Origin of the sequence: Heyndrickxia sp. MSNUG (genome assembly GCF_049532715.1) — a bacterium.
In the GTDB taxonomy this organism is placed as follows: Bacteria; Bacillota; Bacilli; order Bacillales; family Cytobacillaceae; genus Mesobacillus.
In genome coordinates, this window is sequence record NZ_CP150978.1 from 2,837,348 (window position 1) to 2,952,409 (window position 115,062).

Annotated in this window: 121 protein-coding genes, 1 pseudogene and 2 other annotated features (1 of these 124 running past the window's edge); of the genes and pseudogenes, 29 read left to right on the plus strand and 93 right to left on the minus strand. The window is 39.3% G+C overall.

What is annotated here, in order from left to right; all coding sequences use genetic code 11:
* The first annotated feature begins 645 nt into the window (after window positions 1-645).
* Window positions 646-819: a hypothetical protein gene (locus AABM38_RS14190; protein WP_423407021.1), complete on the plus strand. Its 174-nt coding sequence runs from the start codon at window positions 646-648 to the stop codon at window positions 817-819.
* A gap of 28 nt (window positions 820-847) precedes the next feature.
* Window positions 848-1,090: a transcriptional regulator SplA domain-containing protein gene (locus tag AABM38_RS14195; protein WP_423410742.1), complete on the plus strand. Its 243-nt coding sequence runs from the start codon at window positions 848-850 to the stop codon at window positions 1,088-1,090.
* A 585-nt stretch (window positions 1,091-1,675) separates the two neighbouring features.
* On the opposite strand, the gene AABM38_RS14200 is transcribed toward AABM38_RS14195, so the two are convergent.
* A complete protein-coding gene (locus AABM38_RS14200) occupies window positions 1,676-2,851 on the minus strand; it encodes an MFS transporter (RefSeq protein ID WP_423407022.1) in 1,176 nt (391 codons plus the stop codon).
* Window positions 2,852-3,065: 214 nt separating this feature from the next.
* On the opposite strand from AABM38_RS14200, the gene AABM38_RS14205 reads away from it, so the two are divergent.
* Window positions 3,066-3,233 (plus strand): XapX domain-containing protein, encoded by a 168-nt coding sequence (locus AABM38_RS14205; RefSeq protein WP_423407023.1) that lies wholly within the window; start codon window positions 3,066-3,068, stop codon window positions 3,231-3,233.
* 61 nt (window positions 3,234-3,294) lie between these two features.
* Here the strand turns inward: AABM38_RS14205 and AABM38_RS14210 are convergent, their stop codons facing one another.
* Both AABM38_RS14210 and AABM38_RS14215 read right to left on the minus strand, forming a co-directional pair.
* Window positions 3,295-4,128 carry a formate/nitrite transporter family protein gene (locus AABM38_RS14210; RefSeq protein WP_423407024.1) on the minus strand — a complete coding sequence of 278 codons (834 nt, stop codon included), beginning with the start codon at window positions 4,126-4,128 and terminating at the stop codon, window positions 3,295-3,297.
* A gap of 483 nt (window positions 4,129-4,611) precedes the next feature.
* The gene (locus AABM38_RS14215; RefSeq protein WP_423407025.1) at window positions 4,612-6,537 is read right to left on the minus strand and encodes an endonuclease MutS2; all 1,926 of its coding nucleotides are present in this window, start codon (window positions 6,535-6,537) and stop codon (window positions 4,612-4,614) included.
* A 786-nt stretch (window positions 6,538-7,323) separates the two neighbouring features.
* On the opposite strand from AABM38_RS14215, the pseudogene AABM38_RS14220 reads away from it, so the two are divergent.
* Both AABM38_RS14220 and AABM38_RS14225 read left to right on the plus strand, forming a co-directional pair.
* Window positions 7,324-7,575: pseudogene (locus AABM38_RS14220) on the plus strand (helix-turn-helix domain-containing protein); the annotation flags it as partial.
* Window positions 7,576-7,777: 202 nt separating this feature from the next.
* Complete coding sequence (locus AABM38_RS14225) at window positions 7,778-8,377, plus strand: SCO family protein (RefSeq protein ID WP_423407026.1); 600 nt, start codon at window positions 7,778-7,780, stop codon at window positions 8,375-8,377.
* A gap of 143 nt (window positions 8,378-8,520) precedes the next feature.
* Here the strand turns inward: AABM38_RS14225 and AABM38_RS14230 are convergent, their stop codons facing one another.
* Window positions 8,521-8,658 carry a hypothetical protein gene (locus AABM38_RS14230; RefSeq protein ID WP_023627787.1) on the minus strand — a complete coding sequence of 46 codons (138 nt, stop codon included), beginning with the start codon at window positions 8,656-8,658 and terminating at the stop codon, window positions 8,521-8,523.
* Window positions 8,659-9,041: 383 nt separating this feature from the next.
* Here AABM38_RS14230 and AABM38_RS14235 point away from each other — a divergent pair, with 383 nt between their 5' ends.
* A complete protein-coding gene (locus AABM38_RS14235) occupies window positions 9,042-10,661 on the plus strand; it encodes an ABC-F family ATP-binding cassette domain-containing protein (RefSeq protein WP_423407027.1) in 1,620 nt (539 codons plus the stop codon).
* A 127-nt stretch (window positions 10,662-10,788) separates the two neighbouring features.
* Here the strand turns inward: AABM38_RS14235 and AABM38_RS14240 are convergent, their stop codons facing one another.
* On the minus strand, window positions 10,789-10,920 hold the full coding sequence (locus AABM38_RS14240) for a YuzL family protein (protein WP_423407028.1): 132 nt from the start codon (window positions 10,918-10,920) through the stop codon (window positions 10,789-10,791).
* 103 nt (window positions 10,921-11,023) lie between these two features.
* Between AABM38_RS14240 and AABM38_RS14245 the strand changes: the two genes are divergently transcribed.
* Complete coding sequence (locus tag AABM38_RS14245; RefSeq protein WP_423407029.1) at window positions 11,024-11,275, plus strand: YkuS family protein; 252 nt, start codon at window positions 11,024-11,026, stop codon at window positions 11,273-11,275.
* Window position 11,276: 1 nt separating this feature from the next.
* Here the strand turns inward: AABM38_RS14245 and AABM38_RS14250 are convergent, their stop codons facing one another.
* Window positions 11,277-11,423: a hypothetical protein gene (locus AABM38_RS14250; RefSeq protein ID WP_423407030.1), complete on the minus strand. Its 147-nt coding sequence runs from the start codon at window positions 11,421-11,423 to the stop codon at window positions 11,277-11,279.
* Between the two features lie 130 nt (window positions 11,424-11,553).
* On the opposite strand from AABM38_RS14250, the gene modA reads away from it, so the two are divergent.
* Together modA and modB are read left to right on the plus strand one after the other, a co-directional pair.
* Window positions 11,554-12,327, plus strand: coding sequence for a molybdate ABC transporter substrate-binding protein (gene modA / locus AABM38_RS14255; RefSeq protein ID WP_423407031.1), 774 nt, complete (start codon window positions 11,554-11,556; stop codon window positions 12,325-12,327).
* Between the two features lie 6 nt (window positions 12,328-12,333).
* Window positions 12,334-12,990 carry a molybdate ABC transporter permease subunit gene (modB, locus tag AABM38_RS14260; protein ID WP_423407032.1) on the plus strand — a complete coding sequence of 219 codons (657 nt, stop codon included), beginning with the start codon at window positions 12,334-12,336 and terminating at the stop codon, window positions 12,988-12,990.
* A gap of 62 nt (window positions 12,991-13,052) precedes the next feature.
* Here the strand turns inward: modB and AABM38_RS14265 are convergent, their stop codons facing one another.
* From AABM38_RS14265 to AABM38_RS14280, 4 genes are all read right to left on the minus strand, one after another.
* Window positions 13,053-13,709 (minus strand): DUF4352 domain-containing protein, encoded by a 657-nt coding sequence (locus AABM38_RS14265; protein ID WP_423407033.1) that lies wholly within the window; start codon window positions 13,707-13,709, stop codon window positions 13,053-13,055.
* Between the two features lie 63 nt (window positions 13,710-13,772).
* Window positions 13,773-15,143, minus strand: a complete 1,371-nt coding sequence (locus AABM38_RS14270) for an alkaline phosphatase (RefSeq protein ID WP_423410743.1) — start codon at window positions 15,141-15,143, stop codon at window positions 13,773-13,775.
* 683 nt (window positions 15,144-15,826) lie between these two features.
* Entirely contained in the window at window positions 15,827-16,993 is a 1,167-nt protein-coding gene (locus AABM38_RS14275) for a D-alanyl-D-alanine carboxypeptidase family protein (protein WP_423407034.1), read from the minus strand.
* Between the two features lie 278 nt (window positions 16,994-17,271).
* Window positions 17,272-18,495, minus strand: a complete 1,224-nt coding sequence (locus AABM38_RS14280; protein ID WP_423407035.1) for a DHH family phosphoesterase — start codon at window positions 18,493-18,495, stop codon at window positions 17,272-17,274.
* Window positions 18,496-18,639: 144 nt separating this feature from the next.
* On the opposite strand from AABM38_RS14280, the gene AABM38_RS14285 reads away from it, so the two are divergent.
* From AABM38_RS14285 to AABM38_RS14300, 4 genes are all read left to right on the plus strand, one after another.
* Window positions 18,640-19,089 carry a cupredoxin domain-containing protein gene (locus tag AABM38_RS14285; protein ID WP_423407036.1) on the plus strand — a complete coding sequence of 150 codons (450 nt, stop codon included), beginning with the start codon at window positions 18,640-18,642 and terminating at the stop codon, window positions 19,087-19,089.
* Between the two features lie 340 nt (window positions 19,090-19,429).
* On the plus strand, window positions 19,430-21,655 hold the full coding sequence (gene pflB / locus AABM38_RS14290; protein ID WP_423407037.1) for a formate C-acetyltransferase: 2,226 nt from the start codon (window positions 19,430-19,432) through the stop codon (window positions 21,653-21,655).
* Window positions 21,656-21,738: 83 nt separating this feature from the next.
* Window positions 21,739-22,482 carry a pyruvate formate-lyase-activating protein gene (gene pflA / locus AABM38_RS14295; RefSeq protein ID WP_423410744.1) on the plus strand — a complete coding sequence of 248 codons (744 nt, stop codon included), beginning with the start codon at window positions 21,739-21,741 and terminating at the stop codon, window positions 22,480-22,482.
* Window positions 22,483-22,593: 111 nt separating this feature from the next.
* Window positions 22,594-23,325 (plus strand): sulfite exporter TauE/SafE family protein, encoded by a 732-nt coding sequence (locus tag AABM38_RS14300; protein WP_423407038.1) that lies wholly within the window; start codon window positions 22,594-22,596, stop codon window positions 23,323-23,325.
* Between the two features lie 23 nt (window positions 23,326-23,348).
* On the opposite strand, the gene AABM38_RS14305 is transcribed toward AABM38_RS14300, so the two are convergent.
* Entirely contained in the window at window positions 23,349-24,932 is a 1,584-nt protein-coding gene (locus AABM38_RS14305; protein WP_423407039.1) for a cation:proton antiporter, read from the minus strand.
* 162 nt (window positions 24,933-25,094) lie between these two features.
* Between AABM38_RS14305 and AABM38_RS14310 the strand changes: the two genes are divergently transcribed.
* Entirely contained in the window at window positions 25,095-25,670 is a 576-nt protein-coding gene (locus AABM38_RS14310; protein ID WP_423407040.1) for a biotin transporter BioY, read from the plus strand.
* Between the two features lie 37 nt (window positions 25,671-25,707).
* Here AABM38_RS14310 and AABM38_RS14315 read toward each other — a convergent pair whose 3' ends face one another.
* Complete coding sequence (locus AABM38_RS14315) at window positions 25,708-26,025, minus strand: hypothetical protein (protein WP_423407041.1); 318 nt, start codon at window positions 26,023-26,025, stop codon at window positions 25,708-25,710.
* Window positions 26,026-26,235: 210 nt separating this feature from the next.
* Between AABM38_RS14315 and AABM38_RS14320 the strand changes: the two genes are divergently transcribed.
* The 3 genes from AABM38_RS14320 (at window position 26,236) to abc-f (ending at window position 29,612) form a co-directional block, all read left to right on the plus strand.
* The gene (locus AABM38_RS14320) at window positions 26,236-26,520 is read left to right on the plus strand and encodes a hypothetical protein (protein ID WP_423407042.1); all 285 of its coding nucleotides are present in this window, start codon (window positions 26,236-26,238) and stop codon (window positions 26,518-26,520) included.
* Window positions 26,521-26,546: 26 nt separating this feature from the next.
* Window positions 26,547-27,317, plus strand: coding sequence for a membrane protein insertase YidC (gene yidC, locus AABM38_RS14325; protein ID WP_423407043.1), 771 nt, complete (start codon window positions 26,547-26,549; stop codon window positions 27,315-27,317).
* 564 nt (window positions 27,318-27,881) lie between these two features.
* Window positions 27,882-29,612 carry a ribosomal protection-like ABC-F family protein gene (gene abc-f, locus AABM38_RS14330; RefSeq protein ID WP_423407044.1) on the plus strand — a complete coding sequence of 577 codons (1,731 nt, stop codon included), beginning with the start codon at window positions 27,882-27,884 and terminating at the stop codon, window positions 29,610-29,612.
* 189 nt (window positions 29,613-29,801) lie between these two features.
* On the opposite strand, the gene AABM38_RS14335 is transcribed toward abc-f, so the two are convergent.
* The 7 genes from AABM38_RS14335 to AABM38_RS14365 form a co-directional block, all read right to left on the minus strand.
* Window positions 29,802-30,386 (minus strand): GNAT family N-acetyltransferase, encoded by a 585-nt coding sequence (locus AABM38_RS14335; RefSeq protein ID WP_423407045.1) that lies wholly within the window; start codon window positions 30,384-30,386, stop codon window positions 29,802-29,804.
* 553 nt (window positions 30,387-30,939) lie between these two features.
* Window positions 30,940-31,146 carry a DUF6501 family protein gene (locus AABM38_RS14340; protein ID WP_423407046.1) on the minus strand — a complete coding sequence of 69 codons (207 nt, stop codon included), beginning with the start codon at window positions 31,144-31,146 and terminating at the stop codon, window positions 30,940-30,942.
* 69 nt (window positions 31,147-31,215) lie between these two features.
* Window positions 31,216-31,419 carry a hypothetical protein gene (locus tag AABM38_RS14345; protein ID WP_423407047.1) on the minus strand — a complete coding sequence of 68 codons (204 nt, stop codon included), beginning with the start codon at window positions 31,417-31,419 and terminating at the stop codon, window positions 31,216-31,218.
* 107 nt (window positions 31,420-31,526) lie between these two features.
* A complete protein-coding gene (locus tag AABM38_RS14350) occupies window positions 31,527-32,195 on the minus strand; it encodes an SOS response-associated peptidase (protein WP_423407048.1) in 669 nt (222 codons plus the stop codon).
* 167 nt (window positions 32,196-32,362) lie between these two features.
* Window positions 32,363-32,632: a hypothetical protein gene (locus tag AABM38_RS14355; protein WP_423407049.1), complete on the minus strand. Its 270-nt coding sequence runs from the start codon at window positions 32,630-32,632 to the stop codon at window positions 32,363-32,365.
* 400 nt (window positions 32,633-33,032) lie between these two features.
* Window positions 33,033-34,673, minus strand: coding sequence for an AMP-binding protein (locus AABM38_RS14360; protein ID WP_423410745.1), 1,641 nt, complete (start codon window positions 34,671-34,673; stop codon window positions 33,033-33,035).
* Window positions 34,674-35,184: 511 nt separating this feature from the next.
* Entirely contained in the window at window positions 35,185-36,318 is a 1,134-nt protein-coding gene (locus AABM38_RS14365) for an MBL fold metallo-hydrolase (protein ID WP_423407050.1), read from the minus strand.
* A 578-nt stretch (window positions 36,319-36,896) separates the two neighbouring features.
* Between AABM38_RS14365 and sda the strand changes: the two genes are divergently transcribed.
* Window positions 36,897-37,031: a sporulation histidine kinase inhibitor Sda gene (gene sda, locus AABM38_RS14370; RefSeq protein WP_207499553.1), complete on the plus strand. Its 135-nt coding sequence runs from the start codon at window positions 36,897-36,899 to the stop codon at window positions 37,029-37,031.
* Window positions 37,032-37,098: 67 nt separating this feature from the next.
* Here the strand turns inward: sda and odhB are convergent, their stop codons facing one another.
* The 5 genes from odhB to AABM38_RS14395 form a co-directional block, all read right to left on the minus strand.
* On the minus strand, window positions 37,099-38,409 hold the full coding sequence (gene odhB / locus AABM38_RS14375) for a 2-oxoglutarate dehydrogenase complex dihydrolipoyllysine-residue succinyltransferase (RefSeq protein WP_423407051.1): 1,311 nt from the start codon (window positions 38,407-38,409) through the stop codon (window positions 37,099-37,101).
* A gap of 1 nt (window position 38,410) precedes the next feature.
* On the minus strand, window positions 38,411-41,167 hold the full coding sequence (gene sucA / locus AABM38_RS14380) for a 2-oxoglutarate dehydrogenase E1 component (RefSeq protein WP_423410746.1): 2,757 nt from the start codon (window positions 41,165-41,167) through the stop codon (window positions 38,411-38,413).
* 378 nt (window positions 41,168-41,545) lie between these two features.
* A complete protein-coding gene (locus AABM38_RS14385; RefSeq protein ID WP_423407052.1) occupies window positions 41,546-41,782 on the minus strand; it encodes a hypothetical protein in 237 nt (78 codons plus the stop codon).
* 134 nt (window positions 41,783-41,916) lie between these two features.
* On the minus strand, window positions 41,917-42,978 hold the full coding sequence (gene mnmH, locus AABM38_RS14390; protein WP_423407053.1) for a tRNA 2-selenouridine(34) synthase MnmH: 1,062 nt from the start codon (window positions 42,976-42,978) through the stop codon (window positions 41,917-41,919).
* Between the two features lie 144 nt (window positions 42,979-43,122).
* Entirely contained in the window at window positions 43,123-43,713 is a 591-nt protein-coding gene (locus AABM38_RS14395) for a hypothetical protein (RefSeq protein WP_423407054.1), read from the minus strand.
* 555 nt (window positions 43,714-44,268) lie between these two features.
* Between AABM38_RS14395 and AABM38_RS14400 the strand changes: the two genes are divergently transcribed.
* The gene (locus AABM38_RS14400; protein ID WP_423407055.1) at window positions 44,269-44,868 is read left to right on the plus strand and encodes a methyltransferase domain-containing protein; all 600 of its coding nucleotides are present in this window, start codon (window positions 44,269-44,271) and stop codon (window positions 44,866-44,868) included.
* A 29-nt stretch (window positions 44,869-44,897) separates the two neighbouring features.
* Here the strand turns inward: AABM38_RS14400 and trpA are convergent, their stop codons facing one another.
* The 8 genes from trpA to AABM38_RS14440 all read right to left on the minus strand — a co-directional run bounded on the left by trpA (window position 44,898) and on the right by AABM38_RS14440 (window position 52,945).
* Entirely contained in the window at window positions 44,898-45,668 is a 771-nt protein-coding gene (trpA, locus tag AABM38_RS14405; RefSeq protein WP_423407056.1) for a tryptophan synthase subunit alpha, read from the minus strand.
* Window positions 45,640-46,872, minus strand: a complete 1,233-nt coding sequence (gene trpB / locus AABM38_RS14410) for a tryptophan synthase subunit beta (protein WP_423407057.1) — start codon at window positions 46,870-46,872, stop codon at window positions 45,640-45,642. The genes trpA and trpB overlap by 29 nt, the downstream gene beginning before the upstream one ends.
* Before the next feature lie 3 nt (window positions 46,873-46,875).
* Window positions 46,876-47,490 carry a phosphoribosylanthranilate isomerase gene (locus AABM38_RS14415; RefSeq protein ID WP_423407058.1) on the minus strand — a complete coding sequence of 205 codons (615 nt, stop codon included), beginning with the start codon at window positions 47,488-47,490 and terminating at the stop codon, window positions 46,876-46,878.
* A gap of 1 nt (window position 47,491) precedes the next feature.
* Window positions 47,492-48,277: an indole-3-glycerol phosphate synthase TrpC gene (trpC, locus tag AABM38_RS14420; protein ID WP_423407059.1), complete on the minus strand. Its 786-nt coding sequence runs from the start codon at window positions 48,275-48,277 to the stop codon at window positions 47,492-47,494.
* Window positions 48,277-49,302 (minus strand): anthranilate phosphoribosyltransferase, encoded by a 1,026-nt coding sequence (trpD, locus tag AABM38_RS14425; protein ID WP_423407060.1) that lies wholly within the window; start codon window positions 49,300-49,302, stop codon window positions 48,277-48,279. Before trpD ends, trpC begins: the two co-directional genes overlap by 1 nt.
* A complete protein-coding gene (locus AABM38_RS14430; protein ID WP_423407061.1) occupies window positions 49,286-49,888 on the minus strand; it encodes an anthranilate synthase component II in 603 nt (200 codons plus the stop codon). The genes trpD and AABM38_RS14430 overlap by 17 nt, the downstream gene beginning before the upstream one ends.
* Window positions 49,869-51,266: an anthranilate synthase component I gene (gene trpE, locus AABM38_RS14435; protein WP_423407062.1), complete on the minus strand. Its 1,398-nt coding sequence runs from the start codon at window positions 51,264-51,266 to the stop codon at window positions 49,869-49,871. The genes AABM38_RS14430 and trpE overlap by 20 nt, the downstream gene beginning before the upstream one ends.
* A gap of 206 nt (window positions 51,267-51,472) precedes the next feature.
* Window positions 51,473-51,729, minus strand: a binding site (T-box leader).
* A gap of 264 nt (window positions 51,730-51,993) precedes the next feature.
* Window positions 51,994-52,244: a binding site (T-box leader), on the minus strand.
* Window positions 52,245-52,294: 50 nt separating this feature from the next.
* A complete protein-coding gene (locus AABM38_RS14440; RefSeq protein ID WP_423407063.1) occupies window positions 52,295-52,945 on the minus strand; it encodes an MOSC domain-containing protein in 651 nt (216 codons plus the stop codon).
* A gap of 145 nt (window positions 52,946-53,090) precedes the next feature.
* Here AABM38_RS14440 and AABM38_RS14445 point away from each other — a divergent pair, with 145 nt between their 5' ends.
* The gene (locus AABM38_RS14445) at window positions 53,091-54,365 is read left to right on the plus strand and encodes an MFS transporter (protein ID WP_423407064.1); all 1,275 of its coding nucleotides are present in this window, start codon (window positions 53,091-53,093) and stop codon (window positions 54,363-54,365) included.
* A 31-nt stretch (window positions 54,366-54,396) separates the two neighbouring features.
* Here the strand turns inward: AABM38_RS14445 and AABM38_RS14450 are convergent, their stop codons facing one another.
* The 10 genes from AABM38_RS14450 to AABM38_RS14495 form a co-directional block, all read right to left on the minus strand.
* The gene (locus AABM38_RS14450) at window positions 54,397-55,167 is read right to left on the minus strand and encodes an alpha/beta fold hydrolase (RefSeq protein WP_423407065.1); all 771 of its coding nucleotides are present in this window, start codon (window positions 55,165-55,167) and stop codon (window positions 54,397-54,399) included.
* A 500-nt stretch (window positions 55,168-55,667) separates the two neighbouring features.
* Window positions 55,668-56,468 (minus strand): DUF2935 domain-containing protein, encoded by an 801-nt coding sequence (locus tag AABM38_RS14455; RefSeq protein ID WP_423407066.1) that lies wholly within the window; start codon window positions 56,466-56,468, stop codon window positions 55,668-55,670.
* 117 nt (window positions 56,469-56,585) lie between these two features.
* The gene (locus AABM38_RS14460; protein WP_423407067.1) at window positions 56,586-58,445 is read right to left on the minus strand and encodes a PTS fructose transporter subunit IIABC; all 1,860 of its coding nucleotides are present in this window, start codon (window positions 58,443-58,445) and stop codon (window positions 56,586-56,588) included.
* A 15-nt stretch (window positions 58,446-58,460) separates the two neighbouring features.
* Window positions 58,461-59,372, minus strand: a complete 912-nt coding sequence (pfkB, locus tag AABM38_RS14465; protein ID WP_423407068.1) for a 1-phosphofructokinase — start codon at window positions 59,370-59,372, stop codon at window positions 58,461-58,463.
* Window positions 59,369-60,121: a DeoR/GlpR family DNA-binding transcription regulator gene (locus AABM38_RS14470; RefSeq protein ID WP_423407069.1), complete on the minus strand. Its 753-nt coding sequence runs from the start codon at window positions 60,119-60,121 to the stop codon at window positions 59,369-59,371. The genes pfkB and AABM38_RS14470 overlap by 4 nt, the downstream gene beginning before the upstream one ends.
* Before the next feature lie 586 nt (window positions 60,122-60,707).
* A complete protein-coding gene (locus tag AABM38_RS14475; RefSeq protein WP_423407070.1) occupies window positions 60,708-61,370 on the minus strand; it encodes a DUF2642 domain-containing protein in 663 nt (220 codons plus the stop codon).
* Window positions 61,371-61,389: 19 nt separating this feature from the next.
* The gene (locus tag AABM38_RS14480; protein ID WP_423407071.1) at window positions 61,390-62,760 is read right to left on the minus strand and encodes an arsenic transporter; all 1,371 of its coding nucleotides are present in this window, start codon (window positions 62,758-62,760) and stop codon (window positions 61,390-61,392) included.
* Window positions 62,753-62,989, minus strand: a complete 237-nt coding sequence (locus AABM38_RS14485) for a hypothetical protein (protein ID WP_423407072.1) — start codon at window positions 62,987-62,989, stop codon at window positions 62,753-62,755. The genes AABM38_RS14480 and AABM38_RS14485 overlap by 8 nt, the downstream gene beginning before the upstream one ends.
* A 357-nt stretch (window positions 62,990-63,346) precedes the next feature.
* Window positions 63,347-63,961: a hypothetical protein gene (locus tag AABM38_RS14490; protein WP_423407073.1), complete on the minus strand. Its 615-nt coding sequence runs from the start codon at window positions 63,959-63,961 to the stop codon at window positions 63,347-63,349.
* A gap of 539 nt (window positions 63,962-64,500) precedes the next feature.
* On the minus strand, window positions 64,501-64,707 hold the full coding sequence (locus AABM38_RS14495; protein WP_207499575.1) for a cold-shock protein: 207 nt from the start codon (window positions 64,705-64,707) through the stop codon (window positions 64,501-64,503).
* A gap of 328 nt (window positions 64,708-65,035) precedes the next feature.
* Between AABM38_RS14495 and AABM38_RS14500 the strand changes: the two genes are divergently transcribed.
* Window positions 65,036-65,656, plus strand: a complete 621-nt coding sequence (locus AABM38_RS14500) for a LysE family transporter (RefSeq protein WP_423407074.1) — start codon at window positions 65,036-65,038, stop codon at window positions 65,654-65,656.
* A gap of 126 nt (window positions 65,657-65,782) precedes the next feature.
* Window positions 65,783-66,088 carry a DUF6509 family protein gene (locus AABM38_RS14505; RefSeq protein ID WP_423407075.1) on the plus strand — a complete coding sequence of 102 codons (306 nt, stop codon included), beginning with the start codon at window positions 65,783-65,785 and terminating at the stop codon, window positions 66,086-66,088.
* A 34-nt stretch (window positions 66,089-66,122) separates the two neighbouring features.
* Here AABM38_RS14505 and AABM38_RS14510 read toward each other — a convergent pair whose 3' ends face one another.
* The 5 genes from AABM38_RS14510 to AABM38_RS14530 all read right to left on the minus strand — a co-directional run bounded on the left by AABM38_RS14510 (window position 66,123) and on the right by AABM38_RS14530 (window position 69,789).
* Entirely contained in the window at window positions 66,123-66,512 is a 390-nt protein-coding gene (locus AABM38_RS14510; protein ID WP_423407076.1) for a cytosolic protein, read from the minus strand.
* A gap of 150 nt (window positions 66,513-66,662) precedes the next feature.
* Complete coding sequence (locus AABM38_RS14515) at window positions 66,663-67,190, minus strand: metallophosphoesterase family protein (protein ID WP_423407077.1); 528 nt, start codon at window positions 67,188-67,190, stop codon at window positions 66,663-66,665.
* 30 nt (window positions 67,191-67,220) lie between these two features.
* Entirely contained in the window at window positions 67,221-67,757 is a 537-nt protein-coding gene (locus AABM38_RS14520) for a hypothetical protein (protein WP_423407078.1), read from the minus strand.
* Window positions 67,758-67,941: 184 nt separating this feature from the next.
* Window positions 67,942-68,838 (minus strand): NAD-dependent epimerase/dehydratase family protein, encoded by an 897-nt coding sequence (locus AABM38_RS14525; protein WP_423407079.1) that lies wholly within the window; start codon window positions 68,836-68,838, stop codon window positions 67,942-67,944.
* A 108-nt stretch (window positions 68,839-68,946) separates the two neighbouring features.
* Window positions 68,947-69,789, minus strand: coding sequence for a Ku protein (locus AABM38_RS14530; RefSeq protein WP_423407080.1), 843 nt, complete (start codon window positions 69,787-69,789; stop codon window positions 68,947-68,949).
* Window positions 69,790-69,924: 135 nt separating this feature from the next.
* Between AABM38_RS14530 and AABM38_RS14535 the strand changes: the two genes are divergently transcribed.
* Window positions 69,925-71,757 (plus strand): DNA ligase D, encoded by a 1,833-nt coding sequence (locus tag AABM38_RS14535; RefSeq protein ID WP_423410747.1) that lies wholly within the window; start codon window positions 69,925-69,927, stop codon window positions 71,755-71,757.
* Window positions 71,758-71,825: 68 nt separating this feature from the next.
* On the opposite strand, the gene dapF is transcribed toward AABM38_RS14535, so the two are convergent.
* The 8 genes from dapF to AABM38_RS14575 all read right to left on the minus strand — a co-directional run bounded on the left by dapF (window position 71,826) and on the right by AABM38_RS14575 (window position 78,781).
* Window positions 71,826-72,806 carry a diaminopimelate epimerase gene (dapF, locus tag AABM38_RS14540; RefSeq protein ID WP_423407081.1) on the minus strand — a complete coding sequence of 327 codons (981 nt, stop codon included), beginning with the start codon at window positions 72,804-72,806 and terminating at the stop codon, window positions 71,826-71,828.
* A gap of 131 nt (window positions 72,807-72,937) precedes the next feature.
* On the minus strand, window positions 72,938-73,267 hold the full coding sequence (locus AABM38_RS14545) for a four-helix bundle copper-binding protein (RefSeq protein ID WP_423407082.1): 330 nt from the start codon (window positions 73,265-73,267) through the stop codon (window positions 72,938-72,940).
* An 85-nt stretch (window positions 73,268-73,352) separates the two neighbouring features.
* Entirely contained in the window at window positions 73,353-74,123 is a 771-nt protein-coding gene (locus AABM38_RS14550; RefSeq protein ID WP_423407083.1) for a hypothetical protein, read from the minus strand.
* A 404-nt stretch (window positions 74,124-74,527) separates the two neighbouring features.
* Window positions 74,528-75,916, minus strand: coding sequence for a S8 family peptidase (locus AABM38_RS14555; RefSeq protein ID WP_423407084.1), 1,389 nt, complete (start codon window positions 75,914-75,916; stop codon window positions 74,528-74,530).
* 285 nt (window positions 75,917-76,201) lie between these two features.
* Window positions 76,202-76,981 (minus strand): ABC transporter permease, encoded by a 780-nt coding sequence (locus tag AABM38_RS14560; protein WP_423407085.1) that lies wholly within the window; start codon window positions 76,979-76,981, stop codon window positions 76,202-76,204.
* A complete protein-coding gene (locus tag AABM38_RS14565; protein ID WP_423407086.1) occupies window positions 76,978-77,886 on the minus strand; it encodes an ATP-binding cassette domain-containing protein in 909 nt (302 codons plus the stop codon). The genes AABM38_RS14560 and AABM38_RS14565 overlap by 4 nt, the downstream gene beginning before the upstream one ends.
* Complete coding sequence (locus AABM38_RS14570) at window positions 77,886-78,086, minus strand: PLD nuclease N-terminal domain-containing protein (RefSeq protein WP_423407087.1); 201 nt, start codon at window positions 78,084-78,086, stop codon at window positions 77,886-77,888. The genes AABM38_RS14565 and AABM38_RS14570 overlap by 1 nt, the downstream gene beginning before the upstream one ends.
* Before the next feature lie 374 nt (window positions 78,087-78,460).
* Entirely contained in the window at window positions 78,461-78,781 is a 321-nt protein-coding gene (locus tag AABM38_RS14575; RefSeq protein WP_423407088.1) for a DUF4870 domain-containing protein, read from the minus strand.
* 187 nt (window positions 78,782-78,968) lie between these two features.
* Between AABM38_RS14575 and AABM38_RS14580 the strand changes: the two genes are divergently transcribed.
* Window positions 78,969-80,093 (plus strand): amidohydrolase, encoded by a 1,125-nt coding sequence (locus AABM38_RS14580; RefSeq protein WP_423407089.1) that lies wholly within the window; start codon window positions 78,969-78,971, stop codon window positions 80,091-80,093.
* Between the two features lie 290 nt (window positions 80,094-80,383).
* Window positions 80,384-80,944: a GNAT family N-acetyltransferase gene (locus AABM38_RS14585; RefSeq protein WP_423407090.1), complete on the plus strand. Its 561-nt coding sequence runs from the start codon at window positions 80,384-80,386 to the stop codon at window positions 80,942-80,944.
* Window positions 80,945-80,983: 39 nt separating this feature from the next.
* Here the strand turns inward: AABM38_RS14585 and AABM38_RS14590 are convergent, their stop codons facing one another.
* The 3 genes from AABM38_RS14590 to AABM38_RS14600 all read right to left on the minus strand — a co-directional run bounded on the left by AABM38_RS14590 (window position 80,984) and on the right by AABM38_RS14600 (window position 82,588).
* Window positions 80,984-81,148, minus strand: coding sequence for a hypothetical protein (locus AABM38_RS14590; RefSeq protein WP_423407091.1), 165 nt, complete (start codon window positions 81,146-81,148; stop codon window positions 80,984-80,986).
* A gap of 385 nt (window positions 81,149-81,533) precedes the next feature.
* Window positions 81,534-81,674, minus strand: coding sequence for a DUF2639 domain-containing protein (locus AABM38_RS14595; RefSeq protein ID WP_423407092.1), 141 nt, complete (start codon window positions 81,672-81,674; stop codon window positions 81,534-81,536).
* Window positions 81,675-81,811: 137 nt separating this feature from the next.
* The gene (locus AABM38_RS14600; RefSeq protein ID WP_423407093.1) at window positions 81,812-82,588 is read right to left on the minus strand and encodes an SDR family oxidoreductase; all 777 of its coding nucleotides are present in this window, start codon (window positions 82,586-82,588) and stop codon (window positions 81,812-81,814) included.
* A 173-nt stretch (window positions 82,589-82,761) separates the two neighbouring features.
* Here AABM38_RS14600 and AABM38_RS14605 point away from each other — a divergent pair, with 173 nt between their 5' ends.
* On the plus strand, window positions 82,762-83,229 hold the full coding sequence (locus AABM38_RS14605) for an Hsp20/alpha crystallin family protein (protein WP_423407094.1): 468 nt from the start codon (window positions 82,762-82,764) through the stop codon (window positions 83,227-83,229).
* 150 nt (window positions 83,230-83,379) lie between these two features.
* Here the strand turns inward: AABM38_RS14605 and AABM38_RS14610 are convergent, their stop codons facing one another.
* The 11 genes from AABM38_RS14610 to AABM38_RS14660 all read right to left on the minus strand — a co-directional run bounded on the left by AABM38_RS14610 (window position 83,380) and on the right by AABM38_RS14660 (window position 90,803).
* Complete coding sequence (locus tag AABM38_RS14610; protein WP_423407095.1) at window positions 83,380-84,084, minus strand: CAP domain-containing protein; 705 nt, start codon at window positions 84,082-84,084, stop codon at window positions 83,380-83,382.
* Between the two features lie 415 nt (window positions 84,085-84,499).
* A complete protein-coding gene (locus AABM38_RS14615) occupies window positions 84,500-84,964 on the minus strand; it encodes a FixH family protein (protein WP_423407096.1) in 465 nt (154 codons plus the stop codon).
* 164 nt (window positions 84,965-85,128) lie between these two features.
* On the minus strand, window positions 85,129-86,532 hold the full coding sequence (locus tag AABM38_RS14620; protein ID WP_423407097.1) for a sensor histidine kinase: 1,404 nt from the start codon (window positions 86,530-86,532) through the stop codon (window positions 85,129-85,131).
* The gene (locus tag AABM38_RS14625; protein ID WP_423410748.1) at window positions 86,529-87,167 is read right to left on the minus strand and encodes a response regulator transcription factor; all 639 of its coding nucleotides are present in this window, start codon (window positions 87,165-87,167) and stop codon (window positions 86,529-86,531) included. The genes AABM38_RS14620 and AABM38_RS14625 overlap by 4 nt, the downstream gene beginning before the upstream one ends.
* A 45-nt stretch (window positions 87,168-87,212) precedes the next feature.
* Window positions 87,213-88,178, minus strand: a complete 966-nt coding sequence (locus AABM38_RS14630; RefSeq protein ID WP_423407098.1) for a YncE family protein — start codon at window positions 88,176-88,178, stop codon at window positions 87,213-87,215.
* Window positions 88,179-88,324: 146 nt separating this feature from the next.
* A complete protein-coding gene (locus AABM38_RS14635; protein ID WP_423407099.1) occupies window positions 88,325-88,609 on the minus strand; it encodes a hypothetical protein in 285 nt (94 codons plus the stop codon).
* Window positions 88,610-88,953: 344 nt separating this feature from the next.
* Entirely contained in the window at window positions 88,954-89,247 is a 294-nt protein-coding gene (locus AABM38_RS14640; RefSeq protein WP_423407100.1) for a rhodanese-like domain-containing protein, read from the minus strand.
* 21 nt (window positions 89,248-89,268) lie between these two features.
* Window positions 89,269-89,634: a rhodanese-like domain-containing protein gene (locus AABM38_RS14645; protein WP_423407101.1), complete on the minus strand. Its 366-nt coding sequence runs from the start codon at window positions 89,632-89,634 to the stop codon at window positions 89,269-89,271.
* A gap of 97 nt (window positions 89,635-89,731) precedes the next feature.
* Window positions 89,732-89,995, minus strand: a complete 264-nt coding sequence (locus tag AABM38_RS14650; RefSeq protein WP_423407102.1) for a metal-sensitive transcriptional regulator — start codon at window positions 89,993-89,995, stop codon at window positions 89,732-89,734.
* An 11-nt stretch (window positions 89,996-90,006) separates the two neighbouring features.
* Window positions 90,007-90,333: a sulfurtransferase gene (locus AABM38_RS14655; RefSeq protein WP_423407103.1), complete on the minus strand. Its 327-nt coding sequence runs from the start codon at window positions 90,331-90,333 to the stop codon at window positions 90,007-90,009.
* A 188-nt stretch (window positions 90,334-90,521) separates the two neighbouring features.
* Complete coding sequence (locus AABM38_RS14660; protein ID WP_423407104.1) at window positions 90,522-90,803, minus strand: hypothetical protein; 282 nt, start codon at window positions 90,801-90,803, stop codon at window positions 90,522-90,524.
* 109 nt (window positions 90,804-90,912) lie between these two features.
* On the opposite strand from AABM38_RS14660, the gene AABM38_RS14665 reads away from it, so the two are divergent.
* Window positions 90,913-91,152, plus strand: coding sequence for a DNA alkylation repair protein (locus AABM38_RS14665; RefSeq protein WP_335375539.1), 240 nt, complete (start codon window positions 90,913-90,915; stop codon window positions 91,150-91,152).
* Between the two features lie 179 nt (window positions 91,153-91,331).
* Here the strand turns inward: AABM38_RS14665 and AABM38_RS14670 are convergent, their stop codons facing one another.
* From AABM38_RS14670 to deoD, 10 genes are all read right to left on the minus strand, one after another.
* The gene (locus AABM38_RS14670; protein WP_423410710.1) at window positions 91,332-92,261 is read right to left on the minus strand and encodes an IS3 family transposase; all 930 of its coding nucleotides are present in this window, start codon (window positions 92,259-92,261) and stop codon (window positions 91,332-91,334) included.
* Window positions 92,159-92,722 (minus strand): helix-turn-helix domain-containing protein, encoded by a 564-nt coding sequence (locus tag AABM38_RS14675; RefSeq protein ID WP_423407105.1) that lies wholly within the window; start codon window positions 92,720-92,722, stop codon window positions 92,159-92,161. Before AABM38_RS14675 ends, AABM38_RS14670 begins: the two co-directional genes overlap by 103 nt.
* 227 nt (window positions 92,723-92,949) lie before the next feature.
* A complete protein-coding gene (locus AABM38_RS14680) occupies window positions 92,950-93,789 on the minus strand; it encodes a hypothetical protein (RefSeq protein WP_423407106.1) in 840 nt (279 codons plus the stop codon).
* A gap of 666 nt (window positions 93,790-94,455) precedes the next feature.
* The gene (locus tag AABM38_RS14685; RefSeq protein ID WP_423407107.1) at window positions 94,456-94,635 is read right to left on the minus strand and encodes a hypothetical protein; all 180 of its coding nucleotides are present in this window, start codon (window positions 94,633-94,635) and stop codon (window positions 94,456-94,458) included.
* Between the two features lie 62 nt (window positions 94,636-94,697).
* Window positions 94,698-95,612: a CobW family GTP-binding protein gene (locus AABM38_RS14690; protein ID WP_423407108.1), complete on the minus strand. Its 915-nt coding sequence runs from the start codon at window positions 95,610-95,612 to the stop codon at window positions 94,698-94,700.
* Between the two features lie 87 nt (window positions 95,613-95,699).
* The gene (locus tag AABM38_RS14695) at window positions 95,700-97,163 is read right to left on the minus strand and encodes a S41 family peptidase (protein ID WP_423410749.1); all 1,464 of its coding nucleotides are present in this window, start codon (window positions 97,161-97,163) and stop codon (window positions 95,700-95,702) included.
* Between the two features lie 177 nt (window positions 97,164-97,340).
* A complete protein-coding gene (locus AABM38_RS14700; RefSeq protein ID WP_423407109.1) occupies window positions 97,341-97,547 on the minus strand; it encodes a cation transporter in 207 nt (68 codons plus the stop codon).
* 25 nt (window positions 97,548-97,572) lie between these two features.
* Entirely contained in the window at window positions 97,573-99,936 is a 2,364-nt protein-coding gene (locus AABM38_RS14705; RefSeq protein ID WP_423410750.1) for a heavy metal translocating P-type ATPase, read from the minus strand.
* Window positions 99,937-100,457: 521 nt separating this feature from the next.
* Window positions 100,458-101,318: a M15 family metallopeptidase gene (locus tag AABM38_RS14710; RefSeq protein WP_423407110.1), complete on the minus strand. Its 861-nt coding sequence runs from the start codon at window positions 101,316-101,318 to the stop codon at window positions 100,458-100,460.
* A gap of 176 nt (window positions 101,319-101,494) precedes the next feature.
* Entirely contained in the window at window positions 101,495-102,199 is a 705-nt protein-coding gene (deoD, locus tag AABM38_RS14715) for a purine-nucleoside phosphorylase (protein WP_423407111.1), read from the minus strand.
* Between the two features lie 184 nt (window positions 102,200-102,383).
* Between deoD and AABM38_RS14720 the strand changes: the two genes are divergently transcribed.
* Window positions 102,384-102,515 (plus strand): hypothetical protein, encoded by a 132-nt coding sequence (locus AABM38_RS14720; protein ID WP_335375547.1) that lies wholly within the window; start codon window positions 102,384-102,386, stop codon window positions 102,513-102,515.
* A 57-nt stretch (window positions 102,516-102,572) separates the two neighbouring features.
* Here the strand turns inward: AABM38_RS14720 and AABM38_RS14725 are convergent, their stop codons facing one another.
* On the minus strand, window positions 102,573-103,343 hold the full coding sequence (locus AABM38_RS14725; RefSeq protein ID WP_423407112.1) for a sporulation protein: 771 nt from the start codon (window positions 103,341-103,343) through the stop codon (window positions 102,573-102,575).
* A gap of 165 nt (window positions 103,344-103,508) precedes the next feature.
* The gene (locus tag AABM38_RS14730; RefSeq protein ID WP_423407113.1) at window positions 103,509-103,682 is read right to left on the minus strand and encodes a YozD family protein; all 174 of its coding nucleotides are present in this window, start codon (window positions 103,680-103,682) and stop codon (window positions 103,509-103,511) included.
* A gap of 135 nt (window positions 103,683-103,817) precedes the next feature.
* Here AABM38_RS14730 and AABM38_RS14735 point away from each other — a divergent pair, with 135 nt between their 5' ends.
* Window positions 103,818-103,988, plus strand: a complete 171-nt coding sequence (locus AABM38_RS14735) for a hypothetical protein (protein ID WP_423407114.1) — start codon at window positions 103,818-103,820, stop codon at window positions 103,986-103,988.
* Here the strand turns inward: AABM38_RS14735 and AABM38_RS14740 are convergent.
* The 12 genes from AABM38_RS14740 to AABM38_RS14795 all read right to left on the minus strand — a co-directional run.
* The gene (locus AABM38_RS14740; RefSeq protein ID WP_423407115.1) at window positions 103,985-104,683 is read right to left on the minus strand and encodes a hypothetical protein; all 699 of its coding nucleotides are present in this window, start codon (window positions 104,681-104,683) and stop codon (window positions 103,985-103,987) included. The genes AABM38_RS14735 and AABM38_RS14740 overlap by 4 nt on opposite strands.
* A 245-nt stretch (window positions 104,684-104,928) precedes the next feature.
* Entirely contained in the window at window positions 104,929-105,150 is a 222-nt protein-coding gene (locus tag AABM38_RS14745) for a YozE family protein (RefSeq protein ID WP_423407116.1), read from the minus strand.
* 476 nt (window positions 105,151-105,626) lie between these two features.
* Window positions 105,627-105,818 (minus strand): hypothetical protein, encoded by a 192-nt coding sequence (locus AABM38_RS14750; RefSeq protein WP_423407117.1) that lies wholly within the window; start codon window positions 105,816-105,818, stop codon window positions 105,627-105,629.
* Between the two features lie 169 nt (window positions 105,819-105,987).
* A complete protein-coding gene (locus AABM38_RS14755) occupies window positions 105,988-106,269 on the minus strand; it encodes a YokU family protein (protein WP_335375554.1) in 282 nt (93 codons plus the stop codon).
* An 11-nt stretch (window positions 106,270-106,280) separates the two neighbouring features.
* Window positions 106,281-107,711 carry a lysine 2,3-aminomutase gene (gene ablA, locus AABM38_RS14760; RefSeq protein ID WP_423407118.1) on the minus strand — a complete coding sequence of 477 codons (1,431 nt, stop codon included), beginning with the start codon at window positions 107,709-107,711 and terminating at the stop codon, window positions 106,281-106,283.
* Between the two features lie 220 nt (window positions 107,712-107,931).
* Window positions 107,932-109,329, minus strand: a complete 1,398-nt coding sequence (locus tag AABM38_RS14765; protein ID WP_423407119.1) for a sigma-54 interaction domain-containing protein — start codon at window positions 109,327-109,329, stop codon at window positions 107,932-107,934.
* A 53-nt stretch (window positions 109,330-109,382) separates the two neighbouring features.
* The gene (gene ablB, locus AABM38_RS14770; RefSeq protein ID WP_423407120.1) at window positions 109,383-110,249 is read right to left on the minus strand and encodes a putative beta-lysine N-acetyltransferase; all 867 of its coding nucleotides are present in this window, start codon (window positions 110,247-110,249) and stop codon (window positions 109,383-109,385) included.
* A gap of 68 nt (window positions 110,250-110,317) precedes the next feature.
* Entirely contained in the window at window positions 110,318-111,739 is a 1,422-nt protein-coding gene (locus AABM38_RS14775; protein WP_423410751.1) for an aldehyde dehydrogenase family protein, read from the minus strand.
* An 11-nt stretch (window positions 111,740-111,750) separates the two neighbouring features.
* Window positions 111,751-113,079: a 4-aminobutyrate--2-oxoglutarate transaminase gene (gene gabT / locus AABM38_RS14780; RefSeq protein WP_423407121.1), complete on the minus strand. Its 1,329-nt coding sequence runs from the start codon at window positions 113,077-113,079 to the stop codon at window positions 111,751-111,753.
* A gap of 14 nt (window positions 113,080-113,093) precedes the next feature.
* Entirely contained in the window at window positions 113,094-114,368 is a 1,275-nt protein-coding gene (locus AABM38_RS14785) for a peptidase (RefSeq protein WP_423407122.1), read from the minus strand.
* A 14-nt stretch (window positions 114,369-114,382) separates the two neighbouring features.
* Complete coding sequence (locus tag AABM38_RS14790; protein WP_423407123.1) at window positions 114,383-115,048, minus strand: 3-oxoacid CoA-transferase subunit B; 666 nt, start codon at window positions 115,046-115,048, stop codon at window positions 114,383-114,385.
* Window positions 115,033-115,062: the end of a CoA transferase subunit A gene (locus AABM38_RS14795; protein WP_423410752.1), read on the minus strand. The gene runs 663 nt beyond the window's last position; only the last 30 of its 693 coding nucleotides appear in the window; the start codon falls outside the window, past its right edge — the gene reads right to left on this strand; its stop codon occupies window positions 115,033-115,035. The genes AABM38_RS14790 and AABM38_RS14795 overlap by 16 nt, the downstream gene beginning before the upstream one ends.

Consider the following 115,062-nt stretch of genomic DNA (forward strand, 5'->3'; position numbering starts at 1 on the left):
AATCACCGAGAGACTCATTATTCCTGTTCATGATATTTTATAGGCTGCTTTTACTTACGGAAAAATTGCAGTACTCCATACAGCCAACAATCGATGATTCAGACTGTTTGCTTGTAAGATTCCAGTAATGCTGCATATGGTTTTTATTCATCTTTCGTTAACGTTTTTAATCAGTTTGAATTAAGTCTATCTCCAAAAACGGTTAATAAAGAACTAGTCTTTGTTTACACGTTTTCTTTTGGTCAAAAGCTTCTTTCCAGCGTACCTAAATTGAATAAGCTGATTTTCTGCTTTTGCCCATTTGATCAAGACCTTCTGAAAGAATGAATATTAACCTAGTGACAAACATTGAAAAGAAATCTTCCAAAGAGTATTTTGTTATTCCCGCGAAAGATAGAGCGCTTACAAAAAATCTTTGAAGGAATAAACCTTTTCTTCGTTCACTACGGAACGAACACCTTGGTTGAGCCTCCTAAGATGTTAAGCAACTTCTTTTTACACTTTTATTATACCACCCGCTACTCTTCATGAAACCTGTTACTTATGTCAAATTGGTGTCAAATTTCTGATTTTCTCTCTTTAGAAATGATACGTATAACCCTTTCCCATAATACAAAACATATCTGTATCAGGGGGTGAACTTTTATGACATATAACAAAGAGGAGAATATCCCGAATGGAAAAGGTGCGCTGAAAGATACCTACACACCTAACCAAAGATTTGTCCCCGGAGGCTCAGTTGATGAGCATCGGGACATTGAAGCCGCAAACATTTTACTTACTGGTGATGAAATAAAGCAGCAAAATGAAAATTTATAACAATGAAATGAGGTAATGAGAATTGGATATGATTGATCCCAAAGATTTACAAAATGGTGATGAGGTATATGTTATTTATAGGAATCCGCATGTTCCAACAGTTTCAAACATCAAAGCTGCTGAAATTGTTCCGCACCCAAAAAATCCAAATTCCCTTGCTCTTTTTTTGAACGAAACCTTTCATGTCATAGAAGATGATGACGCCCTTTTCTCCTCACACGCAGCGGCGGAAAAAGCTTATCTCGACGCAATGGATCCCTTTCATCAATAAAGCAGGCTCAATCCCCTCTCTTCAGCTTTGTGCTGGAGATTTTTTTATTGTGCTGGTTTTGCATTGATTGTTCCTTTTTGAAACAGATATTGACTTCCGCTACAGACGATCCAATCTACAGTGTTTAACATTATAGAGTGAAAGGAATAAAGTTTATGAAAAGAGTACTTAATAACGTTGGCTTTATTAGCTATAATTTCCATGTTTCATTAAAGAGAATGGGGGTAAAAAAGTATTGCAAGCCATCTTAAAGAGGAGGAATTGCTGATGAAGATTTTATCTGCATCATCTAAACTCATTTTTGGCTCTGCATTTGAAAGAGGATTTGTCTATCTAAAGAAAGGCATCCTTACCCCCAACAAAGTAATTAGACGCGGAAAGCTTTAAATTGACAAATTCTCTTTCACTCCTTAAGGAACGAAAAGCACACCCGTTGAGGTGTGCTTTTCGTTTGTATAACAATTTTTTTTTTTGTTATTGGCTCTGTTAAACGAGGCTGTAGATTTCCGTTCCACAGGGAATTAAAAAACAATATTTAGCTTTTACAGAGCCATGTTATTAATAAACAGGTCTCTCCTGCTATTTTTAACTATGGCCGGTTTGTACTTGCATTTTTTTATGGTCATTTAAAAGCAAGACTGTCAAAAGAACTCCTATTAAGGTGAGAAGAGCGAAAAACAAATAAACTGCATATATGTTAAATTCCTCAAATATAATGCCCCCGATAAAGGTAAAAAACCAATTGCCCAGTCCATTGCCCACCGCAGAGTAAAATGTAACAGCCGTTGCCGTCATTTTTGAAGGTGTAATCTCCCTGATATATTGCAGCCCTGCCGGTATAAATAATCCAAGTGAAAATCCTTGAATGATTGCCGAGAAATAAATAAGAGTTAAACTTGGTTCAGTAAAATAAAATATCCATCTTATTAATGATACTAATGAAGCAATTAAAGCTACCTGAAGCAACCCAAACTTGCTGATCCAACCGCCTGCCACTCTCATAAATGGAATTTCGGATAACACAGCAATCAAAAATGCAATGCCAATGCCTGTGTATGTTCCTCCTCTATCCTCTACAAATAAGCTAAAATAAAAGTTATTGGCAAGGTTTGGCCCGAAAATTAAGAATGTCACAGCAAGGAACACAAGGAATCGTTTCATTCCCATTAACTCCTTCATACCCTCCAGCATTCTACTAGGTGTCTCAGCAGCTTCTTTTGGCATTTTAACAGAAAGAACTGCTGCAATCAGCAAGGTTATGAAAAAACTATAAAAAATCACCTGAGGATTCCATTCAGATAATTTCCCCATTATAAACACAGCAATACCGAAGCCAAGTGAGCCAAACAAGCGGATATTTCCATAATTCAAGCCAGCTTTGCTAGTATATTTTAACGAAATGCTATCCGATAAAGGGATAATGGCACTTTGAAATAATGCAAGAATGATTGCTATGAGAATGAATAAGAAAAAACTTTCAAAAAATAAATATCCAAGTGCAGCAATTCCTGTAATTAGGGTTGTAAACGTCAACAGTCGATTATGAAGATTTTTCATATCCGAAATCATGCCCCAAAAAGGCTGGAAAAAAATCATGATGACAGGGCCGATGGACAGAATGATTCCTATTTGATATCCATTCAAATTTTCAACTTCACTTAAATACACACTCAATAAAGGAAATAAACTTCCGAATCCAAAGAAAACAAAAAGGTAGAAGCCTTGCATTGAAATGATATCTCGTTTAACTCGCGTTTCCATTAATGTCCTCCGTACTTTACAAATTGTAGAGTTATATTTTACCACTATTTAAATATAAGAATAGTGTATTGAAATAAAAGGGTAATAAAAGAAAACATAAAGCGTTTTCATTTGGTGATTGTCATGGTAAAATAATGTTGCTTTGAAGTGATCAGACGTCTGCTCATTAATTTTAATGTTTATTTCAATTTGCACTACATGAGGCGGTGATTTTATGAAAGAAGTTGTGTTAAGTTTACTTGCCGGTTTATTAGTCGGGGTTGTTTTCAAGTTTTTAAAACTGCCGTTGCCAGCGCCGCCAGTTCTTGCCGGAGTACTTGGAATTGTCGGGGTATATTTAGGAGGATTGGCTGGGGACTGGATTTTGAATTATTTCAAATGATTTTATTAAGGCTTTAACAGCTAAAAAAATCCACGGAGATCCGCGGATTTTTTGTTTATTATTATAAGGCTTTTTGCCTGAAAATTGGCTTTGCTGATGGAATGCTGTTGCTGCTCGTAGCTTCTCCACGTTTCGTATTAAGGTAAATATATATGGAGCCTACGAAAAATGCTCCGCCGATAATATTCCCTATCGTAACAGGCACTAGATTATATAAACCTGAAGCCAGACTGATTGTTTCAGGATGCGGAATAAGAAGGGCGATAGAAAATAAAACCATATTTGCGATGCTATGTTCAAACCCTGATACTACAAATGCAAAGACAAGCAGCAGCGTAACCCCGATTTTTGCTCCATCTCCTTTTATGTGCAAAGGAATCCATACAGCCAGGCAAACAAGCCAGTTGCAGAGTATTGCTCGAAAAAATAACTGGTAAACCGGTGTGTTCATTTTCATACTTACCGTTTCCATCATATACTGGGATTTTTCCGGTGAGGAAAATAGGCCTGAAAGCATTATGATTACAGCAAAAAATACAGCTCCTAAAAAATTCCCAGTATAACAAGCTATCCAATTTTTTACCGTATCCATCCATGAAGTAGCTTTTTTTAATGAACCGATTGTCATCATCATCGTATTGCTAGTGAATAATTCTGCTCCTCCATATAAAATTAGCACAAGAGCCAGGCCGAAGAAAATCGAGCTTACAATTGGAGTTCCCGGAGAATGCAAATCATAAAAGTATTCACCCAGCCGATATGAAACCATGATTCCAAAACCAATATATACACCAGCTAGAGCTGACCGCAACATATACTTCGTTTTTGATTCATTCAGATAGCCAATCTTTTTAAGTGCAGTGTTCACTGCTTGGTCGATAGGCTGTACATCCATATGAAAAACCTCCGTTTGTGAATAATATCACAATTAAATTATGTCTTAATCTTATACCTTTAGCTGCCTTTTGTTAATAGATTTTGCCATGAACTAATTTTGACAATTATTGAAGCGTTTTCAAATGGATGCAGCCCCGGTCTTTTAGAATTCAAATGGTTTATGGATGCTGTTTTCAGTACTTTTACTGACTTTCATTCTTTCTGATGTAGGGGATTCCCTCATTATTTTAGCCTATTTTTGTATAACTTGTGGCTTTTCATTCTTGTGAGATGATTTTAGCAGCAGGCGCTCATACCCCTAAGCCTTCCATGTCTTGCTTTAAACACAGGACTTTGAATAAGAATCCACGAATCAGCACCACGCAAATCAAATGTTTCAATGAGTCTTTCCCTTTTCGCTCTTGTTAACATAGGAAAAAGACAATAAAGAGATGTTTGATAAAGTATGGGAAAAAGCCCTCTGATAAAAGGGCTTCTCCACTTAGGCATCATAATTTATAACAGTGCCATCTAAATGTTTTTTATCCATCTGGTTCAGTAGTTTACGGTTATGCTTTGATTCAAAGATAATATTGAAATCATAATCGGGCGGATATAGTTCTGCTGCAGGAATATTAAGCTTTAGACGCTTATAATTCACCTGAATCTTTTCGCTCTTGATCTGGACAATATAATTCCCATTTACGTCTGGTCCTTTATAAATGATTCCAAGTTCACCCATTGTGGTTACGTGTACACTATCACCCATATCATATTGCGTTACCGTCTTTTTCTCTGCTGCAGGCCCCCTCCTTTGATGCTTATTCACTATAATCTGCTGTTCCCTCCCTTTTAAGGCAGAAGGGTCATCTTCAAATAAGACAGTATAGTCTTTTTCTGCCTTATAAGTTATTTCATGGGCTCTTTCAATTAATTTTGGATGTATGCCTAACTTTAAGGCAATGGCAAAAGCCTGGCTGTCCCCACCTTCCCCAATCCGTAAGCGATATGTTGGCTTAAGGGTCTCGAGGTCAAATTCCATTGATCCATTCATGAAATCTTGATGCTGATCGGCAAATTCTTTTATTTCGCTATAATGAGTAGTTGCAAACAAGGTTGCGCCTTTGTTGTTAAGGTTTTCAAGGATTGCCGTGGCCAGCCCCATACCTTCGCCTGGATCGGTACCAGAACCTAGTTCATCAAGGAGGACAAGCGTTTTATCATTCGCTTCTTTTAAAATTTCAATGATATTTACGATTCTTGAACTGAATGTGCTAAGATTCTGTTCAATACTCTGTCCATCCCCTATATCGACAAGGACTTTATGAAAAATTCCTGAAGTACTTTCCTCTTCAACAGGCAAATGCAGCCCGCACTGAGCCATTAAGACAAGCAATCCAGCTGTTTTTATGGAAACCGTCTTACCACCAGTATTGGGCCCAGTTATAACCAAAGCTTGATAATCGGAACCAATTTCAATCGTTAACGGGACTGCTTTGTCACCAAGCAGTGGATGTCTCGCATCCTTGAACATGATCATGGAACCGTCATATATTTTGACCCGTTTCGCATCAATCGATCTGCAATACTTTGCTTTTGAAAATAACACATCATAATGGACCATTGTTTCGATGGCAAGGCGAATCTCTTTCTCATTTCCTTCCGCCATACCAGTCAATGATATTAAAACTTTTTCAACCTCCGCCTGCTCTTCAGCGTATAGCCATCCCATTTGCTCCTGGAAAGCGCCAATTTCTTCTGGTTCAACGAAAAGTGTCGATCCAGAAGCAGATGTATCGAGTACAGCTCCCTTCACTTTTGTCCGGTATTCCTTTTTAATCGGGATCACATACCTTCCATTTCTCTGGCTTATGACCGACTCCTGTAAAAAAGGTTTCATTTTCCCCGATTTAAGGGCCTGATTAAGTCTTTCCTTTAAACGTTCCTCCTGAATTGCTATTTGTTTGCGGATTTTTAAAAGCTCTTTAGTCGCATAATCATCTATTTGACCGTTTCGGATACATCTTTGAATCTCTGCTGCCAGCTCAGGCAATTCTTCAATTCCATAAACATACGAAGAAACTCTTGGAGCACAATATTCCTTTTCCTTCATAAACCTGCGTATTTTATTGCATGTTTCAAGAAAATTCAATAGCATGACTAACTGGTCTGGCCTAAGTGGGATCCCTTTATGGAACCCTTTCAAGACTAATTCCATACCCTCAAGACCATGAATTGGAACGCTTGAACTGATTTTCAGGATCTCGATTGCCTCTGCCAATTCCTCCTGCCAGGAGGTAATTTGCTTTGCATTCACAGAAGGCAGCATATCGTTCACTTTTTTGCGCCCAAGCTCTGTCATAGCGAAGCTTGAGATCATTTCTTTGATCTTAATAAATCCTAAGACGTTAAATGTTTGTTCGTTCAATTTATTTTCCTCCTTAAAATAAAACCGTATTTGATTTACACACCAGGCACTCACTTTCAGTGGTGTTTCCGGTGATACCGCATCAATCGACTGCCTTCCACTCCAATCAACATTTACCTTTAATACAGCCAAAGGTAAAGATTGCTGATTAGCAGATGAATGTATAGATGGAACGCAAAAAACCGCCATGGAACAATGTCCAAAGCGGCTTTAAGAATGCCTGGCGATCCTTCCGCCAGCATTTTCCCATAAAAAAAGCTGTGTACATGTACACAGCTTATGCTTATGGATATCAGCATGCTTTACTATGTTCATTGTTCTTAACCCTCAATCCCGAACCATGGCTAAATAAACCTTATAAAGGCCATGATTAAAAATATTCCGGATTGACCGTATAAAGTTAACGGATTAGTTAAGAACGACACCTAACATAAAACATACTCCTTATAAATAAAATCTTTTCTTCATTAGAATAACTCCTAAAAAATGTAAAGTCAACCAGATTCATGATATTTACCTTTTATGGCATGCCCAATTTAAGTTTGTTTTTACTAAAACCTTTATCAAAAAAGCGGATTAAAATTTGTTCACATTTTCCCTGTTGACCTGATGTTTATATTTCATATAAATAAAGTTAAACAAAGGACTGCAATGGTGGGGATGGTGTGGCCGGAAATAATGACCATAAGAGATTTTCTTATGAAATAAACGAACTATTAAATGTTTCTGAAAAGATCGTAAAATATAAAAAAGGAAATTTTTCATTTAGAGAAGGCCAAGAAGCGCCTCATCCGGCTTAGCAATAGCTACGGCATTAAAAAAGAGGATGGCATCTGCATAAATGTTCCAATCACTAATCAGGATCTGGCTAATTATTGTGGAACTGCCAGGGAAAGTGTAAGCCGTATGATTGGAGATTTACGGGAGGAAAAAATCCTTTCCATTAATCGAAAAAGAATCATCCATCACAACCTGCAATTTTTAAAACAGGAGATTGGATGTGAAAATTGTCCAGTTGAGTTTTGCAACATAGACTAAACATCCATGTTATACAATTTCCTTTCGGCGAGTACCTTTATTCTTTTCAAGACTAATATCTAATTACAAAAAAGTTTATGGCTGAAAGTAGCCTCATAATGTAAATTATGTTAATGCAAACTTTCCTATTTAACATAGTTCACACAATGTCCATATGATTTTCCTTACGATTCTTATATCTTATAAGGGGGAGGTTTGTGTTATGAAAAAAATATATATCATCAGTTCGCTTATCGTGCTAATAGGGATCACAGCTGGCATTTCCTTTTTCCTAATAAGGGATGCCAATGCTAAGATTCCAGACGACATTACGCTCGTTACAATGGGTGAGAAGAATTATACTTTCGGGGAACACACTAAAAAAATCAAACTTGTAGAGTTTATTTATACCCACTGCCCTGATATTTGCCCAACGACTACACAAAAGATGAATTTACTGAGGAAAGATTTAGTCCAAGAGGGAGTCTTTGGCGATAAAGTACAGTTTGTCACCGTGACTATTGATCCCTACCGAGATACCCCTGAAGTATTAAGGACATATATGGACACGTTCGGACTGGAGAATGACGGGAATTGGCTCTTTCTCACGGGAGACAAGACAAATATTTTAGAAGAACAACAAAAAATCAAACAGGTAGCTGATACATTTAAATTTCAATACCGTGATCCTGGCAATGGTTTTTACGTGCACAGTACATTTACTTATTTAATTGACGAAAACAATAAATTCATAAAAAAATTCCCTATGGGTGAAGAATTCGATAAGGAAAAAGTATTCAAATCAATTATGGATGAATTATAATATGAAAAAAGCGGTGTTTGCACACCGCTTTTTTTATTTACTATGATCGCAATAAGCTGTTTTTTATTGGCCGTTTTCAGCATTGGCTGATGTTGACTAGCTTGTCGTATTGACACACAATCATCCGAAATGGCCGGGCTATTTTAGTGTGAATTTACAGTGGTGGGATGTTTCTCTGTCTTTTGCAGGGAGAAAAATTCTGATTTTGGCTTAGTGAAGCTGACTTTAATCCCTGATTCTTTTAGTCGGTTAACGAAATCAACCAGCTGCTTTTTAGCCATTTCAAAAACTCCTTTTTTCCATCTTTGTCTATTATTATTTTACATGAAAAATATGAAAAATGTGTGAAAACGAGCAAAAAAATTGACATAGTTTAAGAAATTTTTAAACGACCATAAACTAATTCAATCTTTATACTCTTTTCTTTTAAAATGGCTGTTACTTTCTATCTATTCACCCTTCAATCTGGCGCATTTTATTAACAACATCTTTATCCTACTCTCGCCTTTTCCCATTTTGAATCAATTAAAAACTCTTTTTGTATGTTAAGTTTATTTATTACTCTAATATTATCCTCTGGAACCTCCACAGAAAAAGAATTCGCTACTGGCAGTCAAACATGTTATAATCTTTGGGATATATATTAATGGAGGCTATTAAATAAATGATTACAGTTCAAAATGTAGGCTTGAGATATGGTGACCGCAAGCTATTTGAAGACGTTAATATTAAATTCACTCCTGGTAATTGCTATGGCCTGATCGGAGCAAACGGTGCAGGCAAATCAACATTCATTAAAATACTATCTGGAGAAATCGAGCCGCAAGCTGGCAACGTATCTTTGACTCCCGGTGAACGCCTTGCAGTTTTAAAGCAAAACCACTTTGAATATGAAGATGTAGAAGTACTGAAAGTAGTAATTATGGGTCATTCCCGTTTATATGAAGTAATGCAGGAAAAAGACGCCATTTACATGAAAGCAGATTTCACTGATGAAGATGGCATGAAAGCTGCCGAATTAGAAGGTGAATTTGCAGAGCTTAACGGTTGGGAAGCTGAATCGGAAGCAGCGATCCTTTTAAAAGGTTTGGGAATTGGCGAAGAACTGCATGATAAGAAAATGGCTGATATTGGCGGCGGAGAAAAGGTTAAGGTACTTCTTGCACAGGCTCTTTTTGGTAAGCCTGATGTACTATTGCTTGACGAACCTACAAACCACCTGGATATCAAAGCGATCCAATGGCTTGAAGAATTCTTGATCAATTTTGAGAATACTGTCATTGTTGTATCCCATGACCGACACTTCTTGAATAAAGTTTGTACGCATATCGCTGACCTTGATTTTGGTAAGATTCAGCTTTATGTCGGAAACTATGATTTCTGGTACGAATCCAGCCAGCTTGCACTTAGAATGCAGTCGGATACAAACCGTAAAAAAGAAGAGAAAATCAAGGAATTGCAAGCCTTCATCGCAAGATTCAGTGCAAACGCATCTAAATCTAAGCAGGCTACTTCCCGTAAAAAGCTTCTTGATAAGATCTCTCTGGATGACATTAAACCATCCTCCCGTAAATACCCATATGTCGGATTTACGCCAGACCGTGAAATCGGCAATGACCTTTTAAGAGTCGATGGTTTATCGAAAACAATCGATGGTGTAAAAGTGCTGGATAATATCAGTTTTATTATGAACAAAGATGATAAAATTGCACTTGTCGGAAAAAACGAACTTGCGGTTACAACATTATTCAAAATTCTCGCTGGTGAAATGGAGCCTGATAGCGGAAGTTTCAAATGGGGTATTACAACTTCACAAGCTTACTTCCCTAAAGATAACTCTGAATTCTTCGAAGGCTGCGACTTAACTTTGGTTGACTGGCTACGTCAGTTTTCCCCTAAAGACGACAGTGAAAGTTTCCTTCGTGGATTCCTTGGAAGAATGCTTTTCTCTGGTGAAGAAGTTCTGAAGAAGGCAAGTGTGCTTTCAGGGGGAGAGAAAGTCCGATGCATGCTTTCCAAAATGATGTTATCTGGTTCAAACGTCTTGCTTCTTGATGAACCTACAAACCACTTGGACCTTGAATCAATCACCGCGCTTAACAACGGAATGATTAACTTTAAAGGTGCTATGATTTTTTCTTCCCATGACCATCAGTTTGTTGAAACCGTTGCAAACCGAATCATGGAAATCACTCCTGCAGGCCTTGTAGATAAGCAAATGACGTATGATGAATACTTGGAGAACCAGGAACTTCAAAAGCAAATCGCTGAAATGTACGCATAATTTATTCAGAAATATCAAGACCCCCGGAAGTATCCGCGGGTCTTTTTATCATGCTGTTCCTTTGTTAACAGTAAATTTGCCTGCAAACACGAATTGCCTATTGGATTCCTGCTCAAAGGTTTCTCATTTACACCTTTTTCTGCTTTTTTCGTGAAGACGAAGCGGTTCTGCTGCCTGATTCGCTTGTAGTTGTACCCTGGCCCTCAACTTGTGGAGAATTCAGTCCAATGGTTGAAGGATCTTTTTTACGTTTTGCCATTGTGGCACCTCCCGTTAATTTTGATCATGCCTTAATATTGTCTTGCCACAGGAATATTTTATTCTTATCACGGACAACTTAAATTGGTGAGGAGGTGTGAGTTATGGCTAGAATTGGTGTAGAACAATCTTTAACAAACGTTTCCGCTGCTCTGCGTGAAAGAGGACATGAAGTTGTTGACCTTCGTCAGGAAGCTGATGCTCAAGGCTGCGATTTCTGTGTAGTGAGCGGAACTGATTCAAACGTCATGGGTATGCAAGATGTGTCAACCCAAGGTTCGGTAATTGAAGCAAGCGGCCTGTCTGCAGACGAGGTATGCATGCAGATCGATCAAAAATCCGGAAACATTCAATAGTTCAATCAAAGCTGCCGCTGCACGGCAGTTTTTTTTTATTATCCATCTCCCTCTCAATGACTTTTTCACTAACTTGTGATTTTATTGTGTGCTGCATCATCGATAATTCGATATAATCAGTTATGTCATTCATTATAAATAGATTCATAAACTTTGCAGCTATAGTAAAATGGTTTTTTATGAAAAAGCGTGAAGCATCTTACACGAAAACAGGATGAATAGGCAAACAACCTGTTCTACACATTTTTTTAATAGGCTTCTACGAGAGGATGTAACAATTGAAGAAATTTATTATCTTTTTTTTCATAGCCATATCGCTGATTATCACCGGCTGCCAAACCGATAAGAATAATGAGCAAAAAGAACTTACAATTTCTGCCGCAGCTAGTCTTCGTGAAGCTTTGGAAGAAACTGGACAAAAATATATGGAGGATCATCCTGATGTCAAAATCATTTTTAATTTTGGCGGATCAGGGTCCCTCCAGCAGCAAATTGCTCAGGGTGCTCCTGTTGATTTGTTTATATCTGCAGCTGAGGATAAATATAATCAGCTATTAGCAAAAGATATGATTGATAAAAATCACAGTACCCAGCTTTTAGGAAATGAACTAGTATTAATTGTTCCAAAAGAAAAACAAAACATTGAATCCCTTGATGATTTGCTTAAAACCGATATTAAAAGAATTGCCATTGGCACGCCAGAAACGGTACCTGCAGGGCAGTATGCCAGACAAACATTCATTTCAACAGGATTATGGAGCAGGCTGGAATCGAAAATCATTAACACAAAGGATGTCCGCCAAGTGTTATCCTATGTTGAAACCGAAAATGTCGATGCAGGGATAGTCTATAAAACAGATGCGATAATTTCTGATAAAATAAAGACGATCCCAATTTCCGGACACGGTTTGCATGATCCAATTATATATCCTGCAGGTGTAATCTCTTCTTCTAAAAATGCTGATGAATCAACTCAGTTTTTCGAATTCCTGAAGACTCAAGATGTAATGGATATTTTTAAAAAATACGGCTTTAAAGCAGCATTGGATTGATTATTAATGTACAGTGATTTTTGGACACCGATTAAGCTTTCACTTGAAATCGCATCAATATCAGTCATTATCGTTTTCATTTCAGGTATATTTGCGGCAAGAATCTTATCAAGGAAACGATTTTTCGGTAAAACAGCTGTTGAAACAGCCTTGACCTTACCTCTAGTCTTGCCGCCTACAGTAGTAGGATTTATTTTGATTATCATCTTCGGAATTAACAGCCCTGTTGGCCGGGTGATAGAAACTATATTTGGAAGCCAAATTATGTTCACATGGTGGGCTGCAGTCATTGCATCATCTGTGGTGGCCTTTCCACTTATGTATCAATCAGCAAAGAGTGGATTTCTTTCGATTGACCCAGGGGCCGAGGAAGCAGCGAGAGTGGATGGAGCTGGCGAGTGGAAGGTTTTCCTGTATGTGACATTACCGCTTTCCGCGAAAACCCTCGTTACAGGATTGATCCTCAGTTTCGCAAGGGCACTAGGGGAATTTGGTGCAACGCTTATGTTTGCGGGTAATCTTCCTGGTAAGACACAGACTGCTCCAACAGCCATTTATGTTGCGATCGAGTCGGGAAATATGGAGGCTGCGTGGCTCTGGGTAATTGCCATGGCGGGTATATCATTTATCATGCTTTTTTCAACTTCCCTTATAAAATCCTAGGCATTCAAAAGGGGTTGCCTGCATAAAAATAAGAGCCATGGGTCCCATGGCTCTTATTTTACTCAGTTAATTGGAATTGTCAGTCTAACTGGACTTGCTTTTTTCTTTTTGTCCGCACCGACTAAGTCACCAGATAAAATTTCAATTTCGCTAAGTCCATCTAGTTCATCCACAATAAAACCGACACTCCCTTTTTTCATTTGACCTGCAGCAATTTCCCCATTCAATTCCTCGAGGTAAAAATCATCTTCCCATGTTTTGTGAATGGATCCATTGACCTTCATTAACGCGACAGGAGCGAAATGATAGTTTTCTTTAGAAGTATTTTCAATTTCGATTCCCATCTTTACGAAATCGAATTCTTCTTCATGTGTATATGGATGAAAAAAATCAATCATGCTGTAGTCAGGTACATAATGGATCAACTTAATATCGTTTATCGTATATTGGATCCCTTCTAATGTAAAATGCTTATTTACTTTCTTGATTGCTTTTAAAGTGAGTTCCCCTTTACGATCAGTAACTGTGTCCCCTGCCTTTTTCAAAGTACTATCATCTGTTACTTGAGGATTAGGTACATATTTATTAGGGATTTTCGGCTCCTCAGATGCTTTAACCGCCCCATCTGCTTTACTTCCTTTAGCAGGATCCTCCTGAGCTGCTGCGGAACAGCCGGATAAAATTGAAATAGCTAAAAGGAACGAGAGATATTTTTCCATTGAGAAACCCCTTCTCCAAGAAATTTCCCGCCGTGGCCTTGGCCCTGGCGGGAGATTTAATGTCTATTTTCTTTTGCTATTTTCAAGGATATCAAATATATTCTTTGCATTGTCCGTGTTGTCAATTTGTCCATAAAAGCGTTCTTTCCCAGGTCCAAAAGCAAATACCGGAACATCTTCACCAGTATGTCCTCCAGTCGTCCATCCTGTGTGGGAACGGTCATCAAAAATCTTTTCAATAGCATTGTCAATTGTTAATACCTTCTTTGTAGCTGCTGCATCTTTTACTGACTGGATTTCTTCTGTTGTTAAATCAAGTGCAATATATTTCTTTAATATTTTTTCCACTTCAGCTCCTTTGGCTATTTCTGCAGCCATAAAGTCAGGCGTTCGTTTAGCAGCTTGGATTGGTGTACCAAACCAGTTATATTCACCTTCTGCACCGATTGAGTATCCGCCAGTAGAATGGTCAGCAGTTGCAACAACCAAAGTATGCTTATCCTTCTTCGCAAACTCAATAGCTGCCTTATATGCTTGTTCAAAGTCCTCCATCTCGCTCATTGCACCCACAATATCGTTATCATGGCCCGCCCAGTCAACCTGGCTGCCTTCCACCATAAGGAAGAACCCGTCTTTATCCTTATTTAAACGTTCGATAGCAGAATTAGTCATATCTGCAAGTGAAGGAGTGCTTTCTTCGCGGTCAATCATTTTTGGCAGGCCGCCTGGTGCAAATAAACCTAGAATCTTATCGTTTTTGTCGTTCAGCATTTGGCTGCGATCCGTAACATAGCTGTAGCCCGCTTTTTTGAATTCTTCAGTAAGGTTTCTGTCCTGACGTACAAAATTGCTTAATCCGCCACCTAGCATTACATCCACTTTATGTTCGCCGTTAATCATTTCATCATAGTAATCATCCGCAATCGAATTCATGTTTTTCCTTGAAATATCATGCGCACCGAAGGAAGCAGGAGTTGCGTGAGTGATTTCAGATGTAGCAACGAGTCCAGTTGCCTTGCCGTTTTCCTTTGCTGCTTCTAGTACTGTTTTAACTGGTTTTTGATCATTATCAACACCGATCGCTGCGTTGTATGTTTTAACCCCGGCAGACATCGCTGTTGCTGCCGCAGCAGAATCAGTTACATTCTGTTCAGGATCCTCTGGATATGTCATCTGATTTCCTACAAGATACTTATCAAATTCAGTCTTTTCCATTTCAGGTGTATCAGGGTTGTCCTTTAAATAACGATAAGCTGATGTATATGTATTACCCATGCCGTCACCGATTAAGAAAATGACGTTCTTAATTTCTGCACGGTTATCACTTACTTCCTTTTCCGCTTTTGCATGAAATGTCCCTGCTAAGCCTCCGAACGCTACAGTAGAAATCACAGCGATCGGAAGAATCTTCTTTTTGAAGTTTTGTTTAATCATCATTCCAAGACCTCCAGTTAGGTTATTCAATCCACCTCCCACTATAAAGACAGTCTATTAATCTCTCATTAACTGAATGTAAAAGATGGTTAATTAATTGTTACATCCCCCTTACAATCTTGTCTTATGAGAGAAATCATTTCTGATGAAAATAAAGGCTGGATTCGTAAACATTGTTGCTTTTAGAGTAGGGTTGATTCAAACGTAAGGATGCTCGCTTTCCGCGTGGAAGAATGCTGAAAAACTCAAGTTCCTGCTTTTTCCTCATTGAATTGTTCACGGGCCTTTCCTCATAACAACTCGATGCGCTTTTTTCTCTTCAAGCTGTTCTCGGACGTCTTCTCATAACAACTCATCGCGCTTTTTTCTCTTCGAGTTGTTCTCGGACCTTTCCTCATAACAACTCGTCCCGCTTTTTTCTCTTCGAGTTGTTCTCGGCCCTTTCCTCATAACAACTCGTCCCGCTTTTTTCTCTTCGAGTTGTTCTCGGACCTTTCCTCATAACAACTCATCGCGCTTTTTTCTCTTCGAGTTGTTCTCGGACGTCTTCTCATAACAACTCGTCCTGCTTTTTCCTTATGGAGTTGTTCTCGGACCCGTGCTCAATCAACTAATTTATAATTGTTTTGCTATCAAAACAACAATCTTTTAAAAAACAGCCAAAATAAAAAAGCAGGCCATGATTACCTGCTTCGATACCTTCTATTTCTTTTTTGTTTTCGGTTCAATACCAAAACACCGACAGCAAACAAAAGCAATATACCGCCTACAATAGAGTTAAGTGACAATACCCCGCTCTGTTCTGCCTTTTGAGCAGTATTCTTTACTTCTAGTTTTTTCTTAATTATCGGCTTCAGTTCAACGGTTTGAATAACCTTACCTTCTCTATTTTCGATATTCAAAACTCCATTTGAGTCAACAGTTCTATTGCCTTCATCAATTGGATCAGTCAAGAAAGTATCCGCGCTATATGTGAATTGCCGTTTGCCGCTTGTGAATACTTCCCCCTTTTTAACCTGAGAGGACTTAAAATTCGAGAATCCATAATCAAACAGCTTAATTGTGTCATCGTAAATTTTCTTTTTATATTCTGATTTCAACAGGATTGCAGTTAATTTAAGCGGCCCATTTTCTGCAGTAGTCGCCAATGTTTGCTTGGACTGGTCAACAAATCCCGTCTTTCCTCCGGTAACTCCTGGATAGGGGATTTCTCCTTTCAGCATCCGATGGTGAGACAAAAGAGTTGTGTCCCAGGATTCTCCATCCCATTTCATCTGTTTTGTTCCAAAGATTTCGCGAAAATCCTCGTTTTTCATCGCATAATTCAGGATTATCCCTAAATCCTTAGCCGTCGTATAATGATCCTCATCGAATAAACCATGCGGATTTACAAAATGTGTCGCCTTTACACCTATCTCGGATTCCAGAAACTCATTAACATGTTGCGAATACTTTTCCATCGTCCCATCCAGATGAATTGCAATTGCCATTGCAGCGTCATTTCCAGAATTAATCAACATACCCTGTATAAGCTTCTTTAAAGTCACTTGCTCACCTGGATTTAAATAAACCCTTGTTCCGTCTATATCAAATACTTTTTTACTTACTATTACTTGATCATCCAAATTCCCTTTTTCAATTGCATAAATCGCCGTAGCAATCTTAGTGAGGCTTGCAGGATACATTTTCACCTCTTCATTTTTACCGAAGAGTATCGCACCCGACTGTGTGTCCATTAATACAGCAGCCTCCGATGTTAGATCAGCGGCACCAGCTTCAGCAAGTACAGGTTCATTTAAGTTAAAAATTCCAAACATGATCAAAATAGAAAATATCAGCCATTTCTTCATTCAAACACATCCATTATCCCAGTATCCGAATTTAATTTTAGCAAATATCCAACTAGATTTCTGCAAAGTTATTGAATTTTAATAATAATGGAATATCTATGCATTGAAGAGAATAATCAGCAAAATACCATTGAACTTAGAGGCAAAATTAGATTAAAAAGGAGTTAATTATGAATGTAATTAACAGTAGAATATTGCAAAAACTATCAATAAATTAGAGATACAGATTGATATCTCCTTACAGGACTGGTAATGAACCACAAAGTAATACAAGCCCATCAAGAAAATCTTGATGGGCCATTAATATTGACGTGATTAAATACTTTGGATTCAAGATAGGGCACATATATCTCATCTTTGGCTAGAGCTGCCCTATATTCTCTTTTCAAATGACGCTCTGCATCAAAAAAACTCTCGTATGGCCCTAATTTATCATTGTTGCTTAGCGAAATGAAATATTCCTTCCCTTCAGCATTAATCATGAATAAATCTCTTTCTCGATTTTCATAAAGACAGCCATTCTTTGATTCCTTAAGGTTATAGACATTTTTGACTGCATCCTGACGGATAGGGCCGAGAGGATATGCTTCATTTATGTAACGAGTGAATGCTTCACCGTTCATCGAACATCCAGCCGCCTTTGCGTGACCACCACCGCCAAACTCTCCTGCAACAGCTGAAACGTCTACATCGTCGTGTATGGTCCTGAAACTGATTTTCTTGCCACCCAAATTGATAATGGATATATAATCCAGATGAGGGAATTCTTTTCCTGATTCATTACCCAATTCAGAATGATAGAATTCAGCATGTACAATCCCTCCATAAAGTCCATTTGTGTTTGTGTAAATCTGTACAATTTCACGCTTCTTCCTTCTAATATATCGATCAATTTTATCTTCTTCCATTTCCAGCAGTTTTTGCTCGAATTCATCAAATTCAAAATGCTCTCCTGCCTGGAGACGCGGAACAATCCGACCTTCAAAATCTTCTATCGATATCATAAAAAATAAATCATTTAAGTTTTTCGCCTTGTAATTTTTGAGAATATCCCAGTCCCATGTATCATACTGCCTGACCAGTTCTACAAATTCATCTATTGATCCATTTTTTTGCAAATGGCTCTCATTAACTAGATATTCATATACCAGCGAAGCAGCACTTGTGAGCGTCCCGTTTTGGTCCTCCACTTTAACATCGCCCCATGGGTAATCATTGAAATGCAAAGCTGTTTTATGGTGGTCAATCAGCTTCGCTTTACCTCCAGCTAAAACAAATTCATTTATTTTTTCAGCGATCTCATCATTAACAGAAAGATCAGTAATGAACAATAAATCTTCTCTCTTCATTTTGTCATTCATACTTTCAAAATATCGTTCAACATGAAAGTTTAGCCCAGAAACCGAATTATATCGAATGTCCACTCCTTCTCCAAAAGCAAGCATAAAAAGAATTCCGCAGGCAACTCCGTCCAGATCATTATGTGTGAATAAACGGTACATAGCTTCCTCCTTACATTTTCTCTAATTTATGGTTTGTTAACTGGTTTCAGTCTATTCTCTTTTAAAAAAACACCGATAAACCTGAAAAATTTAGACAAGTTCTTTATATGGACGAGCATAAATATTAAAAAAGGAGGTGAAAATATGCATTTCTTCGTTGTGAAAAAAAGTGCATTATACTTAGTTGGTGTCCTAGCTCTTCTTGCTATAATCGGATCATTTTGGATGAACTTCAACTCTGATGCCACTCCAGCTATTAGCCAGCAAAAAGATACAATCCGGGAGATTCACCTGGTAACCGGTGAATTTAAATCATCTACAGAAGATGGTAAAGAAATTGAGGCTTACCGTTGGGATCCAGGAACCATCTTTGTTGAAAAAGGAGAAAAAGTCCGATTAAAAATTTTAGGGGTTAATGGTAAGGAACACCCATTCATTATTGAAGGTACAGATATTAAAGGGATCGTTAAAAAGGGGGAAGAAACAGTCGTTCCTCTGCAATTTGACAAAGAAGGAACCTACCGACTTATTTGTATGATACACACTAAAGCAGAAAATAGCGGTCCGATGATCGCTTACATTGTGGTTGATTAATATCTTCCTTTCTAAGAACAGGATTCCACATCCTGTTTTTTCTTTTTCTTCATCTCCCCTTCTACTCAATTTGACACAAAACATACAAAACAATACATCCATAGTGGCAACGTTTCCTGATAGTATAAGTTATCATACCTCTTTTTATATAACAGCACCAACAAAATCATATATTTATATAATACAGTTTCCTCAGGAAATATTTTTACAACGGATTAATTATTGATATTCACATATTGTTCATCTTTTCACAATATTGTCACACCAAAACTGTTATAGTCGTAGTATGATGAAAGTGTGGTAACTGTTATATAAAAAATTACTTCTGAGGTGACTTGAAATGGAACAGTGGAAAGGCTTTAAAAACGGTACTTGGCAGGAAGAAATCAATGTTCGAGATTTTATCTTAAATAACTACACTGAATATACAGGTAATTCAAGCTTTCTGGCAGGAGCCACTGAGGAAACAAACCTTTTATGGCAGCAGGTCATGGAATTAACAAAGCAGGAGCGCGAGAATGGCGGAGTTTTGGCAATGGATACAGAAGTCGTGTCAACAATCACCTCTCATGGTCCAGGTTATCTGGACAAAGCAAAAGAAAAGGTTGTTGGCTTCCAGACAGATCAGCCATTTAAACGCTCCATGCAGCCATTCGGTGGCATCCGCATGGCTAAGGCTTCATGTGAAGCATATGGTTATGAACTGAATAAGGAAGTTGAAAAAATCTTCACAGATTTTCGCAAGACACATAACCAGGGTGTGTTCGATGTTTATACAAAGGAAATGCTCCAGGCACGGAAAGCTGGTATCATCACTGGGCTTCCAGATGCTTATGGACGAGGACGCATCATTGGGGACTACCGACGTGTTGCGCTGTATGGTGTTGACTTCCTTATGGAGCAAAAGAAGAAAGACCACAGTTTGACAAGCAGTGTCATGACAGAAGACACTATGCGCCTCAGAGAGGAAGTCTCAGAACAATACCGTGCATTAAATGAATTGAAAAAGCTTGCTGAAAGCTATGGCTATGATATTTCTAAGCCGGCTTCTAACGCAACAGAAGCTTTTCAGTGGATTTACTTCGCTTATCTAGCTGCAATCAAAGAACAAAACGGTGCGGCAATGAGCCTTGGCCGTGTGGCATCCTTCCTGGACATATTCATTGAACGCGACCTGCTAAACGGCACTTTGACTGAACAAGAAGCACAGGAATTGGTCGACCACTTCGTCATGAAGCTCCGACTTGTAAAATTCGCAAGAACACCTGATTATAATGAATTGTTCAGCGGTGACCCAACCTGGGTAACGGAATCAATCGGCGGCATGGCGCATTGCGGCAAGTCACTTGTTACGAAAAACTCTTTCCGATTCCTTCGTACATTAGATAATCTGGGACCTGCTCCGGAACCAAACCTGACTGTTTTATGGTCTCCTGGCCTTCCAGAGAACTTTAAGAAGTATTGTGCGGAAATGTCGATTAAAACTAGCTCAATACAATACGAAAATGATGACCTGATGCGCCCGGAATACGGCGATGACTATGGTATCGCCTGCTGCGTATCAGCAATGGAAATCGGTAAACAGATGCAGTTCTTCGGTGCACGAGCAAACCTTGCAAAAGCATTGCTCTATGCCATCAACGGAGGTGTTGATGAGAAGCTCAAAATTCAAGTGGCACCTGGTTTCAGCCCGATCACAAGCGACGTTCTCGACTATAACGAAGTCATGGCAAAATTCGATAACGTCATGGAATGGCTCGCAGGCCTTTATATCAACACTTTGAACATCATTCATTACATGCATGACAAATACAGCTATGAAAGAATCGAAATGGCGCTCCACGATACTGAAGTCCTTCGCACTATGGCAACAGGAATTGCCGGATTAAGTGTCGTAGCCGATTCCTTAAGCGCGATAAAATACGGGAAGGTTAAAGTAATCCGCGATGAAAATGGCATTGCAGTTGATTTTGTATCTGAGGGTGATTTCCCAAAATACGGAAACAACGATGACCGTGTTGACAGCATTGCTGTTGAAATTGTTAAAACCTTCATGAAAAAATTGCGCAAGCACCCAACTTACCGCAATTCATTGCATACAATGTCAATTCTTACAATCACTTCAAACGTTGTATATGGTAAGAAAACTGGAAATACACCAGACGGCAGAAGGGCTGGCGAGCCATTCGCTCCAGGAGCAAACCCAATGCATGGCCGGGACACAAAAGGAACCCTTGCTTCCCTGTCTTCTGTCGCAAAACTACCATATAGCTATGCTATGGATGGAATCTCAAACACCTTCTCCATCGTTCCAAAAGCGCTTGGAAAAGAGGAAGAAAGCCGCACAAGCAATCTCGTATCCATCCTCGATGGCTACGCAATGAAAGATGGCCATCATTTAAATGTTAACGTGTTTAATAGAGAAACTCTAATGAATGCAATGGAACACCCAGAAGAATATCCACAGCTGACCATTCGTGTATCTGGCTATGCTGTAAACTTCATCAAGCTGACACGTGAGCAGCAAATGGATGTAATCAACCGTACTTTCCATGAATCTATGTAATGAATAGCCGTATGAAAGCGGCGGAGAACATGGAGTTCCCTCATACTCTCCAGGAACTCCTGTTTTACCAGAAAGGAGCAATCATCATGAACGGAAACATTCATTCTATTGAAACATTTGGCACTGTCGACGGACCAGGAATCCGCTACGTTATCTTTACACAGGGGTGCCTGCTGCGCTGCCAATTTTGCCATAACGCAGACACCTGGGAGATCGGCACTGGCAAACAGGTGGCTGTTTCCGAAATCATCGATGATTTAACTACCTATTTACCATTCATTCAACCATCAGGCGGGGGCATAACTGTCAGTGGTGGTGAGCCATTGCTGCAGATTCCGTTTATTACAGAGCTTTTCAAGGAGTGTAAAACGCTAGGTATCCATACTGCTATTGATTCATCAGGTGGCTGTTTTTCAAGTGCGCCCCTCTTTCAGGAGCAACTGGCGGAGTTAATGAAATATACTGACCTAGTCTTATTGGATTTGAAGCATATCAACAGGAAAAAGCACATTAAACTTACAGGCATGGCTAATGACCATATTCTTGAATTTGCCCGCTACCTCTCAGACCTTCATATTCCCATTTGGGTACGGCATGTCCTTGTACCAGGAGTGACAAATGATACCGAGGACCTCACTCTATTGGGAGAGTTTATTGGCACCCTTGAAAATGTTAAAAAGGTAGAAGTTTTGCCGTACCACAAGCTTGGTGTTTACAAGTGGGAGGCTCTAGGGCTGGAATATCCTTTAAAGGACGTTGAACCTCCTGCCGATGCTGAAGTTGAACATGCATATGAATTACTGACAGCCTGGGTTCGAATAGTTTAATAGGTTATAAAAAACAGCAGACAAAGTTGTCTTGCTGTTTTTTTCTGCACACCTTTTTGATATTTATCAAGTATGATTAAGATATCAGCTGCAGGTGGAGGAGTATTCTCGATGTATCAGTTTTTCAATGAAATCAGCCAGTTCTTAAGCCGTCCATTTTTTACACTGGTTAACCAAACAGAACAAATTCCTATTTTGGCGAGTTTCTTGCTGGGACTGGTCGGTGCCCTAGCACCCTGCCAGCTGACAGGAAACCTTGGAGCCATCACATATTATGGGAATCGCAGCCTGCAAACAAGAAGTCAATGGGTTGATATAGGCTACTTCATCCTAGGAAAAATCACCGTTTTCTCTTTGCTTGGAATGGCTTTTTGGTTGATCGGCCAAAGCTTCCAGGAGATTTTGCCTGGCTTTTTTTCATTGTTCAGGAAGCTTATGGGGCCATTATTCATTCTGATTGGATTTACTCTTATCGGCGTATTGACACTTAATTGGCTAACTAGGTTAACATCGCTCTTGCCAAAATGGAAAGGAAATGGACGAACTGGTTCTTTCTTAATGGGAGTAAGCTTCTCAATTGCGTTTTGTCCCACCATGTTTTCGTTATTCTTTTTCACCCTTATGCCCATTGTACTTAGCTCGTCATACGGGGCTGCTTTGCCGTCAATTTTTGCGATTGGCACCTCAATTCCTGTCATCATTTTCGCAGGGATCATTTCATTTATAGGTCTTGATGGTTCCTTAATGAAGAAAAGCCGCAAATTTGGCATGGTTATCCAGAAGATTGCAGGGTATATTTTAATCATACTCGGAATTTTAGATACTATTACCTATTGGGCATAGCAGAAAAAGGCTGGCACCGTGTGTCAGCCTTTTTCTTTATAGGTTAATCTTACTATAGATTCTGTGATTTCCTTCCGTTCTAAATCTGCAATTTCAGAAGAAATGATTTCATCCTTTGTCAGTTTGTCAATCGCTTCGTGTTCAGCATAATATGCAAATTTCCTCAAAGTCTCCATCTGTTTCTTCTTTAATTCTGGATATTTCAGATATAATTCATCCATCTCAGCGACCGCTATTTCCATTTTCAATTGATATTTATTCACTAATTCCTCAGACACAGTTTTTGTTATATAGTATTTTCCTTTTGCATCCTTCATTCCTTTAATAGCATTTTCATATCTGTATAGCTTGGCAAGAATCTGTTCATATTCAGAGTGACTCTCTTCTTTTTTATTGATACCCAGAAACGAAATAAGAGGCTTTATAGAGAGCCCTTGAACTACAAGAGAAAAGAGAACAACACTGAAAGCAAGAATCAGGAGGTCTTCTCTTCCCTGAAAATCTCTGGGCAGACTTAAAACCAAGGCAATTGACAATGACCCTTTCAATCCTCCCCAGTTAAGAATATGTTTCCATTTCATACTGAAGCTATTAATCGCCACCATACTCACATATACAGCCGCACTTCTAGCGATCAGAACAATCACTATAGCCGAGATGATCAGCCACCATTTATCATTGATATCAATCCTTGTGATTTCTAAACCTACCATCAAGAATACCAGCGAATTGGCTAATAAAGCCGTAACATCCCAAAAATTATTAATATTTAACTTTGTAGTTGGGCTCATCCCGATACGGGCACCATAGTTTCCGAATATCAGAGCCCCTACTACCACTGCTATGACGCCCGAGGCATGAATACTTTCTGCAATCAGAAATGATCCATAGAACAACAAAATACTAAAAATTATTTCTAAAGGATAGTCATCGAAGTATTTGGTCAGTTTAGAAAACCCGTAGCCCATAGCTCCTCCAACCATTAATCCTAAAGAAATCACTCGTACGAAATCCCACACCCCCATTCCAAGACCTGACCAGCCTGCATCCAAATATGAGACTAATGAAAATGCAGAGATTTTAAATAAAACAACTGCTAATCCGTCATTAAATAAGCTTTCTCCTTCAATGACTACTGCAAGTCTCTTTTTAACACCCACACTTTTAAATATAGAAAGAACACTGACTGGGTCGGTCGCGCTCATAAGGGCACCAAAAACAAAAGCAGCTGGCAAAGATAAGTCCAGGAAATAATATGCAGAAAAGCCAACGATCAGAAACGATATTAGTGTTCCGCCAAAGGCCAACACAAGAATAGGCTCTTTATTATCTTTTAGATGGGAGAAGGGCAGCTTTAAGGATGCCTCACCGAGCAACGCAGGCAGAAATAAAGTAATGATGACAAAGTTAAAAATTTCCCCTTCTGTAATAAAATTTTTTAATGGCTCAAGTATAGGAATGTTCATTAATCCAATCAATGTACCTATGATAACCAACGCTATTGGATAAGGCTGTTTAACCTTCTTTGCAATGGCCGTGATCCCTGCTGCAATCATAATCAGGAATAACGCTGTTTCAAAGATCTTATGCAGATCCAATTCATCCATATAAACACTCCTTTACATAAGAATTCTTGTTTTAATCTTTCCCTTATTCTTGATATGTAAAATCAAGCTAAAGAAAATTTTCATTGACAAAAAAATTTGAAAATATTAAAGTCTATATGTAAACTAAAATGCATATAGGTTAACAAAGGGGAGAACAATCGAATGACCAAACAACAGCTGAAACTAAGAATGATGATTATCACCGCTTTATTTGCCGCCATTATCGGTGTTCTGGCTCAAATGACGATTCCTCTTCCGGTTGTACCGATCACTGGGCAAACCTTGGCAATCGGTCTGGCTGCGACTATACTAGGATCTCGTTATGGCACTATTTCAGTTCTGCTTTATCTATTTATCGGCGCAGTTGGTGTACCTGTTTTTGCCGAATTCTCTGGCGGTTTTTCAAAGCTTGTAGGACCTACCGGAGGATATCTCGTTGGTTTTGTCCCAGCGGCCTTCATCATTGGCTGGGTGCTTGAAAAGACTTCTTTTACTTTTATGAATGCCTTGATCGGAAATATAATCGGTATGCTGATCACTCTTATTTTTGGAACAGTCTGGTTAAAGATCGCACTTGAAATGTCATGGACTGCGGCATTCACTAGCGGCTTTGTGCCTTTTATCATTGTCGGAGTCATTAAAGCTGCATTGGCTTCCTGGATTGGAATCATTGTCCGCAACAGGCTTGAAACAGCGAAACTTCTTGTTCCACATTCAAATCTCACAAAATCTGCATAAGCAAAAGCCATGGAACAAATCCATGGCTTTTCTTTATTCAGGCAATATTCATATTCTCCTTGTACCCCGGCTCGCAGTAAATGCATACTGTTTCATCATAATCAGTTGAATTAACGTCTTCCCCATTGTATTCAATACCGCACAATGAGCACTCAACCATCACATCGCCGGCATCTTCTGCAGCTTCAGTAATGGAATCATTCACCTTCAATTCCCCGATCCATATCCCGCTGATATTTGACATTTCGGTTTCTATATATAATTTAGCTGCTTCCTCTGTTTCCCAAACACCATGGTCCCACAGCATCTCTTCAGCACTTCCTGAATTGATCATTAATCCATATACTGTTTTCATTTTTGCTACCCCTTTCAATAGGCGCATTATTTGAAGGATTGTCCTATATAATTAGCCCTTTTTCCATCTTTTGAAACCACACACCCAATAACAATCTTTGGAAATGAAACCTTTTAGATCATCAATACGTATAGGATAAAAGTTCAAATTGATTACTGCATTGGAATGACATATACTTATACAATGAGCTGGGATATCGGAGGTGAAGGCATGCTGCTTGAGGTGTACACCCAGTCCATGGATGCGACTGGATTATATAGCGTTTATTTGGCCTTGCTGTTGAGCATGTCAATTTCCGCCTTCTGGATTGTAAGTGATACCTATTTCACTGAATCCTATATAGTAAATATTAAATTCAAACCATCTGTTTCAGAAACAGCTTTTAAAAATCAAGCTGATCTGGGTCTGAGAATCCAGCTGCTGCGACTTAAACGGATAAAAATAAAAATAGATCCAGGTGATGATGATAATTCATTTTTCTCTCTTATTTACTGACAAAGATCAATTTCAGGAGGAGAAAAATGAAAAAACTTTACACAATCATTTTATTACTATTTACGCCAATGTTTTTAGCAGGATGCCAGTCAATGACCAATGATGGCTCTTTTTTTCAGTCAACATTTGTCAACCCATTCGCATGGCTGATTCACAATTTTGCCAGCCTAACTGGTGGCAGTTTTGGATTGGCGATTATTTTCATTACCATAATGATAAGATTAATCTTAATGCCGCTTATGCTGAAGCAATATAAAAACCAGCAGAATATGAAAGAAAAGATGGAAGTCCTTAAACCAGAAATGGATCAGATTCAAAAAAAGATCAAAAGTACTAAGGATTCCGCTGAACAAAAGAAATTACAGCAGGAAATGATGGGGTTGTACCAGAAGCATGGCGTTAATCCCCTATCTGTTGGCTGCCTGCCAATGCTGATACAAATGCCTATATTAATGGGACTCTACTATGCAATAAAAAGTTCTTCCGAAATTGCAAGCCATTCATTCCTATGGTTCAATCTGGGGCATTCAGATATATGGATTACTGCCGCAGCAGGAATAATATACTATTTGCAATTTAAAGTCTCTCAATCGAATATGACAATAGAGCAGCAAAAGCAAATGAAGTTCATGGGGCTGATTTCACCAATTATGATCGTCATGTTCTCTTTGAACGCTCCATCTGCCCTTCCGCTTTATTGGACAGTTGGCGGGATCTTGCTCATTGCCCAAAATTTGCTGGCAAGAAAGATGTACGGCGGCCAAAAAAGTCAAATCAAAGTCGAACAACAAATATAATCTTATACACTGTAGCCAGGGACATGCTTTCCCTGGCTTTTTCATTTCATACAGGCTGAGTAAAACCTAACTTATGATTGTCCAAAAAAACAATCAGTTCCTTTACTTACACTCTTGCAAAAGTTTCGCCAGCTGAAGTAAGAAACGCGGAATATCCTGGATGTTTACTTTGAACTCTGGGAAAATCGTTTATTTTCAATACAGCCCTCCAAAAGAATTTTTATGGTTGACATATATTTTTACAGGAAGTTATACTTTTAGTTAATGATACTTGAAAGGAATGGTAAAGAGCCGATGAAGTACTAATCTTATTTTCTGCCCGATTTTTCGAATATGAAAAACGTGTTGCCCGGAAATAGGATTAGTCTGCTCATTTTACCATTCCATATCGATTTAAATGCAAGCCTAAGCATGCTGTCATTTTCAGTATCATGCTTTATTTTGTGTACAGTAAATCTTATGCGAATGTTTTGCAGACCTCCCGGGTAACTACAGGGAGGTTTTTTTAATGGATATAATACTCACCTTTAATTAATAAGGCAAAAAAAGAAAGGTGGAGTTTTTATGACATTGTTGAAAATAAGAGGTATTCAGAAGAGCTTTAATGACAGGACGATCATCAAAAACGCAGAATTTGAAATCAAGCAAGGGAGCAGGATTGGACTTGTCGGAAACAATGGTGCTGGCAAAACAACTTTAGCTAATATTATTTATGGGAATTACTTGCCAGATGCCGGATTTATTGAAACTTTCGGCAGCACGGTAAACATGGGTTATCTTAAACAATCAACAGAGTATACAATCAATGAGTATCAAGAAGCCCTCTCCAATTCAGAGTCTAATCTTTTAATGCACTCCAGCCATCTAGGACTTATTAACCTCCTGGAATGGGATGAAAATCAGCTCGCGAATTTAAGCGGGGGTGAAAAATTAAAACTCTCACTTGCAAGAGTATGGGCGGACAGACCTGAATTATTGATACTTGATGAACCAACAAACCACTTGGATCTGCATGGCACTGAGTGGCTAATTAAAGAATTGGCTGGGTTTAAAGGATCAGTCATCATTATCTCTCACGATCGGTATTTCCTTGATCGGACAATTAATGAGGTCATTGAAATTGAAGATGGAGTAACCAAATGGTTTAATGGTAACTATTCTGCTTACCGCAAAGAAAAACAAAGACTTTATGAGATTCAGCTTCATCAATACGAAACACAGCAAAAATACAAAGAACAAATTCAACAGCAGATTGCCAATTTGAAAAATTGGTCGGAAAAAGCCCATAGGGATTCTACCAAACAAGGCAGCAGTTCAGAAAGAAGACAAATCGGCTTTAAGGAATACCATCGTGTTAAAGCAAAGAAAATGGATATTCAGATTAAATCCAAGATGAAACGATTGAATCAGGAGCTTGAAAAAAATGAAGTTCAACAGCCAAAACAAGCAGCTAACGTAAACTTTCAATTCCAGGAAAGCAAGAAACGCGGAAAAAGGATATTAGAAGCATCAGGACTGGAAAAATGGTTTGGAAATCGTTGCCTATTTAAAGAGAGTCATTTTTATATGAATCATTGTGAAAGAATGGCGATTATCGGTGTAAATGGAAGCGGAAAAACTACACTTTTAAAAATGCTCCTAGGTGAAGCGGAAGCTACCACTGGTAATATGTGGATAAGCGAATCGGTAAAGATTGGATACCTGAGCCAGGATGTCTCGGATCTCCCTTCTGCCAAAACAGCGTTAGAGTACACAGGATTGACTGATCGCGATGAACTTCGCAAGGCCAGGACCATTTTTGCGAACATTGGCTTGAACGAGGAAAAGCTTAATGTCCCAATCGGCAGTTTGAGCCTCGGAGAACGAACTCGAATAAAACTGGTCTTGATGCTCATGAATGATATTGATCTACTGATCCTTGATGAACCTACTAATCATCTTGATTTAGCCAGCAGGGAAAGTCTGGAGAAAACTTTGATGGAATTTCAAGGCTCGATGCTAATTGTTTCGCACGATGTTTATTTCCTGAATAAAATCAGCGAAAAGCTCCTTATAATCGATGGTGAAAAGATTACCCGAAAAGAAACAGGCTTAAAGGAATTCAACCAGCCTGCCCCTTCTTTTTCCAGTGATAAAGAAAGAGAAGAACAGCTCATTGTCCTTCAAAACGATATTACTGCTGTTATTGGGCGGCTTTCTTTTATGAGCAAGGATAATCCTGAATATGAAGAGCTAGACCAAAAACTTTCCTTATTGATGATGAAGAGAAAAACGTATACACAGAAAGAAGGGTAACTCAGTATACCACGCCCTGAACACAAGACCTCTTTCGCACATAAAGTTTTTGCTTGGCCGAATATAGGAACATGAATGAGAACACGAGTCCTTTAATCATTTTTTCAAATTCTTAGCCATCTTTCATAAAGGAATAAGCACCATATGGCACATCGGTAAATTGCCGATGTGCCATTAAATTTACACCGGCTATATTCTTTTCATCATATCCTGTAATGTTAGTTTCACCATTGGCCATTCTTCTTTAATGATACTAAAAACAACAGTGTCTCTTACATAACCATCAGCAATTACCCGATGTCTGCGGAGTACGCCTTCCTTTTTCGCGCCAAGACGAGAAATTGCTGTTTGGGAACGAATATTTCTAAAATCCGTGCAGAATTGGACACGATTCATATCCATCTCCTCGAATGCATACTGCAGCATCAGGAACTTCGTTTCCGTATTAACTCTAGTCCTCCAATAATCCGGATGGTACCATGTCCAACCGATTTCCAGGCTTTTGTGGGAGCTTGACACATCAAGATAACGGGAGCTTCCAATCATCTTGCCACTTTCTTTATCTACCACTACGAAAGGCATCTGGATACCTTTTTCTCTTTCTGCTGTGGCAGCCTCGATTGTCAGTTTCATATCTTCCTTGCTCTTGATTTTTGATGCGGTGAATTCCCAAATTTCCTGAGCCTGAGCAACATTCCATAAATCATTTAACTGCTCCATTTCCATTGGCATCAATGTAACGGTAGGACCCTCAAGACTGATCTTCTTTTTCATTCTCCATCACTCTCTCAATGCTTATATATGCCTTTATCATATCACTGACGAATTACAACCGAAAAGACTACTTTCACAATGATTGATGTTTTGAAATGAATTTTTTAAACAAATCGAAGACAAAAGAGGAAAGTGCAGGAATCCTGATATGAACTAGAGATCATTTTTACCAGGCAAGAGCTCTCAATGCCAAGGTTGCACAAGGCCCGCTGAAAGCGAGCATCCTTTCGTACCCGGCAAAAGATTCTTTCTCTAGCAAGTGGTCATAAGCAACCTTCAGAGACCGTTCACCCCGCTTCTTCACACACGAATGATTGTAGACTAAAAAATGTCATGTTAAATTGATCCACCAATATGGTCTCTAGGTTACTTAAAAAAACATATTTTGGAAAAACGGATCTCCAATAAGCCCTCTTGGTTACTTGAAAAAACAATATTTGGAAAAACTGAACACCAATAAGAGCTCTTGTTTACTTAATCCAAATAACTATAGGACAAGTTACGAAAACAACCTAAAAAAAGGCTGCCGCATTATCTGCGGCAGCCTTCCTTATTAGTTAATTTCTTCAAAATACTCTTTGTAGTAACCGCCTACTTTACCGGAGTTATCTACTATGAAATAAAATTCTTCTGTTTCATTTTTAACATCATACACTTTTCCATTAGTGAGCTTGTTATTAACAATGTATTTTTTTGCATCTGTATGAACGCATTTTAGTTTTTTGTTCGTTTCGCGTTCGTGCCAGTTCTGGTGAATCATTTGCTGCCACTTCCTTTACTTTATCTAATACTCTTTAGTATAAAGAAAAGGCAATCTATTTAGCAATAGTTAGCTTGCATTAGCTTCTTCACCCGCGAGTTGGAATCCGCGTATTTCTGATTGTTTAAAAGTAATAGTTTCACCCGTGATCACATTTTTTAAAGTTATATAACAAACATCACAAATAATATCTTTGCGAATATACTGTAAAAATGAGAAGCGCTCGTTATTATAAATCAATTCATAAAATCCGTTTTTTGTTAATCCGTTCATGTTAATCTCCTCTTTCCAGGATGTATTCATCTTGGTGTTGGCTGTGTCTTTATATACCACCATCCAAGCTTGTATTAAACATCCCAATAAAAAAAGATTATATTTCGCTAAAGACTGTTAAGCGGCAATATCAAATCCTCACCTTCGTTTTTAGCTGAATTTATTGCCGTAGATACTTCATAACCTTCCATCAATTCTGCCTGGTAAGGGACAAGTAATTTCTTCAGTTCATTTGTCTCCTCCATCGATCGGTCAAGCCACATATCCAGCCTGTCTTCAGGAAGGATGACGGGCATTCTGTCATGGACATTTCTCGTTACATCATTTGGAGTAGTTGTGATGATGGTGCAGGAGGTAATGTTCTTTCCATTTTTACTCCAATTTTCCCATAGCCCAGCCAAGGCAAATGGCTTCTTGTCTTTCATCCCAAATCGGAAGGGCTGTTTCTGGCTCCCTTCTTTTTTCCACTCGTAAAAACCATCAGTGAGAATAAGACAGCGTCTTTTTTTCAAAGCATTTTTGAAGCTTGCCTTTTCATCAACTGTTTCAGCTCGAGCATTTATCATTTTATATCCGATTTTTTCTTCCTCCGCCCAAAACGGAATGAAGCCCCATCTCATTTTCACACCTTCCCTGCCTTCTCCATTATGGAAAACAGTAAAAATATCCTGTCCGGGGGCAATGTTATATCGAGGTTCGAGATCCCCATAATATTCAAAGTTAAACTGTTCTTGCAGCGAATCAATGGATTCAAATAACGAAAACCTTCCACACATAATCGTTCCCTCCATCATTAACTTCCTTTTTGTATTATAATTCCCTTCCATATGAGGTAGTAACATCCGTTCTCATTCGAATAAATAACTCTAATATTTACTAAGAGAACTGACAGTTATATAGAGAAAAAAATAAGCCAGTGTTCCCTGGAGAACCACCGGCTTACTTATATATTTGTCGTATCCATTTTCTTTTTTGGCTTCATTCTTAAGGCTAAATTTATTGCCACAAGGATAGGAATAAGCGAAGCAATCGTAAAGCCAAGTGCATAGCCTGGGATGCTTTCAATTAGGACCCTCTCGCTGATGCTCATTCCCATAAAGCTTATTCCGATTCCATCACCATCTACGTGTTTGATAACGGTCCATAATTCAATCCCTTTTTCCAGGAATAATATGCTTAAGATTGACAGTACGATCACTATCAGCCACTTCATTTGAACATACCCCCATAGTCCTGCATTGAACTTCAAATTGCAGGTGTATACACTATATTATAGGGAGTAATATTGATAAATAATATATCAGCAGTGCAGTTGTAACAAAATGTTCAAAATGATATTTTTTATTTCGTAATTTCACAAAAAAATTTTGCAAATCAAATAAACATCATTAACAATGCATATATCAATACTTTAAATTTTCGGCTCTGTTAAACAAGGCTGTTGATTTTCGTTCCAGGCGCTTCGCTTTCCGCGGGGCTGGCGCTGAGCCTCCTCGTCGCTTTGCTCCTGCGGGGTCTCATCTGTCTAGCTTTAGCCCGCAGGAGTCTTCGCGCCTTCCACTACAATCAACAGGGTATAAAAATCAACATTCAGCTATAACAGAGCCAAATTTTTATATATTTTTAAGCTCCTGAACTACTTCCAAAGCCTGCTCCCTAAGCTTGAACTTCTGTATTTTCCCAGAAGCTGTCATCGGATAGCTTTGAGTGAACTCAAAGTATCTTGGAATTTTATATTTTGAGATTTTTCCCTGACAGTATTCTTTCATTTCAGAAGCGCTAGCCGTTTCGCCTTCTTTTAAAATTATCCAGGCCATGACTTCCTCACCATATACGCTATCCGGAATGCCTACAACCTGAACATCCAGCACCTTAGGGTGTGTGTAAAGGAATTCTTCAATTTCCCGAGGATAAATATTTTCTCCTCCCCTAATGATCATGTCTTTTAATCTTCCTGTAATCCTGCAATAGCCGTTTTCATCCATGACAGCTAAATCTCCTGTATGAAGCCAGCCTTCTTCATCGATCGCCTCTCTAGTTGCATCAGGATTCTTATAATACCCCTCCATAACAAGATATCCACGTGTGCAAAGTTCTCCCTGGACTCCCCGTGGCACTTCTTCCGTTGTACCAGGCTTAACAATCTTTGCTTCAACATGTGGCAAAGCCTTGCCGACTGTTTCCACTCTCAATTCGAGAGGATCGTTTGTTCTAGTCTGGGTTATAACCGGAGACGATTCGGTTTGTCCATAAGCGATTGTAATTTCTGTTGCTCCCATTTTTTCATTGACAGCTTTCATTACCTCAATAGGGCAATTAGATCCAGCCATAATACCTGTTCTTAATGTTGACAGATTATATTTATCAAAATCATTGTCATTCAATTCTGCGATGAACATGGTCGGCACACCGTGCAACGCTGTACACTTCTCTTTTTCTACCGTTTCAAGAACGACTTTAGGATTGAATTCCTGTACTGGCACCATTGTTGCCCCTACTGTGGCACAGGCAAGTGTCCCCATCACACAGCCAAAGCAATGGAAAAATGGCACTGGAATGCAGAGTCTGTCTTGATCTGTCAGTTTCATAGCTAACGCTACATTATAAGCGTTATTGACAATATTTCGGTGAGTCAGCATTACACCTTTAGGAAAGCCAGTTGTACCAGAAGTGTATTGCATATTAATTACTTCGCTTTGTTTTAGTGTTCCCATCCTTCTGTCAAGCTCGTCTTCTGAAACATCATCCGCCATGTCAAGGATATCCTGCCAGCTAAATGTCCCTGGAAAACGTTTATCACCCATCACAATGACATTTTTCAGGAATGGAAGTCTGCCGCTTTCAAGCTTGCCTGGCTCGCTTGTTTTAAGCTCTGGAACAATTTCATACAACATTTCAATATATGAAGCATCTTTAAAGTGTTCCATTAAAATAATTGTAGTAGAATCGGATTGCCTTAAAAGGTACTCAAGCTCAGCAGTCCGATAATTGGTGTTTACAGTTACAAGAACAGCGCCCATTTTTCCAGTGGCGAACTGGGTTACCACCCATTCAGGAGTATTCGAGGACCATACTGATACATTTTCTCCCTTTTGCACACCCAGCTTCATCAATCCTCTGGCCGCTTTCCTGCTAAGACGATTAAATTCTGAATAACTCATTCTCAGGTTTCGGTCAGCATAAACAACAGCTTCATGATCAGGATAGCTTTTGGCCTGAACCTCTAATAATTCACCAATAGTGTATGGCAGCAAACTTTCCATCTTTAAACCTCCTAATTAAGATAGATATGTAAACGTTTACTATAAACTATAACACATATGTTTGAATATTCGATATTTTAAAAATATATTCCTTCCTCTTTCATAAAAACAATAAAAAAAGCAGGGATTTTTCCTGCTTCGAATCAATATCATGCCAAATATATGTTATTCCTGTACCCTTGCCTCTTAAAAAATAATAGAGCCACTTTTGAGGATTATGACTTTTGAAGCTTCATTAAAATAATTTTGATATCAAGTAAATGACTCCTGCCAGGAGCCAAACGTACGTAGCTGGTCATATTGGAGGAAAACCGGAAAACTTGCCTGTTTCCTCTTTAGCTTTAGCTGTACGCTTTGATCCGATGCCTCAGGATCCGCCTGCACAATGATTATTTTTAGTTTTTTCTTCCATCACTTTCACCTCATTAGTTTTTATGTTCTCACCATCATTTATCAAGATAGATAAGAAGAGGAAAGCGCTGCTCTCCTCTTCTTATCTCTATTAGTGTGTGTGATGAACTGCACAGCGATTTGGCCCGATTTCCAGTTCCATCGCTTCATCTGCAGTAACATCTTTTACCCCGCGGTTGATTGCGACAATATCTTCAAAATTTGGAGGTGTATCACTCGATGCCGATTGTGCAACGTGGTCGACAAATTCTTCAATTGTCTTGCCTTCCATCATTTCATTTTGATTTCGGATTAACCCTAACTGACTTCCAATGAAACCATCATCATTGACTTCACCATCGAAGTCAGCATAATGCCCTGGCAATACGATTACATCATCAGCAATTTGAGAAACCTTGCTATATACAGTATCGTATAGGTCCTTTGCCCATTCTGCTGCTTTACCGCCTAAATCAGGGCGGCCGAGTCCGTTTACAAAAATAGTATCTCCTGAGAAAAGAAGCTTATTATTCACAAAAAACGAAACACTGCCAGGGGTATGACCAGGAGTCTTAACAGCTAATACTTCAAGGCTAATACTGTCGAATTCAATTTTATCATGTTGCTCTAAAGCTTCAAAGTTAAATACAGCGCCTTCACTCTTCATAAGGTAATATTTTGCCCCTGTCAATTCAGCTAGCTGCTTTCCGCCAGACAAGTGATCAGCATGCAAATGTGAATCAACAATGTGAGTAATTTTTACGTTTTCCCTTTCAGCCACTTCAGTATACCTGTCTGTGAATCTTGAAGGATCAACGACAAGTGCTTCATTATCGGATAAAACCATATATGATAAGCAGCCCTTGCCAACACGAATGAATTGCATTACCTTGATTTGATCATCCTTATAAACTTCGACAGGATATAAATATTCACTCCATGATTTCATTCCGCCTGAAAGATAAGAAACAACAAATCCTGCATCGGAGAGCATTTCAGCTACCATTACGGAAGATCCTTCCTTTGCGCAAATGACAACTATGTCTTTATCCTTTGGAAGCTGGTTAACAACTTCATCCACACCGTCAATCAATTCAAAATAAGGAATATTTAAATATTGAATGTTACTTCCTTCAACCTTCCAGTCCTCAAAATCCTTTTCATTTCTTACATCAAAAATAAAGAATTCCTTTTGGTTAACAACCCACTCATTTAATTTTTCTGCTGTAATTGCTTGCATACCCATTGATATTCCTCCCTGAATAACTTTTCATATTATTTATGTGTCGGGTATTCATTCCTCAACGGAATACCCTTATGGGTATATAATAAATCAATGATATTTAAAATGCAAACTTTTTTTTATTAATAATGTGGTGATGATGAATTTAAGTGTTTTTGTAAACTTAGTTCCTGTCACACTCGATTTACAAACTCTATTGGAATGATGCAGATGATGGGAGTCACCTCCGAAGTTGATATTGGTTGTTACTTCGTGCGTCGGTATATTGGAGGAAGCCATTCATTATCCTTCTGAATAAACAGGTCGGTGGAGACCTAAGTAAAATGATTCTTATTAGGTTTCATTTCCACTTCGCTGGCATTACTGCCACCGAGGAGACCACAGGCCGCACGCACAGAGCAAGTGTCTGAAGCGGAATAAACAGTTAAGATTAACGGCGCCTATTTATGAAAAAATAAATGAAAAATTTACTAAAAAAAAATCTTCATTATGGGTTTTCAAATCCTTAATAAACCATTACAATGAATGAAACTATATATATAGTTTGAAAATTCAATCCATTCTACCGAGGAGGAATGCAAATGAAAATTATGAGCAATGAACAATTGGTGGTCTCGTATCGTGATGCATTAAAGTCGGAAAGTGATAAAGAATGGGCAAAGATTTTAAAAGTAGAAATTTCCAAAAGAGGTCTGAAACCGTTTAAGAACCGTTGATTGAAACATGAAGCCAGAAGACAATAGTAAAAAAATCACTGCCGTGTATCCACGGCAGTGATTTTTTTTATCCTTGCAAAAGCAATGATTCTGGATCTTCCATCAGATCTTTTATTCGTTTTAAGAATGTCACTGCTTCTTTGCCGTCGACAATTCTGTGGTCATAGGACAAAGCAATATACATCATTGGCCTGTTTTCCATTCTCTCTTTATCAATCGCTACTGGGCGCAGCTGAATTGTATGCATGCCAAGGATTCCTACCTGAGGCCCATTGATGATTGGTGTAGAAAGCAGTGAACCAAAAACTCCACCATTGGTGATTGTAAAAGTACCACCCTGGAGATCTTTTAAGGAGAGTTTGTTTGTCCGAGCTTTTTCAGCCAATTCGTTTATATCTCTCTCGATCTCTGCAAAATTCTTTCTGTCAGCGTCCCTGATTACCGGAACAACCAGGCCTTCATCTGCAGCGACAGCGACACCGATATCATAGAACTTTTTCAGGACAATTTCATCACCCTGAATCTCAGCATTTAAATATGGTGTTTTCTTGAGGGCTGCTACGACTGCCTTTGTGAAGAATGACATAAAGCCTAAGCGTACATCATTTTCTTCATAAAAGCGGTCTTTCCATTTCTTCCTTAATTCCATGACAGCGGTCATGTCCACCTCATTGAAAGTAGTCAGCATCGCAGCTGTTTGCTGAACCTCGACCAGTCTATTGGCAATTGTCTGGCGCCTTCTTGACATTCTGATTCTTTCCACAGACTTACTATCTTCGGAATTGACTGGTACTGTTTGTTTTACATTGTCCGGCTTTTTGACTTCGGTTTTTTGCTCAACAGTTTGTCCCGCTTTATAGGAATCCACATCCTGTTTCCGGACTCTTCCAAGTGGATCTTTTGAATGAACCTGGCTTAAATCAATTCCTTTTTCCCTAGCTAGCTTCCTTGCAGCCGGTGAAGCAATGATTCTTTCACTGACTCCGTCAGCTGCTTCTTTATCCTGGCTTTCTGAAGCTTTGTCACTATGTGACCCTTCAGATGGAGCTTCGCTGCTGGCAGCAGATTCATCAGGAGATTCCGCTTGCTTTCCTGTTTCAGCTTTTTGCCCACCATTCGACTTTTCCTCACTATCCGTGCTGCCTGCTTCACTAACAACCGCGATTGTCTCCCCAACCTTAACCGTGTCCCCTTCTTCAGCCAGGAGATCAGTTAAAACGCCATCATAATCTGAGATGATTTCTACATTAACCTTATCAGTTTCCAATTCAACAATATATTCACCTTTTTGAACTTGATCACCCTTCTTTTTTAACCATTGGGCAATCGTTCCCTCTGAAATTGATTCTGCTAATTCAGGAACTTTAATGTCTGCCATTTTAAATTCCTCCTCCATTCGTCCTTGTCAATGCATCGTTCACAATTCTTGCCTGCTCTAGCTTATGAATATTTGGATCCCCTTCAGCAGGACTGGAACGTCTTCTGCGTCCTATATAAGAAACGGTTATTCCATTTGGTGCTGCCTCATTTATTCTTGGTTCAACGAATGTCCAGGCTCCCATATTTTTTGGTTCTTCCTGGACCCAGAAAATCTCTTCAAGATTTGGGTAGAGTTTTAGTTTTTCTTTTAGCGAATCCATCGGGAAAGGATATATTTCTTCGATTCTTAATACATGCAGCCAATTATGATTTGCTTGATCAATTTTCTCCGCAAGATCAATGCTTACTTTGCCAGTGCACAATACAACTCTCTTGATTAGGTCAGGATTTTCTCCAAGCCCTGGCTGTTCATAAATGGACATAAAGCTGCCTTCACTTAATTGTTCGGGAGATGCTGCAACTAATGGATTTCTTAACAAACTCTTCGGAGTCATCAAGACAAGCGGACGGACTGCCTCTTGCTTTAAGATTGCAGCTTGTCTCCTTAGAATATGAAAATACTGTGCTGCAGAAGATAGGTTTGCAACTGTCCAGTTATTCTCCGCTGCAAGCGTTAAGAAGCGTTCAACTCTGCCGCTTGAGTGCTCAGGTCCCTGTCCTTCATATCCATGCGGCAGAAGCATGACAAGCCCGGATTTTTGTCCCCATTTAGCTCGGCCAGCGGCTACAAATTGATCAAATAGTACCTGAGCCGCATTTGCAAAATCACCATATTGTGCTTCCCATAGTACAAGCGTTTCAGGAGCAAAGACGTTATAGCCATATTCAAAACCGACAACAGCCGCTTCTGATAAAGGACTATTGTGAACTGAAAAGGATGCCTTTGCGTCAGGCAGATTATGGAGGGGAGAAAACTGCTCTCCCGTTTCACTGTCATGTAAAACCAGATTTCTTTGGGCGAATGTTCCACGTTCAGAGTCCTGGCCAGTCAGCCTTACTGGAGTTCCATCTTCAACTATAGAAGCAAAGGCCAGCGTTTCTGCAAGTCCCCAATCAATTTTTCCATTTTCTGATAAAGCATCTTTCCTGCGCTGTAAAATTTTCTCAAGCTTATTGAAGACATTAAATCCTTTCGGCCATTTCAGCAGTTCTTCATTAATTTTCCTTAATGAATCCAATGGCACGCTTGTATCAATCTGTGGAATTCCCATTTCAATCACTTCAGGGATATCAGGTTCAGCCCGGACTTCCTGCTCTTTTTTCGGAACCTTTTCATATGCGCCAGACAGCTTAGCTGAGATACTTTTCTCAATATCTGAGTATCTCTGTTCTGACAAAACACCTTCCTGTAAAAGTTTATCACCATAAAGTGTTTTAACTGTATGATGATTGTTAACAAGCTTATACATAGCAGGATTTGTCGTCATCGGTTCATCCATTTCGTTATGTCCGAAACGGCGATAACCAATCAAATCGATTAAAAAGTCCTTACCGAACGTTGCACGATATTCAAATGCTAGACGTGCTGCCATTATACATGCTTCTGGATCGTCGGCGTTTACATGGATGATTGGAATTTCGTATCCTTTAGCAAGATCACTTGCATAACGCGTAGAACGGGAGTCCATGGATTCTGTTGTAAAACCAATCGTATTATTGGCAATCACATGGATGGTTCCTCCTGTTTTGTAACCATTCAGGCGGCTTAAATTTAACGTTTCTGCGACAATTCCTTGTCCCGGAAACGCTGCATCACCATGGATAAGGATTGCAAGTGCTTTTACAGGATTATATTGCGCATACCCCCGCAGGCTCCGGTCATCCTGGGCTGCTCTCGTAAATCCTTCAACTACTGCCCCTGCAAATTCAAGGTGGCTTGGATTATTAGCTAATGTCAGCCTTGCATTAGCAGTACTTTCCGATTTAATTTTCCGGTCAAGTCCGAGATGGTATTTAACATCACCAGTCCAGCCAAAATTGATTCCAATCGAACCTTCTGAAGGGACTAGCTCTTTATTAGGTGCATGCTGGAATTCTGCAAAGATCATCTCATATGGCTTGCCTAATACATGGGCAAGAACATTTAATCTACCTCGGTGTGCCATTCCAATGTTAATGGTTTCCACTCCATTGTTAACTGCATCCGCTACCACTTCGTCAAGAAGCGGCACAATTGCATCCAAACCTTCAATCGAAAATCTCTTCTGTCCTACAAAAGTGCGATGCAGGAATTTTTCAAAGCTCTCTACTTCTGTTAAACGCTCAAACAGACCGATTTTTCTGTTGTTTTCAAGATTAGGAATTAATTGTCCCGATTCAACCTTCTGCCTCAGCCAATCTTTTTCCGTCATTTCATTAACATGATGGAATTCATAGGCGATTGTGTGGGAATATACTTTTCTTAAGTGATCAAATGCTTCTAAGCCATTTTTAATACCTTCTGGTGCATTTGGACATATAAGGCTTACAGGGATGTTCAGCAAATCAGATTCTGTTAAACCCCACTTTTCCAGATCATTTAGCTTAGTATCGTTTGTATTAAAAGGCAATGGATAAATCTTTGCGTATAAATGTCCGTATGACCGGATATAATCAGCATATCTTAGGGCATTAGCAATTGTTGCTGGTGAAATCACTTCATTACCTGAGGTAATAGATACAGATGGTTTTGTTGAATGAGCGGACTCTCGGTTAACATGCTGATCAAAATATTCTCTTATTTCCGGCTCTACTGATGTGGGATCGTCAAGGAACATTTCATATAGTTCCTCAACATACCCCTGGTTGGGACCATAAAATCCTGGCCATTCTGATCCATTGCCGGCAATTGGCTTCGTCAAAATAAAACCCCCTTACCAAATCTAAAGTCATTTAATTAGCCATTTTCCAATCGAAAACAGCGTTTAATTATCTGTTACCCTGAGCAATCTAAAAATAACGGTAAATTCCAAGAATCATATTATTATTCAGATTATAAAACGGTTACAATATTATTTTAACATGATACTTCCATTTAACCAAAGGTTTTGACTACCATAATAGTGAAAACTAGATCTCTGATTAATGCTATAGTAAAAAAGTTTCAGAAGTGAAATTGGGACAAAAAAAAAACCGGTTAATCCGGTTTTTGTCCATTAAAGGCTCATTAGGGTCACATACATGTTTTTAGGGGCAAATAAATTGTTCCGTTTTTCAATTTGGTTTGCTGCAATCAGCTCGCTTGAATCCACTGGCAATTCTGTATGAACGCACGTTATAGATTTTTGGAATCTTGTTCCAGCATTAAAAATATCCACTCCGTCATTTGTAGTGAATCCCACATTCTCTTCATAAAGTGATAAGCGGTGATAGCCATTTTTCGATTCGCTCATACATCCTCCTCCTATTTCTTATTCTCCTTCTTAACAATATATTAATTATTCAGATTTTTTAGTGTTTAATGACAAAATAAAGGGAAAGCACCGTTAAAATGCTCTCCCTTTTACATATCCTTTTTTTAAAGAATCTAAACCGCTGTCGAATCAGAAAATCGAATTTGCAAAGTTTTTTCCAGTTCCGCAATTGCAGCTGGATCGTCCCCATCAAGTTCTATAAATGACCCATTATATTCCTGCAGCGCATGTTCATATCTCGGATCATAGTAGTGTACAAGCAGGATTTCTATTAATTCCTTATATTCCCGATGTATGAGCGCACTTTCTAGTGAGGCAGCAATATCCTGTTTTCTGATTCTCTTAAGAAGTTTAGAGACTTTTTCATTTACTTCTGTTTCAAACCATTCCTGTTCCTTGAATGGCAATACATACTCATTAAAGATCCTTTCCACTCTTTTCGGAATTGAACTCTTGATTAGGAAGTGGATACCATTCACCTTTTTTTCCAGAAGTTCATCCGGCTGGGCGGCACGGCCGATTCTTTTGCTTTCTGCCTCAATTATAAAATATTCTGAGCCCTTTATTTCATTCAACCGATCGAAAAGAAGCGCATCGAAGGTCTTTTGGTTATGGCCTTCTCCCATGCCAATCATCCCAAAAATTGAACCACGATGATTAGCCATTTTTTCCAAATCAACTACTGGAAAGCCTTTCTTCTGCAGAGTGTGTAAAATCTCCGTTTTCCCCGTCCCAGTCATGCCATGCAAAACAACTGCTTTTTCAGGGAGCAGCTTTGGGGTTTGTTCTAAAATATACTCCCTATAAGCTTTGTATCCACCCTCAAGACGGAATGATGGAATCCCTGCGTATTCCAAAAACGAGGCAACGGACCGGCTTCTCATCCCGCCTCTCCAGCAATGAACCACAGGTTCAGCCCCAGTTTTCTTAAGGTCCTTTATATCACTGAGCAATTGGGGCAGTTTCGGTGAAACAATTTCCATCGCTCGCCACTTTGCAGCTTCTTCCCCTAATTGTTTATATATTGTTCCTATTTCTTTTCTTTCTTCATTGGAAAACAACGGGATATTGACCGACCCAGGAATGGCTGATTCATGGTGTTCTATTGGTGCCCTTACATCTACTGGGATAAATTGATTTGAGTTTAAAAATTCTTGTACTGATATGTCCTTCATTATTCTGCTTGACCTCCATGGTCGAAAAGTGAAACCGCCATCTTCCTATTTTATCGAAAATGGGCCTGATTTTCACTTTTAATATCTTGTATTCTCTTTATCCTACCATATTTGAGGCAGAAATAAAAAAAAGACCACATAGCATCAAGCATGCGGTCCACACGGGAATTCTTTGCCAATCAAAGTGCTGATTGCGCGGCAGAAGTCTATCCATTCCTTTGGGAAAGAATCAATTCCGCCACTTTCATACTTATTTCCCCTAGTTTCAAGTTTTACAGACCAGGTTGTTCCATCAACAATAATTCCCTCTGCCTGGTAATCTTCCTGCCATTCCCAGCAATTAAATGAGTATAGCTGCTTTTTGAAGTGCTCCACGCTTCCAGGCTGGGGTGCAATAAATGAATCTTGGGAAAGGGAATCCAAATGCCATTCAAAATAAGTGAAACTATTCTTTCTAAAATCCACTTTTATTCTCCGCTCGGGACCCGGATATCCATACAGAACGACAGTCAGCATTAACGGCTCACGTTCAGGCCTTATTGATACGATGCCATCCTTCAGTGAAAATATCTCTTTATTTTTACTGATCAACGATCTTATAAATGCTTGCTCAACAATTTGCTCTTCTGTCCGTAGATAACTTGTTTGCTGTTCTATCATTTCCTTGTAAATGACAGGAATTGTCGCAGTTCCCATCTTTACTAGTATATCGAAAATTGCTTCATAGATTTTCATCTCTTTCATCTTCCTTTATGAACAAATAAATGTTTATTGCAAAAAACTAAATCTATTGTTAATAAATTTCTTTTTAATGCCTTATTTTCGAATTCCATAAATTAAGTATAAACAACAATCACTTTTTTTTACTGTAACAAATCTTACTGTTCAAATAATTACTCCTTTTTGCTTTATTAAAAAGCCAACTGTGGTTCTTGCAAACTTCACTAAAACTACACATTGCGGTTATTTCCTCATGATCAGCACCGAAAAGCGGTCTCATCAGTGGGAAAATCTAAGGACCGGCTTATAAAAGTATTTGACAAAAAAGGTCAGGATTTGCAACTTCCGGCAGCAACTTGTTTTATTTTGTCTTATCCTGCGCTTTCCCGAGAAATAATTCCTAAAATAACTGAATATTCCCATAAAAAAACTAATACTTTTATAAGGTCACGGATTAAGGGAAAAGTATAGGCAACAAAAGGTTTTGAAATCAAGAAAAAAGGAATAAATGATAAAGTAAGCTTTTTATAACGGTAGAACCATGATATTAAACATACAGGAGTGTACACAATGATCGATTCAATGGCGAAGCAATTTGAAAAACCTAAAGGCTTACTTGGCAAGCTTGCAGGAACAATCATGTACTTTGAGAACCGTAAAATAAATAGATGGAGTATTAAGAATCTGCAGATTCAAAAAAGAGACCGTATTCTTGAGATAGGTTACGGTCCAGGATACGGAATCAAAACAATGCTAAAAGAATACCCTTTAATCGAGGTAGATGGCATTGACCTATCAGAAAAAATGCTAGAGGAAGCATCAAAAAGAAACCAGAAATGGATCCAAACTGGAAAGTTAAAACTTGCAAAGGGTGATATAGTCAGTTTCCAGCCAGAACAGCATTACACCAAAATACTCTCTGTTAATAACTATCCATTATGGGATCAGCCTCTTCAATCTTTAAACCACATTCATACCTTAATTGATAAAGGCGGGAAAATCGTGCTCACGGTCCAGCCCAGAGAAGAGGGTTCAACAGATCATACAGCTAGAAAGCTTGGTGAGAAAATCAAGCAAGACTTGCTTCAATCTGGTTTCAAGCATCCTGTAGTTTCGTATAAAAAAGTTAGGCCTGTCCTCACAGTATGTGTTACAGCAGATAAGGAATAGCCGCTGTCTTCGGACAGCGGCTATCGTTTCTATTTATTCACCATTTCAGCAGCATGGATTAAATTTTGAATCTCTTCATATTTCTCTTGTTCAAAAAGATCAATCACTTTACTGCCAACGATTACCCCATCGCAATACTTGCACACTTCTTGTATCTGCTCTTTATTAGATACTCCGAATCCCGCCAAAACAGGTACTGAACTCAGACTTTTAACTGTTTTTAGGAATCCAGCAAGATTGCTGCTGAATTCATTCCGTGTACCGGTTGTTCCTGTCACGGTAACAGCATAGATGAACCCTTCAGACTTTCCCGCAATCTCCCTTATTCTTTCAATTGGAGTAGTTAATGTTACCAATCTAATAAGTGTGAGACTTTCTTTATCCAGAAAGGGCACAATTAATGCTTCCTCTTCAATAGGCAGATCAGGAATAATGCAGCCGGCAACGCCTGCTTTTTGAGCATCATCAGCAAATTGTTCATAGCCGTAAGCGATGAGCGGATTTAAATAGGTCATCAAGATGAGCGGAACACTTACTTCGTCTTTATATGTTTTAAGAGTATTCAAGACTTTCTTTAATGTCGTTCCTTCCTTTAATGCACGGATACCTGCTCTTTGTATGGTCGGCCCATCCGCAACAGGGTCAGAAAACGGAATGCCTATTTCAATCGCATCTGCACCGCTATCCTGTAAGAACAATAATTTCTCCCTTAGGCTTTCCAGCCCACCATCGCCTGCCATTATATATGGAACAAATACTTTTTTCCCTTTATTAGTAAGAGCTGTTTGAATTTGATCCATTACTTACTCCCCCTGCTCTATCCTGAATTGTATGAACATCTTTATCACCGCGGCCTGACAAACAAACAACCACGCTCTTGTTTTCGTTCAGATCACCTGCGAGCTTCACAGCGTATGCCACCGCATGCGCACTCTCTAGGGCAGGAATGATTCCTTCAAGTCTTGATAGAAGTTTGAATGCATTAAGTGCTTCTACATCTGTGACAGCCTCGTACTTTACTCTGTTTATATCATGCAAATAGCTATGTTCAGGTCCGATTCCTGGATAATCCAAACCAGCCGATATCGAATGGGCTTCTTGTATTTGTCCATCTTCATCCTGCAAAAGATACATCATCGCACCATGCAGTACACCAGGATTTCCTTTTGCAAGCGAGGCAGCGTGTTTTTCTGTAGTCAATCCCAATCCAGCTGCCTCAACTCCAAAGATACTCACAGTTTCATCTTTTAAGAAGGGATAGAACATCCCAATCGAATTACTACCGCCACCAATACATGCTACCAGCGCATCGGGCAGTTTCCCTTCTCGCTCCAAAAACTGCTGCTTTGTTTCTCTTCCTATTACACTCTGAAAATCACGAACCATCATTGGGAATGGATGTGGCCCCATCACAGAACCAAGGATGTAATGGGTGTCCCGGACGTTTGATACCCAATAGCGCAGGGCTTCATTCACTGCATCTTTTAAAGTACCGCTGCCAGCGTCTACGCTGACAACTTTGGCCCCTAGAAGTTCCATCCTAAAAACGTTTAGCTGCTGCCGCTTAATATCCTCTTTCCCCATAAAAATCACACATTCAAGATTCATCAATGCACATACTGTTGCGGTCGCAACACCATGCTGTCCAGCTCCTGTTTCAGCAACAATTTTTCTCTTTCCCATTCTTACAGCCAATAATGCCTGACCAACGGTGTTATTAATCTTATGAGCCCCTGTATGGTTCAGGTCTTCCCTTTTTAGATAGATTTTTGCCCCTCCAGCATGTTTGGTGAGGTTTTCAGCAAAAAATAACGGAGTCTCCCTTCCGACATAATCTCTCATTAGCTGATTCAATTCGACACGAAAACTCTCATCTTCTTTAGCCCGATTATATTCTTGTTCTAGTTCTAACACTGCTTGCATCAGCGTCTCAGGAACAAATCTTCCGCCATATTTTCCAAAATGACCTTTTTCATCTGGCATACTATAAGTACTTATCTCCATTCCTTATTCCTCCTCTATTCCTTTTGCTTTATTTATAAAATCCTTGATTTTTGACAAATCTTTTTGCCCATCCGTTTCCACACCACTGCTTACATCGACCATAAAAGGCTGGATTTTGCTAATCGCTGCTTGAACATTGTCACCATTGAGGCCACCCGCAAGGATTACATTTTGCTGGAAGGCTCCTATCCCTTCTGCAAGGTTCCAATTGAAACTCATGCCATTTCCTCCATGAAACTTTTCAGGCGGGCTGTCCAGCAGCACAAAATTTGCCTTTAATTTCTTAACCCTTGTTAATTCCTCGCCTGGTGAAACTGAAACAGATCTAATAATCGGTAAATCGATATTTTCATAAGCCTCCATTTGCTCTTCACCATGAAGCTGAATATGTGTCAGGCCTGCTGTCTTTGCTGTTTGCACGATTGTTTCAGCATCTTCATTCACAAAGACCCCAACTTTCCAGACAGATGCCGGAAGTTCATTAATAATTTCCTTAGCATCCATTACAGGAATTTGCCTTTTACTTTTGGCAAAAACAAACCCAATAGCATCTGCTCCATGCTCTACAGCAAATTTAGCTGCTTCCTGACTTTTAATTCCACAAATCTTCACCTTCATATCAATAGCCTCCGATAGGAACCTTGAATTCCATAAAAGTCCGCTCAACATCAAGTGATTTCATGAATGTCTCGCCTACCAATACTCCGTTCGCACCTGCTATTGCAGCTGTTTGGACATCCTCTCTTGTTTTCATGCCACTCTCACTGATCAAAAATGCACCCGACTTCTTAACAAGTGGTCCCAATTTCATTGTCGCTTCAAGGTTGACTTGAAAGGTTTTTAAATCACGATTGTTTATGCCAATCAGGGGTGCATTCAATTCAACCGCTTTTTCAAGATCTTTTTCATCATGAATTTCCACCAGGCATTCCAACCCTACAGATGATGCATACCCATGCAGCAGACCCAATTCTTCTTTACAAAGAGCAGCAGCTATCAGCAATATCACATCTGCACCTGAATACCTGGCAAGATCGATTTGGAACTTATCGATGATAAAATCCTTGCATAGTATCGGAATGTCAACTGCCTCTCGTACTTTTTTGAGATCAGAAAAAGTACCTTTAAAGCCGATTTCATCCGTTAAGACGGAAATTGCCGAGGCACCCGCCCCTGCATAAAGCTTTGCTTGCTCTGCCGGCATCAGCTGAAGATTAATGTCTCCTTTCGAAGGAGACGCCCTCTTGAATTCAGAAATAATGGCTACTTCCTCTGTGTTGCTTAACTTCTCTATAAGGGATCGTGGTTTAAAGAAGGGTTGATGTAATTCGTGCTTAGATAATTTACGTTCTTCTACTTCTATTCTTTTTCGCTCGATAATTCTCTCGAGAATTGTGCCCTCCATTATCCCACCGCCTTTCTTGTTCTGTTGCTTAGCGCTTTTAAATTCTCAAGCTTTGCCAGCGCTCTTCCCGAATCAATACTTTCTGCCGCAAGGGCAATTCCCTCTAATATGGAATCAGCCTTGCCTGCTGTAAAAATTCCAATTCCAGCATTCAAAAGCACGGTATCTCGCTGAGGACCTTTTCTGCCTTTTAAAATCCTCGTTAATATTTCTGCATTTTCCCCGGCATCGCCGCCGAGTATATGGGTGTTGTCATAAACCCGCATACCTAATTCCTCAGGATGGAGCTTCAGCCTTTTCAGTTTCCCATCAGCTAATATAACGAGTTCGTTTTCTCCCGCCAGCGAAGCTTCGTCCATTTGACCTGCTCCATTTATAACAACAGCTCTCTTCCTGCCAAGATTGGCAAGGACTTGAGCAAATTGATCAAGCAAATCTCTCCTATAGATTCCAAGCATCTGATAATCCAGGTTAACTGGATTCGTGAGAGGTCCAATGAGATTGAAAATTGTTGGGATTTTCAATTCTCTTCGCACCTTCATAATTTGCTTTAATTTTGGATGGATATGGGGAGCGAAAAGAAATGCTATACCGTTAGCTTCTAAAATTTCTTCAATTAATTCTGTATCTAAGTCAAGACGAATTCCGAGTTCTTCCAGTACATCAGCACTGCCAGTTTTACTCGAAACACTCCTATTTCCATGTTTAGCAACCGTAACTCCTGCACCGGCAATCACAAACGCTGACGTTGTACTGATATTGAAGCTTTTTGATCCATCCCCCCCAGTCCCACAGTTATCAAGGACACCTGGAAGGTTCTTAGTGAAATTCATAGAATGTTTTATGATTTCTTTAACAAGTCCCGAAATCTCATCGGCAGTTTCCCCTTTTGCCTTCAACCCCGTTAGGAAAGCAGCAATTTCACTATCACTAATGTCTTGTGTGAAAAATTCCTGAACAGCAGCTTCCATTTCATTTTCTGCTAGCGATTTTTTTCCGAGTAACTTTTCAAGATAAAATTTCATATACCTTTTTCCCCTTTCTGATTTCATCTAGGAAATTCTTTAGAATTTTTTTACCGCTTTTCGTTCCTATCGATTCAGGATGGAATTGCAGACCAAACAGCGGATACCGTTTATGCTTGATTGCCATGATTTCGCGATCATCCATTGATTCTGCAAGAACCTCAAAATCTTCAGGCAACGTTTCACGATCAATTACAAGAGAGTGATATCTCATTACCTCGATATACTGATGCAATGAACTGAACAGGATCGATTCATTATGTTTGATTTTTGATACTTTGCCATGCATGATTTTATTCGCCCTGATCACTGACCCTCCAAATGCATATCCAATTGCCTGATGGCCGAGACAAATACCAAGAATGGGGATTTCCGGAGCGAATCTTCTTATCACTTCTACACATATCCCAGCTTGTTCTGGCCTTCCAGGACCTGGGGATAGAACGATGCCATCCGGAGCCATTTGCTCGATTTGGGTAAGGGATATTTTGTCATTCCTAACAGTTGTTACGTCCCAGCCGTGTTCACTTAAATATTGATAAAGATTAAAGGTAAAAGAATCATAATTATCTATTAGCAGAATCATTTGCTGCCTCCAAAAGAGCTTTTAATTTGTGATTCGTTTCTTCAAATTCTTTCTGTGGATCAGAGTCATAAACGATTCCGGCTCCAGCCTGGAAATATCCCAAGCCATCCTTGACAACCATCGTTCTGATTGCAAGGGCAAAGTCCATGCTTCCACAGGCAGAAAAATATCCTATCGCGCCTGAATAGACTCCTCTTTTCTCACTTTCAAGCTTGTTGATAATTTGCATAGCACGTATTTTTGGTGCTCCAGATACCGTTCCAGCCGGGAGACAGGAGGCAAGTGCTTCAATCGGATGGATTGAGTCAAGCAATTTACCTCGCACTTCTGAAACAAGATGCATCACAAACTGAAACCTTTCGACATCCATAAATTTTTTAATCTCTATACTGCCTATTTCGCATACTCTCCCCAAGTCATTCCTGGCAAGATCTACAAGCATTTTGTGCTCTGCCAGCTCTTTTTCATCATTCTGTAATTCAGACTCTAAAGTTTCATCTTCTTCGAATGAAGTCCCTCTCGGTCTCGTGCCAGCTATTGGATTGGTTAATATGGTTCCTGAATGATACTTCACCAGGCTTTCAGGGGAAGACCCAGCCACTGCGTAATCATTAAAGTCTAAAAAATACATATATGGTGATGGATTATTGACTCGTAATCTCCGGTAAAAGTTAAATGGGTCCCCTTCTGCTTTTGCAATCAGCCTACGCGATAATACAACCTGAAATATTTCACCTGCTTCAATTAGTTCCTTAGCCATTGCAACCAATTCTGTAAATTCTTCCTTCGACTTTGAAAATTTGAAATCAGTTACGGAATAATACCCTTCCGTTGATATTTTTGCTGGTGTATGAATCTCCTCTCTTCGCTTTTTAAGCCTATAAACGAGATCTTCTGTTGATTGATTAGAGATGGGAATACCAATTAGATATAATTTTTGTTTTAAATGATCGCACACGATAACGTGATCAAAAATCATTAGATGGGCATCAGGCATCCCAATCGTGTCTTCCTGCAACGTCCCAATATCCTCATAATTCCTTATGAAATCATAGCCAATAAATCCAACACCGCCTCCGATAAATGGTATATCCAATTTGTTCTCAATTTGAGGCACATATTGCTGTAGAGCTTCGGTAAAACTCCCTATTTCTTGAATATTGCCTTTCTCGTTTTTAACAATTGTTTTCCCGTTCGTGCTGATTAGCTCAAAAACGGGGTTGCTGCCAATAAATGAGAACCGTCCTGATTCTTCATGTTTATGAGAACTCTCCAATAGAAACTTTTTGTTGCCGGAAATTCTTTGGTATAAAGAAATTGGCGTTACTGTATCTCCTTCAAGCTCTTCTATCATCAGTTCATGGGTTTGTATGTTCATTGATATCCTCCTTTTGGAAATAGCTCTGTTTAAGCTGGAATGTAGATATTTAATACCCTGTTGATGTAGTGGAAGGCACGCAGACTCCTTCTGGTTCAGCTCCAGCCCCGCGGAAAGCGAAGCGCCTGGGACGAAAATCAACAGCCTTGTTTAGCAGAGCCTTGAAAATAAAAAAGTCCCCTATACATGCACAAATATTGTGCTGTATAGAGGACGATTACGATTGGACCGCGGTGCCACCTCATATTGGAGCAGATAAAGCTCCCTCTCTTCAGGTACAGGAAAAATCAAATGGATTTTCGGTATACCCTATCCTTTTAACGGCGGAATCCCGGGCAGCCCTACTGCATTTCAAGCTGCCTCTCGCAAGGCCATTCGGCAGGGATGTTCGCGCCGGTTCTCACCATACCCAGCTCTCTGTACCGAAAATCCTCTGCTTACTCTTCTTGCTCATCGAGTTAATAATATTAAGTTTTATAAAAGCTATTTCACATTCGTTTATTCTTGGAATTTCACGCACTTTTTTTAGATTGGTGCTTCTTTGAAAAATTTCTTTGGAACACCTTTTTATTCTTAAGAGAGCCTATACATTTTGCTCGTTTAGTACCACCAAGAACCGTTTTTTCTTGGTTACGTTCTATGTGCGCCTCAACCTTCCCAATGAAAAACTCTAAATCATTGACGATAAAAGATGAATCAAAACAAAAAGGGTCCCCCGCCTTATATAAATAAGGACGAGAGACCCGTGGTGCCACCTTGTTTAGCCGAAATTCGGCTCACTTAACAGCATCGAGCATGAAAGAATGCTTAATGCCTGCCTTTTGTAACGATAAGGCCTTTTCGCCAAAGCCTACTGCCCGATGGGGTTCGGTTTGGAAGCTCGGAAGTCCATTCGCTGTAACAGCCACGCTGATTCTCACCACCCATCAGCTCTCTGAAGTACCCGTTTCAGTTACTACTCTTCGTCAACGCTATACGTTATATTGTTTTTTATAATAAAACGATTAATTCTAAAAGTCAAATAAAATTTATTTTTTTCGATTTTTCTGTTTTAAGAGTCCTTGGAGATTTTGTTTCCAATCCTCCGCCAATTCATTAACCTCCAGTAATTTTCCAAATGCATCATAATCGTTTTTTTGATGAAAGAATAATTCATTTGCACGTAAAACAGAGAAGCTATTTTGCTTTCTCTCCAGCAGGTTAATTCCTGAATCGGAATAAACCACCCCTTCTTCAAGCACCCTAAAGAAATAGCCTGTATAACAAGTTTCGACAACCCTTTTTAACAGCTGATGGGTGTCATTGTTTTTCGAAATTTTAGAGCATGGGATTCTACCTTGAGAAATCTGCACAATCGCGTCTCCAAGACGATAAATATCTCCAATATATACATCAGCTTCTTTCATTCCTGGAGCTGTAATATTTTCGCCAAAAGAGGGGGCATTGAGGTCCTTGCCAAATTCAAGTGACCACTGAGAATAATGCTCTACAGGGTAAAAACAAACAGCTCTGTCTGGTCCCCCGTGATATTCTGTAGCTGCAACTCCATCTCCTTGAAGTGCCTCAATAGAAAGGAAGGCTTCGGACACTCCTTTTTTTGCGATTGCTGACTGTTCCTGTGTACCATTCCAGTTCTTTACCTCTGGCAAACCAACATTTAAAAATAAAATCTGAGCCATTCTCCTGTATCCTCCTCGTAGTCATTCATTCATTTTATCGTTTTCCACCAAATTTTACTATTAGGTTTTACCATAAAAAAACATCTGTTTTTCCCCTCACAAAAGCTCACACTAAAAATAGTTTGAAAAAAGGCAGGTTTCGGACATGAATTATATTGAAAACTTGTTTCCAAAATCTGAAGGAATCCAGGGTAAGAAAGAAAAGGATTCCGAAAAGGATAATGTTAATAACCAGAAGTGGGCCATCATTTCAATCTCATCTATTCCATTAGTCATGACACTTGGAAATTCAATGCTTATACCCGTACTTCCAGTTATGGAACGTAAAATGGGGATTTCCGCATTTCAGTCTTCTTTAATCATAACCGTATACTCCATTGTAGCAATCTTTCTAATTCCAATTGCGGGTTACCTGTCAGATCATATTGGCAGAAAAAAAGTAATCATTCCGAGTCTTATCATTACTGGAATTGGCGGTCTTATCTCAGGATGGGCTGCATGGAAAATGAATGACGGTTATTGGATTGTTCTTATTGGCAGAGCGCTGCAGGGTGTTGGTGCAGCAGGGGCATTCCCGATTGTTTTGCCATTGGTAGGAGACATGTTTAAGAATGATGACGAGGTAAGTGGCGTACTAGGTGAAATAGAAACAGCCAATACACTTGGTAAGGTTCTAAGTCCAGTCTTAGGCTCCTTCCTGGCTGGGTTTATCTGGTTCCTTCCGTTTTTATCCATACCAGTTTTTTGTGCGATTTCCATTGTCATGATGATTTTTATGGTAAGGAGCCCTAAAAAGAAAGAAAAACCTTTGCCTTTTAAAGACTTTTTAAAGAAAGTCAAATTGATCTTTACCGAAAATGGCCGTTGGCTTTACGCCATCTTTTTTATTGGCGTCATTGTTATGTTTGTACTATTCGGGGTATTGTTTTATCTTTCAGATATTCTGGAAAACAAGTATGGAATCAAGGATCTGCGAAAAGGTTTGCTATTGGCACTGCCCTTAGGCGCCCTTTGCCTGTCTTCCTTTATAACAGGGAAGAAAATCAAAAAAAATATGGTCTTGATGAAATGGATTACATTCAGCAGTTTAGTTATATTAGGAATTGCCATTGCCCTTTTGAGCTTTTCGAAGGAGCTATGGTTCATCATTACAATGTTTCTGATTGCTGGAATAGGAATCGGCGCAAGCCTCCCTCCTTTAGATGCGCTCATAACTGAAAGTATTGAGAAAGAGGAGCGGGGAACTATTACATCCATCTACAGTTCAATGAGATTTATTGGGGTTGCAGCTGGTCCTCCTGTTATTGCATTATTAATGAAAAATTCAAGTAAAATCATCTTCATTTTGTTAACAACGTTGAGCATCGCAGCTGCATTAGCAACGTTCATCGCAATTAAACCCGATAAAAAGGGAGCGTAAAGTAAACGCATTGGGCTGGCTCCAATGCGTTTTATCTTTGCAACTTGAGGTTATCCAAAAAATTAGCTATTTCGCTGTTAAATTCAAGCCATTTTTTCACGGGAACCTGATGTGAAACTTTCCGGATCAAAACAGTCTTAAATTCGGCCAATACCCTCTCATAAGTACGGAGATGCTGGTTTATAAAATCCCTTGAACCGTAGATCAGCAACAAAGGAACAGATAAGCCCTTTAACCGCTCTAAGCACGAGTAGTTCAGAGATTCTTGATAAAAATGAAACCACGTGCCGCGGTTGGTTTTCAACATATGATTAATCAATTCTAAACGATATTCTTGCTCATGGGTGTGCGCAGTGGCTATTACCTTTGCCAGGATATTAGGTGAATTTTTAACAAAAAACATACCCATTAAATGTTCATATTTTAGAGCAGGCGATTCCACCTTTGCAAATCCACCTGAAAGAATTACTGCAGCAGTCCGGACAGGATAGGTCAATGCAAATTCCTGTGCGATGCTTCCTCCTGATGAATAACCGCAAAGTACGACCTTTTCAACACCTAAACTATTTATAAGGTGCAGGATTTCGTCCGCGTATTTCTTTATACTCACTGAACTTGAAAGGGCTGTGGAATCGCCATGTCCGCTCAAGTCAGGCAAAATCACTCGATACTTATTACTCAATGCTTTTTGGAAACGAAACACTTTTCTTCCCATACCAGGCGGATGCAAAAAAATAATCGGCACTCCAGCACCAATATCCTCGAAAAAAAGATCGCCATAAACTAATTGACATTTTGGCAACCACAATCAACTCCTTCTGCATTTATCCTCTTATGTTAAGGCAAGTTTAGTATTGCCAATTCACAAACCGACTCATGCAAAAGAACGTTCTTACCGTGACATTGCCTTTCCGGTATGGTATTCTTTTATTAATAAATGGATAAAAAACTGCCAGTGTTGGCCCACCGGCAGTTTTGCAATAGCCTTTCCCATGGAGGATCGGCCATAGTACTAGCTGGACCTCTCCCTCAGTATAAGATCAAGGGAGGTCTATTTTTTTTGGCTAAATGTTAATATTGCGAGGACAAGACTGGCAAAGGTGAACATAGCCATAAAGGTCTCGAACAGCGTCAAAGGCATCACCCCCTTTCAGCGGGGCTAGCCGACCACCCTTGAGATCCGACTATTGCCATTTAAGTATAACATAACCTTGTCCAAAATAAGAACACCTGTTCTATTTTTAGGAAAATTAGGGCTAAGATACTAGATGTTACCTTCATAAGATCTAGTATCCCCCCTAGTTATTCCGCTTTTATTCTGGGTTTTCCCGGATCACAATCAGGCATCTGCAAAGAGGATGCTTCCCCAACTTTTGTTAAGTAATAGCATTCCTCCCTGAACATATGGTCAGCCATTAATGGAGCAAAGCTGCCTAAAGCCTGCTCAGTCAGTTCAAGTTCTTTTAACTCATCCAAAAATTTCATGAACAGCTGAAGTTCCAATGTAACGTCTGCATTCATTTTTTGAAGGGCAGGAAATGCTGTTAAATTCGTGCGCAGATAACCTGTCATTTCCACTGCCTTCAAATAAAAATCTTCAAAATGCTTCATGTATTTTTCACTTCTTGCCTTTAATCGCTTTTCAACCTGATCGAGATTACTCTGAATGGCTCCCGCATGACCTGCGGCGTCCAGCAGCCAGACGGTATGATGGTGAAGTTCATGAAAAATAGGAGGTATCTGACCCTTTTTCAAGTATTCTAGTACTCTAATATATTCTTCGACCTCATTCACCATATGATTGACAAAAGTAGGCCCAAAATGAATTTTCACATTGCCTGTGAGCATTTTTGCGATTAATTCCAGTTTGAATTCTCGGATTTTCTTTGCCTCTTCATCTGCCCTCATACTCAAATGGACCAGATCTGTAGTCTCAATCCTTCCTAAAAGCCGGTCAAAAGCATTAATGAAATAGTGCGCGATCTCTATCTCTTCCTTTTCAACAGGCGCTAGTGCAGCGTGTAAAAATCTCGCATGGTCACCAAGTACCTGGAGCCAGAATCGATGTTCAAATAGAGCAGCTTCCTTAAAGTCTTGAACCATTCCACCTACTCCCTTCTCAGTCATCTCATAAAATCATATCTGCAGGATTGCATAAATATTCTTTAAAAAGACTCTGACAAGGAAAAAGCCGGCAGATTATTTCTGCCGGCTAGCTTTCTAGTTGTTGACTGGTTTCTTTAAGATTCCCAGCAGGATAGCTGTTACAGCAGCACCCAACAGGATAGCTGCAAGATATAATAACCATGCCCCATCAACAAGGGGCACTACGAACAATCCGCCATGTGGAGCTCTTAATCCAATGTTGAACATCATCGAAAGTCCGCCTGCTACTGCTGAGCCGGCCATTACAGAAGGGATGACCCTTAATGGATCTGCTGCCGCAAAAGGAATGGCACCCTCAGTTATGAAGGAAAGTCCCATGATGTAGCAAGCTTTCCCTGCATCTTGGTCTTGCTTTGAAAATTTATTTTTAAAGAATGTTGTGGCAAGAGCGATACCAAGTGGAGGTACCATACCTGCTGCCATAATCGCTGCCATCGGCTCATATACTCCGTTAGCAAGCAGGCCAGTGCCGAATACATAAGCAGCTTTATTAATTGGACCGCCCATGTCAAATGACATCATTAATCCAAGCACAATTCCAAGCAACACCGCATTCCCAGTCCCAAGTCCTGAGAGCCAATCAGTGATAGCCTGATTCAGGGCACCTACTGGTTTGTTTACGAGGAAAACCATAAGGAAGCCCGTCAAAGCAATACCAAACAAAGGATATAATAAAATGGTCTTTATACCTTCAAGAGAATTTGGTAAACCGGCAAATAACTTTTTCAAGCCTAAAACAAGGTAACCTGCAAGGAAACCGGCAATCAATCCGCCTAGGAAGCCCGCACCACCAGTAGCTGCAAGCAAACCGCCTACCATACCAGGAGCAAAACCTGGTCTGTCCGCAATGCTAAGGGCAATAAATCCTGCAAGTACTGGTACAAGCAGACCAAAAGCCCCGCTTCCGCCACCAATGTCCATGAGAGCTTTAGCGATTGGATTATAAGTTGGGTCTTCAGGATTGAACGCGTTATAGCCAAACATAAACGAAATTGCGATTAAGATCCCGCCGCCGACAACAAATGGAAGCATATTAGATACACCATTCATTAAATGTTTATACACACCGCCACGGCTTTCTTTCTTTTCAGGGCCTTTATTTCCTGATGCCTGATATAATGGGGCATCTTTTTTTACAGCCTTCTCAATCAGGTCCTTCGGTCTCCTGATTCCGTCAGCAACAGGCACCTCAATCAACGGTTTACCTGCAAATCGTTCCATTTCTACCTTTGTATCAGCCGCAATTATAACTGCCTCAGCATTTTCAATATCAGAAGGAGTAAGGACATTTTTCGCGCCACCGGATCCGTTTGTCTCAACCTTGATGTCCACTCCCATTTCAGCTGCTTTTGCCTTAAGGGAGTCTGCAGCCATATACGTATGAGCAATGCCTGTAGGACATGCTGTAACAGCTACAATGAATTTTTTATTCGTACGCTCGACTTTTTCTTCAGACTCATCCTTGTCATAGCTATTGATGATTTCTAATACCTCATCCTCATTTTTAGCACTCTGCAATTTTTCACGGGCGTCTGCTTTCATCAAAATCGTAGACAGACGTGCAAGTGCTTCAAGGTGGGTATTGTTTGCCCCCTCAGGAGCAGCGATCATGAAGAAAAGATGGACTGGCTGGCCGTCCAAAGACTCGTAATCGATTCCAGATTGTGATCGGCCGAAAACAATCGCAGCGTCCTTTACCACGGAAGTCTTTGCGTGTGGAATTGCAATTCCATCACCTACACCTGTTGTACTTTGTTCTTCGCGTTTTAAAATTGCGTTCTTAAATGTTGTGCGGTCAGTAATCTTCCCTGCCCCTTCGAGAACACTTACAAGCTCATCTACTGCATCAAGTTTTGTGTTTGCTTTCATTGTTAAAAGAATCGTCTCTTTAGTAAGCAATTCTGTAATTCTCATTTCTCTTCCCCTTCACTAGCATTCTTGTATTTTTACTTCTGGCAAAAGCTTTTCTACTTTTTCATCTGTACATAATCCAATGGAAAAGGCAGTAGCACTTCCTGAGGCGACACTGTAACGGAATGCTTCTTTGCGATCCTTAGTTTTCATGTAACGAGAAAGGAACCCTGCAACCATAGAATCCCCTGCACCAACAGAGCTTTTGACTTCTCCCTTTGGCACAGATGCGGTATAAGCTGTGGATTCGTTAATATATACAGCTCCGTTTTCAGCCAGAGATACAATCACATTTTTAGCTCCTGCTTCGATAAGCTTCTTCCCATAGAAAATTGCCTCTTCAGTCGATGATACCTCTGTGTTGAATAACTGGCCTAATTCATGGTGATTGGGCTTGATTAGGAATGGGCGATATTCGAGCACCGTTTTTAGCAAATCGCCTTCTGCATCTACGATGACTTCTGCGCCTGTATCCTTGCAAATTCGGACAATTTCCTCATAGATTGTCCCTGGCATGCTCGATGGAATACTTCCAGCAAGCACGAGGAAATCTCCGTTTCCAATTTGTTTGATTTGCTCCTTCAATAAACCTAATGAAAGAGAGGATATCTCAGGACCGCGGGCATTGATTTCTGTTTCTGTATCTGCTTTCAGTTTAATATTGATTCGCGTGTCCCCGTCGACTTTGATGAATCCTGTGTAAATTCCTTCCCTATTAAGAAATTCCTCGACATATTTTCCAGTAAAGCCCCCCAAAAAGCCAATAGCCTTGCTTTCCATTCCCATAGAGCGTAGAACTCGGGATACGTTGATTCCTTTCCCGCCTGGGAATTTCGCTTCATTTTTGCTTCTGTTCAATTCACCGAGTACGATTTCATCTGCTTCGACAATGTAATCTACAGAAGGATTAAGCGTTAATGTGTAAATCATGGTGTCACAACCTTTATTGAAGTTTTACTAGTATATTGACCTTTTATTTCATCATCCAAGGTGTTTGTGATGATGGTGGCTTCATGTAAATCTGCTATTTTGGCAAAAGCGATTTCCGAGAACTTCGTATCGTCCGCTAGTACAAAAACCTCACGTGACAATGACATGGCTTTTTGTTTGATCATTGCCTCTTCCTGATCAGGTGTGGTATAGCCAGAATTTGGATGAACTCCATTTACACCAAGAAAGCATTTATCGAATCGATATTGCTCGAGGCTGGCTAATGCGCCTCTTCCAATGATGGCATTTGTCTTTGGCTTCGCATAGCCCCCAATGACATATGTTTCGATATTCCTTTCAAGAAGTTGTGGCAAATGCATAAGCCCATTCGTCACCACTACTATGTCTTTTGCTGGAAGGAAATTGAGCATCTCCAGAATGGTCGAGCCTGCATCAAGGTAAATACTGTCCCCTTCTTCAACAAAACTCGCAGCATATTGAGCAATGAACCTTTTCTCCTGAAGGTTTTCGGCTGATTTTTCAACCATACTTGGTTCTTGAAGCTTACCTCTCAGTCTTGCTGCCCCGCCATGAACCCTTTTAAGGAACTTTCCTTCTTCGAGGACTGTTAAGTCACGTCGGATAGTAGACTCTGATGCTTCAGTTAAATCAACTAATTCCTGTATTTTAACGATTGGCTTTTCTTTAATTAATTGTAAAATGAGCTGGTGGCGCTCAGGTGTCAACATGAGCCTTACCTCCTATGTGCTTCGTAATTTCATATTAATGTAATCGATTTCAAAAATCAATCATTTTCTTTCAAAAACAATCACACTTAAATAAAATCAGTCACATATTTGAACGTTTTTGATTGTTTTCTGAAAACAATACTATCTATAAAAACCTATCATTTAAAAAGTCATGTTTCTTAATTCACAAAGAAAAAAGCACAAAAATTCGTGCTCAGACTGTTGACAAACTCGATGAAAGCGAGCTTGTCTAGGGTTTTTCATCATGGTTGGGAAGTAAAACAGGTCTGTTGATTTCCGTTCCAGGCACTTCGCTTTCCGCGGGGCTGGCGCTGAGCCCGCAGGACATTGAATAGCTTCCTCGAATCCGCCCACGCACGATGGAAATGCGTTAGCATTTTCGGAGGAGTCTACGCGCCTGAAACGAAGGTCAACAGGTTTTCAATAACTGATCTGTGACTGGATCTTTGTCGACAAGCTGAGCACAAAAGTTTGTGCTTTCTGAATTGCTGTATCATTCTTTATTGCCTTTGTTATACTTATTGGTGTCTTACAGCCTTCTCAGAATTTACCGAAATATCCACCGCTATACATAGTGAACCGTTTTAATATGATGGATATTGAAATATAACTTGGATCCGCAGGCTGTAATAAGCTCAATCATATTATTTTCAATCGTTTTTAGCAGGCCAATTTTATTTCCGTTACTTCCTAAATCAATTACGATAATTTTCCCTGTTAATTTTTTTAACTGTTCTTCAAAAGTCCGAGCAAGCGGCATCTCGCTCGGATTTACTGGCAACAGCTTCTTATCTATTGAATATGGTGTTTGGTTATAAGGATATGGAATCAGCCATTTTAAATGGAAGAATGGAATAAACATAGTTTGGTAGACTGGGGAATAAAAGACAAAATAGTTTGTAAGGATGTTGGTAATATATCCATGCAATGATAAATTTCCAGTAACAAAAATTTCAACAAATACCCCCTTGGCGTTAGTCAAAGTCTTCCGGTACGAAATATCCTGTTCACTAATGATGGGTATATCAGGAATAACAGAAATTTCCTGTTCACTTTTAACAGATAGTTTGAAATTTTGCATGTGGTTAATAGGAATATAGATAAAATCCGTTCCATTATAAATGACTAAAATATCCAATCCCGAATCGATCAATACTCCTTTATGTTTCTTATCTCCTGAGATTTCAACTTCAACTTCCTTGCCATGATATTGTGCTAACAAAGTCATTCATTTTTCCCTCCTTTCCTTAGCCTAGTAACCATTGTGTCCAGACATATAAACTAAAGAGACTAATCAATAGACCAGCAGGTATTACCAGAATAGTTGCTTTCAAGTATTGGCCCCATGATAAGGGGATTTTATTTTGTTTCAAGATAAACATCCAGATTAACGAAGCCAGTGTCCCCATAGGCAGGAGCAAGGACCCTATATCAGCGCCGATTACGTTGGCTAAGTAGGCTACTTGTAAAGTTTGTGGATCAAGTCCCATCTCAGTTAGGGAAATTGTACCGATCATCACTGACGGTAAATTGTTGAATAAATTAGACATGACCGAAAGCAGCAAACCCATGATAAAAATAGCATTAAAGCGGTTTTCTGACACTGAAGAGCCCAATTTTTCTACGGTCATCGACGTAAAACCCGTATTATGAAGCCCATATATGATGACATACATTCCAAAAGCGAAAAAAATGATGTGCCATGGTGTCTTTTTCAATATATCCTTTGGCCCAATTCCTTTATGTGCCCATCTTAATGATATGAGCAGTAAAGCACCAATGATTGAAGGAATTTCTGTAGGGATATGAAACGGAGCAAGTACAAAAAAACTAATTCTCGTAAGGACAACAATCACCATGGAGATTTTAAACAACTTCCAATCTATAAAGTTCGCTTCGCTTGATACCTTTGATAAGGGATGATATGGCTTTTGCGCAGGATCATTTGTAACCATATGACCGAGCAACTCAGGTGAAATTTGAGGTATTTTCTTTGGGACACTTTCCTTAAAATATAAGTAAAACAAAAAAGTAATAGCTATGATTCCGAGCATCGATGGAATGAACATCAAAGCTACATACGTATTCAAATCAAGTCCAACTATATTTAAGGCAATTAAATTGGCTAGATTACTCACACCAATAGGTGCACTAGAAGCTGTCGCAATCAATGCACCAGAAAGCAAATAAGATATCTTCTGATGAGGCTTTACTTTTAATATATTTAGAGTTTGTAATATAATTGGAGTCGTAATCAGAATGCTTCCATCATTATTAAAAAACATAGTCATTAAAAAACAGAGTAAATTTATATACCAGTAGAGCCTGATTCCAGATCCCTTCGCTTTCCTGGCAAGATTAAATGCTGCCCAGCGAAAAAAACCGATACTTTCTAGAACAATGGACATGACAATTGTCGACAAGATCGTAATTGTCGCACCGCTAATCATTCCCAGTATGCCCCAAATATCTAAAAGAGGAACAATACCTGCCAAAAATAGAATCGCTGCACCTAAAATGGTAGGTAGAGATTCATTTATACCAAATGGCCTCCAAAGAATGAATAAGACAGTAATAGCAAATACGATTATTGTCAGGGAAAACTCCAGATTAAGCATTTTGCTTCGCCTCCCTGTCCAAACTAGTCTGGCTTAATCCAGTATTTTCACTAGGAAACCCCTTCGGGAGCACAAGACGTCTTCTCCTTTTAAATTCTGCATATTGCAGAATTTCTCCAAACGGTACTTCGCTTGCAATTGTGCCCTCTTCCGTATTAATGCCTGATGCTGGTTTAATAAAAACATATAATAAACAGCCACAAACTAATAGAAATAACCCTATTAACATTTTTTCGCCCCCTTTCAATTTCAGGTCCCTAAACGGTGAAAGATTCTAGGACTATCCACTGCTTTCCAATTGCGTTGTCCTAGCAGAAATGGACCTTGTCCGCCCTCCTTCTTCTATTTTTGCCAATCCACATTCAAACTAGATAATTGACTCACAGCATCTATCAATAGAAGATATTTGTTACTGCATGATACGTAACGGAAGCGCTCTATGTACTAATCTTTTAGCCTTATTATTAAAACTTCCACGTTTGTCCAAAGAAAAAGATCCGAATCTAGTTTATACATTCATAAACTAATCTTCGGATCTGTTTTCATCTTTCATGCTCTATCAACAAAGGGTTTGATTATATCTTCCTTATTTATCTTTCTTGTTCTTGTCTTTAGATTTTTCTGTTGATTTTTCTTTAGATTTTTCTGCTGATTTATCTGTTGATTTATCTGTTGATTTTTCTTGCTGAGCACTTTGCGCTTGGCCAGCTTCATTTGATTGACTGCTTTGTTTATTCTGGTTTTCTTGCTTGCCTGCTTCATTATTTTGATTTGCACTCATATAGCTAATGCTGCGAATGTGGAAATTGAAAACACTGACAATCTCATTATTAACAGTTAATAATAGATAGTCATCATAAATCTCAGTTAACATGCCTTCTACTGATTCAGGTCCGCCTCGATTAATTTTTACCCAGCGGTGTTTCATATTTCCCAAAACTGATTGAAAACTTTCCTCTTTAATAAAAGTTGGATTTATATAACCCTCTGCCGTTGGAGTCAAATCAGAATAGTCTTTAGTATCCAAGCTTACACTTTTTACATGTTCTGTTTTGTAATAAATTACTCCCTCCGCTTCGTTATATAATACTAGATGATCTGGCTGTACAGCCAAAACTTTTCCTGATCTTGACTCAGGACCACCCCTGTCCAAGCGTACTGTTCTACCTACCATTGATGATAGACGGCTCATTTTATCCATACTAAATTCCCCTCTCTAATAAATTAATTGATATGTACTGCAATTATATGTGTCATGCCATGTTATTGAACTAAGCATTCGCCTCTTTTCTACAAATTCCACTAGTATCTATCAGCTGATTACTAATCTATGGGACAAATTAATTAATTTTAGAAGAATAAATAGTCAAATTCACTAAAAGAAAACAGACACAAGGAATATTCTTTTGAAGGGAAGTTTAAAAGAGGAGGTTGAATTAAATAGCATACAAATAGCATTCGCTACCGGGAACTTGTACTTTAAAAGCTCCTTAGGATAGGTTTTTAGGAAGGAGTCTTTCACTTTCTAATTATAATCAACAGCAAATAAGTATTTTATGAATAAGCGGTAAAAACAGCCTGCATAACAGAAGATTTATTATCATCAGTTTTGAATTAATAATAAAAAAGGCAATTTTTCAAGAAAAACAAACTAACAAGTTAATAATTTATAGCAACCGGCAGCGAAGGAAAAAAGAAACAGCCCGTGGATAATCCACGAGCTGTTATCAAGACCCTATTTTAGCCAATCAGATTCTGGCTATGGTTGTTTACTACTTCCAATACCTTTGTTGTCTGTTCCATATCACTTTTGCAAATTGGGCAAGCGGGGACATTGCTGCTCTTAAAATTGTCGCGAACCCAGCAATTGCAATCATCAGAAGTACATACCCATATTTTCGTTTCAGCCGTTACGATCTCTTCAGGTGGTTTTCTGCCAAATGCCATTTCCTCACGCTCCTATATAAGTAATCGACGATCCATTGATAAAAAAATTCATTCATTATAAAAAGCCCGAAAATTAAACTTTTTATAATAAATGAATTATGCGAAAGTTGATATCTATTTCATTTTACCACACTTTCTTATTTTTACCAAAGAAGAACCCTCAAGCGTTGCCCTTAAACAACAGTTACTATTATATGCTTCACTACAAAATTTTATGTAAGTTCGTTCAAATTTTAAACCTATTTGGAAAATAAGTTGTACACCTGCATATTCCCGAATAGAAATAGTACAAGCAAATCGTACGCTTTGGCTAATGGAGGTCGTTACATTGAACGTATTTTTAGGGTATATCTTTCTTGGATTATCGCTGGCAGCTCCAATTGGTCCTGTGAATGCTGCACAAATCGACAAGGGAATAAAAAGCGGATTCTTTCAGGCTTGGCTCCTGGGCCTGGGTGCTTTATCAGCTGATATTGTCTATATGCTTACTGTATATCTTGGAGTGGTAAAATTTCTTGAGACTACATACATGCAGTCTTTCCTGTGGCTGTTTGGTTTCTTTGTTCTGATGTACACAGGAATAGAGACAATCCTGAATTCCGGGAAGATTGTTATGGAAAACAGAGGCAGCGGATCAGGGTTCAAATCATTTTCCACAGGGTTCTTAATGTCCATCTCCAATCCTTTGACGATTCTTTTTTGGCTTGGAATATACGGATCTGTGCTTGCGAAGACAGCATCCACCTACGGAACTGGGGAACTCATTATATATAGCTTTGGCATCATCACAGGACTCATCCTATGGGATATTGTCATGGCCGCCGTATCAAGCAGCTTTCGGAAGTTGCTTACTACTCGGCTGCTTACCTTCATTTCCATCATTTCAGGAGTTTCATTAATTGGCTTCGGCTTGTTTTTTGGTTATCAGGCATTGAAGCTCTTCTTTTAATAGGAAACAAGATTGGAGTGTTAGCCGAATTGACTGACATTCTTTGACTTTTTGTCTAATTTCTTGATTGTTATCGACATTTTCGATATATAATAGAAAAGACAAAATTAAAAGGATGATTTTTTCATGGATATTACAGGACATACTGTTCAATTGCTTGAAGATCCATTCGGCCTTCTTCAAGGACACAGATATGAGTTTTTTTTAGATATCAATGTGGATGAGGAAGATGAGCTTTATACAGAGAAAGGTATACTGTTAAAAGTAATTTTTCTCGTGGATGGTGGCGAAGGCCGCATTCTTCAAAATTATTTCATTGAAGAGGAAACAGAAAAAGTACTTGAGTTTGACCTGGAAGATGAAGAAATTGAAGCAGTGAAAGCATATTGCATGCAAAACCTTGATGCTGAAGTAGAGAACGAATCAAATTAAAAAAGAGCAGTAAATGCTCTTTTTTAATTTGATATTATACCTGAGCTGTTTTTCCCTCTTCGACAATGTGAAAAAGGAGGTGTGCCAAATGGTGTACAGGCCCGTATTCCTCTTCGCTCAATTCCTCATTGAACTCCAAGTCATTCAGGTACAGAGCTGAAAATTCATAGAAGTCCTTCAATTCGAAGCCATAACAGTTGGATGGCTCTTCACTTTCTTCCTCATACTGAAGCACCAGGTAAGATTCTTTCCCCGCTTTATCTTCTGCATCAAAGAATACAAAAAAACCGATATTTGTATCCAAATCAAATAAATGGCGCGTTCCACCTTCTGTAGCTGTTTCATATTCTTCACCACTTAACTTCTGGACAACCATTGTTTCTACTTGATCTTCTGCGTGAAATTTTACGTTAAATGTTTTCATGATTACTGCAACTCCTCTTATCTGCTTTGGGTATCTGGCAAAAATATGTATTGCCTATAAAAATTACGGGCTGAATTTCCAAAAGGCCAAGTCTATCAATTCCGTTTTTGACGAATACATTTGGACTTCAAGACGAATCCTTACGATTCTTTAACTCTTGTCATCAAAGTAAATATGCTCTGCTTCTATCTTTCCTCCGATTGTCAGGATACCATATGAAAAATCCTTTTGTCTTCTTTTATCCGTAGGAGAACCAGGGTTGAACAGCAGGATCCCGTTTGATTCCTTTTTTACAGGAATATGTGAATGACCATAGACAATACAATCTACCTCATCCATCATAAAAGTGTCCACTGCCCTTCTTTCAGTTGTTTTGCCAGTGCCGTGTCCATGAACTACACCGATTTTAAAATCTCCTGCTCTTAGTATTTCTTTTTTATCCAATAATGTTTTCAATTCCGGGCTGTCCACATTCCCGGTTACACCAATTATTGGCGCATATTGTTTAAGCTCATGAAAAAATTCCGTGGTCTGCCAATCACCGGCATGGATAATGTAATCTGCAGTTTCCAAATCCTTTACCATTATGCTCGGAAGATGCTTTGCTTTTTTGGGCATATGAGTGTCAGACAATACCACGATTTTCATTGTTGACTGTTCACTCCATTCCAATCCCATTTGTTGTTATGTTACCCTTCATCGATGTTCTTAACCATTCTCGGAACTTTTATATTCAGTCACATCAAAGTAATCATTTGTATCTTTGTAACCATTAACTTCAATGTCCAGGTCATGGAAGTAACGATGAAGCTTTAGCAAAGCCTTTTTATCTCGTCTTCCTCCTTCAATTGTTTTTGCATATTCAGATATTGCATTGAAATCCGCTTGCAAATCGCCATTATCTGTTTGAATGTCTTTAATGATAGAATTGATTTTAGCCGCGGTCTCCATTTGGGTCTCCCATTTTACCGAATCTATTCCGCCCCAGCCAAGAGACTTGTTGTATTTTTGATGGAACCTTGAAATAAAACTTCCGACACTCTTAAAATCCTTGTTGGCTGAATCTTGTTGAAAACTAGCAATATCCTCATTTGCATCTTTACTGGCAGCCACTGCCTCGTGGATTTTCCTGGCATCCTCATTATTTTTTGCATCCCAGCTTGAAAAGCCAACATATAATCCAAAAGCCAAAAGAAATAACGCGGATGGTACAATCGTCCGTTTCCATATACTTTTCTTTTCCATGCTGCTGCCTGCCCCCCTGTTATCATACTTTCAATCAAGGAAAACAAAATTACCTAGTTCTTATATTATTTGACAGCTGGATGGAAATACCTTTTTCAATTTTTCATTTTAACTTCAATGCTGATTTCCATCTAAAATTCATGTAAACACAAAACCAGGTACATGCACTGCACCTGGTTCATTTTTATACCCTTTTATATTCTTGAATATAATATGTGATTAATTCCTCAAGCAATTGATCGAGCGGGATAAAGGCAAATCCAAGCCGCTCTGCTAATGAAGTATCAATCGACCAGGATCCTGGCAATGAATATGGAGAAGGATTTTCTGCTGTAATGCTAGCATCAATCATTGCTTCTTTTCCACCAAGCTTAACAATTTTATCAATAAGCTCACGCAGGCTAATGTCACCTGCAGATCCTGGATTGATTGGTCCCTTATAATCGGATGCACCTATTTTCAATAAAAATTCAGCAGCTTCATCTGCATGGATGAAACTATATCGCAAATCAGAATTCTGAATTCCGATTGCCTGGCCTGAAAGAATTTTATCAACATGGAATTTTAATCGTTCTGAATAATCATCAGCTGATACTACGATCGGAAATCTGACAGAAACAGCATCGAAATAACCAAGCTGATGAAAAACAGCCTCCGAGGAGCGCTTAGCTTCCTTGTAACCTTCGTATCCAGGGTATTCCTTGCGTGTTTTATAGATAATTTCATATGTATTGGCATTAAAGTTCTCTTCTTTATGCAGTGTTCCAAATTCATAGACAGCTTGTGTTGATGTAAAAATATACCGCTTAGTTTTCCCCTTCAGCACTTCGGCCGTATCCCGGGCCTCAATGGGCGAAAAGCATGATTGGTCGTATACCACATCCCAATCTTTGTTTGCAAATGCAATTCCCATGGTATCCTTTTTTTCACGGTCTATTACAAGCCGTTCAACTTGATTGCCAAAAGGATCATTCTTTGTACCTCTTGTAGAGATTGTTACTTGGTCTCCGTTTTCAATCAGTTTTTGAACGAGCTTTTTGCCAAAATACTGAGTCCCACCTAATACAAGAACTTTTCTCATTCACACTTCCCCCTTTATCTCTCTATTTTATTCTGCAGCCGAAACAATTTTCCCTTTTAAATCGAATAAAAACCGGCCAAGCAGTTTGCTGGGCCGGTGGATGAATTATTATGCTTGCTTTTTTTCCTTTGCTTTCGGCTTTGCGGCTTTCTTTTTCTTTACTGGCTCTTTTTTCTCTGGCTTAGTTCGGTCGATTGATGCTTGGAGTGCAGCCATGAGGTCGGTGACATTGGAAACAGGTTCTTTTTCCGCAGGTGTAACGATTTCTTTTCCGGTGCGTTTTGCCTCTATTAGCTCAAGCAAGGCAGTCCGGTAATCATCATGATATTTATCTGGATCAAACTCTGTTGTCAGCTGATCAATCAGCATAATGGCCGTATCGAGTTCTTTCTCCGTTACTTTATCCTCAGAGGGAACATTTGGTACGTCTACTGTTTTTCTTACCTCATCCGGGAAATGAATTGTTTCCATGACAAGCGTATTATCATACACCCTTATAACGGCCAGTTGTTCTTTAGCCCGGATCATGATTTTTGCGATTCCGACTTTTTGCGACTCTTCAAGCGCTTTTCTTAATAGTGAATAGGCCTTTCCTCCACTTTCGCTCGGCGACATAAAGTAGCTCCTTTGATAGTAGATTGGGTCTATCTCAGACATTTTTACAAAATCGATGATTTCGACTGCTTTATCTTCATTTTCTTTTTTTAATGCTTCCAAATCTTCATCATCAAGAACGACAAATTTGCCTTTTGTATATTCATAAGCTTTCACGATATCTTCATTTTTCACTTCCTTATCACAAACAGGGCAAACCTTCTCATATTTTATTGGAGAGTTGCACTCCTTATGAAGCGTCCTAAGTTTAACGTCTTTATCTTCAGTTGCGGCATGGAGCTTGATTGGGATATTGACAAGGCCAAAGCTGATGCTCCCTTTCCAGATTGTATGCATGTTCTTATCCATCCTTATTGTTTTATTACTAATTTGGTTTAGAAACGGTTTATCATTCGTTAAAACTTTTCCCAGCAGATTAGTTTGTTGATAAACAGGGACAATATAAATACGACTTGTGAAAGGATGGAAATGATGCCGAAACCAATGCTCCCTACTCTGGCCTTTGATATCCCGAAAGGAGATGAATGGCGTTATGAAACAAAATTTGACGGGTTCAGGGCTGTTTTATCATGGGATACTGAGATTGCGCTGACCAGCCGGAATGGGAAGCCGCTAATTCCAATTTTTCCAGAAATCATGGAATTCTTGCTTTCCCTTGAGGAAGAGTTCAAACCATATCTCCCGCTAGAAATGGACGCTGAGCTGGTATTTCTGGAGAATGAATATAAAGCAAATTTTGGTGCCATTCAAGTTAGAGGAAAAATGAGGTCAGAGGAACGGATTGGCCATATTGCCAAAAAGAATCCATGCAGATTAATGGTATTTGATCTCCTTACACTTAAAGGCACAAGCCTAATAACTGAATCATACGAAGAACGGCGATCCATGCTGGAAACTTTATTCATAGACCTTAAGCTTCCACTGGCACCTGATACCGGAAGTCAGGAATTAATTCAATTAATCCCGAGCGAGAAAGACCTTGATAGATTATGGGAAAAAATAGTGTTATTTGATGGTGAAGGGATTGTGGCTAAGCGAACGAACAGCATATGGGTGGAAGGCAAACGGACTCAAAGCTGGATCAAAGCGAAGAATTGGAAATATGTTTCATGTTTTGTGACTGCATACGAAAAATCGAATGGTTATTTTTATATTTCTGTCTACAAGGCTAGTGAGATACACTCAATTGGCCTTGTCATTTTCGGTTTTAAGCCTGAAGAGAAAAATGCACTCCAGCAAATTATCAAACAAAATAAAAGCGATGAAGACAACCAATACATTTATGTTGAACCCGGGATTTGCCTTGACGTGAAGTATTTGGAAATTTATGAAGACCAGCTTCGCGAGCCGCATTTCCACCAATTCCGATTCGATTTGTCTCCCGATACCTGTACATATGAGAAGTTTGTTCTTCAGCAAAAGAACCTGCCGCCAGATATTGAAATCACTCATCCTGAAAAGCCTCTATGGGAGGAACCTTCAGTCCAGAAAATCGACTATATTCACTATCTAAGGGAAATCTCTCCCTATATGCTTCCTTTTTTAAAGGACAGGCTGTTAACAGTCATTCGATATCCGCATGGCATGTTCGGCGAAGCCTTTTACCAAAAAAATGTCCCTGACTATGCACCGGATTTTGTGGAAACGGCAATGTCAGAAGGAATTGAATATATCGTTTGCAACAACATGAAGACCCTGCTGTGGCTCGGAAACCAGATTGCCATAGAATTTCATATACCTTTTCAAACAATCGCGAGCAAAGGGCCTGATGAAATAGTCTTTGACCTCGACCCTCCATCAAGGGAGTATTTTCATTTAGCAATCAGAGCAGCTCTATTCATTAAAGAAGTCTTAGATGAATTAAAGCTCATCAGCTTTATTAAGACATCCGGAAATAAAGGGCTTCAGGTGTATATTCCGCTCCCTGACAGCACTTATAGCTATGCCGATACCAGGTTATTCACTTCTTTTATCGCACAATATCTAGTTTCAAAGGAACCAAATTCATTTACGATTGAACGGCTGAAAAAGAATAGAGGCAACAGGCTGTATGTAGACTATGTGCAGCATGCCGAGGGCAAAACAATCGTCAGCCCCTATTCTGCGAGGGGCAAATCTCACGCTGGCGTGGCGACTCCTTTATTTTGGGATGAAGTTACCGAAGTTTTACGAATTGAAGATTTTCATTTAGGGACAATTCCACAAAGAGTCCAGAAGCATGGCTGCCCGTTCCGGGACTATTTCGCTGCAAAAGCAGAGCAAAATTTTGAACCCGTGCTTCAGATCTTAAAAGGGAAAAAATAAGCAACAAAAACCTCCTGATATTTAAACTCAGGAGGTTTTTCGGGAAAATCGACAAACATGAAAATGTTTTAAAACTGGTTGAGATATTTTTTCGCATGCTCTTGCAGCAAGCTATAATTTTCATCTTCATTGAAATCTTCCTGCTCCAGTATCTCCCCTACCATAACTTCCTCATCAAATTCAATTTCTAGCTGAGCAGAGTACAAAAAAGTTGCGTTACCGATCAAATCAATCGTGTAGACACCATTTTTTTCGTGGACAGAACATTGTACCATTCCGCCATTGTTATAAACATTAATCGGCTGTTCAAATTCATTTTCATTCAAAAGGCAAGTAACTAGAGTTGATGCAGACATTGCTGTGCCGCAGGCATTTGTAAAGCCTACTCCACGTTCGAAAGTATTGACGTATATACTTCCTTTTTCAAGCAATCTGATAAAACTTACATTAACTCCATCTGGAAATAAATCATTCGGATTGTTTAGCTTTTGGCTTATTTCTTCCTGCAAATCTGATTCTAATTGCTCTTTGCTGACAATGGCAGTTAGATGCGGATTTGGAACTGCCAGTGCTGTAAAGGTCAACTCTTCCGATAACTGAGGGAGTTTTCCCTGAATAAGTGTTTCTTGATCTAGATTAAGCGGCAAATCCTCCAATTTAAAAGACACTGGAGATATCTCCACTTGATAGGTTGGGATATCGATAAAAATTTCCTCATGCTTTTTCACTTTAAGATTAGCTTTCAATGTTTCTATTATCGCTTCATCCCTGCCGAGCTTTTCACAAACATATCTTCCGGCACAGCGAAGTCCGTTTCCACACATAGAGGCCTCAGTACCGTCTGAATTAAAAATGCGGTATTGCGCGTCTGCTACCTTGCTGTTACGAATAAACAAAATGCCATCAGCACCAAGTGAAGTATTTCTGTCACAAAGCGCCAAAGCCAAATCCCGTCTTTTGAAATCGTCCAATTTATAGTTTCCTTCGGTTTCGTCTATCAGTAAAAAATCATTATTAGAACCATGGCATTTTATCAAATCGATTAACATCTTCCTGCCCCCAAATTCCTTCTTTATATTACAAGATGCCATAAATGGTGGAATTGTTCAATAAGGAACCCTATTTTTAAAGACAAATATAAAGACCAGCAAACGCTGCTGGTCCTGTAACATGATATTTTTTATGAAGCCATGTTCCTGCATGCTTCTGCACATTTGAAGCATGCATCCGCACACCTTTGACAATGGTCATGGTCATGCTGCTTGCATTCATTTCCGCATGTCTCACAAATTTCTGCGCACAATCCACAAATCTTTTTGACGAAATGGCTGTTTGTCTGCATTGCTGTAACAGCCATGCCGCAGATTTCGGCACACTCCCTGTCTAATCTGATACATTCAGCCATCATTTTCACATTCTCTTCTTTCAGGCAAGAATCAAAACATACATTACAAGCTTCAATACACTCTATGCATGCCTGTATACAATCTTGATATTGCTGATTCTCCATAAAACATTACCTCCTTGAGTATCTTACTTATTTGTTAACCTAAATACCCGGAGATAAACGGCTATAACCAAAATGGATAAATATTCTAATGATTATAGTATTGGTAATAATGAGCCACTGCTGCAAATACAGCAAGCCGTTCGGAATTCGTTAAACTATAATCAAAGGTCAAAACCGGAGTATTTCCATCAATAAAAAAGTGTGACCACTCCAGTGGCATCCACCCTTTTTGAAGCTTAAAAACCTCCATGCCATACGCATTGATGAAAAATAAATCGGAATTTGCCCCTTCTAGTTTTAATTTTTTCCCACCCTCTACGATAGCAGTACTTGACTTCTTTTTCGGATAAAAGAATCCATCGATTTCACCTTTCTCGTTAACCAGCTTTGTTTTTTTAGGATCACTAAGCAGACGTCCTATCTGGTGCCCATGCGCATCATAAATCCCAAGCTGTTTCGCCATCCTCTTATCGATAAAAAAAGGAATGATCCATCGCCATTGTTTTATTTTAATCTCTTTCAATTCACCTGCCAGCATGCCATCAGGTGTAAAAAATAACAGCCTTATGCAAGGGGCAGGCGCAAAGGCGATCATTAAATGATTTTGCGATAAAAGATTCTTTTCGTCATAAAGACTTATAGATTCCCTGCTTTCTTCAGATCGGTTTCGATATAAAAGATAGCTATTATATTGTAAAAAACATACGGCCAAAAACGGAATTGCAACAACCATTAGCGGGATATCCCAGGACAACAGGAGGCTGACAGCCAAAATAATGGAGAGCATTCCTGCGGAAACAATAGAACCGTTTAATCTGATATTGGCTGCCTGCTGATAATATTGCTGGATACTCATATCTATTATCTCCTTGAAGAAAATCTGTTTCGTCATATTAATTCTATTAATCAAGGAGATTAAACATTCTACCTTTTTCAATTGTTGGCTCTGTTAAACACGACTGCTGATTTTTTTTCCAGTCGCTTCGCTTTCTGCGGGGTCTCACCTGTCCAGCTGATCCCGCAGGACTTTGAAAGGCTTCCTAGAACATGCCTACGCACGATGGAAATGCGTTAGCATTTTCGGAGGAGTCTACTCGCCTTCCACTACAATCAACAGGGTTTAAAAATCAATATTCTTCTTTTACAGAGCCAAATTGTTAAATAAATTCACTTGGAGAGGAGATCAATCATTCACTAGGATAAATAAAAAAACCATTGAAAAGGAGGGACAGATTCATTTATCTGTCCCTCCCTTTACAATTATTTCAAGGTCAATGCATTAACAGCATTAATTAATCCATGGCCAGCCTTTTCATCGTAGCCAGGCTGGAATACATCATCAGCAGATTGTTGGATAATCGCTTTCACCTGTGCCGGAGAAATTTTATCCTTTCCATATTTTGCGATGATTACACCAGCCAAAGCCGCGGTTTTCGGTGCTGCCATTGAAGTTCCACCTTTTCCTCCATAACCGTGGCCAATTACTTCTTTGGTTTTAGGATCTAAGATTGGCACTGTACTAAATGCTAGATAGCTGTTATCCCTTCCGGCACCTGTAGCAGGATCATAGTTAGGTCCAAGGTCGCCGCCAGGAGCCATTACATCAATTTTACCAACACCATAGTTAGAGTAAAATGCAAGATTTTTCAATGCGCCACCTGCGGAAACTCTGATCATTGTCTGGCTGCTAGGGCTTCTATGTGTTGCACCCTTATCATCACCAGAAAGTTTTCCGGGACTGCTTAAGTCCAGCGCATTGTTTCCAGCTGAACCAACAACAGTAACTCCCTTTTGGATGGCATACTGGATTGCGCGATTGAATAAATGTACGTCTGCCACGATATCTTTCGTCGCATAATCTGGATTTTGGAACCAGTCATAGCCGCCAAGTGACATATTTACAACATCGACGTTATCATCCGCTGCTGTCATTAATGCATCTGCAATATGCGCAGTTTCCGCTCCGCCTGTTGGACCAAATACCCGATAAGAAGCAACCTTCAAATCAGGACCAACTCCGAGGGCTTCACCTTTTGCTGCAATCGAGCCGGCAACATGTGTGCCATGGCTATTCTGATCAATCGGATCATTAAACCCGGGAACAAACGACTTTCCGCCTGCGTAGTTATCCTTTAAATCTGGATGATTATAATCAATTCCTGTATCTATGACACCAACAACTATGTCATCTCCTGATAGCGGCTTTCCAGTACCTCCAGGTATTTTCCATGAAGCTCCGTCATTTGTTACTTGTTTAATGTCCCACATAAATTGGTTGTAAAAATCAGCACCTTCAGTTAGGTCTTCTGCCGTAACAGTCTCTGATTCAATTGTTTGTTCAGGGTAGACAATATTCTCTGCACCAGCCTCTAAAACAAGCGAGGACTTTTTAACTTCATTCAAGAAGTTAGCATTTTTAGAAGTTACCTTTACAGCACCAAGCTTGTCCAATTTATCTTCTATTTGTCCGCCAGCTTTTCTGATTGCATCTGCATATCCTGCCGGAAGATCCTGTTGGTCCTTAAATATGACTAGATATTTATTTCCAGAAGTTTCTGCTTCACCTTTGGTTATTCCTGCATTTAATATGGTGGCAGCACCTAAGAGTACTGCGAGCGTACCAGCAAAAAGTTTTTTTCTCTTCGACATAATAACCCTCCTTTTTTCTTAATTTTCATTATATTTAAAATTTGAATTTTCTCAATATAGTTTTATCGACACTCGGAATGCTTATAAAGTAATAAATTTAGGTATATTTTATTATTAAAATTCAAATTTATCTTCTGACGATGAACTAGCAATAAGGTGAAAGAATCATTTATAGATTCCATAAAACTAAATATTTCGACAATCCATGAATTAAAAACAGTTCTTACATCCTATCAAACAATTAAAAAACCTGATCCAAAAGGGATCAGGCCTAGAGAAATATATTTAATCGGCAAGTTCCTTGTTTTTAAAAACAGCAACTGCACAAGCAAGCAATATAATGATCAGCAAGAAGGTAATGCCAATGGCAAACCATATGTTATCTGGCCATGTATCCAAGACAAGTACTTCAGTAGCATATTGCAGCAGCTGTGTTGGACTCCACTGCATCAGATGTGAAAAGGTACTTCCAATCAGATTGATTATGATGACAATGGCAAGGGAAACGGCCCCAGCAGCACCAGGTTGGATAAAAACAGAACTACAGAATATAACAATAGTCACAACTAAAGTAATCCATATACCATACAAACTGAATGCTGACATAAAATCACCAAATGGGATAAAATTAAATAAAACCCCTGTATAATACCAGCTTGCCAATAAACCAAAAAACAAGGAGACCATTATTAAAATTACGGCACTTGCCCATTTAGAAGAAAGATAGGAAATATAAGAAACGGGTTTAACAAGAATCATTTGCGCTACTCCGCTCTTCCTTTCACCAGCAACCACCCCCATCGAAGATAACGCTATGATTAAAATACCGATTGTCTGATATTCTCCCAAACTCATGATAAAAACTTCATTTGCAGAGGGTGTTGGGATTTCAATGACTGCTCCCTCTGGTAAACCTCCTACAGAATCCAATATTTGAGGCATATAATAAGTAGTCAGCGGGTCCATGACTCCAAGCAATATAAAGGATACCGGGATCCAGATCCATTTATAATTTCTTGCCATCTCCATAAATTCTTTATTTATAAGGGTAAACCACTGACTCATTTTCCCACCACCTTCATAAAAACATCTTCCAGACTGATCGAATTGATTTCATATTTATATAACGGCCAATCATTTTGCACTGCCATTTTCAGGACCAGCCCTCTTACTGCATGGAGATCATTCACTAAAATACTCGCTTTATTACCTTCAATTTGTATGGAAATTACTTCAGGATGGTCATTTATGGTATTTATATAACGTTCTGGGCTTTCCTGGAACATAAGGTCAATTTTTGACTGCTGGTACTTTTCTCTAAATTCGTCCATCGTCCCGGATTCAATAATTTCACCTTTATGCAAGAATAATATGCTTTCACACACTTCCTCTGCGTCATTAAGGATATGAGTGGAAAATAAAACGGTTGCTTCCTGTTTTAGCTTTTCCAGCAGCTCGAGTACTTCTCTTCTTCCTAAAGGATCAAGGGCAGAAACAGGTTCATCGAGCATAATTAATTTAGGACTGTGAATAACCGCTTGTGCGATCCCGAGACGCTGTTTCATCCCTCCTGAGTACTTGCTTATCCTTTTGTTCCTCGCTTCTGTAATACCTACCAGTTCAAGAAGCTCTTTTGAACGTTGTTTAGCTTCCCGGGTGCTTAACCCTGATAATTTACCGATATATTCCAAAAACTCACTACCCGTCATCCACTCATAAAACACAGGGTGCTGTGGAAGGTAGCCAATCAACTTCCTGATGTTATCCCCCTTCTCTTTAGATTCGAAATATATATTTCCATGTGAAGGCTTTAATAATCCTGACAGCATCTTAAGAGTAGTTGTTTTACCTGCACCATTTGCGCCAATTAACGCTACGCATTTCCCCGCTTCAAGTTCAAAATTCAGTCCTTTTATCACCTTGGTACCTTTAAAGCTCTTCTCCAAATTCTCCACATGGATTAAGGTCATTAATGGTTTCTCCTTCCAAATACAAAATACAGGATGGGTCCGAGAAGATTTATAATCAGTATGACGATTGCCCAAATCCATTTAGGTCCATTCGTTTTTTCTATTTTTATTAAATCGACCAGTGCAACAATCAATAAGATTCCCTGAATAACCAGTATAGGTGCGGCCAAAGACCAGTTTACCGTTTCTAATAATTCCATATTGGAGTCCCTCCCCATTTGATTCTATCCATAAGACGCACAAGGATAAAAAACGTTCAAAAAAAAATCCGGCAAATTTATGCCGGATTCAGCTTGTCGAAAAAGATACAGATTACAAATCAGTTATTGAAAACCTGTTGATTGGAGTGGAAGGCGCGTAGACTCCTGCGGGCTCAAGCTGGACAGATGAGACCCCGCAGGAGCAAAGCGACGAGGAGGCTCAGCGCCAGCCCCGCGGAAAGCGAAGCGCCTGGAACGGAAATCAACAGACCTGTTTTACTTCCCAACCAAGATGAAAAAACTGTAGACAAGCTCGCTTTTATCGAGTTTGTCTACAGTCTGAATCCGGCAAATTAATGCCGGACTTTCTTTCTTTATAAAAGCCTGAAAATAAAGGGGATTTTGTACTCCTGACCTTCATAGGCCTTAATCGCTCTAACAATGGTGAAAACTGCCCCTAGCACACCCACTATCCACAGCATGAACACTCCAATCAGCAGGATAACGAGAATCCCGCTCACGATTCCATAAACAGTATAAGAAATAAAAAAGTTCATATATTCTCTTCCATGGTAATCGATATAGCTGGAATCGTCTTTCTTAAGAAGCCAAATTACCAGTGGCCCTAAGAATGCAGTAAAAAAACTAATCACATAAATCCCGGCAGCCAGCAGCCGTTCATCGTTTTTCGGCATGTTCATTTCCCCTTCCAAATTCTTATATATAACATTACGGAAAATAACGTTAAAAGTTTCATTAATTCTGCGTTTTTATCTTAAATGAAAAGGAATAGGCTGCAGCCTATAAAATTTTTCTGCAATGGTGTCAAATACCCGCAAAACTGATAAAATGATAAAAAAACTTCATAGGATAGGATATAAAATGAACCGAATTTTACTTAAGAACGCAAATGTAATACCAATAACTACTGATCCAAAGTCTAAATGTGATGTACTTATTCTTGATGGGAAGATTTCAAAGATAGGCTATGACATTGCCATGGAAGCGGGAGACAAGGTTATTGACTGTACTCATGGTTATTTGCTTCCAGGTTTTATAGATGTCCATACCCATTTAGGGCTTTATGATGAGGGAACTGGCTGGGCAGGTAATGACGCAAACGAAACAATTGAACCGATGAGCCCTCATGTAAGGGCAATTGATGGTGTCTATCCTCTTGATCCTGCATTCGGAGATGCGATTAAATATGGGATCACAACCGCCCATGTCATGCCTGGAAGTGCCAATGTCATAGGTGGAACTACTTCAGTCATAAAAACTGCAGGTAAAAACATCAAAAACATGATTATTCAAGAGACTGCAGGATTAAAAATTGCGCTTGGTGAAAATCCAAAGAGAATCCATAGTATGGGAAACAAGGATTCAATTACCCGGATGGGAATCATGGGTATGCTCAGGGAAGCTTTCTATGAGGCAATGAAGTCAGATAATCCTGACTCTCTGAGGGTGAAGCCATTATTAAAGGCTTTAAAAAGGGAAATACCGGTTCGGATTCATGCTCATCGTGCAGATGACATCATGTCAGCCATCCGATTGGCACAAGAATTCAATTTGGATATACGGATTGAACACTGTACAGAAGGTCATCTGATTGCCGAAGAACTAGAAGGATTAAATTTAAAAGTATCTGTCGGTCCAACACTTACCCGCCGATCTAAAGTGGAGCTCAAGAACAAGAGCTGGAAAACCTATCAGAAATTGACGAACCATGGAGTCGAAGTATCTATAACGACAGACCATCCATACACTCCAATCCAATACTTGAATGTTTGTGCCTCAATTGCTGTACGTGAAGGATTATCGGAACAAAAAGCGCTTGAAGGGATTACGATATTGCCAGCCAGGAATCTTCGGATTGAAGAGCGGGTTGGCAGCATCGAGGCTGGAAAAGACGCGGATCTGGTTTTATGGAGCCATCACCCATTCCATTTCAATGCCAAACCAATTTGGACAATGATAGATGGCCAATTTGTTTATCGAGAATAGTCGAAAAGCCTCAAAACCCGTGTAGATTTTTGGCAAAAAAACGCAAAAAAAAATGGTGAAAAACCTATTTTCTTTTTCAAATATTTTTAGTATGATACTCTTTGGAAACACGTTAAAAATAATTTAATAAATGATAGTGATTAGGGAAGGCAAATGGTGCGCCACCAGTATCCTGGTTCTAGTGGGTTCGATTCCCACCCCGAAATTTTTTAGCAATACAAAAAATTTCGAGGGTGGCCGTGTTGTTACATTCGCACGGGATAGGACTGCCCTGCTTTGGAGGGATACAAATGCTCAAAAAACGTGATGTTCATGACAGCCATGAACTATTTGAGCTAATGGTGCATCCGGAGGTCTTCCCTTTTGTGCGCCAAAAAGCTTATTCTTATGATGAGTTTGTCTTTATTACAAAACAGACAATTGAAGCTGAAGAAAGAGGCGAGCTGATTTCTCGAACAATATTGGACGAATGGGGAGCCCCTATCGGAACAATTAATCTTTTTGATGTTCAGGACGGTGCCGGCTTTCTGGGTACATGGCTAGGCAAGCCATACCATGGAAAGGGTTATAACAATTTGGCGAAGGATGCATTTTTCCAGGAACTTTTTTATGAGCTTGGGTTGGAAACCATTTTCATGCGCATAAGAAAAGTAAACATCCGGTCTATTAAAGCTGCCGAAAAACTTCCATATGTAGTAAAAGCTAATGAAACTCGACAGGCAATCTACGAACAGCTTAATGCAAATGGAGATCTTTATGATTTATATGAAATTCCTAAAGACCAATATACCTTATATTTAAAAAGAACAGCTCCGCACGAAGAAGAGAATGTACAATTGCTTGAAGCGTAATAATCATACTAAAAACCGCCCTGATTTCAGGGCGGTTTTTTAGTTCATTGGATCCTGGGCATTCAATTCTTCACGGTCTGATAATGAGGCTTCCGATAAAAACGCTTCCAGTTCGACATCTGTTAAGGTTTCATACCTTCCGTCTTCAAAGAAAATCTGTGTCTGGTTTGGATTGATCCTGTTTAAATTAAATCCTGTTCCCATCTTTATCACTCCTCGCTTAAAACGCAGCTAGATTTCCGGGTGGTATTCACAAAATCATAACAATTATTAGATAATTTCATTTATTAAGTATTTTTATTTGATACTATTTTGCCCATCATTAAGGCCATTATTCTTTTATTTTTGTTCTTTTATTACTTGCCTGTTGATTCAATCAAAATTGCATTACCTTGCAATTTCAAAAAGCCTCTCGTCCAAATCAACGTAAGCTGTAACCAACATATTTTCGGCTAAATTGATACTGTTTCCCATTCATGGTTTCGCTCCAGCTCCATTCAGCAAGGTTCTACAACAACAATGCTCAGTAACACCACTATAATAGTTTATACACGCAAGAATTAGTTTACATAACACTATTATTATCTACTTATTTTGTTAGTTCGAAAAATAAGCTTCTCACTACATACGTCTTATATAATTCGAGCTTCCGTTTTTCAATTGGATGCTTAGTGATTCCCATTTTCTTCAATTCCTTAATATACCAACCTTTTGACCCTTCATATGCCATTATTAACCCCCCTAAAATGGTTTTACTCCCTATTTATATGCAGCTTAGGAATGAAATTGACGGTCCCAAATAAGTAATGGACCTCAGACAATGGGAGAAATGATAAAAAAAAACGCCTTAAAAGGCGTTTTTAATTGTCATATTCCCCTATGAATTTTTCCGAGTACATCTTTGCCGCCTGTTACTGGAATAACGCTGCCTGTGATAAAGCTGGATTTCTCATCTGCAAGGAAACTAATTACCCTTGAAACATCTTCTCCAGTACCAGGCCTGCCAACTGGTACTGAATCATCCTTTTCTTTTAAGGATTCAATAATTTCTTTTTCCTTCCATTCTCCAATAATATCACCGGGGCACACCATATTGGCTGTAATGCCATGCTCTGCCTCTTCTAACGCAATTGTTTTCGTTAAAGACGCAAGGCCTGATTTTGCCGCAGCAAAGGCTGATCTGAATATCCATCCAGGGGCAGATTCAACACGTTCAAACCCAACGGTAATAATTCTTCCCCATTTCTGCTCACGCATATAAGGAATAAGCAGGTTTGATAGATAGAAAACCGCATTTAGATTCCCATTGATTAAGTAGTCCCATTCCTTGATTTCATAATCCGCCATCTTTTTTCTTTCAGAAATATACGGTCCTGCGTTATGGACGATAATATCAATAGACTTGAATACCTTAAGGCTTTCAGAAACAAGATTTTCACACTCTTCATACAAGGTGATATCACCTTTAATACATATATTTTTTGTCCGGTATCGACTAGTCAATTCTACGGCAAGATCTTCTGCTTCATTCTTGCTGCTCCGATAATTAATGATTAAGTTAATCCCTTCGGCAGCAAGCTGCATTGCTGTTCGTCTACCTATACCGGTTGCACCTCCGGTAATTAGAGCAGTTTTATTTTCCACAACCTGTACCCCACAATTTATTATATTCACTTATCCCTATACTAAAAAGAAGCTAACAGATTTGCAACTTTTAGCTAAATAACAGACATGTTAATCCACAATTATTAACAGCTGGGCATGTTATTGCATAGGATATCAATATCGAAGTTGGTCTGCTGGAAAGGCGGGATAAGATGTTTCCATGGAATTTATTGCCATTTGATCAGAAATCACAGAAAAAGTTTATGGAAATGAAGCCAGATGAAATAGAAAAATATGTACAGCAAATGATGGGAAAGGTTTTTCAGCCTAATATGAGTGGAGCGCTCAAGCCTGAAGAATGGATAAAGGAGATGGAAAGAAATACAAAGGATCCTATGAAATCCCCGAATCATCTACAGTCAGAAATATTTGAAACACATGATTTCATTTTCATCAGGCTGCCACTGAAAGAAGAATCCTGGAAGTCACAAATGAAATTGTATTATACCTCAAACCAAGTCATCATTGAACATATACCAGAGGTATCCGATAAACACACCTTGATTTTGCCAGCTACCGTGAAACGAAAAGGGGCATCTGCAATACATCGGGATGGGGTCCTGGAGCTAAGATTGCCGAAAAATGTGGATATGCAGTTTTCCGAAATAGATATTCTGTGAATATGCAGGTCCATTATGTGCAAGCTAATAGAAGAATATTTTCGCTAAAATATGATTTCCTCATTTGGGATTGGTCATGAAACACACAAAAAAGCCCAATATATAGAAAAACAGCCCTAATTAAGGGCTGTTCTCCTATTCGAACAATTATTATTTACTGATGAACATTTGAGTCCAATAATTGCCTGATGCAACATGTCCTACACCGATATGAGTATAACCAGAGTTTAGGATGTTTGCACGGTGGCCTTCACTATTCATCCAGGCTTTTACTACTGCTTCTGGAGTTGGCTGTCCCATAGCGATGTTTTCACCAGCTGAACGATAAGTGATACCAAACTTCTTCATCATGTCAAAAGGTGAACCGTAAGTTGGGCTTGTATGGCTGAAGTAGCCTTTGCTTTGCATATCTCTAGACTTTTCTCTTGCCACTTTGCTCAATGCTGTGTCAAGAGCAAGGGGTTTCAACCCGTTTTTAGCTCTCTCTTGATTTGTTAATTCAACCACTTTTTGTTCATATGCACTTACAGCTGGATTTGTTGGTGCTGCAGCTGTCTGTTGTGCAGGTGCTTTAGCTGGCTGTTGTGCAGGTGCCTTTGCTGGCTGCTGAACAGTCGTCGGTGCTGGAGCTTTAGCTTGCTGTTGAACATTTGTTTGAGCAGGTTGCTTCGAATTGAATTGATAGTTTTTCAAATATTTTTGAAGAATACTATTAATTTGTTCATTACTTAAATTTCCACTTTGATAATAGTAAACTTTTGATTGAACTGTCGCCGCATCTGCTTTATTCATTACAGGATTTGCTGCTAGTAAGGCTGCAGCTGCCGCAATTGATAGGATCATTTTTTTCTTCATTCTCGAATTCCTCCCGAAAATTTAGTTTGTCTCTCTCTTGCATCCTAATCATATCATGGCTTTTTTGTAATAAACCTGGATGTTATTGGAAGAACTATTATTCTTATAATAATAATCATTGTAAAAATTTGCAAAATGAAAGAAACCTAGAATTTTCAAGGGGTTGAGGGCAAATTGATATCTCCATCTAATTTTGATGGAATTTCCAATTTACTATTGCCTGAACCAGCAATACCAGAAATGGGTAAAAAGTCGTGATTGACAGCCTTTCAAACGCACCTTAAATATTACAATCTTTTCTTTATCATGACAAAAACTAAGTAATATTACACAAAAAAAGCGGCTGGGGCCGCCTGAAGTAATAATATTTTCACTAAACAGTTTTTGATAATTCATTAGCTACAAAAAAACTTGATTAATGTCCGTTATGTTCTTTTTCTTGCTTAGTATCCATTTCCATATCTGCTGAATTATTATCTTCTTCCGGTTCACTAGGATTTCCAACTATAAATTCTATTTTAGGCATATTGTGCATGCTTCTCGCGGTTACATGAGAAATGATATAGTAGGTACCCTCTTCTGAGAAAGATTTTTTTAGTCTGTAGATGCCATTTTCACTATGACCTGCCATTACCTTTTCATGATCCTCATCATGGGAACGCCAAATTTCAAATTTGACTTCATCTGCATCCTTCACTGCTTCCGCTCCATATGTAACTTTTGCCTCGAAGGTTATTTCTTCATTCACCTGGGCTTTTACCGGATTAGCTGTCAGCTGCACATCAAGAAATTGAGGTTCTTCTTCCACATCTTGCTGTGAACAGGCAACTGAAATTATACTTGCAACTACAATGATCAATGACATCCAAATTTTTTTCATTATGTTGTACTCCTTATCTGAAATAACTAAAGTTTTATCATATATTGAATGTGTTGGCTGTGCTAAATTCGACTGTCGATCTTACTTCTGTCACTCGCTCCAACCGACTCAGTTTTGAAATACCGTGACACAGCCAATGTGTTAGAAGTTGTGTTACCCTTTATTTATATAAGTAATATAGGGAAATAAAGCTTAACAGTTGTTCCTTCACCCAGTTTGCTGGCAATTTCCATTTTCCCCTCATGTAATTGGACGATTTTATCAGCAATAGCTAGTCCCAGGCCGGTTCCCCCGTCTGTCCTTGACCTTCCTTTGTTTACTCTGTAGAAACGGTTCGTGAGGTTTTTAATATCCTCTTCCGGAATGCCGATTCCAGTATCTTTTATTTCCACCAGACAGCTATATGAATGTTTTGAAAGGCTAATGGAGATGTTGCCTTCACAATCTGTATAGCGAATGGAATTGTCGATGAGGTTTTGGAAAATCTGCTCCATTCTTCCCTCATCGCCATTGATTACAATATCCGGATCCAGTTCAAGAGATAAGGCTATCTTTTTTTCTTCTAGTGCAGGACCATATTTAATAACAAAATCCTCTATTAACTGAGCGAGAGAGAAAGGGCTTTTTATCAGTTTGTATTCATCCGCATCCAGTCTGGATAAATCAAGGAGATCAGCAACAATTTTCACCATCCTGCCCGCTTCCCTGTTGATCAGCTTCAAATACTTCTGTTGCTCAACTGAGTTCGTAATCATTCCCGTTTCAAGAGCCTCACTATATCCTTTTATATAACTGATCGGTGTCCTCAGTTCATGAGAAACATCAGCAAGAAATTCTCGCTTTTTTTCATCTTCTTTTTGTATGGATTCAGACATATGATTAAATGCTCTAGCCAGTTGGCCAATTTCATCTTTCGATTGGATGACTACCCTTGCTGAATAATCTCCTATAGATACCTTTTCGGCTGCCTCCTTCATAGCAGCAAGAGGCCTCGTAAGCTTGTGGAGCATCTTGAACCCAAGAAAGGCAGCTATTACGATGAATGTCACTCCTCCTATTAGCCAGAGAAACGAAAAGTCTACCGTCAATTCTGATATTTTAGCCAGGGGGACATATAAGTAGATAATTCCTTCAAGCCTGTTATTATCCAGAAGAGGAATTGCCACAGAAAGGATTTTTCTGCCAAACCTCTCTTCGAAGCCTGATTTAAACACAGGTTCCCCGTTTAATAGCTGTTCACGCTCTTCCTTGCCAATCAAAGTTTCGTAATCAATAGCATAGGGCAAACAGGCGCTGAGTTCCTTGGGATTGCTTACAAGGAAAACTTCAGATTCAGATTTTTCGTTATACCACTCAATCCTCTCTTTTAGTTCATTCGTCAATGGCCCCCCAGTATAATCACTAGCCAGCCTGTTTCCTTCCTCAATAAGGGATTTTTCAACAATATCTACATATAGCTTTTCATAAAAGAGATAGGATAATAAAAATGAATACAACACTGTCACTAATATAGTAGCAGTAACCGTCAGCCATAGTTTTTTAAACAGGCTATCCGAAAAAGAAGTCATGATTCCGGCACCTCAAATTTATAGCCCACACCCCAGATTGTTTGAATATAGTCGCCTGTTCCCAGTTTCATTCGAAGAGTCTTTATATGGGTATCAACCGTCCTTAAGCTCCCCTGGTAATCCATACCCCATACGAATTCCAACAGCTGTTCTCTGCTTAAAGCATGTCCCTGGTGCTGGACAAGAAATACCAGTAATTCAAATTCTTTCAGTGTAAGAGCAACTGCATCACCTTCCACGCTAACGCTTCTGCCCTTTTTATCAATCGTAATTTTTCCAAGGCTCACTCTTTCTTCATCATTTTTGGCATGTGCAGTCCTTCGCAGTACTGCATTAATTCTTGCAACAAGTTCACCTGGGCTGAAGGGTTTTACAATATAGTCATCGCCGCCAAGCTGCAGCGCCCTCACTTTATCCCATTCTTCCCCTTTTGCAGATAAAAAAATGATTGGAACTTGCGAGAACGCTCTAATCTTGCTGCCCACCACATAACCATCTTCAAAAGGCATCATGATATCTAAAATCACCAAATCAAAATTCTTTTCCTTCATGCTTTTTAGGGCATCTGTGCCATCTGAGGCATGAACACAGCGGAAACCTGAATTTTCAAGGTACATTTGAACAAGATTGCGCATATCTTCTTCGTCGTCAATTATTAGAACATGAATGGGATTCACTTTTTATCTCTCCCTTGTAACTATTTGAAACGGTCCTTTTCCAACCCTAACCGTTTTTTCGACATTTAAATTTTCAGGATTAACAATATATAAATCATTGCTGTCATAGCCAGCAATGATTAGTTTATTATCAAACATCTCAATTTCGAATGGATTTGCCCCTACTTTTATTGAGGCTTTTATCTCCCCATTCTCTCCTAATTTATATAACATGTTAGATCCATGGCTTAGTACGTATATGCTATCCTTATCCTTAATAAAATTAACTGGCATAGCAGGGGCAGCAATCTCTTTTTTCAATTTACCGCTTTTCAGGTCATATACGTGGATTCGTTCTTCCACTGTCGTACCTTCTCCATGGCCTCCGATCCATAGTTCTCTTTTTTGCTGGTTCAATAATCCGCCTGCTGCTGCAGCGTGAATCTCAAATCCTGGCAGTTGTACTTTATTCTTCATGTCAATAATACTTAACATTTTATGATTGAAACTTATTACATATAGTTTTTGCTCATTCTCAAGAATTGTCAAAGGGTCTTTTTCCGTTTTATTCTCTTTTATTTCTTTTCCTTCAAGGCTGTAAAATCGAATACTATCTCTTTCCTGATCAGCTAAAGCGATTTCCGAACCATTCTGAACTAATATTCCGTTTACGATTCCTTTACCAGTTTCCCAGGACCCGATTTTCTTCCCTTTGCTTAATGAATACAAATCTACAGAATCCAGTGTATTTCCGTAAAGAAGCAATGTATCTTTGTTTGGAAAGATCATTCCGCCTATATACGGCTTGTCCACTTTCCAATCTGGAAGCCGCATATCCTTTTCCAAATCATAAAAAGAAATTGTCATGTCTTTAATGTTGATTGTAGAAATAAAAGACGATTTACCCGGAATCGGCTCAAAAGTATCAAAGGAACATCCGGTTAAAAATATAGTGAAAGCAGCTGTGACCAGCATAAAAATTTTCTTCATATTTTACTTCCTTTCTTTCACTAGTATCTCATAAAATTATATCTGTAATATGTGATAAATCTATGAAATCGAATCCCAGTGACCTCTATTTTTCTGCGCAATAAAAATGCTTGCCATTTAAAACGGCAAGCCTGAAATATGTATCATTATTTGACCAAACTAGGTTTTTTAATAGCAATTTTTTTTAATTCTTCAGTGAGTACCTCCAGCTCCCATGGACTGTCTGACTCAATAATCAATTGGTCAAACAATAACATAATCTTAAAAAAAGAATCATGGAAACCACCTTTAAACTGAATAGTATCAACTGTTACCAGGCAATTAAGATCATTTTCTTCAATCCAGCATCCTTTAACCAGAATATCAAAGATTCTGTCGAAAGATACTTCTTTTTGCACAAGTTCTAACTCCACGCGGCTAAAAGCTGACATCAGAATTCCTCCTTGCTGCTAATTGTCGAAATCTTCTTTCCTTAATTTAACCATTTGTTTTTCAGGCTTGCAACACATTTATATAAATGTGGATCTTTTAAGATGATGTTTCTTTTATAAAGATTGTTTTCGCATTGATTGTTTCTTTTCGAACAAGTACTTGTATCTTAATTATTAATGGTATCGTTGCTTTTTCGAGAAGACTTCTGAACTAAATTCACATTAAACTCGTAAAACCAAGGTGCTGATTTTCACTTGAGAATGCAACAAAGTTTAAAAAAGACTTTAGAAGTGCATAAAAAAAATAGAGACAGTGTGACTGGCTCTATCATCTGTAATTCTTATTATTGTGTAGGTCCTTGCCAGGACATCATACCGCCTTGCATGTTAATCACATTAAAACCTTGGTATTCAAGGAACTGGGTTGCTCTTGAACTGCGGCCGCCTGAACGACAAACGATAACGTAGGTTTTATTCTTATCAAGTTCATTCATTCTGAACTCTAGAAGACCAAGTGGAATGTGTAAAGCTCCAGGAATGATCCCTTCTGCTACTTCACTTACTTCGCGAACGTCTACTACTTCAAATTCATTTTTTCCTAATCCGTTTTGTACTTCTACAGGTGTCATCTGACGCATTTTTACTTCCCCCTTTAGTATTTACCAGGCGCTCATGCCGCCCTTTACATTTGTGATATTTTTAAAGCCGGCTTTCTTTAACAACTTGCTGGCCTGGCTGCTGCGCATACCGCTCTGGCAAATCACTACAACGTCTTTATCCTTTGATAATTCGCCAGTTTTGCTGCCTAACTGTTGAAGCGGAAGGTTTTTGAAGCCTTTGATATGATTGCCTTTGTATTCTCCAGGAGTCCTCACATCTATGAATTGTGTTCCAGCCTGCTTTGTTTTCATCATTTCGCGTAACTGATCTGTTGTAATATTATTTACTCCCTTGGTCGGTGCAAGTCTGCTCCATAAAAACGCTGCTGCGAGAATTACGATCAATACGTTCATTACTACATCCATTCTTTATACACCTCTTTATTCGAGTTTTTAATTTCAACAAAATACCTATATGGGTATTTTAAGTGACAAAAATGTACTTGTCAAGAAAAGAAAAAGATTATTTTCTGCTCTTGACAAGTAGCTCAACTGCTTCATTTACTGCCTGTGAAGTTTCTCTGCCTTGATGCAAATCATTTATTAGGCATTGCTCAAGGTTTTTGCTGACAATTAAAGCAATAGCCCGATCAACTGCTGAACGAATTGCTGAGAGCTGAGTGACTACAGATTTACATTCATCCTGCTCTTCAATCAGGCGAATACTTCCTCTTACTTGACCTTCAATTCTTTTTAAACGATTTAAAATCTCTTTATTGTACTCCATTTAGCCACCTCCTATTGTGATGGGCCTGTAATTGTATACCCTTTTACATTGAAACCATATTTTTTTAGGAGTCTTGCACCAAAATTCTTTTCTACTTCGTTGGAGGCAATGATGACAATCTGCTGGTCGGGTATTTCTTTTATATACCTTTTTAGATATCCGCAAGGGATGTTGATTGCTCCAATGAAAGGATTATTTGCTGAGTCTTGATAATCACGAAGGTCAACAAAAACCGCATCCTTTTCCTTAGGATCAACTGCTGGCACATTTCTTACTGGAACGTATCGGTTGAAATATAAAGTAACGAAAAAGAGACTGATGATAATACCTGTGAGCAATTACTTTTCACCTCTTGTAATATCTTGTTCATTAGTGAACTTACAATAACTATAATATACCATAAGGGGTATAAAAGCAATAGAAATACACGATCAATTTATTAATATTCTTTAAAATTCAAATGAAATAAAAGGAGGAGAAAAATCAGCTCTCTCCTTTTATCAAATATCATAATATTTCTATCCTCTTATTCCCCGCTGTTTTTAATTTCTTCTGTTTTCATTATGTGCATTTGAATAAGCAAAATTTTACTTTCATGTGATATAGATGATTCAAGGATTCTCTTTGTAGCGAGAAAATATTTTTCCATTAACGTCCTTCTTGCTCTTGGATGTGAGTTTTCATCTCTTAAATCTCTTGCTATAGCTTCTTTAAGTATAAATTCAGGACTTTCTTCCGCCTCCAATCTTCGGTTATTCCATAGCTCCCTGTATTCCTTCAATAATTTATCATAAAGCTCTGTTTGCATAGTTTCGCCTCCTGATTCAAATGGCGGTACAAACCCACTCTAGTATATTTACATAAATCCGCTTTACATTGCAAAAAATAAAACTAAATTACAAAAAGGAGAGTGCAAAATGAGTACCCCATACCGATGTCCTAATTGTAAAACAAACCGTACAAGATTTAATATGATTACACAAGTACCGCAAGCAGTTAAATTAAACCCACAATCTGGTGAAGTTGTTGAACAATACTCTAATGACCAGCTTGAACCTTTTCATCTCCCTTACCGGGGGCCAGAATTAAAAATACAATGTGCTGCTTGTGGATTGGTAGAAGATGAAAAAACCTTCGCAAAGTTTGGTGAGCATTAATCTTTGCTACTGATTCACTTTAAAAGTTAAATACGTTTTTTAAAATTTGATTACGATCCAATCTTACAATAAAAAGAAATGCATTTGCGGATGGTTTAATTTTGAAAATCAAACAGGTTTACAGGTTACACCAAAAAAAAGCTTGATTTGGTGGTGACCCCACAAAGTTAGAGTTTTTATTATGCAGCTAATTGGCTGGTTTGAGTTCGGTATTGTATTGGACTTAAACCAGCCAGTTTTACTTTAATACGTTCATTATTGTAGTAATATATATACTCCTCTATTTTCCTTTTCAGCTCTTCATAAGGCACTAAGTCTTCTCCGTAATACATTTCTTGTTTGAGAATCCCAAAGAAGTTTTCCATTGCCGCATTATCTGCACAGCTTGCTTTTCTAGACATACTTTGAAAGATTTTATTTCTCTTTAATGTTTTTACCCAGGTATTATGTTGATAATGCCAACCTTGATCCGAGTGTATCGTTGTACGATATTCTGCTTCGTCCTTAATGATTTCAATAGCTTTATTTAATGGCTCTAAAACCAGGTCCAATGTTGGTCTGTTGGATATACCAAAAGAGATAATTTCACCGTTGTATAAATCCATTATAGGACTTAAATATAGCTTTTGGTCATCAGTACATTTAAATTCGGTCACATCCGTTACTAGTTTTTGCAGGCGGATAGATGTATTGAATCTACGATTCAAGCGGTTTTTGGCTACTTTACCAACTGTACCTTTATATGATTTATAACGAGATTTACGTGTGAATTTTTCACATTTTAAATTCAATACACTCATTATTCGTTGAACCTTTTTATGGTTAATCACATACCCTTGTCCTCTTAACTCTAAATAAATGCGACGATATCCGTATTTACCCTCGTGCTTTTGAAATAGATCAGTAATTAGTTCCTTCCACTCTTTATCTGGATCATCTTTTTTCAATTGCTTCACTTGATAATGATAAGTTGCTTCTGGAATATCTACTACTACTAATATATCTTTTAATCTGAATCCTTCTTCTTTGAGTTCAAATGCCAACGCTGCTTGTGCTTTTCGAGGAAGGCATTCGGATTCTCCTGAAAAGCGTTTAACTTTTTTAAATATGAATTCTCTAAACGTAAAAGTTCATTTTCACGTTCTAATAGTTCTTCACGAGATAACTCTATTTCTTTTTTTAGTGATTTTCCTTTATGATTTTTAGACATAGAAGGCCGCCCTTTCGCTTTTTCTTGCAGGCCCTCTATACCCTTCTCTAAGAAGGTTTTGTACCAATTGTTAATTAATGAAGGGTTGTTCATCTCAAAAACAATCGCAGTATCTTGGTAAGAAGCACCTGTCTGTTTCATAAAGTTTAGTACATTTAACTTAAATTGGACAGAGTAAACTTTTTTAGAATGCTTCCTACGCAGTCCGTCTTCGCCAAATTCTTTATAAGCACGAACCCATCTCCTAATTTGAGATTCAGCAGGGATACCATATTTTTTAGCTAATGATATATAGCTTATAGTACCTTCTAGATATTCCTTTACGATTTTTAATTTAAATTTTCCACCATACTTTGCCATACAAAAACACCCCAGAAGTTAGATTGTAACTCTAACTTCTGGGGTGCAGTACCTTTGCTCAAGCTTTTTTCTTTTGATTTGATGAGTGTACCTTGGAGTACGCAACGCACGATGGAAAAGCGGCAGGCACATTTGAAGGAGTCTCTCAATTCGCTCCAATCAACTTATTATCAATGTTTTACTTTCAAACAATCCATTTCAAACAACAGTCATTAGAATACCGCGTTTTATTTTGTTGCTTTCATTCCATTATCTTTAAGAAACTGAACAGAATCTATCTTCCATTGTTCGTTTGGCATAAATCGCACAAGTTTTATTAGACCTGTAAAATTCCTGCCGCCCACCCCTTTTATTTGCCAGTTAATTTCAACTGGGACAGAAAGGGATAGCTCATCCGTTATATCCTCATGTGGCAATACTTCCATTCGGGAAATCCTTACATTATCAATGCTTGGAAGTATTGTATCCCAGTCCTGCTCCTGCAGGGATATATACGAAACAATTTTAGGATCCTGCTGTTTAATTCCTGCAATAAAGGCGTTAATCAAATCATATGGATCAGTTTGTTCCAGGTATAATTCAAGCCTCCCAGCTGCCTTCAAAATCATTAACTTATGGGAAAGGTCCATAAAATTCGTCCGATGAGTAGTACTTCCATAAAAATGGATACAAAAATGACCGGGAAAGTTATTTTTCAATGCCCCTCCCCCATGAGGCATACCATGCATTGAAGCAGCTATTTTCATTTGCTCGTCTGAAATGACAAGGATCGCCCGCCGCTTCCAGCTCCATTGACCATTATAGATTTTTTTCATGATTGCTGTATCTTCAGAGGTGAGTGGCTGTACATCAGCGTGATTGCTTCCTGCTCTCCGCTGGACACGAAATTTCATTCCAGTTTCCAAATCGACCACTGTGAACTTGCTGTATTTTGGTAGAATGTCATTGACCTCTTCCCATTGGTACATCTGAACCTTTTGATTACCTGATTGCTTTTTGGCTTCAATGCCATATCCATTATTAATTAACAAGATGCTGAGTATAAAAAGGGTCCTCAATGCTTTCAAATCGCTCAACTCTTTTTCTTTGGCTTTAAAAAAATCGCTACATGAAAGTTTTTGCGTTTTCTCTTTTTACTATTCAGGTTGGAAATTTTTTTAAAATGGCTCTTTTCGTAAAATGCTGTTATTGTTCTTTGAGGATACTTAAAACAAAATGATTCTCGGAAAGCCACGTTTTTTTCATTTTAAATTCCTTTTAGGAAAGAAAGAGGACATATTGGTGACCCCTTTTTCCAATATCTGTTTTTTTAAGTAACCAAGAGGGCTTATTGAATATCATTTTTTCCAATATCTGTTTTTTTAAGTAAGCAAGTGACCTTATTGAGTGGCGTTTTTTCCAATATATGTTTTTTTAAGTAATCAAGTGGCCTTATTGAGTGTCAATTTTTCCAATACCTGTTTTTCCAAGTAACCAAGAGGTCTTATTGAGTATCATTTTTTCCAATATTTGTTTTTTAAGTAACCATGTGGCCTTATTGAGTACCGTTTTTCTAATATATGTTTTTAAAGGTAACCAAGAGGCCTTATTGTCGCCATCTTTTTCTAAGATTTCACTATTCCAGGTAACCAATAGGCTTCATCGTCAACCTCTTTTTCCATTATTTTCCCTTCCGAAAAACCAAGTAAGCTCTTTTAAAAAAAGAAAAAACCCAGCATTGCTGGGCTTAAGAATCAATCTTTCTTATGGTTTGAAACAAATTCCTTTGCTTTATCGATTGCAATCGGAATGGCTTTACCGTCATCATAGTGCTCTTCAGTGATTAGTGCATTGGCAATCTCGATTGCTTTTTCCCGTACATCTGGGTCTAGATTTTTCATGGATACAGGGTAATCATTCTTTGTCCAAGGCATGACACTCATCCTTTCCATTGAAGATACTATGTTTTACCCAGTGTGCGGATATTGAAACAGAATTATTCTTCTAGGCAGCGCAGCTTTGATTCTATTTCGCTCCAATCTGTAACCTGGCCAATAAAAACAAGGTTTAGGGGCATTTTCATATATTCCTTCATATATAGTGGCATGCCATATGAATATTGGAATAAATCTGGATACTCCGATTGGCTGAATAAGATGTAGCCTTTAATCCGATAAATCGAATCAGGTAATGACCGTAAAAAAGCTTCAAAGTCATTTTGTCTTATAGCGTTCTTAAATTGGAATACAAAAGTACTCAAACGCAAATCGGTTTGAACATGTGCCTCTTTTCGATCGGCTTTTTTAGAAGCTGACATCGTTTGAAGCATATTCATCGGGATTTTTGAGAATGAACTCAAAATGCACTTGGCTTTTGGATTTAAAGACTGAATATCCATGTTGGTTTTCGCTTGCTCCGCATCAGTCATCATATCCGATTTATTGACGATCACTATATCAGCATGCTTTACCTGCTCAAGCAAAAGCTGCTGCACTTGTGGATTGAATGTATTCCTGTTTAACCACATTGTGCCATCAACCGTAGTTACAATCCCTTTCATTTCAAGCTTTTCAGCAAATAAAGGAGATAGTACCGCATCCAGAACTTCAACTGGATGGGCTGCCCCCGTTGTTTCTATGTAAATTGCATCAAGAATATTATCGAAAAGTAATCCCTGTAACTGGGATTCCAGTTTATCCTGGATTGTGCAGCAAATACATCCTCCCAAAAGTTCTTTTAAGGGCACATCTGTTTCTACAGCATCTGAATCTATTGATACATTACCAAGTTCATTCATCATCACAGCAATGGACCTGTCATTAGATTTTTCATACTGTAAAATCTGTTTCAATAATGTGGTTTTTCCCGTGCCAAGGAATCCGGATAGGATATAAACCTCTGTCTTTTTCATATAAATTTCCACCTAACTTTTTTGGATAGAACATGGAAAATCTCCAGCTGGTGCTGGAGATTTTTTTATTAAAACTATTTGATCTGATTATTTACTCATTTCCTGCTTAAGCACTTCCACTGCTTTTTTAATTTGCGGATCTTCGTTTTTGATCTTTTCACGAAGCGAATTCATTAGCTCAATTGTTGAAGTACCTTTTAATACTCCATTTTCTTCAAGCTTCTTTGATTTTTGGAATGCAACAACCGCAGTTTTTGTCTTTTCATCAAAGAATCCATCTTCTCTTCCAGGATTAAAACCGAGAGCTTTTAGCATTTTTTGTGCAGCTTTGACTTGTTCAGAAGCAACAGAAACTTTTAACTCAGCTTCTGGATCGATGAATGGCAATGAAGCGTATTCCGGCAATGGTACCTCAAGGTCTGGCTTGATCCCTTTTTTATGAATCCAATTTCCTTCAGGTGTCAGCCATTTATCTGTTGTGAACTTCATATTCGATCCATCTGAAAAATCTTCTGCTCTTTGGACAGTTCCCTTGCCAAACGATTTTTCTCCAACAAGTGGCACACCAGCTGATTCACTTACTGCCCCTGCGAGTATTTCGGAAGCACTCGCGCTTCCTTTATCGATGACTACAACCAATGGAAGATTGTTATTATTCTTGTTCTCAGAAGTATATTCTTCAATATTTCCTTTTCGGTCCTCCACTTTGAACAAGATTTTCCCCTCTGGTACGAAGAGGCTGGAGATTTTGACAGCCTGATCTAACAGGCCTCCTGGGTTTTGCCTTAAATCAAGGACAAGACCTTTCATCCCTTCTTTTTGCATATCATTCAGTACGTCTACTAACTCAGTTGCAGTGTTTTGCGAGAAGTTGGTGATTTGAACTTTAGCAATACCATTTTCAAGCATCTCACCATAGACTGTTTCGATTGGAATCGTATCACGAGTAATTGTTACATCTACCGGCTGCTTTGCACCCTGGCGTAAAATAGATAATTTAACATCTGTTCCTTTTTCTCCTCTAATCAATGCCACTGCTTCGGTAGAGCTCATTCCCTGAATACTCTTTCCGTCCACAGACAGAATTTTGTCCTCTGGCTGCAATCCCGCTTTTTCAGCTGGCGATCCTTTTAAAGGTGTAACGATAAAAATATTTCCTTCTCGTTCCTGGATTTCGGCACCAATTCCTTCAAAGGAGGAAGAAAGGCTCTGATGGAAACTCTTTGCGTCTTCCTGGCTCATATAATCAGAATATGGATCATCAAGAGATTCCATCATTCCGTCTATGGCACCATTGATCAGCTTTTCCTGATCAACATCCTGGTAATAATCATTTTTTAAAGTGTCATATGCATCATACAGTTTTGCAAATTCTTCGCGTTCCCTGATAACCTGCACCGCGGGCTTGTCTTCTCCGAAAGCAAGCGCAAAGGTAGTGATACCTGCTGTTAAAAAGACTAGAAAAAACAACAGCATTGCAAAGTGGAACTTTTTAATCCGAAGAAAACTGTTTTTGGTCTCCGTCTCTGGTGTCTTTTCTGGACTGTTCATTCCTTCTTTGTTTTCTTCATTAATATTCTGCTGATCCAACCCTTTTCACCACTTTCAAATCTAGCTTAAAATCCTTAATGATTAGGATAACATTTTTATAATAAAATTAACAGAAAAATAGGCAAGGTATCCGGTACATAAAAAAGCAGCGGTCTTAAAGACCGCTGCTTAAGCATTCTATTCTACATCATAACCCTGATCTTCTACTGCTGATTTCATTCTGCCTACTTCTGCTTTTGAACCGTCATATTCGACTTCGGCAGTGCCTTCTGAAAGAGAAACGATAACGCTTGCCACTCCGTCAACACCCATTAAAGCTGTTTTAACTGCCTTTTCACAGTGGCCGCAAGTCATGCCTGATACTTTTAAAGTTGTTTTTTCCATATAAATCTTCCTTTCATTTTATAATTTATAACTTAATCCGCTTCAATCGAAGGGAATTAGTCACCACAGAAACTGAGCTGAACGCCATTGCTGCTCCTGCAACCCAAGGAGCCAATAAGCCAAGAGCAGCAATAGGAATACCTGCTGAATTATATGCCAGCGCCCAAAACAGGTTTTGGCGGATGTTTTGCATCGTTTTCTTGCTTAAATTAATCGCTTTCGGAATCAGCGTCAATTCTCCTCCGAGAATTGTCAGGTCTGCTGCCTCAATGGCAACATCAGTTCCTGTACCGATCGCTATTCCGATGTCTGCAATTGCAAGTGCCGGGGCATCATTTATACCATCTCCCACCATTGCAACCTTCTTGCCTTTAAGCTGAAGCTCTTTAACATGATTGGCTTTTTCCTCTGGCAATACTTCCGCAATGACATGCTCAACGCCAACCTGGGCAGCAATCGCCTTAGCTGTGCGGGTATTATCCCCAGTCAGCATATATACTTCGATACCAAGGTCCTTTAGTTCTTCTATTGCTGCCTTTGCTGATTCTTTGACAGTATCTGCGACTGAAACAATTGCATTTATTTTGTCATTAATCGCTATCATCATAGCTGTCTTGCCTTCTGTCTCCAATTGTTCGAGCCGATTTTCGTAACGATCAAATTCAATGCCCTCTTTTGACATTAGCTTTCTGGTACCTACAAACACTTTTTCGCCATTGATCAATGCAGATATGCCATGACCTGGTACAGCAGAAAACTCATCCATTGGGAGGACCTTTACACTTTTCGAGTTGCCATATTCTACGATTGCGTCTGCAAGCGGGTGTTCGGATGCCTTTTCTGCGGATACAAGATATTGAAGTACTTTTCCTTCTTCACCAAAAAACTCAATATCAGTTACAGTTGGCTTCCCTTTTGTAATTGTACCCGTTTTATCCAGAACAATAGCATCAATTTTGTGGGTCGTTTCTAAATGCTCTCCGCCTTTAAATAATATGCCGTTTTCTGCGCCTTTCCCTGTCCCCACCATAATAGAAGTAGGAGTGGCAAGGCCTAATGCACAAGGACAGGCTATGACAAGTACGGCAATAGCTGTTTCAAGTGCAGATGCAAAATCTCCTGGAATCACTGCAAAATACCATACAAGGAATGTGACAATTGCGATTGCGACCACTACAGGAACAAATATCCCTGAAATTTTATCGGCAACACGCTGAATCGGCGCCTTGCTTCCTTGCGCATCCTCGACAACTTTAATGATTCCAGCTAGTGCGGTATCTTTTCCAACCTTAGTCGCAGTCATGGTTAGCGTTCCATTTTTATTGATTGTAGCACCAATTAACGGATCACCTGTTGCTTTCTCAACAGGAATGGATTCTCCTGTAATCATTGCTTCATCGACTGCTGATTGGCCAGATACGACTTTTCCATCCACAGGGATCTTTTCACCAGGTTTGACGATAATTATATCGTCCACTTTTACATCTTCGATTGGAATTTTGATTTCCTGCCCATCTCTGATTACAGTCGCTTCCTTAGCCTGAAGGCTCAATAATTTTGAAATCGCTTCTGTAGTTCGGCCTTTTGCTAAAGCCTCAAACAGCTTCCCGACTAAAATCAATGTAATCAGGACGGCACTCGTTTCAAAATAAAGATGTGGATGGTAATGGAGGTTTCCAATCGTTTTGATCGCTTCCGCCAGACTGTAAAAATATGCCGCAGATGTACCGAGCGCGACAAGCACATCCATATTGGCACTCTTATTTTTAAGTGATCTATAGGCACCCACATAAAATTGTCCGCCAATAAAAAATTGCACCGGTGTCGCTAACAATAGCTGGAACCACGGATTCATCAATAATTCAGGCATTGGGAGTCCGGTATCCCATGGCGCATGGCCAATCATTGTATAGAGAAGCGGAAGAGATAATAGAATCGAGATCCATAACTTCCTTTTTTTAGCGTTAATTTCTTCTTCTTTTTGCTGTGCTTTCGCTTCACGCTGGATTTTTTCCTTTGCGTCATATCCAAGGCCCTGGATTTTGCCGATTATCTTTTCTGTTGACAGAATGGCACTGTTAAATTCAACAGAAGCCGATTCAGTAGCGAGATTGACATTGGCTGAGATCATTCCATCCATTTTGTTAAGAACCTTTTCGATTCTCGTGGAGCATGCAGCGCAGGTCATACCAAAAACGTCCAAATCTACCTTATCATTTCTGACACCGTATCCCAGGTCGTTTATTTTGTTAAAAATATCATCAGGATTTATTTTATTTGTTTCATATATGATTGAAGCATTTTCCATCGCCAGATTTACTGTTGCGTCCACACCATCCATTTTATTCAGGATTTTTTCAATCCTCGTAGAACATGAGGCACAAGTCATGCCGGTTATTTCGATGCTTAATTGTTCTTTCAAGATCTACACCCCGCTTTGTTTTCCGATAATCATTCTACAATTTCGGATCCGTTAATTTTTACTGTTCATCTCTGCTTCAGAACACAAATCAGCAACATTGTGCTTTTACACGACTGAACACATTCACTTACTTAACTCATCTAAATTAATTTAAAATAATACTTTAGTTAACATAGCCTACGTTTTCTTATATTTTTACTATACCCCAGTATAGTATATTTAATCAACTAAAAAAATTGTTTATTTTTAGTTTACTTTTTTTTGCTGTTTCATCAATAACAATTGTCACTTATCAGATAACATTCATCTCTTTTGTTTATTGCTTTGTATTTAAGCAATCCATTATAAGGATCTATTTGCATCTTTATCCGAATACAACTATTTTATTGATACCTTTAAGAGATGTAATAGTCAAAATATAATTTAGCTTTCATTTCTCATGAGCCAACAAAAAGAGCCTTCCAGCAGCTGGCAAGGCTCTCCATTCATTAGATTTTTTTCACATTATCGAAGTATTCTTCCAATGTCCAGTTGTTTTTGTAGATCTCTGCAGCAGCCTTTATGCCAACATAACGGAAATGCCAAGGCTCGTACATATAGCCGGTAATGCCTTCCTTGCCTTTTGGGTACCTTAAAATAAATCCATACTCATGGGCATTGTGAACAAGCCAAACTCCTTCTTTAGTTTTAGCGAATTTTTCATCAAGATTAAAGTCATTTGTCCTGCTGGAGATATCCATCGTCAAACCTGTTTGATGTTCACTGCTTCCTGGTATTGCTACTGCTTCTAGAGCTTTTTCCTTGCCAACTCTTTTAATTTCAGCATTAAAAATTGCATCCTGGCGTCCATATGACCGATACCCGGAGACAGCGGCTAATTCGATTCCATCGTTTTTCGCTCCAGCAAACATTTTTTCAAGGGCAACAGCGGCCTCTTGTCTCATTAAGCTTTTCTCAAGCTTTGCATCACCAAACGAGAAAAGTACATTAGGGCGGACTAAATCACCCGGGATATAGTTTGCCGGCAACCCAAAAACTTTATTAACAAGGGATAAAGTATTTTGTGGATTTTGGATAACATTTCTGCCATCTGCATTTTGAATGACATTGAAATACGAAGCTTCAAGCGTCAGTTCATCATCTGCAGGCTTGTCCACATTTTCTTCATTTTCATTCATGTTATCTTCTTGTGGATTAGGATCACTAGATATATTCTCTTGTTCGTCAGCTTGCTGTTCTTGTCCAGCAAATTTTTCTCCAATGTAAGGGATCTTCTTTAAATAAGTTTCTGCAGGTGCACAGCCTGCCAATAATATTGGCAATGTGCATAATAGTAAAATCTTCTTCATTTTATCCACCAATCTTTAGCTTTCTGAGGCAATAACACCATTCTATCATTTTTTAAAACAGTTTCGTATGGCCTTTTTTTCCATTCATGTCCTTTTTCATGTTGAGGTAAACGGATACTCACCAACTTGCCTACGTAAAAACCCTTTCCACAGTAGGAAAGGGTTTTCATGCTCACTTACTCTTTAATTACGGCTTCTAGTGCAACTTCAATCATTTCGTTGAAAGTTGTCTGGCGTTCCTCAGATGTAGTTTCTTCACCGGTCAGGATATGGTCACTAACAGTAAGGATTGATAGAGCCTTTCGATCGTATTTTGCAGCCAAAGTGTATAGCGCAGTTGTTTCCATTTCTATCGCAAGAATTTGGTATTGTGCCCATTTTTCTAAATCAGAATTGTCATTGTAGAACTGGTCAGCAGTAAATACATTCCCAACTTTAAGATTCAGGCCTTTTTCCAAACCAGCGTTATACGCTTTATACAGCAGGTCAAAGTTGGCAGTTGGAGCAAAATCCACTCCGCCAAATGTCATGCGGTTCATCTGTGAATCAGTTGAAGAGCTCATTGCTAGGATGACGTCCCTAACCTTTACATCCTTTTGAATGGCACCGCAAGTACCTACACGAACAAGGTTTTGTACATTATAGCTATTCATTAGTTCATTTATATAGATTGAAATGGAAGGAACGCCCATTCCAGTACCCTGAACGGATATCCTTTTGCCTTTGTATGTACCAGTGTAACCGAACATATTTCTTACTTCATTATATAGCTGTGCATTTTCAAGGAAAGTTTCAGCAATATATTTCGCTCTTAAAGGATCGCCTGGAAGCAATACCGTTTCTGCAATTTCATTTTCTTTCGCACCAATATGTACACTCATAATAAAATCCTCCATCCTATGGGTTGCTACTACAAAACTATACCATAATATAGCTGCTCAGGAAAATCTTCAGTTTCATGACAATTTTGTAGACGGGAATGCTAGAAATAGCATTGCCAATGCTATTGCAAAAAATTCTTACACCTTATTTTTAAAAATTTCGCTCTTTAAAGGAGAATGAAGAATGGGAAAGAAACACCGCAACCGGATCAATTCACCTAAGAAAAACAACCATATCTCGCCTGAAGCAATTATCGCAGAGCAAGAAGCACACGGAAAAGAATATTCCGCTACTGGACGGAAAAGCAAAGCATAGAAAAAAGACGATGGAGCGCTTAGCTTCATCGTCTTCTTCCAATAAGTTTATTATGATTTAGCAATACCGTTCCACTGCCCCCTGGATTTTCTGCTTTAATGATGGCAGGTCAGAAGCATGGACAGTCATCCGGACATAGGATTCGTCCATTCCCATTGCCTCTGAAAGGAATCCGCCAAGACCTTTAGCCTTGCGGTCAACTTGCATTAATACTTCTATTTCATTTTCATTATTCGGATACAAATTAAGCTCCAATTCATCCAGCTTGCCTCTGAAAGGACCTGAAACCGGCACAAACTCGAATTCCTGGACAAATGGCAGATGTCTGCGGAGATGTCTAGGTGCTTCTTCGCATTCCGCCTCTCTCAAGCGGAAGCCCAGATCGCTGACTGCACTGAAAATCCCATCCATCACTTGGTTTGGAATAACAGTTAAATAATCTTTATCCGTAGGGTCAACAGCATTTTTAATATCCAGACCTGTTGTTACCCAAACCTTTGTCCTTCCCATTGACAAAGGCATTTCCATTGGAAGCCTAAATGAAAACGGAATTTCTTTTGTTTCATTTTCCTTAATCACGAAAGACTGAGTAAGCCTGAAACGATCAATTTGAGCAGTTGCAGTGTATTTTTTATCATCTGATTCCTTTATATAAGTTGTATGTAAACTTAGATAGATATCATCAATTTTCTGTTCAGTGCTGCCGCCGCGAATTTGAACAACTCCACGTATTTCTTCTCCTGGCATAACGCGATCTTTTTCAAGCCTTGTATCAACCTTCGCTGCCCCGATTCCAACACTGGCGAACACTTTATTAAATAACGACATTTGTTTATCCTCCCTGAATTCTTTTTTAAATTCATGACTATGTATACGTTTTTCTTTACTTAGAGTTTCACACTTCTGAAATTTTTTTAAAAATTCATTAGAGAGCACATTTTCCCACAATAAAAAAGGCAGACCCAGTTGAATCCACCTTAAAAATATTTAGTTCTAGTCTATGTCCTGTTCTTCATCGATAATGCACTTTTCTATAAGATACTCAAAAGTGATATCTGCCAATTCTTCAAGTTCCTCTTCTGTGGGAACGTATCCCCTTTTTACAAGTTCATGAAAGAAAAATTCAGCTATTTCCTCTGTATCAATAAAAACCTCAATCTCTTTCACAGATTCGCCCCCCTTTATTCAAATGTATGTGAAGCATGCCTGTTTCATGCCAAGCATAGGCTTTAATTTTTGTATAGGTTCTAACTAAATTGGACAAGCATAGAATGAATTAAACTTATCAAGGAGTTGATTCGCGTGGAGAGACTGGGTACCCTGGCTGAAATGTTTGTGGAGGATGTAAATAAAGATGATAGTGCAGTACTTGAGTTATTCGGTAACATCTTGAATTTTTTATTTAAATTCTTATTAGTGGCTGGAATTCCATTTATGCTTTATGTGCTGCTCCAGTTTTTCAACTTGTTTTAAACATGGCTTTTTCCATCATTATTGACGAGGATCGATAACTTGCGCAGAATTACTCTCATAACGTGAGCATATTCTTCATCATTAAACCATTTATATAAAATTCGATAATCGTTATAAATATCAAGCAGATTATCAATGGTTGTTCGTCTTTGGTTAATTTTCCGTAATTCTTCCTTTTCGCCTGCCCGTGACGGAGAAGTTTTTTTCTCGAGATTGACCGATGGCTTCACTTCTTTGTTAGAAGAAAAGAGCAGGCCCAATTTCTGAATGAATGTTTCGGCACTTTCCGAGTCCGCAACAAGCGTCAATTCTTCCTCACCAGCTTCAAGCCATTCGCCATCTTTAATCCTGGAAAGTTCGTAAATAACATCTTCCCAGGCATCTTCTTTATATCTCCAAATTTCAGTTCTGAATCCCACAACTTTAAAAAGGTCTGAACCATACCCTTTTACCTGGACCAAATCCCCAAAGAAATATTTGTATTCGATATCGATTTGCTCCTTTTCCATAAGCTTCCCTTCATATTCGGACAGCATCTGTAAACTGGTTTCCAAGTACAGACCCTCACTTTTGTTAATCTCATATACATGAAGTCCGTCGAGCCACTTCACATCTGTCACTTTCCCCACAGTCCCATAAATAGTGATCACGACTGTATCACCGATGTTAAATTTAGGTTTCTTCCGTTTTTCCATTTCCTCCATCCTCTCAACGATGAGTCGTGAATTGTGATTACAACAGTATATGCATTATTCTGAAAATCGTCACGCCCAGATGAAAGGAAGGATTTATTGTTTTAAGATAATAAAAAGGTTATTTAGAAGCAAATGCAAAAGTTTAAGCTGTTATTAGCTACATCACTGATGCAATTAATCATTGTGAATCAGTTAAAAATAAAAAAACTCCTGAATACAAGCACAGGAGCCTTAAAAAAATCAATTTAGCTTTCCGAAATCAGGTATTCTTCCCAAGCCTCATCAAAAACAGCCATGCTTTCCAGATAGTGGCCGTTTAATTCAAGATATGAACTGATTTCATGATAATCAGTAGCATTTTTAGGGAAAGCAAGATCATTGTAAGCATCATTTGCAAACCTGCTGATTGCATCCTTGGGAGCTATGGTTCGATACTTCATCAAAAAATGGTAAAAGCTTTTATACATATATGAACGCCTGCCTATTGTTAAAATTGTTAAAGAAATGCACTTTTCAAATACTATAACGGATTGTGACCTGGCCCGTCTACCTTAATGCAAAAGTGGTAAATCGGTTTCGGTCAAGCCAAACAATAATTAGGTGAAAAAACAAACAGATTGTTTTACATTAAAAAGAGCACCTTCAATTTAGAAGGTGCTCTTCAGCTTGTTGACAAAGATACAGATCTCGGATCAGTTATTGAAATCCTGTTGACCTTCGTTCCAGGCGCGCAGACTCCTGCGGGCGCAGCTGGACAGGTGAGACCCCGCAGAAGCGAAGCGACGAGGAGGCTCAGCGCCAGCCCCGCGGAAAGCAAAGCGCCTGGAACGGAAATCAACAGACCTATTTTACTTCCCAACCAAAATAAACTGTAGACAAGCTCGATTTAATAGAGGTTGTCTACAGTCTGAGAACACCTTCAATTAAGAAGGTGCTCTTCAGCTTATTGCCACCTGGATGATTTTGCCATTTCTAGCAGCGCCCAGATGATATTGAACATCAGGATGGCTACCGTTATCGGTACAGCATGCAGCCAATTCATGCCAAATTTTTCCTTGATCACTCTTACATAATATCCGCACATAAACAGGACAAACATTGCTGCTACCAGCATGATCGATAAAGCGATATACATGTTCTCACCCTTTTCCCATTTCGATACTCCCCTGTCTATTATAAGTAGGCAAAGGAAGCAGGATAAACAGGAATCATGAAACTTTTGTGAACGATATGTTGTTAATGGTAATTTTTATCACATCGATTATTAGGAATTGATGTTGCGAAAATTGCCAATCAAGACATTATTATGATGAAAAATCAAAGTAATTTCGTTTGAGCAGCCTTGGATGCGCCATCAGTTCTTCGAACGTGACCACTTTATTGAGGTTCTTTGTATTGATTAAAAATAGCTGATCTTCTATTTCTTTTATGATCAATTCTGTTTGATAAGTCATTTCACAATCCAGGCAATGAATTGCTGGGGTTTCGTCGATCTGAATTGCATTTGACCCATCAGGCAGCTCCCAAAAAACACTGTCAGTTATTGATTTGACATTCCCGCTGCTGCACCACTCACATTTTTGCATCAGGCAACCCCCTATTCTTTGGAAGATGGGACAGCTCCTTGCCCATCAAGTCCTTCATTTGTTTTATTCAACTGCGATTTAAATTTCTTTTCCTTAAGTTCATCTCGTTTTTCCCGTTTATCCTTCAAGGATGCATGATTAGGATCGACCTCATATTGTTCCCTTCGATCTAACCGGCGCAGCCCTTCTGGAATAAGGTTAAATTCACTGTCATTCATGATGGCGGCAATCCCAGTATTTGATTTCTTGTTTTCATAATCAGGGTAAACCTGTTTAAAGTAGCCTTCAGCTCTTCCAGGTATATAATTTTCAGGCTCCGGATAGGAGGTGATGACTCCTTCAAAGTTACGGAGAACTACTTTTTCAGGACTTTGGGAAATCAAGTAATTCGGCTGCAAGGAAATTTTCCCTCCGCCTCCAGGAGCGTCAACGACAAATGTCGGAACTGCATAACCGGAAGTATGTCCTCTTAAGCCTTCGATGATCTCAAGACCTTTTGTCACCGGGGCACGGAAATGTCCGATGCCTTCGGACAGGTCACACTGGTAAATATAATATGGCCTCACTCGAATTTTCACGAGGTCATGCATGAGCTTTTTCATGATTGGGACGCTGTCATTGATTCCAGCTAGAATAACAGATTGATTACCGACCGGAACGCCCGCGTTTGCAAGCATTTCACATGCACGCTTTGAGTCTTCAGTAATTTCGATAGATGTATTGAAATGTGTATTAAGCCAGATAGGATGATATTTTTTGAGGATTGAACAAAGCTTCTCTGTAATTCTTTGAGGAAAAACAACTGGTGCCCGAGTTCCGATCCTGATGATTTCCACATGATCGATTTCGCGCAGATTTTTCAAAATGTATTCCAGGATATTATCATTGATCAGCAGTCCATCTCCGCCAGAGATTAATACATCCCGTACTTCTGGAGTCCGGCTGATATACTCGATCGCTGCATCGAGCTGTTTCTTTGCCACACCCATTCCGATTTGCCCTGAGAATCTTCTGCGTGTGCAATAGCGGCAATACATAGAGCATTGATTGGTAACAAGAAATAAAACCCTGTCAGGATAGCGGTGAGTCAAACCTGGTACAGGTGAATCCTCATCTTCATGGAGAGGATCTTCAAGGTCATACTTCGTTTTGTAGATCTCCTTGGAGATTGGAACTGATTGCATCCTGACTGGACAGCGCGGATCGTCCGGGTTCATCAATGATGCATAGTATGGTGTGATATTTAAAGGAATGGTTTTCGTGGAAATCCTAACTCCTTCTTCTTCTTCAGGCGTGAGATTAATCACTTTCTTCAAATCATCAAGTGTCCGGATCGTGTTTGTCAGCTGCCAAAGCCAATCATTCCACTGCTCCTCCGTTACATCCTTCCACAGTTCGATGTCCTTCCAATGTCTCGAAGGTTTATATAAAGATTGTTTCATCTGATTTCCCCCTTAAGTAATTTGTACATATAACTAATGCAAGTTACGTGCCAAAATTACCGATTGTTCTGAAAAATCAATAAAACCTATCCCTATCATAGAGTTGGAAGAATTTCGGGATAAAGATCCCCTTCAAAAAAAGAAAATAACCTGCTGATATTCCGGCAGATTAAAAGAGTCAATATTTTATATAGTGGTGCAAAAATGCAATAAAATCTTCTCAGTCATTTAACTTTTTTAATTTGTATTGAAGGGTCTGTCTAGGAATATCAAGAAGTGCAGCAGCTTTCTGGATATTGCCATTACAAGCTTCAAGAGCATCTGTGATGAGTTCCCGTTCAAAATTCTTAAGCTGCTCCCTTAAAATGAAGGAGTTGCTTCTTACAGGCTTTAGGATTTCATCCATGGGTGTCATGTGTTTGAGCATCACCGGCAAGTCATTTTCAGTAAGTACCTGGCCCTCGCAAACATTCATCATATATTCAATCGTATGCTTAAGTTCCCGTACATTCCCAGGCCATTGATGGCCTATAAACACTGCCGTAACCTGATCATCCAATCCTGTAATATGTTTTCTAAGCTTCTTGTTATAATGGCCGATAAAGATTTGGGATAGATATAAAATATCTTCCTTCCTCTGTCTTAACGGCATTAATTCAAAGGTCAGCACATTTAAACGATAAAATAAATCTGTCCTCAGCTGGTTTTTTTCCATCGCATCCCCGGGATATACATTCATGGCAGAAATGACCCTGACATTTACAGAAACTACATTGGTGCTGCCTACTCTTCTAACCGCTCCATCCTCAAGGACACGAAGAAGTTTTGCCTGAAGGTCAATCGGCATTGAATTTAATTCATCAAGGAAAAGAGTTCCCCCATTCGCAAGTTCAAATAGACCCGGCCTGTCCACCGCCCCCGTATAACTACCCTTTGATGTGCCGAATAGGATACTTTCGAGAAGATTCTCAGGAATGGCTGCACAATTCTGGGCAATGAAGGGCCCTGCTGAACGATTCGATGCATTATGAATCGATTGGACAAAAAGTTCCTTTCCAGTACCGCTTTCTCCATACACGAGAATCGGAGAGTCGGATTTTGCCAGTTTCTCAGCCTTCTGCTTGATTTGTTCGAAATTTTTATTTTTCGAAAGCATATCACTGAAGGTATAGGCAGCCTGCTGCTTGAGTGTTTTTCCGCTCCGGTGCTTTAGACTTTTGTGGACCTCTACAAGACGTTCAGACAGCTGCTTGATCCGGGAATAATCCTTGGCAATTTCTACAGCGCCAATCAATTCCCCCTGGACAAAAATTGGCAAAGTGGTGTTGACTGTTTCTATTTTTCTCCCATGCAGGTTGACGAACGACTGAGTCTCATTAAAGATCGGCTTTTTTGTCTCGATTACTTTCAGAAGCGTGCTCGATTGCTCGTTTAAGGATGGAAAAACAGATAATAAAGGCTTGCCGATGACCTCCTTTATATCTAGACCATCATGCTGTGCAGCCACTTCATTATAAAATATCGTGATACCGTTAGTATTTACGACATGGATTGCTTCATCAATACATTTTAAGATTGCGCTCAGTATTTCTTCGGTTACATTGGAAATTGAATTCAAATTTATCACACTCCCATATTAAGTATATGACAGTGTGCCGAAAAACTGTCTAATTACTGCCTAAAATTTGGCGGTGATGCCAAATCTTTCACCCAAACATTCATGTCTTCGATTTTATCATAAATAAAAACATTGTTAACTAGTCTGCCCCTGTAAGCATAGTGAAGCTGATAAAGAACGGCATTCATTCCAAAGGATAACGCCCTGGCAATGGAATAGGCACAATATATTCCATTTTCGACCAGTTCCTGTTCGAGACGATCAAGTAATATTTTCATCAAGCCATGCTTCCTGTGTTCTTTTAGGGTCGCGCAATCAGTCAATTCTGCATTTTTATAAAATAAATTCACTTCCGCTGATGCAGCGCTTACCACCTGCCCACCATGAATAAAGCCATAATAGACAGTCCCCTCAAGCATGGTCTGGACAATATAATCAGGTTTATTTAGTGGGGTAGGGTAAATTTGAAAAACAGATTTATATAGTTCTGAAAGGCCAGCCGCGTCTGTTGCTTCCATCTTTTTCAGAACGTATGCTTTCGGAGGAGCGATTGTCTGCGAGGGTTCTTTCAAATGATAGATGCTCTTGATGATCCCATCTTCCTCCGTCCAATGCGTACTGATTTTTCTTTCATCAGTTAAGAATCTAGAAAAGAAAAAGCAATCAGAGCCGAGAAAGTATCCATCAATGCTTGCTTCAAATCGGTAGCCGCTTTCAAGCAGCTGGCTAAAATGTTCTTTTCTTCCCTTAATGATCAGTTTGTCTGCATTTTCATCCTCTGCGATCTTTTCTGCTTTTTCTAACATGCTTGATAAATTACCTAGATAATCATCAACCCTAATCCTGCGGTTCTGCTTGTCTAAGTACAAAGTCATTCTATATTTTGCTTCAGACACTACCAAAGTTTTACCTGGATGCATGAACAGCATCCCCCTTTACTGATTATATAGTTGAAAAGCCTGGCCCTTGGGCCAGGCTGCCAGTCCTATCAATCAAGCTTGAATGAAACAAGTTTCAGTTCGGTCATTTCCTCAATTGCGTATTTAATCCCTTCTCGTCCTGTTCCGCTCATCTTCACTCCGCCATATGGCATATGGTCAACCCGGAAGGTGGGAATGTCATTGATCATAACACCGCCAACATGAAGAGATTTTGTTGCTTTAAAAGCTTTATTAAGGTCTTTTGTATAAACACCTGCCTGCAGACCGAACTGAGAATCATTGACTTTAGCAATCGCCTCATCAAATTCTCTAAAAGTATTGATGTGCACGACAGGCGCGAATACTTCCTCACATGAAATCTTGTCGGTTTCTTTTGCGTTAAGCAAAATGGTAGGATACAGTACCTGTTGGTCACTGTCACCGCCAAGTGCGAGCTCAGCGCCATTTTCAATTGCCGCTTGAATCCATGACTTTGCCCTCGTTACATCATTTGAAGTAATCATGGCAGAGATATCAGTTTCCTCATCAAGTGGATTTCCCACCTTGAGTTTTTTCGATTCCTCTATAAATAAAGCTGTAAATTCTTCGGAGATTGACTCATGAACAAAAATTCTCTGTATTGAAATGCAAACCTGACCCTGATTTGAAAAAGAACCAGTTACGATTCGAGGCATCACTTTTGCCAAGTCCGTTCCCTCATCGACAATTAAGGCAGAATTTGAACCAAGTTCGAGAGTTACCTTCTTTAAACCAGCATTTTCACGAATATATTTTCCTACTTCAGGACTGCCGGTGAAGGTAACTTTCTTTACCCTGTCATCTTTTATTAATACATCTCCGACACTTTTGCCGCTTCCGGTCACAACATTCAGCGCCCCAGCGGGCAAGCCAGCTCTATGGAAGTAAGATGCGATTTTATATGCAGAAAGAGGTGTTTGACTGGCAGGCTTAAGAACAACTGAATTACCTGCTGCCAGTGCGGGACCGACCTTGTGTGCAACAAGATTCATTGGAAAATTGAACGGAGTAATTGCTGCAATCACCCCAAGTGGTTCCTTGACAGTATAGGCTATACGCCCTTCTCCACCAGGAGCGGCATCCAGAGGAACCGTTTCTCCGTGAATTCTCCTTGCTTCCTGTGCTGCGAAGCTATAAGTCATGATTGTGCGGTCTACTTCTCCCCGGGCAGCCCTTAAAGGCTTGGAGGATTCTTCCGCTATAATCCTGGCGCACTCTTCACGTTCCTCTTTTATGAGATCTGCGACCCCCTGTAGGATGTCGGCCCGTTTGAATGCCTCCATTTCCGCCATCGTCTTGGCGGCAGATTCAGCTGCATCTATAGCCCTCAGGACATCTCCGTCGCTAGCAGCTGCGACCTCCGCGATCTTTTCGCCATTAAATGGATTATATAGCGGAAGATACTTTTCCGTACCTACAAATTCTCCATTAATCCATAACAATTTTTTCATCATTTATCCTCCTATTGCTTGCAGCAATCAATAATTGCCGCTTCAAGTACATCAAAGCCTTCTTTAATTTGCTCATCAGTTATGACGAGAGGAGCCAGCAGCCGGATTACATTTCCATACAATCCAGCACTCATCAAAATTAAGCCTTGCTGGTGCGCTTTATTGAGTATCTCTTGGACCAGCTGCGAATTTGGTCTGCCTTCTCTGTCAAAGAACTCAATCGCGCACATTGCTCCAAGTGAGCGGACATCACACTTCACACCAGACCAGTCAGCAAGCTGTCCGAACCTATCCTTAAACCTCTCCCCAAAAGAAATTGCTTTTTCAAGCAGCTTCTGCTCATCTATCATTTTAACTACTTCTATCGCGGCAATACAACCAAGAGGGCTTCCGCCAAAAGTTCCCCCAATCTCTCCAGTGCCTGCTGAATCCATGATTTCCGCCCTGCCTGTTACTGCACTGATTGGCAGTCCTGCAGCGATAGACTTTGACATGGTCATCAAATCGGGAACCACATCAAAATGTTCCATCGCAAATAATTTCCCTGTCCGTCCGAAGCCCGTCTGGATTTCATCTGCAATGAACAGGATGTCATGCTGTTCACAAAGCTTTTTCACGCCTTGCACAAAGGTTTTTGATGGGATGTTAAAGCCGCCTTCCCCCTGAACAGGCTCCATAATGACAGCAGCAATTTCCGTTGGAGGTACCTCACTTAGGAAGAATGTATTAAATTTATTAAGCATATAGGCATCGAGGGCATCGGATGTCATGCTGTTTTCCTGAGAATACACAGGATATGGCCATTTATATGTTTCTGGTGCGAAGGGGCCGAACTGGTATTTGTATGGCCTTACCTTGCTCGTTAGTGACATCGCCATATATGTCCTGCCATGGAATCCACGTTCAAATGAAATAATCCCTTTTCGGCCTGTGAATTTCCTTGCTATTTTTACTGCATTTTCTACAGCCTCCGCTCCGCTGCTTAAGAAAAATGACTTTTTATGATGGGTGCCGGGAGTGATTTTATTCAGCATCTCTGCCAATTCAATATAAGGTTCATACATCATGACATGGAAACACGGATGAAGATAGCGATCGATTTGCTCATGAAGGGCTTTTACGACTGCTGGCGGGCAATGGCCGACGTTAAGCGTTCCAATGGCTCCGGCAAAATCAATGAAAGTATTACCGTCGATATCTGTCAGTAACGCACCTTCCCCTTGTTCAGCAAATGTTTTAATGGTGTTAAACGGTCCAAATGGTACGTTCTTCTCTTTTCTCTTCAGCAAATCGATTGCTTTCGGTCCTGGAATCGCGGTTTTTATTTTTATATCTCCCACTGGATAGTTCCCCCTCAATATAATTCAGTGACACCGCACCACTCCAGAAGCGTCAATGCAATAATTTCAGCCGCGTCAAAAACATCTTCAAGCCTGATATATTCATTCGCCTGATGAGCGGTTTCCGTTACTCCTGGCCCAAAGACAACGACAGGCACCCCTCCAACCTTTGAAAGTATTCCTCCATCGGTCGCCCAAGGTGAAGCCTCAATTGGCGGCAAACTTTTTTTCACATTTTTATAACTTTGTGACAGTACATGAATCAATTCATGTTCTGGATCAAGGTCCCCTGGAAGCCAGCTTGCTCCAAACCATTCCAACTCTGCCACATTATCTTTTAACCATGTGTCGTCAGCACAAACGCTGATTAAAGCCTTTTGCATTTCATGCTTTGCGTTTTCCTGGGTTTCATTCGGCGCAACACCCATCCTTCCCTCGATTATTGCGAGATCCGGAACCGATGAAGGCCAATCCCCGGAATGGATTTTTCCTATATTGATTGGAATCGGAATCGGAATATTCCGAAATAAAGGATCAGTTATTCTTTCGTTTCTATCTGATTCCAACACTCTCAATCTTTCGATAACAAGCATCGCTTTCTCAATCGCGTTGACTCCTTCATACCTGGTTCCGCCGTGGGCAGCTTTTCCTTTTACAGAAATGCGGAACCACATTGAACCCTGCTGCTTAGGAAATACTTTAAAGTTCGTTGGCTCTGGAATAATCGCTCCATCCGCTTTATAGCCGCGTAAAACGGATGCCAGAGTACCAGCACCACCGCTTTCTTCTTCGATGACACTTTGGAATATGACATCGCCTTTCAACTGGATGCCGGCATTTTTGATCGCTTCCATTGCCATTAATAGAGCAGCCGTGCCACCCTTCATATCTGTTGCCCCTCGCCCATACAATTTGCCGCACTCGATATGGCCGCTATATGGATCCCGTTCCCAATCCTTTAGATCTCCGGCAGGGACCACATCGATGTGGCCATTTAAGATCATGGATTTGCCTCCGCCTGTCCCTTTCATAACCCCGATTGCATTTGGGTTTCCTCTGAAGTCCTTGCGGTCAGAGCAAAATGCAGGGTGGGAAGTCAGGTCATCACCGCCGATTTCCCATATATCCATTTCAAGACCAAGCTCTCGACATTTTTCGATGATCACTGCCTGCGCTCCACTTTCATTTCCCCTAGTGCTTCCCTCCTGTACAAGCTTTTGCAATAAACGTGTTCCTCTGATTCTATTTTCAGTAATATATTTCCGTACTTTTTGATCAGCAGAACTCACGATATCAGCTCCTTTTAATATTCGATGACTCGGATGTCTTGTGCGATGAAAAAATCACATGCCGTTTTGGCTGTAATGTCAGCAACAGTATATGGAGCGAATCTCTCAGTCAAAGTTAACGAACCTTCTATTATCTTAAAAACAGCAAGGTCAGTAATCACAATGTCTACACAATTTGATGCTGTCAATGGCAAAGTACATGTTTCTACTATTTTAGAAATTCCATTTTTGTCAGTATGATTCATTAATACTGCTACTTTCCTTGCTTTTTGTGCCAGTTCCATTGCTCCCCCAATTCCGGGTATTTTCTTTCCCGGAACAATCCAGTTTGCGAGATCCCCTTTTTGGCTTACTTGCAATGAGCCAAGAATGGTGAGATCAACCCTTCCTCTCCTGATCATCCCAAATGCCACAGCACTATCACAATAGGAAGCACCTGGAAGTACCGTAACCGGAAAACCTCCGGCGTTGCATAAATTTTCATCCGCAAATTCCTTTTCAGGAGACTCTCCCATGCCGATAATTCCATTTTCTGCGTGAAACATGACATTCAAGTCGGCAGAAAGGTGATTTGGAACAAGTGAAGGTATGCCGATCCCTAAATTGACTACCATTCCTGAAGATATTTCTTCGGATGCCCGTTTAGCCATTCTATTCCTGAGATCTACTCCCATGCCCATTTCCAATTCACTCC

Excerpts from the sequence above, each read along its gene's own strand:
- AABM38_RS14265 (WP_423407033.1), bottom strand. The coding sequence starts at position 13,709 with ATGGAAAAATATCTCTCGTTCCTTTTAGCTATTTCAATTTTATCCGGC.
- AABM38_RS14745 (WP_423407116.1), bottom strand. The coding sequence starts at position 105,150 with ATGTATAAAAGCTTTTACCATTTTTTGATGAAGTATCGAACCATAGCT.
- AABM38_RS14195 (WP_423410742.1), top strand. The coding sequence starts at position 848 with ATGATTGATCCCAAAGATTTACAAAATGGTGATGAGGTATATGTTATT.
- AABM38_RS14790 (WP_423407123.1), bottom strand. The coding sequence starts at position 115,048 with ATGGGCATGGGAGTAGATCTCAGGAATAGAATGGCTAAACGGGCATCC.
- AABM38_RS14590 (WP_423407091.1), bottom strand. The coding sequence starts at position 81,148 with ATGGGAACAGGATTTAATTTAAACAGGATCAATCCAAACCAGACACAG.
- AABM38_RS14610 (WP_423407095.1), bottom strand. The coding sequence starts at position 84,084 with ATGAAGAAAAAAATGATCCTATCAATTGCGGCAGCTGCAGCCTTACTA.
- AABM38_RS14640 (WP_423407100.1), bottom strand. The coding sequence starts at position 89,247 with ATGCGTCAGATGACACCTGTAGAAGTACAAAACGGATTAGGAAAAAAT.
- AABM38_RS14210 (WP_423407024.1), bottom strand. The coding sequence starts at position 4,128 with ATGGATGTACAGCCTATCGACCAAGCAGTGAACACTGCACTTAAAAAG.
- AABM38_RS14335 (WP_423407045.1), bottom strand. The coding sequence starts at position 30,386 with ATGAAAAAGAAGATCAGTCTTGAGGGTCCTACCGTTACATTGATGCCA.
- trpA (WP_423407056.1), bottom strand. The coding sequence starts at position 45,668 with ATGGATCAAATTCAAACAGCTCTTACTAATAAAGGGAAAAAAGTATTT.
- AABM38_RS14625 (WP_423410748.1), bottom strand. The coding sequence starts at position 87,167 with ATGCGCAATCTTGTTCAAATGTACCTTGAAAATTCAGGTTTCCGCTGT.
- AABM38_RS14275 (WP_423407034.1), bottom strand. The coding sequence starts at position 16,993 with ATGAAGAAATGGCTGATATTTTCTATTTTGATCATGTTTGGAATTTTT.
- AABM38_RS14585 (WP_423407090.1), top strand. The coding sequence starts at position 80,384 with ATGCTCAAAAAACGTGATGTTCATGACAGCCATGAACTATTTGAGCTA.
- yidC (WP_423407043.1), top strand. The coding sequence starts at position 26,547 with ATGAAAAAACTTTACACAATCATTTTATTACTATTTACGCCAATGTTT.
- AABM38_RS14250 (WP_423407030.1), bottom strand. The coding sequence starts at position 11,423 with ATGAATCTATTTATAATGAATGACATAACTGATTATATCGAATTATCG.
- AABM38_RS14205 (WP_423407023.1), top strand. The coding sequence starts at position 3,066 with ATGAAAGAAGTTGTGTTAAGTTTACTTGCCGGTTTATTAGTCGGGGTT.
- AABM38_RS14245 (WP_423407029.1), top strand. The coding sequence starts at position 11,024 with ATGGCTAGAATTGGTGTAGAACAATCTTTAACAAACGTTTCCGCTGCT.
- AABM38_RS14305 (WP_423407039.1), bottom strand. The coding sequence starts at position 24,932 with ATGGATGAATTGGATCTGCATAAGATCTTTGAAACAGCGTTATTCCTG.
- AABM38_RS14575 (WP_423407088.1), bottom strand. The coding sequence starts at position 78,781 with ATGCCGAAAAACGATGAACGGCTGCTGGCTGCCGGGATTTATGTGATT.
- AABM38_RS14320 (WP_423407042.1), top strand. The coding sequence starts at position 26,236 with ATGCTGCTTGAGGTGTACACCCAGTCCATGGATGCGACTGGATTATAT.
- modB (WP_423407032.1), top strand. The coding sequence starts at position 12,334 with ATGTACAGTGATTTTTGGACACCGATTAAGCTTTCACTTGAAATCGCA.
- AABM38_RS14580 (WP_423407089.1), top strand. The coding sequence starts at position 78,969 with ATGAACCGAATTTTACTTAAGAACGCAAATGTAATACCAATAACTACT.
- AABM38_RS14615 (WP_423407096.1), bottom strand. The coding sequence starts at position 84,964 with ATGAAAAAAATTTGGATGTCATTGATCATTGTAGTTGCAAGTATAATT.
- AABM38_RS14515 (WP_423407077.1), bottom strand. The coding sequence starts at position 67,190 with ATGGGATTGGAATGGAGTGAACAGTCAACAATGAAAATCGTGGTATTG.
- AABM38_RS14720 (WP_335375547.1), top strand. The coding sequence starts at position 102,384 with ATGGGAAAGAAACACCGCAACCGGATCAATTCACCTAAGAAAAACAAC.
- AABM38_RS14705 (WP_423410750.1), bottom strand. The coding sequence starts at position 99,936 with ATGACTTGTGCCTCATGTTCTACGAGGATTGAAAAAATCCTGAATAAA.
- AABM38_RS14710 (WP_423407110.1), bottom strand. The coding sequence starts at position 101,318 with ATGAAGAAGATTTTACTATTATGCACATTGCCAATATTATTGGCAGGC.
- mnmH (WP_423407053.1), bottom strand. The coding sequence starts at position 42,978 with ATGAAGGACATATCAGTACAAGAATTTTTAAACTCAAATCAATTTATC.
- AABM38_RS14230 (WP_023627787.1), bottom strand. The coding sequence starts at position 8,658 with ATGGCTAAAAAGCAGCTGGTTGATTTCGTTAACCGACTAAAAGAATCA.
- AABM38_RS14460 (WP_423407067.1), bottom strand. The coding sequence starts at position 58,445 with ATGAGAATTACAGAATTGCTTACTAAAGAGACGATTCTTTTAACAATG.
- AABM38_RS14630 (WP_423407098.1), bottom strand. The coding sequence starts at position 88,178 with ATGAAGAAAATTTTTATGCTGGTCACAGCTGCTTTCACTATATTTTTA.
- AABM38_RS14490 (WP_423407073.1), bottom strand. The coding sequence starts at position 63,961 with ATGGATAAAATGAGCCGTCTATCATCAATGGTAGGTAGAACAGTACGC.
- AABM38_RS14700 (WP_423407109.1), bottom strand. The coding sequence starts at position 97,547 with ATGGAAAAAACAACTTTAAAAGTATCAGGCATGACTTGCGGCCACTGT.
- AABM38_RS14315 (WP_423407041.1), bottom strand. The coding sequence starts at position 26,025 with ATGAAAACAGTATATGGATTAATGATCAATTCAGGAAGTGCTGAAGAG.
- pflB (WP_423407037.1), top strand. The coding sequence starts at position 19,430 with ATGGAACAGTGGAAAGGCTTTAAAAACGGTACTTGGCAGGAAGAAATC.
- AABM38_RS14635 (WP_423407099.1), bottom strand. The coding sequence starts at position 88,609 with ATGTCAGCTTTTAGCCGCGTGGAGTTAGAACTTGTGCAAAAAGAAGTA.
- AABM38_RS14430 (WP_423407061.1), bottom strand. The coding sequence starts at position 49,888 with ATGATTCTGCTAATAGATAATTATGATTCTTTTACCTTTAATCTTTAT.
- sda (WP_207499553.1), top strand. The coding sequence starts at position 36,897 with ATGAAAATTATGAGCAATGAACAATTGGTGGTCTCGTATCGTGATGCA.
- pfkB (WP_423407068.1), bottom strand. The coding sequence starts at position 59,372 with ATGATTTACACATTAACGCTTAATCCTTCTGTAGATTACATTGTCGAA.
- AABM38_RS14300 (WP_423407038.1), top strand. The coding sequence starts at position 22,594 with ATGTATCAGTTTTTCAATGAAATCAGCCAGTTCTTAAGCCGTCCATTT.
- ablA (WP_423407118.1), bottom strand. The coding sequence starts at position 107,711 with ATGAAACAATCTTTATATAAACCTTCGAGACATTGGAAGGACATCGAA.
- AABM38_RS14455 (WP_423407066.1), bottom strand. The coding sequence starts at position 56,468 with ATGGTTCAAGACTTTAAGGAAGCTGCTCTATTTGAACATCGATTCTGG.
- AABM38_RS14620 (WP_423407097.1), bottom strand. The coding sequence starts at position 86,532 with ATGACTTCTTTTTCGGATAGCCTGTTTAAAAAACTATGGCTGACGGTT.
- trpD (WP_423407060.1), bottom strand. The coding sequence starts at position 49,302 with ATGAAATTTTATCTTGAAAAGTTACTCGGAAAAAAATCGCTAGCAGAA.
- abc-f (WP_423407044.1), top strand. The coding sequence starts at position 27,882 with ATGACATTGTTGAAAATAAGAGGTATTCAGAAGAGCTTTAATGACAGG.
- AABM38_RS14645 (WP_423407101.1), bottom strand. The coding sequence starts at position 89,634 with ATGGATGTAGTAATGAACGTATTGATCGTAATTCTCGCAGCAGCGTTT.
- AABM38_RS14560 (WP_423407085.1), bottom strand. The coding sequence starts at position 76,981 with ATGAGTCAGTGGTTTACCCTTATAAATAAAGAATTTATGGAGATGGCA.
- sucA (WP_423410746.1), bottom strand. The coding sequence starts at position 41,167 with ATGTTCCTTGACGATCCCACATCAGTAGAGCCGGAAATAAGAGAATAT.
- AABM38_RS14340 (WP_423407046.1), bottom strand. The coding sequence starts at position 31,146 with ATGATTCACCAGAACTGGCACGAACGCGAAACGAACAAAAAACTAAAA.
- AABM38_RS14605 (WP_423407094.1), top strand. The coding sequence starts at position 82,762 with ATGTTTCCATGGAATTTATTGCCATTTGATCAGAAATCACAGAAAAAG.
- AABM38_RS14270 (WP_423410743.1), bottom strand. The coding sequence starts at position 15,143 with ATGATTAAACAAAACTTCAAAAAGAAGATTCTTCCGATCGCTGTGATT.
- AABM38_RS14440 (WP_423407063.1), bottom strand. The coding sequence starts at position 52,945 with ATGGCTCAGATTTTATTTTTAAATGTTGGTTTGCCAGAGGTAAAGAAC.
- AABM38_RS14350 (WP_423407048.1), bottom strand. The coding sequence starts at position 32,195 with ATGTGTGGAAGGTTTTCGTTATTTGAATCCATTGATTCGCTGCAAGAA.
- AABM38_RS14445 (WP_423407064.1), top strand. The coding sequence starts at position 53,091 with ATGAATTATATTGAAAACTTGTTTCCAAAATCTGAAGGAATCCAGGGT.
- AABM38_RS14355 (WP_423407049.1), bottom strand. The coding sequence starts at position 32,632 with ATGAAGTGGCTGATAGTGATCGTACTGTCAATCTTAAGCATATTATTC.
- trpB (WP_423407057.1), bottom strand. The coding sequence starts at position 46,872 with ATGGAGATAAGTACTTATAGTATGCCAGATGAAAAAGGTCATTTTGGA.
- dapF (WP_423407081.1), bottom strand. The coding sequence starts at position 72,806 with ATGTTAATCGATTTGATAAAATGCCATGGTTCTAATAATGATTTTTTA.
- AABM38_RS14660 (WP_423407104.1), bottom strand. The coding sequence starts at position 90,803 with ATGCAAACAGAGCTTTATGATAAATTATTGAAGGAATACAGGGAGCTA.
- AABM38_RS14755 (WP_335375554.1), bottom strand. The coding sequence starts at position 106,269 with ATGCAAAAATGTGAGTGGTGCAGCAGCGGGAATGTCAAATCAATAACT.
- AABM38_RS14555 (WP_423407084.1), bottom strand. The coding sequence starts at position 75,916 with ATGTCGAAGAGAAAAAAACTTTTTGCTGGTACGCTCGCAGTACTCTTA.
- AABM38_RS14545 (WP_423407082.1), bottom strand. The coding sequence starts at position 73,267 with ATGGAGAATCAGCAATATCAAGATTGTATACAGGCATGCATAGAGTGT.
- AABM38_RS14520 (WP_423407078.1), bottom strand. The coding sequence starts at position 67,757 with ATGGAAAAGAAAAGTATATGGAAACGGACGATTGTACCATCCGCGTTA.
- AABM38_RS14775 (WP_423410751.1), bottom strand. The coding sequence starts at position 111,739 with ATGAAAAAATTGTTATGGATTAATGGAGAATTTGTAGGTACGGAAAAG.
- AABM38_RS14550 (WP_423407083.1), bottom strand. The coding sequence starts at position 74,123 with ATGAGTATCCAGCAATATTATCAGCAGGCAGCCAATATCAGATTAAAC.
- AABM38_RS14470 (WP_423407069.1), bottom strand. The coding sequence starts at position 60,121 with ATGTTGACACCTGAGCGCCACCAGCTCATTTTACAATTAATTAAAGAA.
- AABM38_RS14570 (WP_423407087.1), bottom strand. The coding sequence starts at position 78,086 with ATGGAATTATTAGAAACGGTAAACTGGTCTTTGGCCGCACCTATACTG.
- AABM38_RS14690 (WP_423407108.1), bottom strand. The coding sequence starts at position 95,612 with ATGAAAAAGACAGAGGTTTATATCCTATCCGGATTCCTTGGCACGGGA.
- AABM38_RS14280 (WP_423407035.1), bottom strand. The coding sequence starts at position 18,495 with ATGTACCGTTTATTCACACATAATGATCTGGACGGAGTTGCCTGCGGA.
- AABM38_RS14480 (WP_423407071.1), bottom strand. The coding sequence starts at position 62,760 with ATGCTTAATCTGGAGTTTTCCCTGACAATAATCGTATTTGCTATTACT.
- AABM38_RS14395 (WP_423407054.1), bottom strand. The coding sequence starts at position 43,713 with ATGAAAATCTATGAAGCAATTTTCGATATACTAGTAAAGATGGGAACT.
- AABM38_RS14495 (WP_207499575.1), bottom strand. The coding sequence starts at position 64,707 with ATGGCATTTGGCAGAAAACCACCTGAAGAGATCGTAACGGCTGAAACG.
- AABM38_RS14475 (WP_423407070.1), bottom strand. The coding sequence starts at position 61,370 with ATGACTTTGTTAGCACAATATCATGGCAAGGAAGTTGAAGTTGAAATC.
- trpE (WP_423407062.1), bottom strand. The coding sequence starts at position 51,266 with ATGAACATACAAACCCATGAACTGATGATAGAAGAGCTTGAAGGAGAT.
- AABM38_RS14240 (WP_423407028.1), bottom strand. The coding sequence starts at position 10,920 with ATGGCAAAACGTAAAAAAGATCCTTCAACCATTGGACTGAATTCTCCA.
- AABM38_RS14485 (WP_423407072.1), bottom strand. The coding sequence starts at position 62,989 with ATGTTAATAGGGTTATTTCTATTAGTTTGTGGCTGTTTATTATATGTT.
- AABM38_RS14200 (WP_423407022.1), bottom strand. The coding sequence starts at position 2,851 with ATGGAAACGCGAGTTAAACGAGATATCATTTCAATGCAAGGCTTCTAC.
- AABM38_RS14525 (WP_423407079.1), bottom strand. The coding sequence starts at position 68,838 with ATGAGAAAAGTTCTTGTATTAGGTGGGACTCAGTATTTTGGCAAAAAG.
- AABM38_RS14685 (WP_423407107.1), bottom strand. The coding sequence starts at position 94,635 with ATGCCTTGGACAAAGAATGATTACCCTGTATCCATGAAAAATCTAGAC.
- AABM38_RS14675 (WP_423407105.1), bottom strand. The coding sequence starts at position 92,722 with ATGGCAAAGTATGGTGGAAAATTTAAATTAAAAATCGTAAAGGAATAT.
- AABM38_RS14565 (WP_423407086.1), bottom strand. The coding sequence starts at position 77,886 with ATGACCTTAATCCATGTGGAGAATTTGGAGAAGAGCTTTAAAGGTACC.
- AABM38_RS14285 (WP_423407036.1), top strand. The coding sequence starts at position 18,640 with ATGCATTTCTTCGTTGTGAAAAAAAGTGCATTATACTTAGTTGGTGTC.
- AABM38_RS14750 (WP_423407117.1), bottom strand. The coding sequence starts at position 105,818 with ATGTATATCGCTTTATCGATCATGCTGGTAGCAGCAATGTTTGTCCTG.
- AABM38_RS14225 (WP_423407026.1), top strand. The coding sequence starts at position 7,778 with ATGAAAAAAATATATATCATCAGTTCGCTTATCGTGCTAATAGGGATC.
- AABM38_RS14415 (WP_423407058.1), bottom strand. The coding sequence starts at position 47,490 with ATGAAGGTGAAGATTTGTGGAATTAAAAGTCAGGAAGCAGCTAAATTT.
- AABM38_RS14365 (WP_423407050.1), bottom strand. The coding sequence starts at position 36,318 with ATGGGTATGCAAGCAATTACAGCAGAAAAATTAAATGAGTGGGTTGTT.
- AABM38_RS14505 (WP_423407075.1), top strand. The coding sequence starts at position 65,783 with ATGGATATTACAGGACATACTGTTCAATTGCTTGAAGATCCATTCGGC.
- AABM38_RS14345 (WP_423407047.1), bottom strand. The coding sequence starts at position 31,419 with ATGAACGGATTAACAAAAAACGGATTTTATGAATTGATTTATAATAAC.
- deoD (WP_423407111.1), bottom strand. The coding sequence starts at position 102,199 with ATGAGTGTACATATTGGTGCGAAAGAAAATGAAATTGCAGAAACGGTA.
- trpC (WP_423407059.1), bottom strand. The coding sequence starts at position 48,277 with ATGGAGGGCACAATTCTCGAGAGAATTATCGAGCGAAAAAGAATAGAA.
- AABM38_RS14535 (WP_423410747.1), top strand. The coding sequence starts at position 69,925 with ATGCCGAAACCAATGCTCCCTACTCTGGCCTTTGATATCCCGAAAGGA.
- AABM38_RS14665 (WP_335375539.1), top strand. The coding sequence starts at position 90,913 with ATGAGTACCCCATACCGATGTCCTAATTGTAAAACAAACCGTACAAGA.
- AABM38_RS14740 (WP_423407115.1), bottom strand. The coding sequence starts at position 104,683 with ATGGAAAAACGGAAGAAACCTAAATTTAACATCGGTGATACAGTCGTG.
- AABM38_RS14595 (WP_423407092.1), bottom strand. The coding sequence starts at position 81,674 with ATGGCATATGAAGGGTCAAAAGGTTGGTATATTAAGGAATTGAAGAAA.
- AABM38_RS14530 (WP_423407080.1), bottom strand. The coding sequence starts at position 69,789 with ATGCATACAATCTGGAAAGGGAGCATCAGCTTTGGCCTTGTCAATATC.
- AABM38_RS14510 (WP_423407076.1), bottom strand. The coding sequence starts at position 66,512 with ATGAAAACATTTAACGTAAAATTTCACGCAGAAGATCAAGTAGAAACA.
- AABM38_RS14310 (WP_423407040.1), top strand. The coding sequence starts at position 25,095 with ATGACCAAACAACAGCTGAAACTAAGAATGATGATTATCACCGCTTTA.
- AABM38_RS14385 (WP_423407052.1), bottom strand. The coding sequence starts at position 41,782 with ATGAGCGAATCGAAAAATGGCTATCACCGCTTATCACTTTATGAAGAG.
- AABM38_RS14695 (WP_423410749.1), bottom strand. The coding sequence starts at position 97,163 with ATGAACAGTCCAGAAAAGACACCAGAGACGGAGACCAAAAACAGTTTT.
- odhB (WP_423407051.1), bottom strand. The coding sequence starts at position 38,409 with ATGGCAGACATTAAAGTTCCTGAATTAGCAGAATCAATTTCAGAGGGA.
- AABM38_RS14235 (WP_423407027.1), top strand. The coding sequence starts at position 9,042 with ATGATTACAGTTCAAAATGTAGGCTTGAGATATGGTGACCGCAAGCTA.
- AABM38_RS14400 (WP_423407055.1), top strand. The coding sequence starts at position 44,269 with ATGATCGATTCAATGGCGAAGCAATTTGAAAAACCTAAAGGCTTACTT.
- AABM38_RS14650 (WP_423407102.1), bottom strand. The coding sequence starts at position 89,995 with ATGGAGTACAATAAAGAGATTTTAAATCGTTTAAAAAGAATTGAAGGT.
- ablB (WP_423407120.1), bottom strand. The coding sequence starts at position 110,249 with ATGCATCCAGGTAAAACTTTGGTAGTGTCTGAAGCAAAATATAGAATG.
- AABM38_RS14725 (WP_423407112.1), bottom strand. The coding sequence starts at position 103,343 with ATGTCGTTATTTAATAAAGTGTTCGCCAGTGTTGGAATCGGGGCAGCG.
- AABM38_RS14190 (WP_423407021.1), top strand. The coding sequence starts at position 646 with ATGACATATAACAAAGAGGAGAATATCCCGAATGGAAAAGGTGCGCTG.